Source organism: Lentzea sp. NPDC004789 (genome assembly GCF_053601075.1).
The window spans coordinates 115344-227671 of the sequence record NZ_JBSGBE010000010.1 but is presented as its reverse complement, the minus strand read 5'-3'; the positions used below and the strand labels follow the sequence as shown (position 1 = coordinate 227671).

Annotated in this window: 112 protein-coding genes and 1 pseudogene (2 of these 113 cut by a window edge); 56 read left to right on the top strand and 57 right to left on the bottom strand. The window is 71.1% G+C overall.

Annotated elements, in window-relative coordinates:
• A protein-coding gene (locus tag ACWEIJ_RS23920) for a dipeptide ABC transporter ATP-binding protein (protein WP_449839430.1) crosses the window boundary here: on the top strand, nt 1-1131 show its 3' portion. Its footprint begins 828 nt before the window's first position; the window shows 1131 of its 1959 coding nt (coding positions 829-1959); the start codon falls outside the window, past its left edge; the stop codon is at nt 1129-1131.
• 683 nt (nt 1132-1814) lie between these two features.
• Here ACWEIJ_RS23920 and ACWEIJ_RS23915 read toward each other — a convergent pair.
• The 6 genes from ACWEIJ_RS23915 to ACWEIJ_RS23890 form a co-directional block, all read right to left on the bottom strand.
• Nucleotides 1815-4538, bottom strand: coding sequence for a BTAD domain-containing putative transcriptional regulator (locus tag ACWEIJ_RS23915; protein WP_449839429.1), 2724 nt, complete (start codon nt 4536-4538; stop codon nt 1815-1817).
• A 78-nt stretch (nt 4539-4616) separates the two neighbouring features.
• The gene (gene ligD / locus ACWEIJ_RS23910) at nt 4617-5489 is read right to left on the bottom strand and encodes a non-homologous end-joining DNA ligase (protein ID WP_449839428.1); all 873 of its coding nucleotides are present in this window, start codon (nt 5487-5489) and stop codon (nt 4617-4619) included.
• Nucleotides 5479-6921 (bottom strand): non-homologous end-joining DNA ligase, encoded by a 1443-nt coding sequence (gene ligD, locus ACWEIJ_RS23905; protein WP_449839427.1) that lies wholly within the window; start codon nt 6919-6921, stop codon nt 5479-5481. Before ligD (ACWEIJ_RS23905) ends, ligD (ACWEIJ_RS23910) begins: the two co-directional genes overlap by 11 nt.
• Nucleotides 6922-7743, bottom strand: coding sequence for a non-homologous end joining protein Ku (gene ku / locus ACWEIJ_RS23900; RefSeq protein WP_449839426.1), 822 nt, complete (start codon nt 7741-7743; stop codon nt 6922-6924).
• Between the two features lie 130 nt (nt 7744-7873).
• Nucleotides 7874-8851: a tyrosine-type recombinase/integrase gene (locus tag ACWEIJ_RS23895; protein WP_449839425.1), complete on the bottom strand. Its 978-nt coding sequence runs from the start codon at nt 8849-8851 to the stop codon at nt 7874-7876.
• Between the two features lie 320 nt (nt 8852-9171).
• A complete protein-coding gene (locus tag ACWEIJ_RS23890) occupies nt 9172-9639 on the bottom strand; it encodes a GNAT family N-acetyltransferase (RefSeq protein WP_449839424.1) in 468 nt (155 codons plus the stop codon).
• Nucleotides 9640-9697: 58 nt separating this feature from the next.
• Here ACWEIJ_RS23890 and ACWEIJ_RS23885 point away from each other — a divergent pair, with 58 nt between their 5' ends.
• On the top strand, nt 9698-10192 hold the full coding sequence (locus ACWEIJ_RS23885; RefSeq protein WP_449839423.1) for a DinB family protein: 495 nt from the start codon (nt 9698-9700) through the stop codon (nt 10190-10192).
• 18 nt (nt 10193-10210) lie between these two features.
• Here ACWEIJ_RS23885 and ACWEIJ_RS23880 read toward each other — a convergent pair whose 3' ends face one another.
• On the bottom strand, nt 10211-10771 hold the full coding sequence (locus tag ACWEIJ_RS23880) for a TetR/AcrR family transcriptional regulator (RefSeq protein WP_449839422.1): 561 nt from the start codon (nt 10769-10771) through the stop codon (nt 10211-10213).
• Nucleotides 10772-10780: 9 nt separating this feature from the next.
• On the bottom strand, nt 10781-11662 hold the full coding sequence (locus ACWEIJ_RS23875; protein WP_449839421.1) for an SDR family NAD(P)-dependent oxidoreductase: 882 nt from the start codon (nt 11660-11662) through the stop codon (nt 10781-10783).
• 90 nt (nt 11663-11752) lie between these two features.
• On the opposite strand from ACWEIJ_RS23875, the gene ACWEIJ_RS23870 reads away from it, so the two are divergent.
• Nucleotides 11753-12304 (top strand): cadmium resistance transporter, encoded by a 552-nt coding sequence (locus ACWEIJ_RS23870; protein WP_449839420.1) that lies wholly within the window; start codon nt 11753-11755, stop codon nt 12302-12304.
• Nucleotides 12305-12334: 30 nt separating this feature from the next.
• Nucleotides 12335-15271 carry an NACHT domain-containing protein gene (locus ACWEIJ_RS23865; RefSeq protein ID WP_449839419.1) on the top strand — a complete coding sequence of 979 codons (2937 nt, stop codon included), beginning with the start codon at nt 12335-12337 and terminating at the stop codon, nt 15269-15271.
• Here ACWEIJ_RS23865 and ACWEIJ_RS23860 read toward each other — a convergent pair.
• Nucleotides 15183-15449, bottom strand: a complete 267-nt coding sequence (locus ACWEIJ_RS23860) for a hypothetical protein (protein WP_449839418.1) — start codon at nt 15447-15449, stop codon at nt 15183-15185. The genes ACWEIJ_RS23865 and ACWEIJ_RS23860 overlap by 89 nt on opposite strands.
• Nucleotides 15450-15451: 2 nt before the next feature.
• Nucleotides 15452-16396, bottom strand: coding sequence for a helix-turn-helix transcriptional regulator (locus tag ACWEIJ_RS23855; RefSeq protein WP_449839417.1), 945 nt, complete (start codon nt 16394-16396; stop codon nt 15452-15454).
• A 52-nt stretch (nt 16397-16448) separates the two neighbouring features.
• Between ACWEIJ_RS23855 and ACWEIJ_RS23850 the strand changes: the two genes are divergently transcribed.
• The 3 genes from ACWEIJ_RS23850 to ACWEIJ_RS23840 all read left to right on the top strand — a co-directional run bounded on the left by ACWEIJ_RS23850 (nt 16449) and on the right by ACWEIJ_RS23840 (nt 19336).
• Entirely contained in the window at nt 16449-17534 is a 1086-nt protein-coding gene (locus ACWEIJ_RS23850; protein ID WP_449839416.1) for an epoxide hydrolase family protein, read from the top strand.
• A 14-nt stretch (nt 17535-17548) separates the two neighbouring features.
• On the top strand, nt 17549-18298 hold the full coding sequence (locus ACWEIJ_RS23845) for a ZIP family metal transporter (RefSeq protein ID WP_449839415.1): 750 nt from the start codon (nt 17549-17551) through the stop codon (nt 18296-18298).
• A 111-nt stretch (nt 18299-18409) separates the two neighbouring features.
• Nucleotides 18410-19336, top strand: a complete 927-nt coding sequence (locus tag ACWEIJ_RS23840) for an isopenicillin N synthase family dioxygenase (RefSeq protein ID WP_449839414.1) — start codon at nt 18410-18412, stop codon at nt 19334-19336.
• Here the strand turns inward: ACWEIJ_RS23840 and ACWEIJ_RS23835 are convergent.
• Both ACWEIJ_RS23835 and ACWEIJ_RS23830 read right to left on the bottom strand, forming a co-directional pair.
• A complete protein-coding gene (locus ACWEIJ_RS23835) occupies nt 19333-19962 on the bottom strand; it encodes a class I SAM-dependent methyltransferase (RefSeq protein WP_449839413.1) in 630 nt (209 codons plus the stop codon). The two genes, ACWEIJ_RS23840 and ACWEIJ_RS23835, sit on opposite strands and share 4 nt — an antisense overlap.
• Before the next feature lie 55 nt (nt 19963-20017).
• Nucleotides 20018-20716: an SDR family oxidoreductase gene (locus ACWEIJ_RS23830; protein ID WP_449839412.1), complete on the bottom strand. Its 699-nt coding sequence runs from the start codon at nt 20714-20716 to the stop codon at nt 20018-20020.
• Nucleotides 20717-20765: 49 nt separating this feature from the next.
• Between ACWEIJ_RS23830 and ACWEIJ_RS23825 the strand changes: the two genes are divergently transcribed.
• The 5 genes from ACWEIJ_RS23825 to ACWEIJ_RS23805 all read left to right on the top strand — a co-directional run bounded on the left by ACWEIJ_RS23825 (nt 20766) and on the right by ACWEIJ_RS23805 (nt 23959).
• Entirely contained in the window at nt 20766-21353 is a 588-nt protein-coding gene (locus tag ACWEIJ_RS23825; protein WP_449839411.1) for a PadR family transcriptional regulator, read from the top strand.
• Nucleotides 21350-21679, top strand: coding sequence for a hypothetical protein (locus ACWEIJ_RS23820; RefSeq protein WP_449839410.1), 330 nt, complete (start codon nt 21350-21352; stop codon nt 21677-21679). Before ACWEIJ_RS23825 ends, ACWEIJ_RS23820 begins: the two co-directional genes overlap by 4 nt.
• A gap of 106 nt (nt 21680-21785) precedes the next feature.
• Complete coding sequence (locus ACWEIJ_RS23815) at nt 21786-22649, top strand: sucrase ferredoxin (RefSeq protein ID WP_449839409.1); 864 nt, start codon at nt 21786-21788, stop codon at nt 22647-22649.
• Nucleotides 22650-22738: 89 nt separating this feature from the next.
• Nucleotides 22739-23272, top strand: coding sequence for an AAA family ATPase (locus tag ACWEIJ_RS23810; protein ID WP_449839408.1), 534 nt, complete (start codon nt 22739-22741; stop codon nt 23270-23272).
• Between the two features lie 9 nt (nt 23273-23281).
• Nucleotides 23282-23959: a hypothetical protein gene (locus ACWEIJ_RS23805; RefSeq protein ID WP_449839407.1), complete on the top strand. Its 678-nt coding sequence runs from the start codon at nt 23282-23284 to the stop codon at nt 23957-23959.
• Here the strand turns inward: ACWEIJ_RS23805 and ACWEIJ_RS23800 are convergent.
• Complete coding sequence (locus ACWEIJ_RS23800; protein WP_449839406.1) at nt 23913-24527, bottom strand: TetR/AcrR family transcriptional regulator; 615 nt, start codon at nt 24525-24527, stop codon at nt 23913-23915. The genes ACWEIJ_RS23805 and ACWEIJ_RS23800 overlap by 47 nt on opposite strands.
• Complete coding sequence (locus ACWEIJ_RS23795) at nt 24514-24720, bottom strand: hypothetical protein (RefSeq protein ID WP_449839405.1); 207 nt, start codon at nt 24718-24720, stop codon at nt 24514-24516. The genes ACWEIJ_RS23800 and ACWEIJ_RS23795 overlap by 14 nt, the downstream gene beginning before the upstream one ends.
• A gap of 26 nt (nt 24721-24746) precedes the next feature.
• On the opposite strand from ACWEIJ_RS23795, the gene ACWEIJ_RS23790 reads away from it, so the two are divergent.
• Nucleotides 24747-25247: a CGNR zinc finger domain-containing protein gene (locus ACWEIJ_RS23790; RefSeq protein WP_449839404.1), complete on the top strand. Its 501-nt coding sequence runs from the start codon at nt 24747-24749 to the stop codon at nt 25245-25247.
• Here the strand turns inward: ACWEIJ_RS23790 and ACWEIJ_RS23785 are convergent.
• Nucleotides 25235-26116, bottom strand: coding sequence for a pentapeptide repeat-containing protein (locus tag ACWEIJ_RS23785; RefSeq protein ID WP_449839403.1), 882 nt, complete (start codon nt 26114-26116; stop codon nt 25235-25237). The two genes, ACWEIJ_RS23790 and ACWEIJ_RS23785, sit on opposite strands and share 13 nt — an antisense overlap.
• A 92-nt stretch (nt 26117-26208) precedes the next feature.
• The gene (locus tag ACWEIJ_RS23780) at nt 26209-26706 is read right to left on the bottom strand and encodes a hypothetical protein (protein ID WP_449839402.1); all 498 of its coding nucleotides are present in this window, start codon (nt 26704-26706) and stop codon (nt 26209-26211) included.
• A gap of 50 nt (nt 26707-26756) precedes the next feature.
• Between ACWEIJ_RS23780 and ACWEIJ_RS23775 the strand changes: the two genes are divergently transcribed.
• Nucleotides 26757-28181 carry an amidase gene (locus ACWEIJ_RS23775; protein ID WP_449839401.1) on the top strand — a complete coding sequence of 475 codons (1425 nt, stop codon included), beginning with the start codon at nt 26757-26759 and terminating at the stop codon, nt 28179-28181.
• A 36-nt stretch (nt 28182-28217) separates the two neighbouring features.
• On the opposite strand, the gene ACWEIJ_RS23770 is transcribed toward ACWEIJ_RS23775, so the two are convergent.
• The 12 genes from ACWEIJ_RS23770 to ACWEIJ_RS23715 form a co-directional block, all read right to left on the bottom strand.
• On the bottom strand, nt 28218-29294 hold the full coding sequence (locus ACWEIJ_RS23770) for a hypothetical protein (RefSeq protein ID WP_449839400.1): 1077 nt from the start codon (nt 29292-29294) through the stop codon (nt 28218-28220).
• 154 nt (nt 29295-29448) lie between these two features.
• Complete coding sequence (locus ACWEIJ_RS23765) at nt 29449-29931, bottom strand: poly-gamma-glutamate biosynthesis protein PgsC/CapC (RefSeq protein WP_449839399.1); 483 nt, start codon at nt 29929-29931, stop codon at nt 29449-29451.
• Entirely contained in the window at nt 29925-31106 is a 1182-nt protein-coding gene (gene pgsB, locus ACWEIJ_RS23760; protein ID WP_449839398.1) for a poly-gamma-glutamate synthase PgsB, read from the bottom strand. The genes ACWEIJ_RS23765 and pgsB overlap by 7 nt, the downstream gene beginning before the upstream one ends.
• On the bottom strand, nt 31106-32149 hold the full coding sequence (locus ACWEIJ_RS23755) for a hypothetical protein (protein ID WP_449839397.1): 1044 nt from the start codon (nt 32147-32149) through the stop codon (nt 31106-31108). The genes pgsB and ACWEIJ_RS23755 overlap by 1 nt, the downstream gene beginning before the upstream one ends.
• The gene (locus ACWEIJ_RS23750; RefSeq protein WP_449839396.1) at nt 32146-33177 is read right to left on the bottom strand and encodes a hypothetical protein; all 1032 of its coding nucleotides are present in this window, start codon (nt 33175-33177) and stop codon (nt 32146-32148) included. The genes ACWEIJ_RS23755 and ACWEIJ_RS23750 overlap by 4 nt, the downstream gene beginning before the upstream one ends.
• Complete coding sequence (locus ACWEIJ_RS23745) at nt 33174-34109, bottom strand: hypothetical protein (protein WP_449839395.1); 936 nt, start codon at nt 34107-34109, stop codon at nt 33174-33176. The genes ACWEIJ_RS23750 and ACWEIJ_RS23745 overlap by 4 nt, the downstream gene beginning before the upstream one ends.
• 115 nt (nt 34110-34224) lie before the next feature.
• Nucleotides 34225-34875 (bottom strand): response regulator, encoded by a 651-nt coding sequence (locus ACWEIJ_RS23740; protein WP_449839394.1) that lies wholly within the window; start codon nt 34873-34875, stop codon nt 34225-34227.
• Complete coding sequence (locus ACWEIJ_RS23735) at nt 34872-35924, bottom strand: sensor histidine kinase (RefSeq protein WP_449839393.1); 1053 nt, start codon at nt 35922-35924, stop codon at nt 34872-34874. Before ACWEIJ_RS23735 ends, ACWEIJ_RS23740 begins: the two co-directional genes overlap by 4 nt.
• Nucleotides 35925-36011: 87 nt before the next feature.
• Complete coding sequence (locus tag ACWEIJ_RS23730) at nt 36012-37304, bottom strand: RNA polymerase sigma factor (protein ID WP_449839392.1); 1293 nt, start codon at nt 37302-37304, stop codon at nt 36012-36014.
• Nucleotides 37305-37318: 14 nt separating this feature from the next.
• The gene (locus tag ACWEIJ_RS23725; protein ID WP_355438414.1) at nt 37319-37741 is read right to left on the bottom strand and encodes a YciI family protein; all 423 of its coding nucleotides are present in this window, start codon (nt 37739-37741) and stop codon (nt 37319-37321) included.
• 146 nt (nt 37742-37887) lie between these two features.
• Nucleotides 37888-39081, bottom strand: a complete 1194-nt coding sequence (locus ACWEIJ_RS23720; RefSeq protein ID WP_449839535.1) for an SPFH domain-containing protein — start codon at nt 39079-39081, stop codon at nt 37888-37890.
• A 30-nt stretch (nt 39082-39111) separates the two neighbouring features.
• A complete protein-coding gene (locus ACWEIJ_RS23715) occupies nt 39112-39537 on the bottom strand; it encodes an NfeD family protein (protein ID WP_449839391.1) in 426 nt (141 codons plus the stop codon).
• Nucleotides 39538-39692: 155 nt separating this feature from the next.
• Between ACWEIJ_RS23715 and ACWEIJ_RS23710 the strand changes: the two genes are divergently transcribed.
• A complete protein-coding gene (locus tag ACWEIJ_RS23710) occupies nt 39693-40274 on the top strand; it encodes a dihydrofolate reductase family protein (RefSeq protein WP_449839390.1) in 582 nt (193 codons plus the stop codon).
• On the opposite strand, the gene ACWEIJ_RS23705 is transcribed toward ACWEIJ_RS23710, so the two are convergent.
• The 5 genes from ACWEIJ_RS23705 to ACWEIJ_RS23685 all read right to left on the bottom strand — a co-directional run bounded on the left by ACWEIJ_RS23705 (nt 40255) and on the right by ACWEIJ_RS23685 (nt 43907).
• A complete protein-coding gene (locus ACWEIJ_RS23705; protein WP_449839389.1) occupies nt 40255-41061 on the bottom strand; it encodes a DUF3097 domain-containing protein in 807 nt (268 codons plus the stop codon). The two genes, ACWEIJ_RS23710 and ACWEIJ_RS23705, sit on opposite strands and share 20 nt — an antisense overlap.
• A 32-nt stretch (nt 41062-41093) precedes the next feature.
• Entirely contained in the window at nt 41094-41855 is a 762-nt protein-coding gene (locus ACWEIJ_RS23700; RefSeq protein WP_449839388.1) for an aminoglycoside phosphotransferase family protein, read from the bottom strand.
• Between the two features lie 149 nt (nt 41856-42004).
• Nucleotides 42005-42433 (bottom strand): hypothetical protein, encoded by a 429-nt coding sequence (locus ACWEIJ_RS23695; protein WP_449839387.1) that lies wholly within the window; start codon nt 42431-42433, stop codon nt 42005-42007.
• A gap of 117 nt (nt 42434-42550) precedes the next feature.
• A complete protein-coding gene (locus ACWEIJ_RS23690; RefSeq protein ID WP_449839386.1) occupies nt 42551-43339 on the bottom strand; it encodes an SCO1664 family protein in 789 nt (262 codons plus the stop codon).
• Nucleotide 43340: 1 nt separating this feature from the next.
• Entirely contained in the window at nt 43341-43907 is a 567-nt protein-coding gene (locus ACWEIJ_RS23685) for a DUF3090 domain-containing protein (protein WP_449839385.1), read from the bottom strand.
• Nucleotides 43908-43985: 78 nt separating this feature from the next.
• Between ACWEIJ_RS23685 and ACWEIJ_RS23680 the strand changes: the two genes are divergently transcribed.
• Both ACWEIJ_RS23680 and ACWEIJ_RS23675 read left to right on the top strand, forming a co-directional pair.
• Nucleotides 43986-45872: a prolyl oligopeptidase family serine peptidase gene (locus ACWEIJ_RS23680; protein ID WP_449839384.1), complete on the top strand. Its 1887-nt coding sequence runs from the start codon at nt 43986-43988 to the stop codon at nt 45870-45872.
• Nucleotides 45869-46726 (top strand): S66 peptidase family protein, encoded by an 858-nt coding sequence (locus ACWEIJ_RS23675; protein ID WP_449839383.1) that lies wholly within the window; start codon nt 45869-45871, stop codon nt 46724-46726. The genes ACWEIJ_RS23680 and ACWEIJ_RS23675 overlap by 4 nt, the downstream gene beginning before the upstream one ends.
• Nucleotides 46727-46855: 129 nt before the next feature.
• Here ACWEIJ_RS23675 and ACWEIJ_RS23670 read toward each other — a convergent pair whose 3' ends face one another.
• Nucleotides 46856-47470: an HSP18 transcriptional regulator gene (locus tag ACWEIJ_RS23670; protein ID WP_449839382.1), complete on the bottom strand. Its 615-nt coding sequence runs from the start codon at nt 47468-47470 to the stop codon at nt 46856-46858.
• Nucleotides 47471-47541: 71 nt separating this feature from the next.
• Here ACWEIJ_RS23670 and ACWEIJ_RS23665 point away from each other — a divergent pair, with 71 nt between their 5' ends.
• The 3 genes from ACWEIJ_RS23665 (at nt 47542) to ACWEIJ_RS23655 (ending at nt 49661) form a co-directional block, all read left to right on the top strand.
• Nucleotides 47542-47973 carry an Hsp20/alpha crystallin family protein gene (locus ACWEIJ_RS23665; RefSeq protein ID WP_449839381.1) on the top strand — a complete coding sequence of 144 codons (432 nt, stop codon included), beginning with the start codon at nt 47542-47544 and terminating at the stop codon, nt 47971-47973.
• Nucleotides 47974-48028: 55 nt separating this feature from the next.
• Complete coding sequence (locus ACWEIJ_RS23660; protein ID WP_449839380.1) at nt 48029-48742, top strand: poly-gamma-glutamate hydrolase family protein; 714 nt, start codon at nt 48029-48031, stop codon at nt 48740-48742.
• Nucleotides 48743-48881: 139 nt separating this feature from the next.
• Nucleotides 48882-49661, top strand: coding sequence for a poly-gamma-glutamate hydrolase family protein (locus ACWEIJ_RS23655; RefSeq protein WP_449839379.1), 780 nt, complete (start codon nt 48882-48884; stop codon nt 49659-49661).
• A 40-nt stretch (nt 49662-49701) separates the two neighbouring features.
• Here ACWEIJ_RS23655 and ACWEIJ_RS23650 read toward each other — a convergent pair whose 3' ends face one another.
• From ACWEIJ_RS23650 to ACWEIJ_RS23640, 3 genes are read right to left on the bottom strand one after another with little or no spacing between them, the layout of a single operon-like run.
• A complete protein-coding gene (locus tag ACWEIJ_RS23650) occupies nt 49702-50913 on the bottom strand; it encodes an acyl-CoA dehydrogenase family protein (protein ID WP_449839378.1) in 1212 nt (403 codons plus the stop codon).
• Nucleotide 50914: 1 nt separating this feature from the next.
• Nucleotides 50915-51919 (bottom strand): phosphotransferase family protein, encoded by a 1005-nt coding sequence (locus ACWEIJ_RS23645; protein WP_449839377.1) that lies wholly within the window; start codon nt 51917-51919, stop codon nt 50915-50917.
• Nucleotides 51916-52563, bottom strand: coding sequence for an HAD family hydrolase (locus ACWEIJ_RS23640; protein ID WP_449839376.1), 648 nt, complete (start codon nt 52561-52563; stop codon nt 51916-51918). The genes ACWEIJ_RS23645 and ACWEIJ_RS23640 overlap by 4 nt, the downstream gene beginning before the upstream one ends.
• Before the next feature lie 145 nt (nt 52564-52708).
• Between ACWEIJ_RS23640 and ACWEIJ_RS23635 the strand changes: the two genes are divergently transcribed.
• The 3 genes from ACWEIJ_RS23635 (at nt 52709) to ACWEIJ_RS23625 (ending at nt 56902) form a co-directional block, all read left to right on the top strand.
• Nucleotides 52709-54205 (top strand): carboxylesterase/lipase family protein, encoded by a 1497-nt coding sequence (locus ACWEIJ_RS23635; protein WP_449839375.1) that lies wholly within the window; start codon nt 52709-52711, stop codon nt 54203-54205.
• A 3-nt stretch (nt 54206-54208) separates the two neighbouring features.
• Complete coding sequence (locus tag ACWEIJ_RS23630) at nt 54209-55483, top strand: MFS transporter (RefSeq protein WP_449839374.1); 1275 nt, start codon at nt 54209-54211, stop codon at nt 55481-55483.
• Nucleotides 55484-55714: 231 nt separating this feature from the next.
• Entirely contained in the window at nt 55715-56902 is a 1188-nt protein-coding gene (locus ACWEIJ_RS23625) for a diguanylate cyclase (protein WP_449839373.1), read from the top strand.
• Nucleotides 56903-56915: 13 nt separating this feature from the next.
• On the opposite strand, the gene ACWEIJ_RS23620 is transcribed toward ACWEIJ_RS23625, so the two are convergent.
• Nucleotides 56916-57758, bottom strand: a complete 843-nt coding sequence (locus ACWEIJ_RS23620; protein ID WP_449839372.1) for an alpha/beta fold hydrolase — start codon at nt 57756-57758, stop codon at nt 56916-56918.
• 10 nt (nt 57759-57768) lie between these two features.
• On the opposite strand from ACWEIJ_RS23620, the gene ACWEIJ_RS23615 reads away from it, so the two are divergent.
• The gene (locus tag ACWEIJ_RS23615; RefSeq protein WP_449839534.1) at nt 57769-58239 is read left to right on the top strand and encodes a PPOX class F420-dependent oxidoreductase; all 471 of its coding nucleotides are present in this window, start codon (nt 57769-57771) and stop codon (nt 58237-58239) included.
• Here ACWEIJ_RS23615 and ACWEIJ_RS23610 read toward each other — a convergent pair.
• From ACWEIJ_RS23610 to ACWEIJ_RS23600, 3 genes are all read right to left on the bottom strand, one after another.
• Nucleotides 58232-58819: a VOC family protein gene (locus ACWEIJ_RS23610; protein WP_449839371.1), complete on the bottom strand. Its 588-nt coding sequence runs from the start codon at nt 58817-58819 to the stop codon at nt 58232-58234. The genes ACWEIJ_RS23615 and ACWEIJ_RS23610 overlap by 8 nt on opposite strands.
• A gap of 52 nt (nt 58820-58871) precedes the next feature.
• On the bottom strand, nt 58872-60872 hold the full coding sequence (locus tag ACWEIJ_RS23605; RefSeq protein ID WP_449839370.1) for a putative bifunctional diguanylate cyclase/phosphodiesterase: 2001 nt from the start codon (nt 60870-60872) through the stop codon (nt 58872-58874).
• Nucleotides 60873-60944: 72 nt separating this feature from the next.
• Entirely contained in the window at nt 60945-61286 is a 342-nt protein-coding gene (locus ACWEIJ_RS23600; protein WP_030475304.1) for a hypothetical protein, read from the bottom strand.
• A 360-nt stretch (nt 61287-61646) separates the two neighbouring features.
• On the opposite strand from ACWEIJ_RS23600, the gene ACWEIJ_RS23595 reads away from it, so the two are divergent.
• The gene (locus ACWEIJ_RS23595; protein WP_449839369.1) at nt 61647-62408 is read left to right on the top strand and encodes a glycerophosphodiester phosphodiesterase; all 762 of its coding nucleotides are present in this window, start codon (nt 61647-61649) and stop codon (nt 62406-62408) included.
• A gap of 54 nt (nt 62409-62462) precedes the next feature.
• Complete coding sequence (locus tag ACWEIJ_RS23590) at nt 62463-63869, top strand: MFS transporter (protein WP_449839368.1); 1407 nt, start codon at nt 62463-62465, stop codon at nt 63867-63869.
• Here the strand turns inward: ACWEIJ_RS23590 and ACWEIJ_RS23585 are convergent.
• Together ACWEIJ_RS23585 and ACWEIJ_RS23580 are read right to left on the bottom strand one after the other, a co-directional pair.
• Entirely contained in the window at nt 63832-64734 is a 903-nt protein-coding gene (locus tag ACWEIJ_RS23585) for a hypothetical protein (RefSeq protein WP_449839367.1), read from the bottom strand. The two genes, ACWEIJ_RS23590 and ACWEIJ_RS23585, sit on opposite strands and share 38 nt — an antisense overlap.
• A complete protein-coding gene (locus ACWEIJ_RS23580) occupies nt 64716-65063 on the bottom strand; it encodes a PadR family transcriptional regulator (protein ID WP_449839366.1) in 348 nt (115 codons plus the stop codon). Before ACWEIJ_RS23580 ends, ACWEIJ_RS23585 begins: the two co-directional genes overlap by 19 nt.
• A gap of 235 nt (nt 65064-65298) precedes the next feature.
• Between ACWEIJ_RS23580 and ACWEIJ_RS23575 the strand changes: the two genes are divergently transcribed.
• The 6 genes from ACWEIJ_RS23575 (at nt 65299) to ACWEIJ_RS23550 (ending at nt 73711) form a co-directional block, all read left to right on the top strand.
• The gene (locus ACWEIJ_RS23575; protein WP_449839365.1) at nt 65299-66054 is read left to right on the top strand and encodes a thymidine kinase; all 756 of its coding nucleotides are present in this window, start codon (nt 65299-65301) and stop codon (nt 66052-66054) included.
• Between the two features lie 238 nt (nt 66055-66292).
• Entirely contained in the window at nt 66293-66637 is a 345-nt protein-coding gene (locus ACWEIJ_RS23570; protein WP_030466135.1) for an RNA polymerase-binding protein RbpA, read from the top strand.
• Nucleotides 66638-66760: 123 nt separating this feature from the next.
• Nucleotides 66761-67987 carry a hypothetical protein gene (locus ACWEIJ_RS23565; protein ID WP_449839364.1) on the top strand — a complete coding sequence of 409 codons (1227 nt, stop codon included), beginning with the start codon at nt 66761-66763 and terminating at the stop codon, nt 67985-67987.
• A complete protein-coding gene (locus ACWEIJ_RS23560) occupies nt 67974-69074 on the top strand; it encodes a hypothetical protein (protein ID WP_449839363.1) in 1101 nt (366 codons plus the stop codon). The genes ACWEIJ_RS23565 and ACWEIJ_RS23560 overlap by 14 nt, the downstream gene beginning before the upstream one ends.
• Nucleotides 69071-70504 (top strand): hypothetical protein, encoded by a 1434-nt coding sequence (locus tag ACWEIJ_RS23555; protein WP_449839362.1) that lies wholly within the window; start codon nt 69071-69073, stop codon nt 70502-70504. The genes ACWEIJ_RS23560 and ACWEIJ_RS23555 overlap by 4 nt, the downstream gene beginning before the upstream one ends.
• A 3-nt stretch (nt 70505-70507) precedes the next feature.
• The gene (locus tag ACWEIJ_RS23550) at nt 70508-73711 is read left to right on the top strand and encodes a tetratricopeptide repeat protein (RefSeq protein WP_449839361.1); all 3204 of its coding nucleotides are present in this window, start codon (nt 70508-70510) and stop codon (nt 73709-73711) included.
• Nucleotides 73712-73721: 10 nt separating this feature from the next.
• On the opposite strand, the gene ACWEIJ_RS23545 is transcribed toward ACWEIJ_RS23550, so the two are convergent.
• Nucleotides 73722-74348: a TVP38/TMEM64 family protein gene (locus ACWEIJ_RS23545; RefSeq protein WP_449839360.1), complete on the bottom strand. Its 627-nt coding sequence runs from the start codon at nt 74346-74348 to the stop codon at nt 73722-73724.
• 30 nt (nt 74349-74378) lie between these two features.
• On the opposite strand from ACWEIJ_RS23545, the gene ACWEIJ_RS23540 reads away from it, so the two are divergent.
• A complete protein-coding gene (locus ACWEIJ_RS23540) occupies nt 74379-75203 on the top strand; it encodes an aldo/keto reductase (RefSeq protein WP_449839359.1) in 825 nt (274 codons plus the stop codon).
• 47 nt (nt 75204-75250) lie between these two features.
• On the opposite strand, the gene ACWEIJ_RS23535 is transcribed toward ACWEIJ_RS23540, so the two are convergent.
• The 6 genes from ACWEIJ_RS23535 to ACWEIJ_RS23510 form a co-directional block, all read right to left on the bottom strand.
• Nucleotides 75251-75559 carry a DUF1540 domain-containing protein gene (locus ACWEIJ_RS23535; protein WP_449839358.1) on the bottom strand — a complete coding sequence of 103 codons (309 nt, stop codon included), beginning with the start codon at nt 75557-75559 and terminating at the stop codon, nt 75251-75253.
• A gap of 149 nt (nt 75560-75708) precedes the next feature.
• Complete coding sequence (locus tag ACWEIJ_RS23530; protein ID WP_449839357.1) at nt 75709-76461, bottom strand: class I SAM-dependent methyltransferase; 753 nt, start codon at nt 76459-76461, stop codon at nt 75709-75711.
• 42 nt (nt 76462-76503) lie between these two features.
• A complete protein-coding gene (locus ACWEIJ_RS23525; protein WP_449839356.1) occupies nt 76504-77046 on the bottom strand; it encodes a hypothetical protein in 543 nt (180 codons plus the stop codon).
• Between the two features lie 17 nt (nt 77047-77063).
• A complete protein-coding gene (locus ACWEIJ_RS23520) occupies nt 77064-78233 on the bottom strand; it encodes an ABC transporter permease (protein WP_449839355.1) in 1170 nt (389 codons plus the stop codon).
• Nucleotides 78230-78952: an ABC transporter ATP-binding protein gene (locus tag ACWEIJ_RS23515; protein ID WP_449839354.1), complete on the bottom strand. Its 723-nt coding sequence runs from the start codon at nt 78950-78952 to the stop codon at nt 78230-78232. The genes ACWEIJ_RS23520 and ACWEIJ_RS23515 overlap by 4 nt, the downstream gene beginning before the upstream one ends.
• Nucleotides 78953-78960: 8 nt before the next feature.
• Nucleotides 78961-80016: a peptidoglycan-binding protein gene (locus ACWEIJ_RS23510; RefSeq protein ID WP_449839353.1), complete on the bottom strand. Its 1056-nt coding sequence runs from the start codon at nt 80014-80016 to the stop codon at nt 78961-78963.
• 58 nt (nt 80017-80074) lie between these two features.
• Here ACWEIJ_RS23510 and ACWEIJ_RS23505 point away from each other — a divergent pair, with 58 nt between their 5' ends.
• The 11 genes from ACWEIJ_RS23505 (at nt 80075) to ACWEIJ_RS23455 (ending at nt 93707) form a co-directional block, all read left to right on the top strand.
• Nucleotides 80075-80779: a response regulator transcription factor gene (locus ACWEIJ_RS23505; RefSeq protein ID WP_449839352.1), complete on the top strand. Its 705-nt coding sequence runs from the start codon at nt 80075-80077 to the stop codon at nt 80777-80779.
• Complete coding sequence (locus ACWEIJ_RS23500; protein ID WP_449839351.1) at nt 80769-82580, top strand: sensor histidine kinase; 1812 nt, start codon at nt 80769-80771, stop codon at nt 82578-82580. The genes ACWEIJ_RS23505 and ACWEIJ_RS23500 overlap by 11 nt, the downstream gene beginning before the upstream one ends.
• Before the next feature lie 49 nt (nt 82581-82629).
• The gene (locus ACWEIJ_RS23495; RefSeq protein ID WP_449839350.1) at nt 82630-83424 is read left to right on the top strand and encodes a glycoside hydrolase family 20 zincin-like fold domain-containing protein; all 795 of its coding nucleotides are present in this window, start codon (nt 82630-82632) and stop codon (nt 83422-83424) included.
• Between the two features lie 274 nt (nt 83425-83698).
• On the top strand, nt 83699-84346 hold the full coding sequence (locus tag ACWEIJ_RS23490) for a response regulator transcription factor (RefSeq protein WP_449839533.1): 648 nt from the start codon (nt 83699-83701) through the stop codon (nt 84344-84346).
• A complete protein-coding gene (locus ACWEIJ_RS23485) occupies nt 84343-85599 on the top strand; it encodes a sensor histidine kinase (protein WP_449839349.1) in 1257 nt (418 codons plus the stop codon). The genes ACWEIJ_RS23490 and ACWEIJ_RS23485 overlap by 4 nt, the downstream gene beginning before the upstream one ends.
• 58 nt (nt 85600-85657) lie before the next feature.
• Entirely contained in the window at nt 85658-87202 is a 1545-nt protein-coding gene (locus ACWEIJ_RS23480) for an NAD(P)-binding domain-containing protein (RefSeq protein WP_449839348.1), read from the top strand.
• Nucleotides 87189-88547, top strand: coding sequence for a class I adenylate-forming enzyme family protein (locus ACWEIJ_RS23475; RefSeq protein WP_449839347.1), 1359 nt, complete (start codon nt 87189-87191; stop codon nt 88545-88547). The genes ACWEIJ_RS23480 and ACWEIJ_RS23475 overlap by 14 nt, the downstream gene beginning before the upstream one ends.
• A 12-nt stretch (nt 88548-88559) precedes the next feature.
• Nucleotides 88560-90113 (top strand): NAD(P)-binding domain-containing protein, encoded by a 1554-nt coding sequence (locus ACWEIJ_RS23470; RefSeq protein WP_449839346.1) that lies wholly within the window; start codon nt 88560-88562, stop codon nt 90111-90113.
• The gene (locus tag ACWEIJ_RS23465; RefSeq protein ID WP_449839345.1) at nt 90110-91162 is read left to right on the top strand and encodes an alpha-hydroxy acid oxidase; all 1053 of its coding nucleotides are present in this window, start codon (nt 90110-90112) and stop codon (nt 91160-91162) included. Before ACWEIJ_RS23470 ends, ACWEIJ_RS23465 begins: the two co-directional genes overlap by 4 nt.
• A complete protein-coding gene (locus ACWEIJ_RS23460) occupies nt 91156-92433 on the top strand; it encodes a cytochrome P450 (protein ID WP_449839344.1) in 1278 nt (425 codons plus the stop codon). Before ACWEIJ_RS23465 ends, ACWEIJ_RS23460 begins: the two co-directional genes overlap by 7 nt.
• On the top strand, nt 92430-93707 hold the full coding sequence (locus ACWEIJ_RS23455; protein WP_449839343.1) for a cation:proton antiporter domain-containing protein: 1278 nt from the start codon (nt 92430-92432) through the stop codon (nt 93705-93707). Before ACWEIJ_RS23460 ends, ACWEIJ_RS23455 begins: the two co-directional genes overlap by 4 nt.
• A gap of 120 nt (nt 93708-93827) precedes the next feature.
• Here ACWEIJ_RS23455 and ACWEIJ_RS23450 read toward each other — a convergent pair whose 3' ends face one another.
• Nucleotides 93828-94940: a glycosyltransferase gene (locus ACWEIJ_RS23450; protein WP_449839342.1), complete on the bottom strand. Its 1113-nt coding sequence runs from the start codon at nt 94938-94940 to the stop codon at nt 93828-93830.
• An 80-nt stretch (nt 94941-95020) separates the two neighbouring features.
• On the opposite strand from ACWEIJ_RS23450, the gene ACWEIJ_RS23445 reads away from it, so the two are divergent.
• From ACWEIJ_RS23445 to ACWEIJ_RS23430, 4 genes are all read left to right on the top strand, one after another.
• Nucleotides 95021-96457, top strand: a complete 1437-nt coding sequence (locus ACWEIJ_RS23445) for a phenylacetate--CoA ligase family protein (RefSeq protein ID WP_449839341.1) — start codon at nt 95021-95023, stop codon at nt 96455-96457.
• Between the two features lie 100 nt (nt 96458-96557).
• On the top strand, nt 96558-97028 hold the full coding sequence (locus ACWEIJ_RS23440; protein WP_449839340.1) for a peptidase inhibitor family I36 protein: 471 nt from the start codon (nt 96558-96560) through the stop codon (nt 97026-97028).
• 177 nt (nt 97029-97205) lie between these two features.
• A complete protein-coding gene (locus ACWEIJ_RS23435; protein ID WP_449839339.1) occupies nt 97206-98126 on the top strand; it encodes an ArsR/SmtB family transcription factor in 921 nt (306 codons plus the stop codon).
• Nucleotides 98127-98184: 58 nt separating this feature from the next.
• The gene (locus ACWEIJ_RS23430) at nt 98185-98865 is read left to right on the top strand and encodes a class I SAM-dependent methyltransferase (RefSeq protein WP_449839338.1); all 681 of its coding nucleotides are present in this window, start codon (nt 98185-98187) and stop codon (nt 98863-98865) included.
• Here the strand turns inward: ACWEIJ_RS23430 and lnt are convergent.
• From lnt to ACWEIJ_RS23415, 3 genes are all read right to left on the bottom strand, one after another.
• On the bottom strand, nt 98780-100255 hold the full coding sequence (gene lnt, locus ACWEIJ_RS23425) for an apolipoprotein N-acyltransferase (RefSeq protein ID WP_449839337.1): 1476 nt from the start codon (nt 100253-100255) through the stop codon (nt 98780-98782). The genes ACWEIJ_RS23430 and lnt overlap by 86 nt on opposite strands.
• Entirely contained in the window at nt 100242-101639 is a 1398-nt protein-coding gene (gene mptB, locus ACWEIJ_RS23420) for a polyprenol phosphomannose-dependent alpha 1,6 mannosyltransferase MptB (protein ID WP_449839532.1), read from the bottom strand. Before mptB ends, lnt begins: the two co-directional genes overlap by 14 nt.
• 103 nt (nt 101640-101742) lie before the next feature.
• Nucleotides 101743-103290: a sigma-70 family RNA polymerase sigma factor gene (locus ACWEIJ_RS23415; RefSeq protein ID WP_449839336.1), complete on the bottom strand. Its 1548-nt coding sequence runs from the start codon at nt 103288-103290 to the stop codon at nt 101743-101745.
• Between the two features lie 120 nt (nt 103291-103410).
• Here ACWEIJ_RS23415 and ACWEIJ_RS23410 point away from each other — a divergent pair, with 120 nt between their 5' ends.
• Nucleotides 103411-103884 (top strand): GNAT family N-acetyltransferase, encoded by a 474-nt coding sequence (locus ACWEIJ_RS23410; RefSeq protein ID WP_449839335.1) that lies wholly within the window; start codon nt 103411-103413, stop codon nt 103882-103884.
• On the opposite strand, the gene ACWEIJ_RS23405 is transcribed toward ACWEIJ_RS23410, so the two are convergent.
• The gene (locus tag ACWEIJ_RS23405; protein ID WP_449839334.1) at nt 103841-104716 is read right to left on the bottom strand and encodes a helix-turn-helix transcriptional regulator; all 876 of its coding nucleotides are present in this window, start codon (nt 104714-104716) and stop codon (nt 103841-103843) included. The two genes, ACWEIJ_RS23410 and ACWEIJ_RS23405, sit on opposite strands and share 44 nt — an antisense overlap.
• Nucleotides 104717-104816: 100 nt before the next feature.
• On the opposite strand from ACWEIJ_RS23405, the gene ACWEIJ_RS23400 reads away from it, so the two are divergent.
• Nucleotides 104817-105581, top strand: a complete 765-nt coding sequence (locus tag ACWEIJ_RS23400) for an SDR family oxidoreductase (RefSeq protein ID WP_449839333.1) — start codon at nt 104817-104819, stop codon at nt 105579-105581.
• Nucleotides 105582-105636: 55 nt separating this feature from the next.
• On the top strand, nt 105637-106032 hold the full coding sequence (locus tag ACWEIJ_RS23395) for a hypothetical protein (protein ID WP_449839332.1): 396 nt from the start codon (nt 105637-105639) through the stop codon (nt 106030-106032).
• Here ACWEIJ_RS23395 and ACWEIJ_RS23390 read toward each other — a convergent pair.
• The gene (locus ACWEIJ_RS23390; protein WP_449839331.1) at nt 105984-106616 is read right to left on the bottom strand and encodes a LuxR C-terminal-related transcriptional regulator; all 633 of its coding nucleotides are present in this window, start codon (nt 106614-106616) and stop codon (nt 105984-105986) included. The two genes, ACWEIJ_RS23395 and ACWEIJ_RS23390, sit on opposite strands and share 49 nt — an antisense overlap.
• Nucleotides 106604-108493 carry a histidine kinase gene (locus ACWEIJ_RS23385; protein WP_449839531.1) on the bottom strand — a complete coding sequence of 630 codons (1890 nt, stop codon included), beginning with the start codon at nt 108491-108493 and terminating at the stop codon, nt 106604-106606. The genes ACWEIJ_RS23390 and ACWEIJ_RS23385 overlap by 13 nt, the downstream gene beginning before the upstream one ends.
• 145 nt (nt 108494-108638) lie before the next feature.
• On the opposite strand from ACWEIJ_RS23385, the gene ACWEIJ_RS23380 reads away from it, so the two are divergent.
• The 5 genes and pseudogenes from ACWEIJ_RS23380 to ACWEIJ_RS23360 form a co-directional block, all read left to right on the top strand.
• Complete coding sequence (locus ACWEIJ_RS23380; RefSeq protein WP_449839330.1) at nt 108639-109232, top strand: hypothetical protein; 594 nt, start codon at nt 108639-108641, stop codon at nt 109230-109232.
• 22 nt (nt 109233-109254) lie between these two features.
• Nucleotides 109255-109800: an SMI1/KNR4 family protein gene (locus ACWEIJ_RS23375; protein WP_449839329.1), complete on the top strand. Its 546-nt coding sequence runs from the start codon at nt 109255-109257 to the stop codon at nt 109798-109800.
• Between the two features lie 133 nt (nt 109801-109933).
• A pseudogene (locus ACWEIJ_RS23370) lies at nt 109934-111742 on the top strand (glycoside hydrolase family 3 protein); the annotation flags it as partial.
• 24 nt (nt 111743-111766) lie between these two features.
• The gene (locus ACWEIJ_RS23365; RefSeq protein ID WP_449839530.1) at nt 111767-112156 is read left to right on the top strand and encodes a carbohydrate-binding protein; all 390 of its coding nucleotides are present in this window, start codon (nt 111767-111769) and stop codon (nt 112154-112156) included.
• A 73-nt stretch (nt 112157-112229) separates the two neighbouring features.
• Nucleotides 112230-112328, top strand: partial view of a P-loop NTPase fold protein gene (locus tag ACWEIJ_RS23360; RefSeq protein ID WP_449839328.1) — the beginning only. The gene runs 4293 nt beyond the window's last position; 99 of the gene's 4392 nt are visible here — the first part of the coding sequence; the start codon lies at nt 112230-112232; its stop codon lies beyond the right edge, outside the window.

The following is a 112328-nucleotide window of genomic DNA, read 5'->3' as shown; positions in this document are numbered from 1 at the left end:
GCGGAGGGCACGCCGGGACTCCGCGTAGAGCCCACAGAGGGCACGCGGGGAGCTTTCGTACTCCAGGACCGCACGCCGGGCCCCCGCGCGGACCCAGCGGAGGGCACGCCGGGACTCCGCGTAGAGCCCACAGAGGGCACGCGGGGAGCTTTCGTACTCCAGGAGCACACGCCGGGTCCCCGCGTGGAGCCAGCAGACGCGACGTGGGGGGCTTCCGTGCCGCCGGAACGCACGTCGGACCTCCGCGTGGAGCCGGCGGACGCCGCGCGAGAAGGTTCCGTGCTCCAGGAGCACACGTCGAGTCCCGGAGTGGCGCCCGCGGAGGGCACGCGGGGAGCTTTCGTACTCCAGGAGCGCACGGGAGGGCCCCGCGTGGCGTCGGCGGAGCCGTTGCTGCGGGTGCGGGGGCTGGTGGTGGACTACGGTCGGACGCGCGCGGTCGACGGGGTGGACCTGGAGGTCGGGCGCGGCGAGATCGTGGCGCTGGTCGGGCAGTCCGGCTCCGGCAAAACGACACTGGCTCGTACCATAATGGGGCTGCGGAAACCGTCCTCCGGTCGGGTGATCTTCGACGGCGTCGAGGTGCCGCGCAACGGCAAGGCGCTCAAGGCGTTCCGGCGGCAGGTGCAGCTGGTGCTGCAGGACCCGGCGAGCGCGCTCAACCCGCGGCACACGGTCCGTACAGCGGTGGCCGAGGGACTGCGGGTCCACGGCATTCCCGATGACGAGGAATCGCAGGTCACGGCCGCTGTGGAACGGGCAGAGCTGCGTCCCGCGAACCTCTACCTGGACTCGCTTCCGCACGAGCTGTCCGGGGGCCAGCAGCAGCGCGTGGTGATCGCCGGCGCACTGGTGCTGCAGCCCCGGTTGCTGGTGGCCGACGAGCCGGTCGCGTCGCTCGACGCCTCGGTGCGCGGGGAGATCCTGGCGCTGCTGCTCCGGTTGCGGCGTGAGCTGGGCCTTGCTTCATTGATCATCACGCACGACCTCGGGCTGGCGTGGCAGATCGCCGACCGGGTCGCGGTGATGCATCAGGGGAAGATCGTGGAACAAGGCTCGGTGGAACAAGTGCTGCTCAACCCTTCTCACGACTACACGCGCGCCTTGCTGCACGCGGTACCTCAGGTCTGACGTGATCCCGATCGAACACGCCCGCTATCGGGCGGCGCTGACGCCTGCCGAGATCGGGCGGGGCGGGGCCGACGGCTGGGTGGATGTCGACGACGTGCCGACGCTGGCGTGGCTGGCGTGGAACGACCTGGGCCGCCCGCCAGGAGTCCTGGGCGAACTGGCGGAGGCCACCGAACCGGAGCACGTGCTCGCGTTGTGCCGGATCCTCGCCTCGACCTCCCGCGCGGACACCGCGGCGGTGTGGCGGTACTTAGCCGCGGACTGGGAACGCACGGGGGAGCGTTCCGACGGCAGGCAGCGTTTTCTGCTCGACCGTGCGACACGTGGTGAGGGCATGAACTGGCGCGACTTCTCCGCCCTGATGGGCACCGACCGGCCTGAGGACGTCGACGCGGCGTTCGACCGCGGCGAGGACATGGTCGGCGTCTCGGTCATCGGCTTGTCGTTGTCCTACCCCGACCCGTGGGTGACGCTACGGCGGGTCGCGCGCGCGTTGGATCACAACCGCATCGAGGTCCGCAGGCAGGGCGCGACGGCGCTGGCGCACGTGGCCCGGTTGCACGGGGTGGTGTCGCGGGAGTGCCTGGAGGTGCTGCGCCGGCACCCGAACGAGGTGGCCGAGGACGACCTGTGGACGTTCATCCCGCACCACAAGCTGCCGGCGTGGCTGTGGTGGCGGCGGCTCAGGACGCGGGCAGGGCGTCGAGTTCCGCGCGCACGGCGGTCTCGGTTAGTCGGTTGCGCTGGACCGCGGCCCGCCGCAGCGCGTCCTCGAAGTGCGCGCGGGCCTGCCGGTGCTCGCCCGCGGCCCTGGCGATCCGGCCGCGCTGCACGGCGATCTGGCAGCGCATCTCGTCCGGGCTGTACCAGCCGCCCGGGGTGAGGTCCCAGGCCTGGTCGCAGTGTGCACGGGCGGCCCCGTGGTCACCGCCCAGCCGGGCGAGCTCGGCCAGGCCGAGGTGCGCGCCCGCCTGCACCAGCGGTGCGCCCGCGCGGCGGGCGAGGGCGAGCGCGAGGTCGAAGTCGGCGCCGGCCCGGTCGAGGTCACCGCCGGCGAGGTGGGCGTGGGCGCGGCCGGCGACGGCCTCCGCGGTGTCCTCGGTGGCGCCGAGCTCGTCGAGCAGCCGGCGGGCGCGTTCGACGTGCGCCAACGCGCCGGCGGTGTCACCCGAGGCCAGGGCGATCTCGCCGAGCTGGTTGAACGCCAGTGCCGCACCCCACCGGTCACCGACCTCGCCGAACGCCGCGGCACCCCGTTCGAGCAGCTCGGCACCACCCTCCGGGTCGCCCGCCATGCGTTTGATCAGGCCGTCGCCGACGAGGTCGAGCGCGGCGCTCCACGGGTCGGTGCCCAGCAGCCGGGCGCGGCGGTGCCAGGCCTGGGACTCGTTCTCCGGCGCGCCCAGCGCCATGCCCCACATCATGGTCGTGATCGGGTAGCGCGGCGGGGCGTTGAACGCGGCGAGCAGGTCGTCGGCCTGGCGGATGCGCGCGGTCTGGTCGCCGGTCGCGACCGGCCAGGCCAGCAGCAGGCACAGCGCGTACTCCTGCTCCCGTCCCGGCGGCGCGGTCTCGCCGCACGCGCGCAGGACGGCGTCGGCCTGCTGGGCGGCTTCGGTGCGCAGACCGCGGCACCAGTAGTAGGTGGCCAGCGCGGCGACGAGCTCCAGCGCCAGATCGAGGTCGTGCGCGGTGGCCCAGGTGACGGCGGCGACGAGGTTGTCGTGGTCGGCGGCGAGCGCGGTGAGCCACTCGACCTGTTCGTGGGCACGCAGGTGCGGCTCGGCGAGCTGAGCGCGGGCGAGGAACCAGCGGGCGTGGCGGCGCGCGAGGTCGGGTGCGTGGGCCGCGCAGAACGCCCGGATCGTGTCGAGCATGCGATAGCGGTCGCCGACGGTCTCCACGAGCGACTTGTCCACCAACGACGTCAGAGTGTCCACATCGGACCCGGTGACCTCGGTCGCGGCGTCGAGCCCCGCGCCACCGTGGAAGACGGTGAACCGGGCGGCGAGGTCGCGTTCGGCGTCGGTGAGCAGGTCCCAGCTCCACTCGACCACCGCGTGCAGGGTCCGGTGGCGGGGTGCGGCGGTACGGCTGCCCTTCGACAGCAACCGGAATCGGTCGTCGAGCCGGGCCGCGATCTCGCTGAGCGGCAACGACCGCACGCGTGCGGCGGCGAGCTCGACGGCCAGCGCGATGCCGTCCAGCCGGCGGCACACGTCGGCGACGAGATCATGATCGGCGGCGAACCCCGGCCTGACCGCCTGAGCGCGGTCCAGGAACAACCGGGTGGCGGCATCCGCGTCCAGCGCCGTGACCGGGCTGAGCGTCTCACCGGTGACGCCCAGCGCCTCACGGCTCGTGGCCAGCACCCTCACGTCCGGGCACGCGGCCAGGACCCCGCCCAGCACACGGGCGGCCTCGTCGACCACGTGCTCGCAGTTGTCCACGACCAGCAACGCACGCCGACCCGCCAGCGCCGCGTGCAACCGGTCCCGCACCCCGAGAGCACCCGCGGACAACAGCCCGGCCTCGCGGACCCCGACGCCGTCGAGCAGCGCCCGTGCCACGTCGGTGGTGGCGCTGAGGTCCACGAACGCCACCTCACCGGGCTCGCGATGAGCGATCTCCACGGCCAGGCGGGTCTTGCCGGTGCCGCCGGGACCGATGAGCGTGACGAGACGGTTCTCCTGCAACCACTTGGCGACCCGGCGCAGGTCGTCGTCGCGGCCGACGAAGCTGGTGAGCTGCGCCGGCACGCCACGATGCGGCGCCTCGGCCCGCAGCACCTCCAGATGAGCCTCGGCCAGCACGGGGGAGGGATCGACACCGAGCTCGTCCGCCAGCAGGCCCCTGCCCCGCGCGAACACGTCGAGCGCGTCGGTCTGACGGCCGTCACGGTGCAACGCACGCATCAACGCGGCCCGCACGTCCTCCCGCAACGGATGCCGCGCCAGAACCTCACGCAGCTCGTCGGTGCTACCGCCGGCCAGCACGCACTCGATGTACACCCCGGTCAGCCGCTCCCGCGCCTCGTCGGCGAACGGCGCGTCGACATCGGCCAGCGCCGGACCGCGCCACAACGCCAGCGCCTGCACACCCCGACCCGCCGCGAGCAGCTCCCGACACCGGTGCAGGTCGACCTCAGCAGGCCCGGCGACCAGGCGATACCCCGCGGCGTGATGCTCGATCACCAACCCCGGCACGGCTCGGCGCAACCGCGACACCTGCGACTGCAACGCGTTCGCCGCCCCGGCGGGAGGCCGCTCGTACAAACCGCCGATCAACCGGTCGTGCCCCACGATCCGCCCGGCGTCGAGCGCGAGCATCGCGATCAGCGCACGCTGGCGCGGCGCCGCCACCTCCACACCACCGACCTGCACCGGACCGAGCACCCCGAACCTCACGGGCGGTGATTCTTCCCGAGTTCCAAGATCCACAAGACCGGAACCGGCTCCGAACAGGTCGTCCACCGACGCGTCGGCTCACCCTCCGAACAGATCACCCGCCGAGCCCACCCGCTCCAGCACCTCGTCCGCCGTGAACACCAGGTCCTCCACGACCTCGCAGTCCTCGACCTCGTCCCACGTCACCGGCGTCGACACCGTCGGCCGCTCCCGCGCCCGCAACGAATACGGCGCCACCGTCGTCTTCGCCGGGTTGTTCTGCGACCAGTCGATGAACACCTTCCCGGTCCGCTGCGCCTTCGCCATCGTCGCCACCACCAGCTCCGGCATCTCCTTCGCCAACCGCTGCGCGACCGCCTTCGCGTACTCAGAGGTGTCCTTCGCCGGGGCGTACGCGTACACCTGCATGCCCTTGTTCCCCGACGTCTTCGCCCACGCGTCCACACCGTCGTCGTCCAGCACCGTCCGCACCTGCTCAGCGACCCGGCAACACTCCACCACCGTCGCCGGCGCACCCGGATCCAGGTCGAACACCAGCAGATCCGGATCCCGCTTGCCCCCGCGCGGCCCCACCGTCCACTGCGGCACGTGCAACTCCAGCGCCGCCAGGTTCGCCAGCCACACCAACGTCGCCAGCTCGTCCACCATCACGTAGTTGACCGTCTCGTTGCCCCGCGAACTGCCCGGCGACTCCAGCCGCATCGTCCGCACCCAGTCCGGACGGTGCTCCGGCGCGTTCTTCTCGAAGAACCACTTCCCGTCCACACCGTTCGGATACCGCTTCAACGTGACCGGCCGGTCCTTGAGATGGGGGAGCAGCACCGGAGAAACCCGCGTGTAGTAGTCGATGACCTCGCTCTTGGTGAACCCGAACTCCGGATACAACACCTTGTCCAGGTTCGTCAGCTTCAACACCCGGCCCTCGACCCGCACAGTTGCGTCACTGCTCAACGCGGCGCACCTCCTCGGGCGACTTGTCCGGCCGCAACCCCCGCCACGCCGGAAACCGCATCCGCCCGTCCGGCGTCCACTGCCGGAACACCACCTCCGCCACCAGCTCCGGCTCCACCCACTTCGCGCCCTTCGCCCGTTCCCTCGGCATGTCCGTCACGAACGGCGACGTCCTGCGCGCCAACGCCTTCAGCCGCGGCGTCAACACCGCCAGCTCCGCGTCGTTGAACCCGGTACCCACCGAACCCGCGAACGCCAACCCGCCGTCCTGCGGAATACCCAGCAACAACGCACCGATCACCCCGGCCCGCTTGCCTTCACCCATCCGCCAGCCACCGATCACCACCTCCTGCGCCATCAGGTCGGTGATCTTGCGCCACACCGGCGACCGCACACCCGGCTGATAGGCCGAATCCAGCCGCTTGGCCACCACCCCCTCCAGCCCCTGCTCCCGGCTCGCCGCCAGCACCGCCGCACCATCGGAGTCGTAGGACGGGGGAGTCAGCCAGTTCGGGCCCTTCAGCTCCAGCTCTCTGAGCAGCTCGCGACGTTGACGAAAGGGCAGCTGCACCGTCGACCGGCCGTCCAGGTGCAGCAGATCGAACAACAGAAGCGTGATCGGATACTGACGAGCAGCCCTGCGCGCCGCCTCGGACTTGCTCACGTGCATCCGGTTCTGCAACGCGCTGAAACTCGGCCTGCCGTTCTGCAAGGCGACGATCTCACCGTCGAGGAGAGCCTCCGTGGACCCGAGCTGCTCACCCACACCCTGCAACTCCGGATAAGCCACCGTGATGTCGTTGCCCAGCCGCGACCACGCCTGCACCCGCCCACCCTCGACCCGCAGGATCGCCCGCACACCATCCCACTTGAACTCATAAGCCCAAAGATCATCATCATCGTGGGGGAGAGGACCCGGCACCGCCAGCATCGGCTTCACCAGCTCCGGCAACGCCACCCAGTCCGGCCGCGCCGGCGCGTGCCGACGCTTCACCATCCAGTTCTTCCCGTCCCCACCCGACCGGAAGAACACGAACTGACCCTCGACCCGATGCCCCCGCAACACCACGTCGACCTCGCGGTCCGACCACTTCACCGTCTCGTACCGGCCGCGGTCCCAGATGAACATCTCCCCGCCGCCGTACTCACCCTTCGGGATCCTCCCCGAGAACTCCGCGTACTCCAGCGGATGATCCTCGGTGTGCACGGCCAGCCGGACCACATCCGTCGTAGGCGGCAAACCCTTCGGCACCGCCCACGACACCAACACACCACCACGCTCCAACCGCACATCCCAATGCAGGCTGCTCGCGTGATGCTCCTGAATCACGAACGTGTCGTCATTACCCCTCGGCAACTCGTCAGCACCAGGCACGGGCTCCGGCGTCCTCGCCGGATCCCGCTTGCGCCGGTACTCGTCGAGCCCGGCCATCTACGCCGACGAAGCCTTCTTCTTGGGCGGAGCCTTCTTCGCACCCTTCCGCCCGGCCTTCGCCTTCTCCACACTGCGCTCCAGAGCCGTCATCAGATCAATGACATCGCCCTTGTCCTCAGCCTCAGGCTGCTCGGGCAACTCCGCACCCTCCGCCTTCGCCGCGATGACCTTCTCCAGCGCATCCCGGTAGTCGTCGGTGAACGTGTCCGGATCGAAGTCACCCGCCATCGACTCCACCAGCGACGTCGCCATCTTCAACTCCTGCGGCCGCACCTCCACGTTCTGGTCCAGGAAGTCGAACTCCGCCTTGCGGATCTCGTCCGGCCACAACATCGTGTGCATCACCAGCACGTCATCACGCGCCCGAATCGTCGCCAGCGTCTCCTTCTGCCGGATCGTGATCTTCACGACCGCCAGCTGACCCGTCTTCACCAGCGCATCCCGCAGAAGAACGTACGGCCGCGCCGCCGCCTTGTCCGGCTCCAGGTAGTACGTCTTCTGGAAGTAGATCGGATCGATCTCCTCCGCCGGCACGAACTCCAGGACGTCGATCGACTTGTCCGTCTTCACCGGCAGCTTCTCGAAGTCCTCGTTCTCCATGATCACCATCCGGCCGTCGTCCAACTCATAGCCCTTGGTGATGTCGCCGTACTCCACCTCGTTGCCGCACACCGAACAGACGCGCTTGTACTTGATGCGCCCGCCGTCCTCCCGGTGCACCTGGTTGAAACGGAAGTCGTGCTCCTCGACAGCCGTGTAGAGGCGCACGGCGATCGTCACCAACCCGAAGGAGATGGCCCCACGCCACACGGATCTCATTCTCATTGGGTACCCCTGAAATGCGGTTTTCGCACTATCAGGTCACCCACTTGGCCTAACGATCCGGCAACTGAGCGACCCCCGGCTTCCGATGCCTGCGCCGAGAGTGCCGTGCCGCGGTCGAGCGCCGCTAGATGTCCCTCAGCGCCCGATACGTTCGATTGCTCGCCACCGCCGCCCGCCGCTCCCGCGCCGTCGCCTCGATGTAGTTCTGACTCGTCGCCAAACTCGCATGCCCCAGCAACGCCATGATCTCGCTCGCCGACGCACCGTCCTCGGCCAGCCTCGTCGCGAACGTGTGCCGCAACGCGTGCAGATTCGCCCCCGTCGGCACCCGGTCGTTCAACCCCGCCCACCGGAAACACGACTTCACCAGGTACTCCAGCCCACCCCGGCCGATCGGCTCACCATGACGATCCCGCAGCAACGCGCTGTCCCGGTCGAACCGGCCCTGCGGAAAACGCCGCCGGCAACTCTGCAGGTACGCCTCCACGATCCGCTCCATCGGCGGCTCGATCGGCACACTCCTGTCCCGGTTGCCCTTGCCCTTCACGTGCAACCGGCGATCACCCTCCCGCCCGACGATGCTCGCCAGCGTCAGAGTCCGCATCTCGGCACTGCGCAGCCCCGCCACCAGCCCCAGCGCGATCACCAGCACGTCCCGCTCCGGCCACGGGTCACGCCCCTTCCGCGCACCCTCCGCGGCGGCCGTCAGCAGCTGCTCGGGCGTGTCCTCACCCCGCAGCGGCTTGGGCACGAGCGGAGGGGTCTTGGGACGGGCGACGGCGCCCATCGGGTTGCCCGCGATGAGGTCCTCGGCCACGCAGAACGTCAGGAACTGGTTCCACGTCGACCAGGCCCGCAGCACGGAGCTCTTGGCGTGGGTGTCGGCGAAGAGCCCGAAGGCCTGCCGGAGGTTGGCGCCGGTGAGGTGGGCGGTGGTGAGGTCCTCGACAGGGGAGTGGAGCGTCTCGGCCAGGAGTGTGTTCACCCCGGCGAGATCGCGCTGGTAGGCCGCTGTCGTGTGCGGCGAGTCCTTGCGCGTCCGGCGGGCGAGGAAGAAGGCGTCCTGAGCGGCGAGCACGTGCATATGGATCTTGTACCGCACAGCACCGACAATCCCGTGCGCCGTGCTGGATAATGGCGATTATGCATGAAATGTCCGTTTCGCCCGAAGTTCGTCAGGCGCTGCGCCGGGTGGCGTCACTTGTCGGGGATCGTGAGCGTAATGGCGCGCCCCTGCGTACGTCTCACTGACGAAGTCGTCGGTGTCGACCGCGCTCCGACATCGCCGGTGTTGAGGGTGTTGTGGCGTCTGCAAGGGCGGCCGGCCTGCCCGCGGGTGGTGCTTGCAGACGCTCAACAGCAGCCGTTTCGACCCCTTCTGAGGACGATCTTCGCAGGTCATCGTTTCGCCGATAATCTACATTATGTCAAGTAAGGCGAATCCGGGCCTCCCCGCGGGCTGCGCACCAGGTACACGTCCACCGGATCCTCGGCCTCGACGATGAACTCGTGACGCTCGTACAGCCGTTGGGCCGAACTGCCCTGCAGGACGTTCAGGCGGACGACGACACCCTCGCGGTCGCACCGCTCCAGCAGTTCGCGCAGCACGCCCGAGCCGACACCGTTGCCCTGGACTCGCCGGTCCAGATAAAAGTGCTCCAGCCAGTGGGCGTCCTCGGCCGGCCGCAGCGCCACGCAGCCGGCGAACACCCCGCCGACCTCGATCACCCACGTGTGGGCCGCGTCGAACCCGTCGCGCAGCCGTTGCCGCACGCGTTGTGCGTCGTACCGGCCGAGTCGTTCGAGGTCCGGCCGCAGCACGGCCGCGCGCAGTTCGGCGATCGTCTCGACGTCGGAGGTCGACGCCGGCCGCAGTGCCCAGTCCGCCATGATCGTGAGGGTAGGCGGTGCGGGGTTTCGTCACCGTGGCGATAGCGGCTGGAGTCTCATGATCGACGAGTTCGCCAAGGGATATCTGCACAGCGATCTGCGTGAGCTGCGTGAGGTGATGTTGTGGAAGCTGGACGGCCTGTCCGATGAGGACGTCCGGCGGCCGCTCACCGCGAGCGGCACGAACCTGTTGGGTCTGGTGAAGCATCTGACGTTGACGGAGTCGCGTTATTTCGGTGAGGTGTTCGACCGGCCGTTCCCCGGGCCGCTCCCCCGGTGGGACGACCTCGCCGCGCGCGGGAAGGACTTCTACGCCGCCGAGGACGAGTCTCGTGAGGACATCGTGGAGCGGTATCGGCGGGCGTGGGTGCATTCCGACGCGACGATCGAGGCGTTGGCGGTGGACTCCCCCGGTTTTGTGCCGTGGTGGCCGCGTCCTGAGGTGATGTTGTTCAACGTGCTGGTGCACGTGTTGGGTGAGACGGCCCGGCATGCGGGGCATGCGGACGTCCTGCGGGAGCAGATCGATGGTGCGACCGGGGTCGGGCCGTGAGGGGTGCCCCCCCGGTGATCAGGTGCTCAGGCCTCTGAGCAGGGTGTCGAGGTAGCGGCGGGCGGTGGGGAGCCGGTCGGCGGGGGTGTCGCTGTGGACGTAGGTGGCGTAGGCGATGCCGCACATGAGTGGGACGAGGTCGCCGTCGGCGAGGTCGGCGTGGACCGCTCCGGCGGTGCGGGCGCGGGTGAGCAGTTGGGTGCCGGTGGCGATGATCTGTTGTTTGAGCTCGGTGGTGCGGGGCAGGGTGTCGTGGGCGGTGGCGGCGACTTTGGCGAGTGAGGGGTCGCTGACCTGGGCTTCGACGAGCCGGGTGAGGTAGTCGGAGAAGGCGTGCCAGGGGTTGTCGTCTTCGAGGGCTTGGCGGCCGTGGGTGGCGAGGTTCTCGAGGCAGGGTGTGGCGACGGTTTCGAGGAGTGCTTCGGTGGTCGGGAAGTGGCGGTAGACGGTGCCGACACCGAGGCCAGCGCGGCGTGCGACGTCGTTGAGTTGTAGTGGGGTGCCTTCGTCCACTAGTTCTCTGGCGACGGTGACGATCCGGTCCCAGTTGCGGGCGGCGTCCTTGCGCTGCGGGGTCATTCTTCCAGCTTAATTGGATACCCCATCCGGAACGTGGTGGATGGGGGCGTGCTGGTCGGTGAGCCTGCGCACGGCGGCGATGACGCGTGGGTCGCGTGCGGCTTTGATGGGCGTCACGGGGGTGGCTTGTGGTCCGATCAGCAGGCCGGTGGGCAGTGGTGCGGTGGCGGCGGTGATGGACGACCGTGCCGCGAGGGCGGCGGGTCCGGAGGTGGACCGTTCGAGCTTGCGGCGGACCAGTGGCCAGAACAGGCGCAGTGCGGGTGAGACGACCTTCAGTTTGCGGGTCCTGCCGTCGGTCATGTCGGTGGCGGCGCCTCCGGGGTCGGCGGCGTAGACGGACACGCCGCTGTCCTTCAGGCGTTCGGCGAGGTCGAGGGTGTGGGCGAGGTGGGCGAGCTTGGCTCGTCCGTACCAGTGGAAGCCGTAGTAGCCGCCGGGTGGTTCGACCTGGTCGAAGACCTTCTTGGCGAGGACGACGGCGCCGGTGGTGACGTTGACGATGCGGCTGGGTGCTCCTGCCTTGAGTGCGGGGAGCAGGAGTTCGGTGAGCAGGTAGGGCGAGAGGTGGTTGACGACGAACGTCGCTTCGACGCCGTCGAGTTCGGTTCGGTCGGCGAACATGGCGCCGACGTTGTTGACCAGGACGGCGAGCTCGCCTTCCGCGGCGAGGTGTTCGGCGAGCCGGCGGACCTCGTCGAGTGAGGCGAGGTCGGACTGGAGGAAGCGTGCGGGTTCTCCTCCCCCGGCGTTGATCCTGTCGACGGCGCGGGCGCCTCGTTCGGCGTTGCGTCCGACGACCGTGACGGCGAAGCCGGCTTTCGCGAGTCCGAGTGCCGTCTCCAGCCCGATGCCGCCGGTTCCCGCGGTGACGACTGCCTTGCGTGTCATGACACTCCCCTGATTCGGATAGTCGATCCGGTTTTGACGCTACCACAGATCTGGATGCGTTATCCGGTTCATGTCGTGGAGAATGCGGCGGTGGATCTTGGGGTGATCGGCCAGGCAGCCGGCATGTTCGCGGTGACCAACGTCGACGACCTCGTGCTTCTCGCGCTCTTCTTCGCGCGCGCCCGTTCGGTGTGGCAGGTGATCGCGGGCCAGTACCTGGGCTTCGGCGGCATCCTGGTCGTCGCGGTGCTGGGCGCGCTCGGCGCGGCGCTGCTGCCCGCGCAGTTCCGGCCGTGGCTGGGGCTCATCCCCCTGGCTCTCGGTCTCAAAGCGGCTTGGTCGCTGTGGCGCGGCGACAGCGACGACGACGAGCCGGACGCCGCGCCCGGCGTGCTGGCGGTGGCGGGCGTGACGCTCGCGAACGGCGGCGACAACATCGGCGTCTACGTGCCGGTCTTCACCGTCGCGGACTCGTTGTGGGTGTACGTGGCGGTGTTCCTGGTGCTGGTGGGCGTGTGGTGCCTGGCGGGCTGGTTCCTGGCGTCACGTCAGGTGGTGGCCCGCGCTCTGGCCAAGTGGGGCCACATCGCGCTGCCGGTCGTGTTGATCGCGATTGGGCTGTTGGTGTTGTTCTCGGGCTGAGCGCGCGCCTGGTCGTGTAAGAAGCTTCGGGTGCGAAGGACGTACAGCTACCGCGAGGCCGTGCAGATCCTCGGCGGCAAGGACCACCCGACCGTGGCCGCGCTGGACAAGCTGCTGGGCGGTGCGCTGCTGGCGGGCTCGCTGGGGCTGGGCCAGGTCCTGGACCTGTTCGACGCGAAGCCGGACTTCACCAGGCTGCTCTCCGATCTCGCGAACAAGGTGTCGGAGAAGCGTCGCGGGCTCGACCGCTACAGCCGCACCCAACGCCTGCACGCCGCACACGCGGTCATCGTGATCACAGCGTTCTTCGAGGCGTTCCGCGAGCTGGAGCTGCCGTTCTCGTTCACGGCCGAGGACGACGAGCACGTCGTGCAGTACAACCCGTTCGAGCAGGACCTGCCGCTGCCCTCAGCCGGCCTGTCCTACGAGTCGAACCTCAGCACGATCCACGACTACTACATGAGTCTCACTGAAGACGTGCTGGCGACGGCGATGGCGCTGGCCGCGTGGGACCGGCTCAACGAGACCGAGGCCGGCCGCGTTCAGGCCACGCTGGACCAGCTGCCGGCCCGTGCGGTGGACCGGTACCAGGAGCTGTTTCGCAGGCTCGCGGTGGACTTCCCCGAGGTGGCGTTCTGGTGCTCGGTCGAGGATCACCGGGCGACGCGGGCGGCGTTGGCGCGGTTGGAGGACGTGCTGCGCGAGACCACCGCGGACCAGACCCCTGACCGGCGGCAGGCCGAGCTGGTGGGGTTGTACGCCTCGGCGTTGGCGCGGCCGCTGATCCAGTCCGGCGAGCTGCGGACACCCGCGCTCGGCGAGGCGTACGTCGATCCGCGGTTCCAGCTCATGGCGGTGACCGGGCGGGAGACGGTGCCGTCGACGGCGGAGTTCTGGGAGAGCAGGCCCGAGCGGCAGGCCCTCTACGCCTACCTGGCGGGGTATCTGACCTCGGTGGAGTCGTGGCGGACGCCGTTGCTGGTGCTGGGTGATCCGGGTTCGGGCAAGTCGGTGCTCACCGAGATGCTGGCGGCGCGGTTGTCCGCGTCGGGTGTGCCGGTGGTGCGGGTGGAACTGCGTGGCGTGCCGGCCGAGGCGGACCTGCGGGAGCAGATCGAGCACGGTCTGCGGAGGCTGCTGGACGAACCGCTCGGCTGGGGCGAGTTCTCCCGCGACACCGGCGGCTCGGTGCCGGTGGTGATCCTCGACGGGCTCGACGAGCTGATGCAGGCGACCGGGGTGAGCCAGACGCGCTACCTGACGACGATCGAGCGGTTCCAGGAGGAGCTGCTGGCCAAGAACCGGCCGGCGGCGTTCGTGGTGACGAGCCGGTTGAGCGTATGTGCGGGGCTGGCGTTGCCGCAGCAGTCGCACGTCGTGCGGTTGCTGTCGTTCTCCGACGATCAGGTCCGGCAGTGGCTGGCGGTGTGGAACGCGTCGGACTCCCCGCTGCCGGCCGAGGTCGCGCTGGAGTACCGGGAGCTGGCCCAGCAGCCGCTGTTGTTGCTGATGCTGGCGTTGTACGACGCTGTCGACGGCGCTTTGCAGCGTGATCACGCGTCGATCAGCCGGGGGCAGCTGTACGAGCGGCTGCTGGAGCGGTTCGCACGGCGCGAGGTCACCAAGTCGGCGGTCGAGCGCACGGAGGACGGTGTCGACGAGGACGTCGAGTTCGAGCTGGACCGGTTGTCGGTGGTGGCGCTCGCGATGTTCAACCGCGGGGTGCAGTGGGTGACCGGGCAGCAGGTGACCGAGGACCTGGCGGCGTTGCTCGACGTCGGCACGCCGGACCGGGCGGTCGGGATGCGCACTCCCCTGTCGTCGGGAGATCTCGCACTGGGCCGGTTCTTCTTCGTGCAGAAGTCCGAGGCGGTCCGCGGTGACGACACGAAGCTCGCCACCTACGAGTTCCTGCACGCCACCTTCGGCGAGTACCTGGTGGCGCGGTTCGTGTGGAAGACGTTCCTCGAACTGAGTCGGGAGGACGCGGCCCGGTCGCGTCGCAAGTCCACTGTGGATGACACGGAGCTGTACTCGGTGCTGTCGTTCATGGCGCTGACGACCAGCAAACCGGTGCTGGACTTCTTGAGGGAGTTCGCAGGGAGGTCCGATCGGGACGGCCTGTTCGACCTCGTGGTGCGGCTGCTGGAGCGGCGCGACGACGGGAGGCTGTCCCGCGGCGACTACCGCCCGGTGCCGTCGGCGGACTCGGTGCGCGACGCCAGGTACGCGGTGAACCTGGTGGTTCTCACGCTGGTGCTCCGTCACTTCGTCTTCGCACAGGACCTGCGAATGGACCTGGACGACTGGCGGCGGGCCGCGCTGTTCTGGAAATCACGGCTGCCGTCGAGTGAGTGGGACAGCATCGTGACCTGGTTCTTGGTCAACCGCGACGAGGAGCGTCACTTCTTCGTGGAGCTGAGCGACCGCACGCAGCAGGTCGACCGCGACGCACACGACGAGCGGCGGCTGATGTCAGAGCCGTACGTGACTCTCGACGATGTCGGTTTGACGTTGTGGGATGTCCTCACGCCGATGGCTGCGATGTACACCGTCCCGGTGATGGCTGCCCTGATCAAGCTGATGGCCACGCCGATCGCGGAGTGCGTACCGGCCCTCGTGCGGTTGGTGGAGTCCGATCCTCCGCCGCTGGTGCTGGCTGAGGAGACGTGTGCCCGGCTCGGCCGAGGAGGAGATGATCACGCAATCCTCATGACGTCTGGCAGCTACGACATGCCTTACACCTCTGTGACGTTGGACGGCTGGCTGCGGCTGCACGAACAGGGTTTCCGGTTCCCGGACGACCGCGACTACCCAGGCCTGCGCGAGTTCCTGGCCATGGTGCCGTACGAGGTGTTCGAAGGCAGGCAGGATCTGGTCAGGCGGGCCACGGTGGCGGCGGCTGAGCTGGGTCTCGAATGGCAGCCTCCAGAGAGCTGGCCAGAGCGCCGAGGTCCTGTTCGCTGAGGTCGCGCTCCCCCACCCTGCGCAGGATCTCCGTGCGGGAGCAGACCACGACGGCGCCGGTGTAGCCGCCGAGCTCGGCGGCGGCCACGATCTCGGTCGAACCGTTGTGCACCACCAGGATCGGGTCCGGGGTGTCGGTGTAGAGCAGGCGCTCGATGTCCCGTCCGGTGATGGCCATGTTCAGTCTTGTACGGCGCGGGCGTAGCGGGCCGCAAGAGTGCGAACGTGTGCCACCAGCTCCGGTGGTGAGGTGACCTCGAAGTCGAAGCCGAGCAGGCCGATCCACACCGCGAGCGACTCCACGGAGTCGGAGCCGGTGACGAGCACGCACGTGGCCGGGTCGACGGCTTCGACGGTGCCGATGGCGGCGTTGACGCGGGCGGCGACGGCTTCGGCCGGGGCGTGGACGAGGACGCGGGCCTGGAAGCGCCAGGCGGCGGAGGTCACCCGGGATGCGACGTAGGTGGTGGCGTCGAACTCGCGTGGGGTGAAGCGGGGACCGTGCGGTGGTACGGGCTGGGTGATGCGGTCGACGCGGAAACTGCGCCAGTCTTGCCTGTCGTCGTCCCAGGCGACGAGGTACCAGCGGCGGCCCCAGTTGACCAGGCGGTGCGGCTGTACGCGGCGGCGCGACGGGGTGCCGTCGTGGGCGTGGTAGTCGAACCGGATGGTCTCGCTGTCGCGGCAGGCGGCGGCCAGGGTGGAGAGCAGCTCGGCGTCGACCGCGGGGGCCGGGGTGTCGCGCGGGACGGACTCGACGGTCTGCAGGGCGGAGACGCGGTGGCGCAGGCGTGAGGGCAGGACCTGTTCGAGCTTGAGCAGTGCGCGCAGGGAGACGTCCTCCAGACCCGTGACCGGGGTGGTGCGCAGGGAGACCGCGACGGCGACGGCCTCGTTGTCGTCGAGCAGCAGCGGGGGCAGTTCGGCGCCGGCGCCGAGGCGGTAGCCGCCGAAGCTGCCGGTGGTGGCGTTGACCGGGTAGCCGAGCTCGCGCAGGCGGTCGATGTCGCGGCGGACGGTGCGCTGGCTGATCTGCAGCTCGTCGGCGAGTTCCGAGCCCTGCCAGTCGCGGCGGGACTGCAGGAGGGCGAGCAGGCGCAGCAGGCGTGCCGACGTTTCCAACATGGACGGAACTTTAGGACAGGAGGTGGCCGCAATGGGTCATAGCCTTGGTGTCATGACGGAGATCAGGGAATTCCACATCGCAATCGACGAAGCCGACGTCGACGAGCTGCTGCTCCGTTTGGCGCGGACGCGGTGGACCGACCAGGTGCCGGGAGCCGGCGCGCGCTACGGCGACGACGTCGCGACGGTGCGGGAGATGGCCCGGTACTGGGCCGAGGAGTTCGACTGGCGGGCGGTGGAGCGCAGGCTCAACTCCTTCCCGCAGTTCGTCACCGAGATCGACGGCGCCAACGTGCACTTCCTGCACGTGCGCAGCACCAACCCGGACGCGTTGCCGCTGATGCTCATCCACGGCTGGCCGGGCTCGGTCATGGAGTTCGTGGACGTCATCGAGCACCTGCGCGACGAGTTCCACCTGGTGATCCCGTCGATCCCCGGTTTCGGGTTCTCCGGGCCGACGACCGACACGGGCTGGCACTCCGGGCGCATCGCGAAGGCGTTCGCGGAACTGATGGCGCGGCTGGGCTACGAGCGGTACGGGGTGCACGGCAACGACGCCGGGGCGATCATCGCGCCCGAGATCGGCCGGGTCGACCCGGAGCACGCGGTGGGCGTGCACGTCACGCAGATCTTCTCGTTCCCCTCGGGCGACCCGGCGGAGATGGAGGGGCTGACCGAGGACGACTTCCGGCGGCTCGGGGTGCTGCAGAACTTCTGGGAGACCATGTCCGGCTACGCGAAGCTGCAGCAGGCGCGGCCGCAGAACGTCGCGTTCGCGCTCGCCGACTCCCCCGTCGGCCAGCTCGCCTGGGTGATGCAGCTGATGGGCGAACCCGCCGTCACCAGGGACTTCCTGCTGGCCAACGTGTCGATCTACTGGTTCACCGGCACGGCGGGGTCCTCGGCGCGGCTGTACTACGAGGACGCGCACCGCGAGGACACCCCCACCGAGCCGACGACGGTGCCGATCGGGGTGGCGATCTTCCCGAACGACTTCCAGACCATCCGGCGCTTCGCCGAGCGTGATCACCAGAACCTGGTTCACTGGTCGGAGTTCGACACCGGCGGCCACTACTCCGGGCACGACTCCCCCGAGCTGCTCGCCGGTGATCTCAAGGTGTACTTCGCGAAGATGTAGGACATCCCCGGTAAATGCCACAGTGGATCGAAGCGGGTTTGTGGGGTCTGGCAGGCGGCGGCGCGCTCGTGGCGGGCGCGCTCGTCGCCTGGTTTCTGCGCGTGCCGCGCGACGTCGTCGCGGTCGTGATGGCGTTCGGCGCGGGCGTGCTGACCGCGGCGGCGGCGTTCGAGCTGATGGACGAGGCGGAGCGCAACGGCGGCCTGCTCGCCACCTCCACCGGGTTCCTCGGCGGCGCGGTGGTCTACGTGCTGGCGAACGTGCTGCTCGCCCGGCACGGCGCCCGGCAGCGCAAGCGCAGCAGTGACCAGCCCACGGAGGCCGAGCAGGCGGGCAGCGGCACCGCGATCGCGGTCGGCGCGCTGCTCGACGGCGTGCCCGAGTCGGTGGTGCTCGGCGTCTCACTGCTCGGCGGTGGCGGGATCGGCGTGACGATGCTGGCCGCGGTGGTCATCTCGAACGTCCCGGAAGGACTGTCCAGCGTCGCGGGCATGAAGCAGGCCGGTCGCACCGCGCGCTACGTGTTCGGGGTGTGGGGCGCGATCGCCGTGGCGAGCGGGATCGCCGCCGCTCTGGGCAACCTGCTGCTCGACGGCGCCTCGCCGCAGGTCATCGCGGTGATCACGGCGGTGGCGGCGGGCGCGATCCTGGCGATGATCGCGGACACCATGATCCCCGAGGCCTACGAGCGGGCGCGGCTGTACACCGGGCTGTGCACCACCGCGGGGTTCCTGACCGCGTTCGTGGTGGAACGGGTCGGCTGACGGTGGCGCGGTAGCGAGCTCGCAGTGCCGCCGTCCCACCGGGCAGCGTCCGGTGGAACGGCTCGGCCCGTTCACTGGCGCCCGCGACCGGCCGGCGGTAGGACGGCACCCATGAGCGTTCCGCTGGTGGACTTGACCGGGTGGTTCGACGGCACGCGGCGTGCCGAGGTCGCGGCGCGGGTCGACGCGGCGTTGCGGGAGTCGGGGTTCCTGCTGATCACCGGGCACGGCGTCCCGGACGAGCTGCGCCACCGCACCCGTGAGCTGACAAGGCGGTTCTTCGCGCTGTCCACGGAGGACAAACAGCCCTACGCCGTGCGCACCGGCGGCCGCGGCTGGATGCCACCCGACGTGCAGGCCACCGGGCGCGCCGACGGCGGCATGGCGCCACCGGACCTGAAGGAGACGCTGGCGTTCGGCTCGGACGACCCGGCGGGCGGTGACCCGTTCTTCTTCCGCCCCAACGTCTTCCCCGCCGAGGTGCCGGAGCTCGAACCGGCCGTGACGCAGTACGTGCGGCGGATGCGGGCGCTGGCCGACGAGCTGCTGACGATCTTCGCCGTCGCGCTCGGCGCGCCGGAGGACCTGTTCACCCGGTACACGCGCACGCCGTCGTACACCCTCAACGTCAACCACTACCCGCCGTTGCGGCAGGTCGGGGCGGCCGGTCCCGGCCAGTTCCGCATCGGCGAGCACACCGACTTCGGCACGGTCACGATCCTGGACCGCCAGCACGGCGTCGGCGGGTTGCAGGTCCGCAGTGCCGCCGGGGTGTGGCAGGACGCGCCGTTCGACCCCGGCGCGTTCACGGTCAACATCGGTGACCTCATGGCCCGCTGGGTGTCGGACCGCTGGCGGTCCACGCCGCACCGCGTGCTGCCGCCGGACGCCTCGGCCCCCGACGAGGACCTCGTGTCGCTGATCTTCTTCTACAACACCGACGCCGACGCGCGGATCGTGTCGCTCGACGGCCGCTACCCCGAGGTCGGCGGCGCCGAGTACCTGCGGGCCAAGCTCGACGCCATCTCGGTCGGCTAGACGCGCCAGACCGTCGCGCTGCGGGTCTCGGTGCTCTCCAGCGTCAGCGGCACCGGTACCTCGTAGCGGGCCTGAGCGGTGAACCGGTCGCGCGGCAGGTGCGCGCGGTCCGGGTCGCCCACCAGCACGAGCGCGCCCCGCGCGGCGGCCCTGGTCAGGAACGGCAGCACCAGCGCGGTGATCTCCGCGTCGTAGAAGACGTCTCCGGCCAGCACCACGTCGGCGCCGTGGGCGTCGGTGTCGAGCTGGTCTCCGGGCACGGTGCGGACCGCGACGCCGTTGGCCGCGGCGTTGAGTTCCACCGCGGCCAGCGCCAGCGGGTCGATGTCGTTCGCGGTCACCGCGTCCGCTCCGGCCAGTGCCGCGGCGATCGCCACCAGGCCCGAGCCCGAGGCGAGGTCGAAGACCTTCCGGTCGCGCACCAGGCCGGGGTGGTCGAGCAGGTGCCGGGCCAGCGCCTGGCCGCCCGCCCACGGGAACGCCCAGAACGGCGGCTGGTCGTGGTCGGTGAGCTCCCACAGGTCCATCGCCTCGGCCGCGCTGTGCAGGACCACCTCGGGCACCAGCGGCACCGGCGTGAGGGTCGTGTTGGCGAGCACGAAGTCCGTGAGCGTGGGCGCGGGCATGACGGAGAAGCTTAGGGCCCGCCGCACGGCGCCCGCAGAGGCGAAAGTCCGTGGCTCACGTGCCGCCGGTGACGCGCAGGATCGCGCCCGTGGCGTAGGAGGCCTCGTCCGACAGCAGCCACGCGATGGCGTTCGCGATCTCCTCGGCCTCACCGGGCCGGCCCATCGGCACCCGTCCCGCGACCCGGTCCGGGCGGTCGGGCTGGCCCGACAGCTGGTGGATCTCGGTGCGGATGGTGCCCGGCTGCACGCCGTTGACCCGGATCCCGCGCGGCGCCAGCTCCTTGCCCAGCCCGATCGTCAACGCGTCCACCGCGGCCTTCGTGGCGGCGTAGTGCACGTACTCGCCGGGGCTGCCCAGCGTCGCCGCGCCCGACGACACGTTCACGATCGCCCCGCGGGTCATCCGGCGGGCCGCCTCACGGGCCACGAAGAACGCGCCGATCACGTTCACGTCCACCACCCGCCGCAGGTCCTCCGTGCGCAGCTGCGCCAGCGGCCCGGACGGGGAGGTGATGCCGGCGTTGTTGACCACGCCGGTGATGTCGTCGCCCGCCTCGTCGAACAACCGCGCGACGTCGTCCTCGTTGGCCGTGTCGGCCTGCACGGCCACAACCCCGAGCTCCTTCTGGAGTGCGCGCGCCTCGTCCACGGCCTGGCGGTAGCTGATCACGACCCGATGCCCGTCCCGCACCAGCCTGCGCGCGGTCGCGGCACCGATACCCCGGCTTCCCCCGGTGATCACCGTTGTCATACCCGCCACCCTAACCCGTATACTCGGCACCGGATATACGGGAGCGGATATGACCTTCAAGCGGACCAACCCCCTGGCACTGGCCGTGCTGGCCCTGCTCGCGGAGCGGCCCATGCACCCCTACGAGATGGCGCAGACCATGCGGGCACGCCACCAGGAGCAGGTCATCAAGCTCAACTACGGCTCCCTCTACACCGTCGTCGAATCGCTGCGCCGCCACGAGCTGATCACCGCGAACGCCACGCAGAAGGCAGGCAACCGCCCCACGCGCACCGTCTACGCGATCACCGACACCGGCACCGACGAGCTGCACAGCTGGCTGCGCGAGCTGATCTCCGTGCCCGCCAAGGAGTACTCGCGGTTCGAGGCCGGCATCTCCCTGGTCGGCCTGCTGTCCCCGGACGAGGCGCTGACGGTGGTCGACCAGCGGCTCGACGCGCTCGGCGAGCAGCTCACCGCGCTGGCCGTGCTGCTGGAGAAGCTCGCCGGCATGGGCCTGCCCCAGCTCGCGTGGATCGAGCTCGACTACCGCATGGCCATGCTGCGCGCCGAACGCGCCTGGCTCACGTGGTTCGCCACCTCCACCCGCGACGGCACCGTCGGCGGGTACGCCGACTGGGAGGGCAAACACCGATGAGACTGCTGTTCGAGGTCTCCGGCGTCGTGCACGCACCGCTGGAGGACGTGCGGGCGCGGCTGTTCGCCGACGCCGGCGAGTCCGGGTCGCACCGGCTCGTCGACCGCGACCGGGGCGTGATCGCCTACTGGGGCGACTGGTGGTACCGCGGCGAGGACTCGCTGCACCCCCACCCCGAGGGCGCGCTGCTCGTACACCGCGTCTACAACATCGCCGCGCAGGGCAACTGGGCGCCGTACCTGGCGAACAAGCTGTTCATCGGCTACCGCGCCCGCCTGCGGGCCGCTCTGCGGCAGCGGATCGCCCAGCTGGAAGCCCAGCAGTGACCCCGTTTCGGCACGGCCGTTGCGGTGAAGCCAGATGCCATGTCACCCACACGGTGAAGTAAGGATGCCCTTAGTCCTCACCCGAACGGCCGTATAGAGTGTGCAGATGAGGTGCTCGACGCTCTCCGGTGCCGCCGGCGAACCGCTGGCCGGCACCGCCGCGACCGCCACGGCCTGGCTGTGCCTGGAACAGCCGGGACCCTGGGGCCGCGACGCCGTCGTGCAAAGCCACCTCGACCCCGAGCTCGGCGCCGAGCTCACCCGCCGCGCGGCCGGCACCGGCGTGCGCATCCTGCTCATCCGCCGCCCCGGCAAGCACGCCGACACCCACATCGGCGCCAGCCGCCGCGTCTACCTGGCCTCCACGACCCCCGGCGCCTCCTGGCTGGAGCAGGCCGACCTCGCCGCACCCGAGGAAGCCCTCGAACTCGACTTCGCCGCCCTGGGCGAGGGCCGCTCCACCGCGTTCGGCACGCCCGTGACCACGCCGCTGCTGCTCGTGTGCACCAACAGCAAACGCGACGTCTGCTGCGCCCTGTACGGCCGGCCGATCGCCACCGCGCTCAACCTCTGGGAGTGCACCCACACCGGCGGCCACCGCTTCGCGCCCACCGGCATCCTGCTGCCCACCGGCCACCTGTACGGGCGGCTCGACCACGAGCTGGCCGAACGCGTGGTCACCGGCGGCATCACGGCCGACCGGTGCCGCGGCCGGTCCTGCTTCACCCCGCACGGCCAGGTCGCCGAGGTCGCGGTGCGCGCCCGGCTCGGCGAGACCCGCGACGTGCTGACCGTGGTCGGGGAGACCGCGGACTCGGCGACCGTGCGGCACGCGGACGGCCGCGAGTGGCGGGTGACGCTGGCCGAGCGGACGGTGCCGGCGCGGCCCGCGAGCTGCGGGCAGTTCCCCGACGTCGCGGTCGCGCTGGTCGCGACGGCGATCGACGAGCTGGTCCGCGTCGGCCGCTAGACCCGCGGCGAGGTCGACCGGCGCATCGGGGTCGCAGGCACACCGCGGGCGTGGTGAACACATCCCGCCGGTGCCGCAGAATCGGGCCGGTGCCCAGGCTGATCCACCTCAACGGCCCCACCGGGGTCGGCAAGTCCACCATCGCCGCCCGCTACGCCGCCGAGCACCCCGGAACCCTCGACCTCGACGCCGACGAGATCGTCCGGCTCGTCGGCGGCTGGCAGGACGACTTCCCCGGCACCGTCGGGCTCGTCCGGCCGCTCGCCCTGGCCATGGCGCGCACCCACCTGTCGTCCGGTCACGACGTGGTCATGCCCCAGCTGGTCACCGACCGCGGCCAGCGGGCCCGCTTCGCCGCGGCCGCCGCCGAGGCCGGCGCGGACTACGCCGAGTTCGTGCTGCTCGCCCCGCCCGAGACCACGATCGGCCGGTTCCGGCGGCGCGGGCACCACCTCGACCCCGCGGTCGAGGCACTCGGCGGCGCCGCGGCGATCCGGCGGATCCACGACCGGCTCGTCGCCTACCTCACCCCGGACACGACCGTGATCGACACCGCCGGGCACGACACCGGGCAGACCTACGAGGCACTGATCGCGGCGTTGTCCGGGCACCCCGGCAGGTAGGTTGATCGAATGGGTCCCCTGCTCAGCACCCACTCCGTCGACACCGGCCGAAGACGCGTCCTGGGCCGCGTCCTGCTCGTCGTCGCCCTCGCGAGCGCCGTGCTGCTGGCCGCGATGTTCGTGATCGACCTCCGCGGTGCCCAGTACACCCTCGTGTTCGCCGTCTTCCCGCTGCTGATCGCCGGGCCGGCCGCGGTGGTGCTGCTGCGCGGGAGCGGCAGGCCGGAGCTGATCGAGCTCTACCAGGACGGTCTCGCGCACCACTTCGGCGGCGTGCGCCGGGAGTGGACGTGGGACCAGGTCGCGGCCGTCGACGTCACCGAGCGCGGGGTCTCCTCCTACACCGGCTCCGACCTGGGCTGCACCATCCGGTTCTCCGACGGCGCGCTGCTGCACTTCACCGGCCTGACCGAGAACGGCAGGGCGATCGTGGCCGCGCTGGCCAGGTACTGCCCGGCGGCGGCCCGCGTGCCGGTGCGCAAGGCCCACAAGGCACGCGCGGCGGCGGTGCTGGGCGGCGTCACGCTCGCCGGTGGCGGGGTGGCGACGTGGGCGATGCTCACCGTCGCGCGCACACCCGGCGGTGGTGACCAGTTCGGCCTGGCCATGCTCGCGGTGGCGTGCGTGGTGCCGGCGGTGATCAGCCTGATTCTGCTGATCGCTGTTCTGGTGACCGGCCGGCGTTAGGCACGGTCGCGGAGAACACGCCGATGCCCAGCGCGTACGGGTCGTCCAGGCCCACGGTCTCGAGCGTGTCCACCGGCAGCGCCAGCAACGAGATCGCCACGCCCAGGAAGTAGGCGTCGAGCAGTCCCGTGTCGCGCACGGTGGAGGGCAGCCCGGCCGCCTGCTGCAGCGCCGCCCCCGCCTCGGCGTTGGCCAGCACCATGCCCGACAGCGCCTCCCGCACGCCCGGCCGGCGCACCGCCTCCAGGTACAGCTCCACCATCGCGAGCATCTGGGTCGGGTCGTCGGCCACCGCGCGGCGCAGCAGCGCCGGGTACAGCTCGGCCACGTCGGAGGCGGAGATGTCGGCCGGCGTGGTCTCGCGCAGGCGGTCCACGGCGGCGCGGTGCAGGGCGGTCATGCGGGCCGCGCAGGCCTCGAGGATCGACTCGCGGGTCGGGAAGTAGTTCTTGGTCGTGCCGATGGGGACACCGGCCTCGCGGTCGATCGCGCGGTGGGTCAGTCCCCGGCCGCCTTCCACCGCGAGGATCTGGATCGCGGTGTCGCACAGAAGATCACGACGGCTCACGATCCGGGACACTAGCAAGATCACCACGGGTGTGGTGAACCGGGGCGAACGTGCTGGTCCCGGCGGTCGCGGCGACCACCCCGCGTTCCACGACCAGGAACAGGCCGCAGACGCAGCGCACGTAGGACACCGGGCCGTGGCAGGAGACGGCGGACGAGCAGGGCCAGCGGCAGGCGGGGCAGGTGGCGATCATGCACCCCAGCCTGGTGTCATGGTCTAGTGCATTTCAACCCTTACGGCGGTGCGGCCGCGGAGCTCGCCGCGAAGCTGGTCAACGCCGACCCCGCCACACCCCTGATCGACGTGCTGAAAGCGTCCGGCTACAAGCCGCTCGGGTCGCTGGACGCCCGCCAGGAACGTGACGTACGAGACTGGGTCGAGCGCCTTCGCGAGGCGTTCGCGGCCCCCACCGTGGAGCTGCTCAACGAGCTGCTGGCCGAGTCGTCCACCACGCACTACATCTCCACCCACGACGGACGCGCGCCGCACCTGCACTACGCGCGCGAGGACGCCCCCACCGACGTACGGGTCAAGGCGTACACGGCCGCGGGCATGGCGGCGTTGTTCTGCGAGGACGCCCAGCGCATCGGCCGGTGCGACCGCGAGGGCTGCGGCACGGTGTTCGTCGACACCAGCCGCAACGGCCGCCGCCGCTTCTGCTCGACGAAATGCGCGAACCGCGTGGCGGTGGCCAACCACCGCAGCCGTCAGTCGGCGTGAACGCGGTGCCCGAACCGGGTGTTCTCGAACGACGACTCGCCGCCGAACGCGGCGTCCACGAAGTCCTCCCGGCCGCGGAACCACGTGCCGGCGAACGTCACGGCACCGGCGAACCAGGCACGCCGGAACAGCGCGCGGCCGCCGAAACGCACACCCGAGCAGTCCACGTCCGAGCCGAACCGGGCGCACGTGAAGTCCGCCCGGCCGGAGAACCGGGTGCCGCGCAACGTCACCGGACCGGCCACGTGGATGCCCGCGAGCTCGCCGTTGCCGGACACCGTGACGCCGCGCAGGCCCAGGCCGCGGGCGAACACCGACTGCGTGAACAGCACGTGCCGGCCGAAGAACGCGCCGCGGGCGTCGAACTCGCCGAGGAACGTCGTCTGGTCGAACCGCGTGTCGCCCAGGAACCGGGTGCGGCCGAACCGGGCGCCGCCCAGCCGGCAGTGCGACAGGTCGAAGTCCACCAGCGTCGTGCCGCGCAGGTCCAGCTCGCCGCCCAGCCAGAACCCCGGGCCCGGCCGCAGGTGCGCGGTGAGGCTGGCCTGCAGGACCATCCGCCACCGCTGGTCGACCTCCGTGCCGGGCCACGGCAGCTCCCGCAGCGCCTCGCACAGCACGTCCAGGGCGGGCTGCCGGTGGTGCACGGACCGTTCGCCGTACTCGACCCAGTCCCGCAGCCCGCCCAGCCGCACGTCGGCCTCCGGCGCCAGGAGCCGGTCGCGGATGTCCTGCAGCGGTGTGCGCTCTGTTCGCGGTGTCGCGACCTCGGTGTCGTGGTGCAACGTCAGGCGGCGCCTGCCCAGTGTCACCGCCGCCACGGTCAGAACAGAGGAAGTCGCTGTGAGCCAGCGCGAGAGAGTGGACATGACTCGATGATGTGACCGGGGTCATTACATCGGACAGTGGTGGAGTTCAACGCCGCGTTCAACCTGGGGCCCACCGGCCGTCACGGGAGGTCTCAGCCGGTGACGTTCTTGAGCTTGCGCGGGTAGTACCCGTCGGTGCCGCTCAGGCCGTAGGTCAGCACGCGGTGGGTGGTGCCGTAGACGTCGCGCTGCTCGTAGGCCCAGTACCCGCTCTTGTAGGGGTCGGCCCACTTCTCGAAGATCACGACGTGGCGGGTGGTGCCGGTGCCGTTCGGGTCGACGACGATGTCGCCCCACTGCATGTCCTTCGCCGCGATCGAGGTCGAGTAGGTGTCGTAGAGCTCGACGGTGCGCTGGCCGGGCGCGCCGAGCTTCGCGGCCATCGACACGTAGCCGGAGCAGTCCTGCCGGTAGCCCTCGGTGCCCCAGTAGCTGCTCTGGCTGTACGGCACGGGCCCGCCCTTGTTCGCGGTCAGCCACGTCCTGGCACGGGCGATCAGGTCCGCCCGGCTGATGGTCGCGGCCTGTGCGGGTGCCACCAGCGTGCTCAGGGCGACGAGGACGGCGGCGGTCATCGCGAGGACTCTCATGCGTGCTACTCCCATTCCGTAGATCACCGGTCGGCGCTTAGGGTCGGTTCATGGAGCTGACGGAGCTGTGTTTCGGCGGGGTCGCCAGGCAGGCCCAGGCCGTGCGGTCCGGTGAGGTGAGCGCCCGCGAGCTCGTCGCCGGGCACCTGGACCGCATCGAGCGCCTCGACCCGCAGCTCAACGCGTTCCGCCTGGTGTTCGCCGAGCAGGCCCTGGCGCAGGCCGAGCAGGCCGACGAGCGCCGGGCGCGCGGGGAGGACCTGCCGCTGCTGGGCGTGCCGATCGCGGTCAAGGAGGACATCGCGGTCGAGGGCCTGCCCACGACGAAGGGCACCAACGCCGCCCGCACGCCCGAACCGGCCGACTCCGCGATCGTGCGGCGCCTGCGCGCCGCCGGGGCGGTGATCATCGGCCGCACGCGCATGCCCGAGCTGGGCCTGTGGCCCTACACCGAGAGCGGCTGGGCGGGGCCGACGCGCAACCCGTGGTCGCTGACCCACTCCCCCGGCGGCTCCAGCGGTGGTTCCGCCGCGGCGGTCGCGGCCGGGCTCGCGGCGGCGGCGATCGGCACCGACGGCGCGGGCTCGATCCGCATCCCGTCCGCGGTGACGGGCCTGTTCGGGCTCAAGCCCCAGCGCGGCCGCGTCTCCCTCGCCCCCGAACGCGAGGTGTGGGGCGGCCTGGTCGTGGCCGGGCCGATCACCCGCACGGTGCTGGACTGGGCGCTGGTCGCCGACCAGATCCACGGCGCGGTGCCCGGCGACCCGCACGTCGCCCACCCGCCGCGCACCAGCTTCACCGAGGCCGCGACCACCGACCCCGGGCGGCTGCGGATCGGGGTGTCGCTGCGGCCGTGGGGACCGGGCATCGGCGTCGCCGACGAGGTCCGCGACGCCGTGCAGGACACCGCCGCGCTGCTCACCGACCTCGGCCACGACGTCGTGCGCCTCGACCCGCCGATGCGCGACGTCGTCGCCTCGACCCAGTTCGCCGTGCGGTACCTGCACAACGCCCATCTGGCGCGCCACGGCCTGCAGCTGCCGGACCTGGTCGAGCCGCGCACGCGGGCGGTCGCGGAGCTGGGCCGCCGCCTGCCGCGCGGGCTGGTGCGGTGGGCGACGAAGGACGACGACGCGCTGACGACGTACACGAACCGGATCTTCACCTCGGTCGACGTGCTGCTCACCCCGGCGCTGACCCGCCCGCCGATCCGCGTGGGCGAGTGGGACGGCCGCAACGTCGTCTCGGCGCTGCTGGCGGCCTCGCACTACACGTCGTTCCTGCAGCTGTGGAACGTGGTGGGCAACCCCGCCGCGGCCGTGCCCGCCGGTCGCACGTCCACCGGCCTGCCGCTCGCGGTGCAGCTCGTCGGCCGCCGGCACGACGAGTGCACGCTGTTGTCGGTGTCCGCCCAGCTGGAGCGCGCTCGGCCGTGGGCGGACCGGACCCCCTCCGGCCTCGGTCATGCGAAGTAGGATAGTACGAGTACGGACTATCCGAAACGGAAACTGTCAAAGTCCTCGCCGGGACAGCTCGTCCAGCAGCTGACGGTCCGCCACGTGCCGCGACTTGATGTGGTCCAGGTAGTCCGCGAACGCGTCGGGCTGCAGCCCGCGCAGCTGCTCCAGCCACTCCACGACGAGGTCCTGCTCCTCGATGCCGCGCCGGGCCAGCTCGACCTCGACGATGCGGCGGTACACCTCGACCGCGAGCCGGCTGCCGTCGCGCACCAGGTGCTCGATCAGCTCCGCGCGCAGCGGCGGCCACTCGTCGGTGTGCACGACCAGCGCACGGACCTTGAGGTAGAGGTCGAGGTTGGGCCGCGCGAAGAACGCGTCCCGGCACACCGCCACCGCCCGCTGCGGCGCACCCCGGCGCAGGTGCTCCTCCACCGCCAGGTCGATCAGCCGCGGCGCCGCCCCGCGCCCGCCCACGGCCCGCAGGCCGCGCTCGACCCACTCCAGCGCCTCCTCGGAGCGGCCGTTGTCCCGCAGCACGGTCGCGACCTGCAGGTAGTGCCAGCCCGAGGACAGGTCCTTGCCCAGCACCAGCAGCTGCAGGTCCACGTCCTCGGTGTACTCGGCGAGCTCCTCCATGACCCGCAGCAACGCCCAGCGGGCGCGGTCGTAGCGGCCGGTCTCCCCGAACCCGATCACCGGCAGCGGCGCGAACAACGCCACCGCGCGCTCCCGGTAGTGCGCGAGCCCCTCGTCGTCGAGGGCGTCGGCGTAGGCGGCGAGGCTCACGTCGGGAGCCTCGGGGTGGCGCAGCTGCAGGTCGAGCAGCCAGTCCGCGAGGCGCACCGGGTCCGGGCGGGTCTCGGCGCACGCACGCGCGTGGGTGCCCAGGACGCGGTGCGCGAGCTCGGCCAGCTCGACCCGGTGTCTTCGGCTGCCCGCCACCCCGTCGGCCAGCTGGGTGACGATCTGCTCGATCAACGCGACCAGGTCCGGGCCGGGGTCGGTGACCAGCAACGACTGCAGCTCGACGGAGACCGCGGTGAGCGCCTGCCAGCGCTGCGGCCAGTCGGTGTTCCCGCTGTCGGGCTCGGCGAGTGCGGAGGCCACGGTCGCCGGCAGCGAGTTCATCACAACATCATTCCCGCGTCGCCCGGTCGAGGGCCACAGATGTCGCCCTAACGGATTTAAGGTTCACTTCCCGTCGCCGCCGTTCGGCACGCGGGGACCTTTCGTACTCTCCGAGCGTACGAAAGGTCCCCGCGTGGATCACCCGAACGTGGGGCTAGAGGTGGGGCAGGAAGTTGAGCAGCACGCCGGTGAGCAGGACGACGTAGGACAGCATCGTCACCACGCCGGTCGAGATCAGCGTCGCCTTGATCGGCTGCCGGACGCACTGGTAGGCGATCAGGCCCGGCACGATGAAGCCCAGCGTGCCGTGGGAGAACAGGAACGGCCGGTCGCTCGACAGGAACAGGAAGATCGTCAGCTGCAGGAACACGCCCAGCAGCAGCACCGTGGCGAACAGCCTCTTGCCGTACAGGATCACCAGCCGTTGCAGCAGCCGCGTGCCGAAGTAGGTCGCGACGGTGACCCCGGCGATGATCCACAGCCGGCGCGGGTCGGTGATCAGGGCCAGGCCCAGCCAGCCCGGGGTGATCATGCCGCCGGGCGAGAGGTTGGACACCAGGTAGCAGCCCAGCGAGAACACCAGCCCGATGGCGATGCCCAGCACCGCCACCTCGGGCGTCAGGGTGGCGGTCAGCACGGTTGCACCGCCTGTTCCAGGTGGTGCAGCAGCAGCTCGCCCTGGCCGTGGATGTTGCCGATGGCGATCAGCGACGCCTCGCCGTCGATCTGGTCGACGATCGTCTTCAGGATCTCCTCGACCGGACGGTTGCCGCCGCCCAGGTCGAAGGCCTCACCCCGCCAGCCCGACGGGACCTTGGCCAGCGCCGACCGGCTCGGGTGGCCGATCACGAAGAGCTTGTCGGTGAGCAGTTCGGGCACGATCTCGCCCATCTGGCCGTTGCGTTCGACCCGGTCGGGCCGGCAGTTGATCAGGGTGAAGATCGGCGCCGCGATCTTGCCGCGCTCGATGAGCTGCTGCACGTTCATCACGGTCGACCTGGGATCGTTGGCGGCGAAGACGTTGGCGAACCGCAACGTCCGGGCGCCGAAGCGGTAGGACTCGACGGTGAGCACGCCGGGATCGGGCGGCGCCTGCCACATTCCTTTCAGCGCCAGGTCGCGCGGAACCCCCGCCAGGCGGGCGACCTCCAGCGAGATGGCGACGTTCTCCTTGAAGGAGTGGTAGGCGAACCCGTCCAGCTCCTCGTCGGTGACGTCCTCCGGGTCGACGACGATCAACCGGCACGACCGCCTGTCCGCTTCCTCCCGCAGGACGTGCAGCAGCTCGCGTTCGGCCGTGACGCACACACCGCCGACCGGCATGGACCGCGACAGCGACCGCGCCACGTCCGGAAGTGTCGGGCCCATCTCCTGCAGGTGGTCCTCGCGGACGTTGCTCAGCACCCCGATGGTGGACTGGATGAGCTTGGTCTGGTTGACCTCCTGCAACGGCGGCATGACCGCCATGCACTCCATGACCAGCACGTCCGGGCGGGCCGCGGCGGCGCGGCGGACGATGCCGATCTGCTCGACCACGTTGGCGATGCCGAACTTGCGGTACACCGGCTCCTCGGTGGCGTCGGGGTGGATGAACCTCGCGGCGGTGCCGGTGGTCTTCGCGACGACGGTCAGCCCGCCGCCGCGCAACGCACCGGCGCACAGCCGGGTGACCGAGCTCTTGCCCCTGATGCCGTTGACGAGGATGCGGGTGGGGATGCCGTGCAGGGTGCGCAGGTGCCGGCGTTGCTCGGCGATCCCCGCGATCAGCAGCACGCCGAGGACCACGCCGAACACGGTGTAGAGGAAGTACATCAGGCCCTCCCGAGCAGGCCGCGCCGGACGCGTTCGAGGTCGCGCGCGACGAGGCCGAGGTGGTCGTAGCGGCGGACGATGACCGGGGTGGTGAAGTCGCCGGCCGCGATCCGGCCGGCGTCGCGGGCCAGTGCCCGCAGGGGGCTGATGACGACCGCGTAGAGCCAGCCGAAGATCACGACGGTGAAGGTGGCGATGAGCACGCCGAGCAGTGCGAGCTCGTTGCGTTCCGCCGAGTGCGGCAGCGTCAGTGAGAGCTCGGGCCGGTCGGTGACCACGGTCAGGCCGAGCTGCCGGGTGGCTTCCGGTGAGGTGACCGGCGCCCAGCTCACGACGTTGCGCCGGCCGTCGACGGCGTGCACGGCGGCGCCCGCGCCGGTGGCGCGCGCGGACTGGGCCGCCTGGTCGAGGTCGGGCCGGATCAGCGGTTCGAACGCGGTGAAGCCGGACGTCGCGCCGATCACCAGCCGGTCGAAGTTGAGCAGCCGCGTGTTGCCGGGACCGGCCAGGGCCAGTGGCTGGATCAGCGCCTCCGGTTTGAACTCGGCGACGATCCGGCCCGCCCGGTCACCGGTGACCGGGACCGCGACGTAGACCCGCGGGGACACGCCCTGGGGCGGCGCGGCGGTCAGCACCGGTTTGTCGGACACGGTGACCGCGGCGACGTCGATGTCGTCTCCCGCCTTGGCCAGCACGGCACCCCCGGAGGCGAGGTAGGCCGCCCCGCGGTAACGGGTCCGGGTGGCCAGCAGCTGCGTGAGCAGACGCCCCGCCGTCTCGTTGTCGTCGAGCTTCCGGATGCCCGCGGCGACCGCGTTGAGGTCGGACACGCCGCTGTCGAGCGACCGTTGCAGCTGACGGGCGGCCAGCGCGGTGCGCGTCTGCTGCTCGGTCACCACGCTCTGCGGGATGTCCTCGACCAGCCAGGACGACGGGGCGGTCGCGATGCCCGCGCCGAGACCGAGCAGCGCGGTGGCGCCCACGGCCCAGACGATGGCGGCGAGAGAGAACTGGCGCCGACGGCGCCGCTGTGACCTGGTCATCGCCGTCCTGCCATCGTCTCGTGGTCCGTGCGGCCGGACATGGTTCTGCGGGCTTGGGCGAATGCGCGCGCGATGCGTCCGGCCTCGCCGTGCCTCGGTCCGCGCGCCGGGGACCTCGTCTCGTCCAGCACCCCTCTGAGCTGCCGGATCGGGCGTTGCACGACCAGGTACAAGGCCGCGAACACGACCGCGGTCAGGGCCGCCAGCATCCCGCCGGCGGTGACGGCGCGGCGCCGCGTGTCGTCGGCGGCCATGGTCCCGGCGTCGGTGACGGGTTTGACCGACACCACGGTCCAGCCGAGCGCGGTCGCCGGTCCCCGTCCGGTCAGGGAGGCCCAGGCGAGCACGTCCAGCCGGCTGCCCAGCCGCTGCGCCTGGCTGCCCGCGACGCTCTCGCCGGGGTCCGCGGCCGGCGGGACGAACGCCTGCGGTGGTTTGCCGGTGCCCACGCCCTCGATCACGGCACCGGACCGGTCGACCAGCCAGGCGCCCTCCGCGGCCGCCGGGGACAGCAGGTCGCGCAGGCGGCTCACGTCGAGGTGCCCGACCAGCAGGTACTTCGCCTCGGCCGGCTTGCCGACGGGCGTGTACTGCATGACCTGACTCGCGGTGCCGACCTGGCCGGTCCGCATGCCGGCCTCCGCGGGCAGGGGCTCGCCGAGGACCGCGGGCTGCGCGGACTCACCGACCTGGGCGACCACGGCCCTGCTGGTCCGGTCCAGGACGTAGAGCGACTTCCACATCCGCGCCCGGAACGGGGCCAGCAGCGCCCGGTTGCGCTGCTTGAGCGACTCGTCGACGACGGTGGCGATCTCGGCCAGGCTGGTCAGCCCGCCGTTGAGCGAGCGGGTGACCGCCTGCGCGGCCGCGGTCGTGCTCTCCCGCCTGGAGTCGAGCACGGACTGGGGAATCGGGGACACCTCCCGCGGGCGCGCCAGGTAGGCCGTGGCGCCGCCGGCCAGCAGGGAGAACAGGATCAGCCCGGTGAGCCAGGGTGCCAGCACACCGGGTACGCGGGCGCGGCTCATCCGCCGGCCTTCTTCCCGGCGAGCGCGGACGCGACCTGGTCACGGGCCGAGGGCGTCTCGCGGAGGTCCTTGGACACCTCGACGTGGACGAACTCGGCCTTCTGCTCGGCGGAGTAACGCGCCTGCACGTTGGTGGTCGCCTCCAGACCGGGGCACCCGGTCACCCAGGGCTTGCACACCGACAGGCCGGCCACCTCCAGCCGTTGCGCCGTCTGCAGCGCGAACGTGCTGCTCAGCGGTGGTCCGGCGGAGACGACGACGTCGCTGTCGGGGGCGGTGTCGTTGGCGAACCCGTGCAGCTGCACGACCGGCACGCCGCGGGCCACCAGCAACTCGTGCAGTTCCTCGAAGACGCTGCCGGTCGTGTGCGCCATGTCGGCCACCCGGTTCTCCGCGGCACGGCGGTGCGCCCCGGCGATCACCAGCACCGAGCCGGGGGCCTTGCGGAACAGCTCGACGCCGAGCGACTCGCTGTCCTGGTCGGCCTTGGGGTGCGGGATCTCGACGCCCAGGCGGGAGGTGCCCGAGGAGTCGATCATGATCCGGCCCCAGCCGCGGGACACCGCGGCGTTGTCGGAGATCTCGTAGAACGCGCGTTGCGTGGCGATGTCGACGCGTTCGCGGATGGTGTAGGCCACCTCGGCGAGCACGTCCCCGGCCTTGTCCGGCACGTTGTCCAGGACGCGCTGCACGCCGTTGCTGATGGCGGCGCGCTCGGCCTGGGTGGGCCGGGTGTAGCCGGTCTCGGCGGACATGGCCTCGGTGAACCGCCGCACGTCGGACAGCAGGTCGGTCCTGCTCGCGTCGGGTTTGCCGGGTCCTGGTCCTGGGTCCTTTCCGCCGGTGGGAAGCAGGTGCAGCACGAGCCCTGCGGCGGCGACCGCGGTCACGATCGCCACGGCCGCCCGTGCGGTCGAGCGGAATCTCTTCACGAGCCGAACGTGACACGGCCACCGGGGCCGACGCCGGGCGATGTATCTATCGTCCAGTCAGCACTGGACACCCGGATGGCTCACCACCGGTCACCCGGTCGGCGGTGGTGTCCCGTCAGTAGTTGTCCTCGGCGTCGTAGGCGATCATCGCCAGCTGCACCCGGTTGCCGCAGTCCAGCTTCACCAGCATGCGGCTGACGTGTGCCTTCACCGATCCCTCGCTCATCTGGCAGGACCGCGCGATCTCGGCGTTGGCCAGGCCCTGGGCGAGCAGCCGCAGGACCTTGCGTTCGAGGTCGGACAGGGCGGCCAGCCGGGTCCGGGCCCGGTTGGCGCGCCGCGGGTCCCGCTCGCGGAACGTGGTGAGCAGCGACCGGGTCACCTGCGGGGCGAGCACCGCGTCGCCGCCGGCCATCGCCCGCACCGCGCTGATGAGCGCCCGCGGCTCCATGTCCTTGAGCAGGAACCCGACGGCACCCGAATGCAGCGCGCTCTGGACGTAGCGGTCGTAGGTGAACGTGGTCAGCATCGCGACCGCGGTGTCCGGCACGTGCTTGCCCACCATCTCGGCGGTGGCCAGCCCGTCGCCACCGGGCATGTGGATGTCCATCAGCAGGAGGTCGGGCCGGTGCAGGTGAACCAGCCGCAGCGCCTCGGAGCCGCTGGCGGCCTCGGCCACGACCTCGATGTCCTCCGCCGTCTCCAGCACGCCCCGGATGCCCGCTCTGACCAGCTGTTCGTCGTCGGCGACGACCACGGAGATCACTTGACGTCCACTCCCTGCTCGAACATCGCGGTGACCGCGAACCCTCCGTCTTCCTGCGGCCCCCAGCTCAACTGGCCTCCGCGGGTGCGCACCTCCGCGGCCAGGGTGGCGAGCCCGCGGCCGGTGCCTGTCCCGCACGTCGGCGGCGGCTGTGCGGGTGGGCTGTTGCGGACGGTCAGCCGCGGCCTGCCCCGCACCGGCTCGTACTCGATGACGACGTCGACCGGTCCAGCGTGTTTGTGGACGTTGGTCAGCGCTTCCTGCACCACGCGCCGCACGGCGTCGGACAGCTCGGGCGCGAGAGCGTCGAGGTCATCGGGCAACGCCGACCTGACCCGCAGGCCCGCGCGGCGCGAGCACTCGATGAGCTCCGCCACCGGTACCGGTCGCGCGTCCAGCACGCTGATGATCTGGCGCAGGTCCCGCATGGCGGCGCGGCTGGTCCCGCCGAGCAGCTGCGCGGCCTCGGTGTCGGTGCCGGCGAGTTCGAGCTTTCCCGCGTGCAGCGCGATGAGGCTGAGCTTGTGGCCCAGCACGTCGTGCATCTCGCGGGCGATCCGGTCGCGTTCCCGTGCGACGGCCTGGTCGCGCTGCATCGCGACCATCTGCCGCGAGTGGCGGACGTACAGGCCGATCGTGAGCGGGAGCAGGATCTGCAGCACCAGCTCCGACCCGACGACGGTCAGGCCGAACGGTTCCTCGTCGTCCCACAGCGGCAGCAGGTAGCCCGCCGAGGCCGCGGCGACCGCGAGCGAGCCCGGGACGACGCGGGCCTGGGCGCCGACCGTGTAGAGGGCGCAGAACACGGCCGCGAAGACGGCACCGGGTGTGACGATGTCGACCGCGGCGACCAGCACCGCCACGGTCGCGGGGAACTTCCGGCGCATCGAGAGCAGACCGGCGGCACCGATCGCCCATGCCGTGCTCTCAGGGCCGTACGCCGACACCACGTCGATGCCGCCGCACGCCACGACGACCGCGACATCGGCCAGCAGGTCCCGTCTTCGCCCGCCGAGGCCCTGCCACCGCGCCTGGACCCTCTTGATCACGGAACTGTTCACGCTCACCGGATTCACTCGTGCCGACGACAGGGCTGCGCCACTGCTCGCTACTACGTGGCGGCCCAGTGTGCGGGTTCAGTCTCCGGGTGGCAGGAGATCCGCGAGCTTGCGGGTCAGCACGGCGCGTTCGCGTTCGTTGCCGCACAGCCGCACGGCCGTCTCGAACTCGGTGCGCGCCTCGTCGAGGCGGCCGAGCCGGCGCAGCAGCTCGCCGCGCACACCGGGCAGCTGGTGGGAGTCCTTGAACGCGTCGCCGGTGGCCAGTTCGTCGACGATCGGCAACGCCGCGGCCGGTCCCCGGGCCATGGACACCGCGACCGCGCGGTTGAGCGCCACGACCGGCGACGGGGCGAGCCGGCCCAGGGCGTCGTAGAGCGCGACGATGCGGTTCCAGTCGGTCTCGGCCACCGACGGGGCCAGCGCGTGGCATTCGGCGATCGCGGCTTGCAGCCCGTAGTAGCCGTAGCCGCGGCCGATGGCGGTGGCCTTGGCGAGCGCGGCACGGCCGCGGGCGATCGCGGACCGGTCCCAGCGGCGCCGGTCCTGGTCCTCCAGCAGCACGGTCTCGCCGTCGGGGCCGCGGCGCGCGGGGAAGCGGGCGGCGGTCAGCTCCAGCAGCGCGAGCAGGCTGTGCGCCTCGTGCTCGTCGGGCATCAGCCGCGACAGGATCCGCGCGAGCCGCTGCGCCTCGCCGGCCAGGTCGAGGCGGATGACCTCGTCACCGGAGCTGGCCGACGAGCCCTCGGTGAAGATCAGGTAGACGACGCTGAGCACCTGCGCGAGGCGGGCGGGGCGTTCGTCGGCCGGCGGCACCTCGAACGGCACGCCCGCGGCGCCGAGGGTCTTCTTGGCGCGGGTGATGCGGGCCTGCACGGTCGCGGTCGGCACCAGGAACGCCCGTGCGATCTCGTCGCTGGTCAGACCGCCGACCACGCGCAACGTCAGCGCCACGCCCGCTTCCCGCGACAGCACCGGGTGGCAGGAGGTGAACATCAGGGCGAGGGTGTCGTCGTCGATCTGGTCGGGGTCCCACAGCACGTCGTCCGGCGCGGGTCCGGGTTCGGTGGCGCCGGTGAGCGCGCCGCCCTCCGGCAGGTGGTGGGCGAGGGCGGCGTACTTCTCGTCACGGGTGCTGCGGCGGCGGAACGCGTCGATCGCGCGCCGCCGGCCGACCGTGAGCAACCATCCGGCCGGGTTGTCCGGCACGCCGTCGCGCGGCCAGGTCACCAGGGCCTCCGCGAGGGCTTCCTGGGCGAGGTCCTCGGCGAGCGAGAAGTCGCCGGTGTAGCGGGTGAGCGCGCCGACGATCCTGGCGGAGTCGATGCGCCACACCGCGGCCACGGCCTTGCGTCCGGTGGGGTCGCTCATGGGCGGTTATCAGATCAGAGCTGGCCGTTGGCCTCGCGCCAGGCCCGTTCCTTCTTGATCCACTCGTTGTCCTGCGGGAACTCGTCGATGGTCGGCACGCGGCGGATCTCGGTCTTGAAGCCCGGTCCGGTCAGCGGGGTGCGCTTGGCCCACTCGACGGCGTCCTCGATCGTGGGCACGTTGATCAGGTAGAAGCCGTTGAACAGCTCCTTGGTCTCGCCGTAGGGGCCGTCGGTGACCACGGGCGGTTCGCTGGAGAAGTCCACCACCACGCCCTCCTCGGCGGGCGCGAGACCTTCGGCGGCGAGCAGGACACCGGCCTCGATCAGCTCCTCGTTGAACCGGCCGACGGTCTCCAGCATCTGCTCGAAGTCGACGGCGCCGAGCTTCTCCCAGGCGTCGGCCTCGGTCTGGCGCCAGATGAGCATGAACTTCATGTGATGTCACTCCCCAGTGGGATCGGTGGGTCCGTTGTGGACCCTTTCACGCTCAGGTCGAACGGGCACACCGTTCGATCGACACACGCCCGCGAAAAGTCGAGCGGCCCGCCCCGGTGCTCGGGACGGGCCGCTCGGCGGGCTGCTCAGACCTGGTCGTCGGGCTGGTGCAACGACCGCGGCTGCTCGGCCTCCAGCTCCGGCACCGGTGAGGCGGCGGCGACCGAACGCGCGGTGCTCAGCGGGCCGGGCACCTCCTTGCGCGCCACGGCCTCCGCGGCCGCGACGGCCTCGGCGACCTTCGGGTCCGGTGCGGTGTCGAACCAGTCGGCGATCGACTCGTCGTCGTCCTCCGGCTTGGGCCGCGTGGCGTTGTCGGCGGGCGGTTCGTAGCGGAAGACGCCGTCGTCGCCGGGCGCGCCGAGCATGCGGGCGAACCCTTCCAGCGCCTTGCCGTAGTCGGACGGGATCATCCAGACCTTGTTCGCGTCGCCCTGCGCCATCTGCGGCAGCGTCTGCAGGTACTGGTAGGCCAGCACCTCCGGCGTGGGCTTGCCGTCCTTGATCGCGCCGAAGACCTTCTCGATGGCCTTGGCCTGGCCCTGGGCCTGCAGGTAGCGGGCGGCGCGTTCACCCTGGGCGCGCAGGATCTGCGACTGCCGCTCGGCCTCGGCGGCGAGGATGGCGGCCTGCTTGGCGCCCTCGGCGGCGAGGATCTGCGACTGCTTCTGGCCCTCGGCGGTCTTGATCGACGACTCCCGCTGGCCCTCGGCGGTGAGGATCATGGCGCGCTTCTCGCGGTCGGCGCGCATCTGCTTCTCCATCGAGTCCTGGATGGACGGCGGCGGGTCGATGGACTTGAGCTCGACGCGGGCCACGCGCAGGCCCCACCGGCCGGTCGCCTCGTCGAGCACGCCGCGCAGCTGGCCGTTGATGTGGTCGCGGGAGGTCAGCGTCTCCTCCAGGCTCATGCCACCCACGAGGTTGCGCAGCGTCGTGATGGTGAGCTGCTCGACACCGACGATGTAGTTGGAGATCTCGTACACCGCGCTGCGCGGGTCGGTGACCTGGAAGTAGACGACCGTGTCGATGGACACCGTCAGGTTGTCCTGGGTGATCACCGGCTGCGGCGGGAACGACACGACCTGCTCGCGCAGGTCGATGCGGGCCCGCACCTTGTCGATGAACGGGACGATGATGTTCAGGCCGGGTGCCGCGGTGGTGCGGAAGCGGCCGAGGCGTTCGATGACGGCGGCCTGCGCCTGCGGGATGACCAGCACCGACTTGACGGCGATGGTCAGCACGAAGATCGCGATGACGGCCACGACCACAGCGGTGATCGGGTCCAACTCGGTTCACATCCTTCTGGGTCACACAGCCGCTATGACCACGGCGGTCGCACCCGAGATCTCGACAACGGTGACGGCTTCGCCTTCTTCGACCACGGACCCGTCGAGGGTGCGCGCGCTCCAGGTGTCGCCGCCGATCTTGACCTGCCCGCCGTGCTCGTCCACCCGGGACAACGCGACGGCCCTGCCGCCGAGCAGCGCCTCGTGGTGCATCCTGATCCCCGAGCCGAGCTGCAGCCGCTTCTTGACCAGCGGCCGGGCCCCGACGATCAGGCCGACCGACGACGCCGCGAACACGAGCACGCTGACCAGGTCGGCGGCGCCCAGTGCGGACACGCCGGCCGCGGCCAGTGCGGCGGCGCCGAGCATGACCAGCACGAAGTCACCGGAGAGAACCTCGGCGACGACGAGCAGTATCCCGACGATCAGCCAGATCAGCGCGGCCATGCGCCCATACATACACCAACGGGGAGCACCCGGCTCCGAGATTCACCGTGGTGGGCCCCCGACCGTAACGAAATCGATCAACGGCCGATGTCGAAAGCCGGATCGGCCGTTCGTGTAGCCCGCGACACCATGTTCTCGACGAAGGGGTTACGGCGATGCGTTCGATTTCCGCGACGATGTTCATGACGCTCGACGGTGTGGTGCAGGGCCTCGGGCACGCGGATGAGGACACCCGCGGCGGTTTCACCTGCGGCGGCTGGGGTGCCCGCTACCAGGACGAAGAGCTGGCCGCCGAGATGGGCAAGGGCATGGCGCGCACCGGCGCGATGCTGTTCGGACGGCGGACCTGGCAGGACTTCATCCGGGTGTGGGCGTCGGCGACCGACGGCAACCCGTACACCGCGCACATGAACGCGGTGACCAAGTACGTGGTGTCGGAGACGCTGCCGGACGCGCACGCGTGGCGGAACTCGGTGCTGCTGCGCGGGCTGGACGACGTCAAAGGCCTCGACGGCGACGTGTCGATCGTGGGCAGCGCGGCGCTGGTGCGCTCGCTGCACGCGGCAGGGCTGGTCGACCGCTACACGCTGGTGATCCACCCGCTGACGCTGGCCAGCGGCGCGCGGCTGTTCGAGGGTCCGGCGCCGTTGACGGAGTTCGAGCTGACCGGCAGCGTCACCACGTCCTCGGGCCTGATCATCGCCGACTACGCGCGGGTCAGTCCTGCGGCACCGTGACGAAGTCGATCAGCCGCTCGACGGCGCCGAGCAGGTCGGACTCGATGTCGCGGTAGCTGCTGACGGCACCGAGGACGCGCTGCCAGCCCTCCCAGGTCTCGCCCCAGCCGAGCCGCTCGCAGACGCCTTCCTTCCACGGGACGTTCCTGGGGATCACCGGCCACGCCTCGATCCTGACCGCCTGTGGTTTGACGGCCTGCCAGATGTCGACGTAGGGGTGCCCGGTGACCAGGACGTTGTCGTCGTGGATCTGCTCGACGATCCGCTGCTCCTTGGAGTGGGCGACGAGGTGGTCGACCAGCACGCCGAGGCGGCGGTGCGGCGCGGTGCCGAACTCGGCGATGCGCCGGGGCAGCTCGTCGACGCCGTCGAGCGGCTCCACGACGATGCCCTCGACGCGCAGGTCGTGGCCCCAGACGCGTTCGACGAGCTCGGCGTCGTGCTTGCCCTCGACCCAGATGCGGCTGGCCTTGGCGGTCTGCGCCCGCAGCCCTTCGACCCGGACGGAGCCGGACGCGCTGATGCGGGGTTGCTGCTTTTGCGGCGCGGGTTTGACGAGGGTGACCGGCTGGCCGTCGACGAGGAACCCGGCGGGGCGCAGCGGGAACAGGCGGTGGCGGCCGTGGCGGTCCTCCAGCACGACCTGGCCGTGCTCGAACTTCACGACGGCGCCGCAGAAACCGCTGGCGGGGTCCTCGACGACGAGGCCGGGCTCGGCGGGGATCTCGGGGACCTTCTTGCGCTTGGGGGTGGAGAGGACGTCGCGGCCGTAGTCGTGGGAACGCACGGTGGCAGACCCTAGCGCGGTGATCACGGTCGTCACCACGCCGAGGCCGGTGTCGTTGCCCCGGCCTGTTGTCGGCTGTGGAAGTCGTAGAGGGGTTTGAAGGCGGCGATCCAGTCGTGGACCCGGTCGAGGTCTACCTCGGCGCCGTGCAGGTCGTGGCCGTCGTGCACGAGGTCCATCCAGTCGAACGCCGGGTCGCCCACGCACGCCTGGGGGTCGATGGCGACCGGGCCGCGCGGACCTTGCAGGACGTTGCCCTGATGGATGTCCCCGTGCAGCAGCACCTGTTTGACGTCGTGGGCGGCGAGTTCGCGGGCGCGGCGGTGTTCGGCCGGGTGGTAGCTGCCGGTGAGGTTCGTGATCACGACCTCGTACAGGAAGTTGACGTGGGCCGTCAGCGGCGGGAAGCCGGCCGGGTCCGCGGCGTGCAGTTCGGGTACGACGCGGGCGGGGTCGGGCGCGGGCGTGCCAGGGGTGATCGCTTCGAGCAGGAGGGCGCCTTCGGTGAGGTCCTGCTCGAGCAGCCCGACCATCGCGGGGGTGTCGGCCCAGGCGGTGAGGGCGCGGGCTTCGCGAGCGGCGACCTCGTGGTCCGGGGTCAGTTTCAACACCGCGTTCGCCCGGTCCGCCTCGCACAGGAAGACCGCGCCGTTGCCGCCCGGCATGAGCTTCACGACGGTGAGGCCCCAGCGGGCGGTGAGGGTGTCGACCAGACCGGGCAGCGCGTCGATCCACCCCGTCACGCCGTCGCCGAAACGGCGGGTCAGCCACTCGCGGTCCGCGTCGCCGATCACGGGGACGACGCTAGCGGCATGGCTGCGGCCTGGCGGTGGTTCGCCGTGGATCGTTCCGTTCTCAGCCGTGGAAGGGCTTGAAGGCGGTGAGCCACTCGTGGCCGAACTGTCGGATGAGCCGGGATCTGGCGTGCTCGTCGATCACCGGTTCAGGCCAGCGAGCCGGCTCCGGCCTGCCGTCGGGACTGGTAGTCGGCCAGTGCCGGACGCCAGAGCGCGTTGGCGTCGAAGCAGGTGGTGAGCAGCCGCAGGTCCGCGCCGTCACCGGCGACGGCGACCTTGCCGTCGACGACCCATCTGTTGACCGGCAGCAGCGGGACGGGCCAGCCGACCACGACGAGCCGGTCGCACACGAGGCGTTGCAGGCGGCCGCCGTCGTTGTCGACGATCACCGCGGGGGTGTCGAGGTCGAAGTCGCGGACGATGGCGGACGGGTAGCGCCGGACGCCGATCTCGGCGAGCGCGTCGGCACCGGGGCCGATCAGGTGGACCGGCCCGAATCGCCGTGCCAGGCAGGCGGCCGCGCGTGCGCCCAGATCGGCCGCGCCCACCACCACGATCCGTTCGGAAAAGGCCATGTCCCCGCATTCACAATTCAAATGTTTCCGCAGGTCAGAACGTATTCATGAAGATAGGGGCACGGCGTTCGGCGCGTCAATCGCGTCTCATTTGGCTGATGCGAAAAGCGCGGGAGGTCAGAAAGCGGGCCAGGGGATGGCGGGCCAGTCGCCGGAGGGCTCCGGGTAGATGCCCTCGGCCAGCAGCTTGTCCGCGCGCTCCCCCACGGCCCTGACCTCGGCGCGCGTCAGGTGGTCGTGCAGGGACTCGCCCAGCGCGCCGTCGAGCGCGGATCTGAGCCGGCGCAGCGCCTCCAGGACCGGCGCGGGCAGTGGTTCGCGGGCCCAGCCCCACAGCACGGTGCGCAGCTTGGGTTCGGTGTGCAGGCAGATGCCGTGGTCGACGCCGTAGACGGAGCCGTCGACGGCGTGCAGGACGTGGCCGCCTTTGCGGTCGGCGTTGTTGACCACGACGTCGAACGCGGACATCAGGGCGATGCGCGGGTGGTCGGCGTGCACGAGGACGGCGGGGTCGCCGAAGCGGTCGTGGGCGTGGAAGACGGGGATCCAGCCCGGCCGGACGTCGTCGACACCGACGATGTCGACCAGCTCGTCCTCCTCGCGGGTGTCGACCCACAGCTGGACCATGCCGGAGCCGAACGGGCCCGGCCGCAGCACGGTCGGGGGCACGAGGTCGAGGCCGGCCGCGGCGGAGATCAGGTAGGTGGCCACCTCGCGGCCCGCGAGCGTGCCGTCGGGGAAGTCCCACAGGGGACGTTCGCCGCGCACGGGCTTGTAGACGCACTGAGCCTCGACGCCGTCCATGCTGATCTTGCAGAACAGCGTGGCGTTGGAGGCGTCGACGAGCCTGCCCTCGACCTCGATGCGGCCGTGGGTCAGCAACTCCAGGGCCGCGGCGGTGTCCACGTCAGTCTTCTTCTGTGCGGCGGTAGCCGTTCTGCCGCGGGCAGATGTGGCCGTCCGGGTCGAGCGGTTCGGCGCACAGGGGGCACGGTTTGCGGCCGGCGTTGACGACGCGGTCGGCGCGCTCGGCGAACGCGCGGGCCGCGGACGGGGAGAGGAACACCCGCACGGCGTCGGGACCTTCCTCGGTGTCGTCGAGCACGACGGCCTCGTCGACCTCCTCCTCGGAGATCGCGAGGAGCTCGATCACGACGGCCTTGGACTCGGCGTCCCACCCGAGTCCCATGGTGCCGACGCGGAACTCCTCCTCGACGGGCACGTCGAGCGGTTCGGTGTCGAGGTCGTCCGGTGGCGCGTCTTGCGGCACGTCGGTGCCGAAGCGGCGGTGGACCTCCTCGAGCAGCGAGCCGATGCGCTCGGCGAGGACCTGGACCTGCTGCTTTTCCAAGGCGACGCTGATCAGCCTGCTCTGCTCGGAGGCCTGCAGGTAGAAGGTGCGGTCGCCGGGCTGCCCGACGGTTCCTGCGACGAACCGGTCGGGTGCGCGGAATACGTGGATGACACGAGCCATGGCCCTTACGACCCTAGGCCACGCGGAGATCGTCGGCAGGTCCTCCCCCACCAAACACTCCGCGTATAGGGTCGGGCTGTGGTGAAGATCGCTTCGTACGGGACCTGGGAATCGCCGATCACGGCCGGTGACACCTCGAAGCCGGGCGGTGGGTTCCAGTGGGCCGACCTGCACGGCGAGCGGGTGTGGTGGGCGGAGAGCCGGCCGGCCGAGGGCGGCCGGGTGGCGCTGGTGCGCGACGGCGTGGACGTGCTCCCCGCTCCGTGGAACGCCCGCAACCGGGTGCACGAGTACGGCGGCCGGCCGTTCGCGGTGCTGTCCGACGACCGGGTGGCGTTCACGCACTGGGACGACCAGCGCGTCTACGTGTTCGACCCGGACGCGCCCGCGCCGACGCCCTTGACGCCCGAACCCGAGCGGCACCACGGGGTGCGGTACGCCGACCTGTCCGCGGGCCCGGACGGTGAGGTGTGGTGCGTGCGCGAGACGATCACCGGTGACGCGCGCACCGACGTGCGCCGCGACCTGGTGGCGATCACCGCCGGCGGCGAGGTGCGGGTGCTGGGCGCCTCGCACCACTTCATGACCGGCCCGAAGATCAGCCCCGACGGCACGAAGTTCGCGTGGATCGGCTGGAACCACCCGCAGATGCCGTGGGACGGCACCGAGCTGTGCGTGGCCGAGGTCGGCTCGGCCGGGCACCGGGTGGTGTCGGGGTCGCGGACCGAGGCGGTGTGCCAGTTCGAGTGGGAGGGCGAGTCGCTGCTGGCGCTGACCGACCCGGACGGCTGGTGGAACCTGTTCCGGGTGGGCCTGGACGGGTCGCGCCGCAACCTCGCGCCGTGCCGGGAGGAGCTGGGCGGCCCGATGTGGCGGCTGGGCAACCGCTGGTTCGCGCCGCTGTCGCCGGGCCGGTACCTGGTGGTGCGGTCGGGGCATCTGGCGGTGCTCGACGAGCGCAGCGCGACGGTGACCGACGTGCAGACCGACCTGCCGACGTGGGCGCCGGACCTGTCGGTGCGCGACGGCGTGGTGGTGTGCGGCGCGGCCGGGCCGACCCGAGAGTTCGCGGTGGTGCGCCTGGACCTGTCCAACGGTGAGCTGACCTACCTGACCGGTGGCGAGGCCTCCCCGCAGGACGCCTACCTGCCGCAGCCGGTGGAGCGGATGTTCGGCGAGATCCCCGCGTACGTGTACCCGCCGTCCAACCCGGACTTCGCGGCACCGCAGGACGAGCTGCCGCCGTACGTGGTGCACGTGCACGGCGGCCCGACGGGGCGGGCGTTGCCGAAGCTGGACCTCGACATCGCCTACTTCACCAGCCGCGGCATCGGTGTGGTGGCGGTGAACTACGGCGGTTCGACCGGCTACGGGCGGGCGTTCCGGGAGCGGCTGCGCGAGCAGTGGGGTGTCGTGGACGTGGAGGACTGCGCGTTCGTGGCGCAGCAGCTCGCGAAGGAGGGCACGGCGGACCCGAAGCGGCTGGGCATCCGGGGCGGCTCGGCGGGTGGCTGGACGTCGGCGGCGTCGCTGACCTCGACGGACGTGTACCAGTGCGGGATGGTGGCGTTCCCGATCCTGGACCTGAAGGGCTGGACGTCGGAGGGCGGCGAGACGCACGACTTCGAGTCCCGTTACGTGGAGGGCCTGGTCGGCCGGTTGCCGGAGGCCGAGGACCGCTACCGGGACCGGTCGCCGTCGAGCAGGGCGCGATCGGCGTCGGGTCCGGTGTTGTTGCTGCAGGGCCTGGAGGACGAGATCTGCCCGCCGGAACAGGCGGACCGGTTCGCCGCGGACCTGGCGGGGTCGGGGATCCGGCACGCCTACCTGAGGTTCGAAGGTGAGCAGCACGGCTTCCGCAAGGCCGAGACCATCAAGGCCGCGCTGGAGGCGGAGCTGTCGTTCTACGGCCAGGTGTTCGGGTTCACCCCGCCCGGTGTGCCCGTGCTCGAACTGTCCGAGTGAGCGGCGTGCTGCGCGCGGGCGACCGGGTCGCGCTGGTGTCCCCGGCCGGGCCGGCCCTGCCGGGGAAGGTCGCGGCGGGGGTGGCGGTGCTGCGGTCGTGGGGCCTGGAGGTCACCACACCTGTGGTGGCGTCGTGGTCGCTGCCCTATCTGGCCGGCTCGGACGACGCGCGGGCCGCGGAGTTCGTGTCGGCGTGGTGCTCGGACGTGACCGCGGTGGTGTGCGTGCGCGGCGGCTACGGCTGTCTGCGGATGACCGATCTGGTGCCGTGGAAGGACCTGCCGCCGCGCGTGTTCGTGGGCTCGTCGGACGTGACGGTGCTGCACACGGAGCTGAACCTGGTGGGTCAGGCGACGGTGTTCGGGCCGATGCCGGGCACCTCGGACTTCGTCGACGACCCGGTGGCGCAGCAGCGGCTGCGGGCGTTGCTGTTCGAGGGCACGTCGTCGTGGACGGCCGGAACGACCGTGGTGGCGGGAACCGCGCGTGGGGTGCTCACGGGCGGCAACGCGGCGCTGCTGGCGGCGGGTGTGGGCGGGCCGCGGTGGGCGCCGCCGGTCGACGGGGCGATCGCGTTGCTGGAGGACGTCGGCGAGGAGCCCTACCGGCTGGACCGGATCCTGACGCAGCTGCTGCGGGCGGGGTGGTTCGAGCCGGTGTCGGGGATCGTGCTGGGGTCGTGGACGGGCTGCGGGGACGTGGCGTCGGTGTTGCGGGACCGGTTGTCCGGGCTGGGGGTGCCGATCCTGGGCGACTTCGGGTTCGGGCACTGCGCCGGGCAGTGGTCGCTGCCGCTGGGCGTGGCGGCGGAGCTGGACGCTTCGGCGGGGACGCTGAGACTGCTGCCGGCGTGATGGCGGGCTTGGCGCCTCGGCCGCGACTGACATGACCGCGGAACTCGACGCTCGCCAGAGTACGCGGGGAGCTTTCGTACTCTCCTGGAGTACGCGGGGTCCCCGCGTGCAACACAACAGCAGGGAGCGTCAGGCGCGGCGTTGACGTTGCCCCAGGCGTGACTGGGCGTCGAGCCGCACCTGGTCGGTCTGCTCGCTGATGGCGGCGATGCGCTCGGCGAGCCAGGGATGGCCGTCGCGCAACGCGGGGGCGGCCTCGGTCAGCGGCGCGAGCAGGCCGGCCGCGTCCTCGCCGCCGAGGGCCTGTTGGACGGCGTCGTCGTGCGGGCCGACCTGGGCGGCGAGCATCCGCAGCACGCCCGCGTTGCGCCGTGCCCAGGCGGCGACGGCCTTGTCGCCGGCGCGCCGGTCGCGTTCGGCCTGCACGCGTTCGTCGCCGGTGCCGGACTCGCCGGTGCGCCGGACGCGCAGGTAGCGCTTCTCCGCGGCCTGACGGCTCGCGACGCCCAGTGCCGGGGCGAGGTCGGCCCAGCTGGTACCGAGGGCGCGGGCGGCCTCGATGAGCTGTGGTTCCCAGCCGGACAGCTCGTCGCGCAGTTCGCGCAGCAGCATGAGCGCGGCCAGGACCTGGCTGGCGTCGCCGGGTGCGGCGGCGGCCGCGCGGACCGTTTCGTAGTCGTTCCGAGGGTCGTTCTGCGGGTCGTTCGTCATGTCGTCCTTCCGATGACGGCCGTCACTTGTCATCGTTCCGACGACATGCTACAACAGTGGTGCAGCGCATTGACAGTCCAACGAGGGATATCAGGAGGTGTCAGATGTTGATGCGCACTGACCCGTTCCGCGAGCTGGACCGGCTGACGCAGCAGGTGTTCGGGACGCCGGGGACGTGGTCGCGGCCCACGGCGATGCCGATGGACGCCTACCGCGACGGTGAGCAGTTCGTGGTGAGCTTCGACCTGCCGGGCGTGACGCCGGACGCGATCGAGCTCGACGTCGAGCGCAACGTCCTGACGGTGAAGGCGGAGCGCCGGCCGGTGGGCAAGGACGTCGAGATGCAGGTGTCGGAGCGGCCGCTGGGCGTGTTCTCGCGGCAGCTGTTCCTCGGGGACACGCTGGACACCGACCACATCGACGCGAGCTACGACGCGGGTGTGCTGACGCTGCGGATTCCGATCGCGGAACGCGCGAAGCCCCGCAAGATCGCGATCACCTCGGGTGAGGACGCCCCGAAGCAGATCGACGCGTGATTGCGCCAGGCGGGCGGCGGCCGACCGGGTGATGGAAGGTAGGCTTCCGCCCGCCATGAGACCCCAGCCTCAGTGGGCGGCGTTAGACGTCTACGCGTCCAACTCCGACCTCTACGCCGATCCCCGACTGGTGGAACGGGTGGACTACCGGCGTCGCTTCCGGCGGCACCGGCCCCGCACGCCGTCCGTCGTCCTCGCCCCGCACGGCGGTGGCATCGAGGTCGGCACGTCGGAACTGTGTCTCGCGATCGCGGGTTATCACCCGTCCACGCGGGTGCCGATCGGCCAGACGCACGACTACTGGATGTTCGAGGGCCTGCGGTCGGTCGCGAACGACGAGCTGCACGTGACCTCGTCGAACTGCGACGACCGCGTGGCCCGCGACCTGGTGGCCGGTGCCTCGTACGCGTTGGGCCTGCACGGCTGTACTGCCGCGGCGGCGGGTCTGGAGGACCACGACCGGGCGGTGCTGGTCGGCGGCCGGGACGCGTTGCTGCGCATGGAGCTGCTGGCGGCGTTGCGGCGGGCCGGGTTCCACACGATCGACGCGGTGGACCACCCGATACTGGGCGGTTTCGACCGGTCGAACATCGCGAACCGGACGCGGTCGCGCCAAGGCGGGCAGCTGGAGCTGACCACTCCCCTGCGGGCGGCGATGTTCGCGGAGAACTCCCGGTCGGACCGGCGGCACACGACGACCGAGGTGTTCTGGGGCTTCGTGCACGCGTGCCGGGCGGCGCTGGCGGCGCGGGAGGCGTTGAGCAACTGACCTGCGCGCCTGGGGCGGTTGCGGCGGCCACGAGCTGGAACGACTGGCCTCCGCACGAGGGCTGCCGGGCGGCTGCGGCAGCCATGAGCTGGGGCGACTGCCCCGTTCACGTGGCTGTCGGCCGGTAGCGTGCCGGGTCATGGGGACTTCCAGACGTGTGTTTCTCGGGTTGGTGGCGGCGACACCGTTGCTGACGCGCGTGGTGCCGGCGGGGGCGGCCGGTTATGCGTCCTACAGCGAGATCTACCGCGATCCGGCGTTGCGGGAGGGTGTGGACTGGGGCCGGCGGATGCTGCGGCACCAGGCGTTCGGGCGGACGGTGGTGTTCGCGCCGCACGGTGGCGGGATCGAGACCGGGACGTCGGAGCTGTGCCTGGCCGTGGCGGGGTATCACCCGGCGACGCAGCAGGCTTCGGGCGCGGTGTGCGACTACTGGATGTTCGAGGGGTTGCGGGCCTCGGGCAACTCCGAGCTGCACGTGACGTCGACCGGGTGTGATGACCACTACGCGCTGTCGCTCGCGGCGGGGGCGTTCAACGCGGTGGCGTTGCACGGGTGCACGGTCACGGAGGCCGAGCGGAACTGGCGGGCGTTGCCGGACCAGGCGTGTGCGCTGGTGGGCGGCGCGAACGCGGATCTGCGCGGGCGGGTGGTCTCGGCGCTGACCGGTGCGGGGATCTCGGCGGTGGACGCGTCGACGCATCCGACGCTGGACGGCGGGGATCCGGGCAACATCGTGAACCGGACGTTGCTGGACGCGGGGGTGCAGGTGGAGATGACCACGCCGTTGCGCGGCGCGATGTTCACGACGAACACCGCCGCGCAGCGCAAGAACACGACGACACAGCTGTTCTGGGACTTCGTGGGCGCGCTGCGGTCGGCGATCGCGGGTCTGGAGGCGACGCAGGAGATCCTGTGACCGAACGGGGCGGGCCTGGCGGGCCCGCCCCGACCTCGTTCTACAGGTACTTCTTGAGCTCGCGCTTGGCCAGCGACATGCGGTGGACCTCGTCGGGGCCGTCGGCGATGCGCAGGGTGCGGGTGGCGGCCCACAGCTCGGCGAGCGGGGTGTCCTGGCTGACGCCGGCGCCGCCGTGGGCCTGGATGGCCTTGTCGATGACCCATTCGGCCATCAGCGGGGTGCCGATCTTGATGGCCTGGATCTCGGTGTGGGCGCCCTTGTTGCCGACGGTGTCCATCAGCCACGCGGTCTTGAGCACGAGCAGGCGGGCCTGTTCGATGCGGACGCGGGACTCGGCGATCCACTCGTGCACGACGCCCTGGGCGGCGATCGGCTTGCCGAACGCCACGCGGGACGAGGCGCGCCGGCACATGAGTTCGAGGGCGCGTTCGGCCATGCCGATCAGGCGCATGCAGTGGTGGATGCGGCCGGGGCCGAGGCGGGCCTGGGCGATGGCGAAGCCCTCGCCCTCGCCGGCGATCAGGTTCGAGGCGGGGACGCGGACGTTGTCGAAGACGATCTCGGCGTGGCCGCCGTGCGCGTGGTCGGAGTAGCCGAAGACGTGCATGGCGCGCTTGACGGTGATGCCGGGGGTGTCGCGCGGGACGAGGATCTGCGACTGCTGGCGGTGGCGGTCGGCGCCGGGGTCGGTCTTGCCCATCACGATGAAGATGGCGCAGTTGGGGTTCATCGCGCCCGACGACCACCACTTGCGGCCGTTGATGACGTAGTCGTCGCCGTCGCGTTCGATGCGGGTGGCGATGTTGGTGGCGTCGGAGGAGGCCACGTCGGGTTCGGTCATGCAGAACGCGGAACGGATCTCGCCGTCGAGCAAGGGCTGCAGCCACTGCTTCTTCTGCTCGTCGGTGCCGAACATGGCCAGCACTTCCATGTTGCCGGTGTCCGGCGCGGCGCAGTTGAGCGCCTCTGGGGCGAGGTGGGGGCTGCGGCCGGTGATCTCCGCCAGCGGCGCGTACTGCAGGTTGGTCAGGCCCGCGCCGTGCTCGGCGTCGGGCAGGAACAGGTTCCACAGGCCCTGCTTGCGGGCCTCTGCCTTCAGTGACTCCAGGATCGGCTGGCGTTCCCACGGGTCGGCGGCGTCGCGCAGCTGCTGCTCCAGCACCGCTTCGGCCGGGTAGACGTGGGAGTCCATGAACGCGAGCAGCTTGGTGCGCAGTTCTTCGGTCTTGGCGTCGTAGGCGAAGTCCATGTCAGAGCTCCTTGTGGGCCGCGGCGAGACCCTGCCGCACGAGGGGGACGGTGAACGCGCCGAGCTTCTCGAAGCCGGCGCCGACGGTCTTGCCGCTGGCGAAGCGGTAGTGGATGCCCTCGACGATGACGGCGAGCTTGAAGTAGCCGAAGGCGATGTACCAGCCCAGGCCGGAGGTGTCGGTGCCGGTGCGGGCGGTGTAGCGGGCAACGAGCTCGTCGGCGGTGAGGAAGCCGGGCATCGACGGGACGCTGCCGGTGATGGGGTCGTTGTCCACGCCGAGGCCTGCCCAGTAGACGTAGAGCAGGCCGAGGTCGGCGAGCGGGTCGCCGAGGGTGGCCATCTCCCAGTCCAGCACGGCGCTGATCTGCAGGGGGTCGGCGGTGACGAGGGCGTTGTCGAGGCGGTAGTCGCCGTGGATGATCGCGGCCCGCGGCGAGGCGGGGACGGTGTCGGCGAGCTTGTCGCGCAGTTCGTCGATGCCGGGCAGGTCGCGGCTGCGGGAGGCGTCGAGCTGCTTGCCCCACCGCGTGACCTGGCGGGCGAGGAACCCGTCGGGGCGGCCGAAGTCCTGCAGGCCGACGGAGGCGGGGTCCACGGAGTGCAGGTCGGCGAGCACGTCGACCAGCCGCTCCGACAGCGTGCGCGCCATGTCGGGGGTGAGCCACGGGCACTGGGACCGTTCGCGCAGGGCGGCGCCGGGCATCTCCGACATGAGGTAGAACGGCGCGCCGATGACGGAGGTGTCCTCGACGAGCTGGTGGGCGTGCGGCACGGGCACGGAGGTGGGTTCCAGTGCGGAGATGACGCGGAACTCGCGGGCCATGTCGTGGGCGGTGGCCAGCACGTGGCCCAGCGGCGGGCGGCGCAGGACCCAGCGCCGGGTGCCGTCGGTGACGCGGTAGGTGAGGTTGGAGCGGCCGCCGGGGAACAGCTCGCCGGTCAGCGGTCCTGTGCCCAGGTGCGTGGCGAGTGCTGTGAGGTCGAGGCCGGGCAGGTCGGTCACAGGGTCACTCCGAGGGTGGCGAGGTGGGCGCGGGTGTCGTCGGCGCCGGTGTGGCGGAAGGCGTGCATGCCGACGGACTTGGCGGCGTCGACGTTGGCCGGCGCGTCGTCGAAGAACACGGCGCGACCGGCGGGGACGCCGATCTGCTCCAGGGTGTGGTGGTAGATGCGCTCGTCGGGTTTGCGCAGGCCGACGCGGCCGCTGATCACGACGGTGTCGAACAGCTCGATGAGCAGGTCCTTGGGGTAGCCCTCGCCCCAGCTGTTGGACAGCAGCGCGGTGTGCAGGCCTGCGGTGCGGGCCTTGCGGACGAGCTCGACCATGGCCGGGTCGGGGGTGGCGCCGCCGAACATGCGCCGCAGCAGCCCGGTCTCGTCGACCTCGGCGCCGGTGGTGGTGATGAGCTCGGCGGCGAGCAGCCGTTCGAACTCGGGCACGGTCAGCTCCCCGGTCTCCAGGCGGAAGACGGGGTTGTCGGGCAGCGCGTCGCGGCTCATCCACTCGCGCATGACGCGGTTGTACGCCGTGCGGTCGATGGCCTCGGCGTGCAGCCAGGCGCCGACGAACTCGGGCACGGAGACCGTCATGACGCCGCCCCAGTCGAAGACGAGCGCGTCGACGAGCGGAAGTGTTGTGTCACCCACGGAACGGAGGGTACCGACCGGTCGGTATGTCGGCAACCGGTGATCCGGAACATCCACTTTCGTCGGATGGAACAAAGTGCCTTTCGGTGCTGTAAACCCGTTGCGGCGCTCGATACGTTCGACCCCGAAGGGGGTCATCCAACTGATGTCGAAGATTCTGACGGCGGCCGTGGCCGCCGCGATGGCGTTCGCCATCACACAGGTTCCGCCGGCCTGGGCGCACAGCGACAGCCGGGTCGTCCAGACCGACAAGGGCACGGTGTCCGGCACCGTGACCAGCACCTATCGCACGTTCGGCAACATCCCGTACGCCGCGCCGCCGGTCGGCGCGAACCGCTGGCGCGACCCGCAGCCGGTGACACCGTGGCAGGGCGTGCGGGACGCGACGGGACAGAGCCCGGTCTGCGCGCAGAACTCACAGCTGGGCCAGCCACCGTCGCAGACCGAGGACTGCCTCTACCTCAACGTCGTCACACCAGCCAAGCCGTCGCACAAGCCGCGACCGGTGATGGTGTGGATCCACGGCGGCGCGTTCACCGGCGGCGCGGCGGCGCAGTACGACGCGCGGTGGCTGGCGACGAAGAACGACGTCGTCGTGGTGACCGTGAACTACCGGCTGGGCGTGTTCGGGTTCTTCGGCCACCCCGGCCTGCCGGGATCGGGGACGTTCGGCCTGGCCGACCAGCAGGCGGCGCTCAAGTGGGTGCAGCGCAACGCGCGCGCGTTCGGCGGCAACCCGGGCAACGTGACGGTCTTCGGTGAGTCCGCGGGCGGGTTGAGCGTGTGCGCGCAGCTCGCGTCACCGCGCGCCGCGGGGTTGTTCACCAAGGCGATCATCCAGTCCGGCCCGTGCGGGCTCACCTCCCCCGGCTCCAAGCCCGGCGAGTTCGTCGGCGTCTGGCGGCCGCGGGCCGACGTGGAGAAGCTCGGTGCCGGCACGCTCGGCTGCGCGGACCTCGCGTGCCTGCGAGCGCAGCCGGTGGACAAGCTGCTGACGGTGCACGAGCGGTTCAACTGGCCCGCCTACGACACCGCCGTGCTGCCGATCGACCCGGCCGTCGCGCAGAAGACCGGGCGCATGCACCACGTGCCGACGATGGTGGGATCGACACACGACGAGATGACGTTGTTCACCCCGTACCTCTTCCCGCAGCCCGTACCGGAAGCCGGCTACCGGACCGTGCTCGCGCAGTTGTTCGGCCAGAGCACCGCGGACCAGGTGCTGGCCCACTACCCGGCCAACGGCAACAACGACGCGCGCGACGAGATCGCGAGGGTGCTGACCGACCAGTCGTGGTCGTGCCAGACGCAGCAGGCACGCACGGAGCTCGGACGGCACCAGCGGGTGTCCGGCTACGAGTTCGCCGACCAGAACGTGCCGCAGATCTTCCCGCTGCCACCGTTCCCCGGCTACAAGGCCTATCACGGCTCCGAGCTGACGATGCTGTTCGAGTTCCCCGGCGTCACCCTGTCGCCGGGTCAACGCGAACTGTCGGACCACATGATCGCCGCGTGGGGCCGCTTCGCCCGCACCGGCGACCCCGGCTGGCGTTCGGCGGTGCAGTCGCTGGCACCCGGAGCAATCAAGGCCGCCGATTTCGCCCGTGATCACCAGTGCGCGTTCTGGTCGTCCATCCTGTAGCGCATGCCCGGCTACCGCGAGCTCGCCCGCGACGGTGAGTTCCGCGCCCTGTTCGTGGCGCACGTGGTGTCGGTGGCCGGGGACCAGTTCGCCAGGGTCGCGCTGACGGTGCACGTCTACGACCGCACCGCCAGCGCCGGCCTGACCGCGTTGACCTACGCGTTGACGTTCCTGCCTGACCTGGTCGGCGGGCCCCTGCTGTCGGGGCTCGCCGACCGGTTCGCGCGCAAAGACGTGATGGTCGCCGCCGACCTCGCCCGCGCGGCCCTGCTGCTGGCGATGGCGGTACCGCTGCTGCCCCTGTGGACACTGGCGGCACTGCTCGTGCTGGTGCAGTTCGCGGGCGCTCCCCACGGGGCGGCACGAGCGGCGTTGCTGCCGCAGATCCTGCCCGACCAGCGCTACCCGATCGGGCAGGCGGTGCTGAGCACCGTGACCCAGGCCGCCCAGGTCGCCGGGTTCCTCACCGGCGGGGCACTGGTCGCGTGGTGGGGCCCCAACCTCGTGCTCGTCGCCGACGCCGTCACGTTCGGCGTCTCGGCCCTCCTGGTCGGGGTGTTCCTGCTGGACCGGCCCGCCCCCACGCACCCGCACCTGCGGGCGTGGCCCGCCGACCTGGTGGGCGGAGCCCGGCTGGTGTGGCACGACCGGCGGCTGCGCGCCCTGGTCGCACTGGCCTGCGTGTCGGGCTTCTACATCGTCGGCGAGGCACTGGCCGTGCCCTACGCCGCACGGCTGGGCGCCGGACCCGCCGCAGTGGGGGCGATCTTCGCCGCCTACGCCGCGGGAGCGGCCGCGGGCATGCTGCTGGTGGCACGCCTGGGCCAACGACCACAGCTGCGCCTCATGCCGTGGCTCGCCATCGCCGCGTGCGCAGTTCTCGTCCCGGCCGCGCTGCGGCCGGGCCTCGTCGTCAGTGTGGGGTTGTTCGCGCTGTCCGGTGCGGCCAGTGCCTACCACCTGGTCGCGAACACGACGTTCGTGCGCGCGGTACCGGACTCCTCGCGCGGCCAGGCGTTCGGCCTGGCCGTCACCGCGTTGCGGGTCTCCCAGGGCCTCGGCGTGGCCCTGGCCGGACTGGCCGCGGAAACCCTCGCGGCGCACCTGGTCGTCGCCGCCGCCGGAGCACTGGGCGTGCTCGCGGCCGGCGGGGCGGCGACCGCGTGGTGGCTCAGCGCCGCCAGTCGGTCGGACGACCCAGATCAGCGACACGGGCCCAGTCCGTGGGACGCAACCAGTCGGTCGGACGAACCGGACGCGGGGCAGAGGTACGGTTGATCATGACTGCTCCTACGGGTGTTCGTTGCGCTTGAACCAGCGCGGATTTTCGGGGTGCATTCTGTGAGGACTACTCACGGTGAGGTCCCCCACATGGAGCCACGACTTTGAGTTACCCGGTAGCTACAGTGGTTGGTTCCTGGACAGTGGTGTGGGGGTGAACGCGTGCCTTGGCTCGACCCGCGCCGGTGGAAGTTATGGTCGCTTCCTCCTGTGGTGCTGGCCTATGTCGTGACGGTGGTTGTCTCAGCGACCCTCGTCACGCTCGCCACCGCATGGCGTACCCCTGCCGAGGCCTTGACCTGGCCCTGGTTCCTGCTGCTCTCCGGTGGTGCGGTGCTGCACCTGGAGGCCGCACGGGGAATCGAACGGATCCGCGAGATCGGCGCCGAAGGCTCGCCGCACGCCCACATGCAGTCGGTGTGGCTGTTCGCGGGCGTGCTCGTACTCCCGATGCCACTGCTCGTGGCGCTGATCGTCATCAGCTACACGCACTCGTGGTTCCGGGTCTACAAGCGGCGGGCGGTCCTGTTCCGCAAGGTGTTCTCCGCGGCCACTGTCGTCCTGGGCAGTGCCGCGGCGCAACTCGTTCTGGGGTTCTTCCCGGACCGTGCTCTTGACGTTGACGGCCCGCTCGCGCTCCTGGCCTTGGTTACGGCCGGCTTCCTGTACTGGTTCATCAACTACGCGCTGGTCGTGACCGCGATCTTCGTGACCAACCGGCAGAACCCCGTCCGCACCGCCCTGGGCAACGCCTCCGACGTGCTGATCGTGCAGGCGTCGGTCGGCCTGGGCTCCGGCGTGGCGATCATCATGACCTCACGGCCGTGGCTCACGCCGATGCTGCTGCTCACCGTCCTCGCACTGCACATGGGCCTGCTGCTGCCCCAGTTCCGCGTCGCCGCCCGCACCGACTCCAAGACCGGCCTGGTCGACGCGACCTTCTGGCACGACGTCGCCGAACGCGAACTCGCCAGAGCCCGCCGCCTCGTCTCCACCGTCGGCGTGCTCATCCTCGACCTCGACCACTTCAAGCAGATCAACGACGTCTACGGCCACCTCGCCGGCGACCGCGTCCTGCGCGCCGTCGCCGACGCGCTCAAGCACTCGGTGCGCTCCTACGACCTCGTGGGCAGGTTCGGCGGCGAGGAGTTCGCCGTGCTGCTGCCCGGCGTCAGCACCGACGAGGTCCGCGCCACCGCCGAACGCATCCGCCTCGAGATCGCGAGCCTGCACATCGCCGTCGTCGACCGCCTCGGCCAGGACCGGGTCATCTCCGGACTGACCGCGTCGGTGGGCGCCGCGGTCTTCCCCGACAGCGCCACCGAGCTCAGCCCGCTGCTGCTGGCCGCCGACGAGGCCCTCTACCAGGCCAAGAACAACGGCCGCGACCGCGTGGCGACCGCGCAGGTCTTCTAACCGGCCAGGTCTTCTAACCGGCCAGGAACGCCGCGACCTGCTTCGCCACCCGATCCGGATCCTCCACCCACGGGTAGTGCCCCACACCCTCGTGCACGTACAAGGTGGCATCCGGGAACAACGCCACCAGCTCCGCACACCGCCGCACCGGCGAGATCGGGTCCTCCGAACACGCGTACACCAGCACCGGATGATCGAAGTCCATCAACGCCCGCCGCAACACACCCGGCACGAACGCGCCCTCGGCGTTGTACCCCAACGCCACGTGGTACTTCCACTGCCCCAGCTCGGCGTTCGCATGAGCCTGCGCCCGCTCGTCCCACCGCGCGTACAGCAACGGCGACGCGGCCACGCGATTCTCCACCGAATCGTCGCCCGCGGCGTTGCGCGCCAACGCGGTCGTGGCGCCCTCGAACCACGGCTCACCCGCCCGCGCCGCGAGGAACGCGTCCCAATCGCTCTGCTCCGGCGACAACCCCACCGACCGCAACGCCGGAGTCAGCAGCACGAGCTTGCCGACCCGGTCCGGGAAGTCCGCCGCGTACCCCATCGCGATCCCCGCGCCGGCGGAATGCCCCAGCACGTCCACCACGTCCAGACCGAGGTGACGGCGCAGCATCTCCACATCCCTGACCAGCATGTCCCGCCGATACGTGAACGGATCCGCCGGCTCGTCCGACTCCCCGGTGCCCCGGTTGTCCAGCACGACCAGCCTGCGGTGCGCGTCCAGCCCGCCCAGCGTCTCCAGATACTCCGACGCCCTGCCCGGACCGCCCGCGAGAACCACGAGCGGAACACCGTCGCCTGCTTCCCGGTAGGCGAGTTCCGTGCCGTCGAACGAGGTGAACCGTGCCATGCTGCACATCATGCCGAAGATCGCCACCGCCGACCTCGTCGACCGGCCGCAGCTGCTCGAGTTCCTCCGCACCCGCCACCACGGCGTCCTCATCACCCGCCGCTCCACCACCGACGGCGTGCAGGTCTCCCCCGTCTCCTGCGGCGTCGACACCCAGGGCCGCATCGTCATCGCGACCTACCCGCAGCGCGCCAAGGTCCGCAACGCCCGCCGCAACCCCCACGTCACCATGTGCGTGCTCTCCGACGACTGGGACGGCCCCTACGTCCAGATCGACGGCACCGCCGAAGTCCTCGACCTGCCGGAAGCACTCGAGGACTTCGTCGAGTACTACCGCTGCATCGCGGGCGAACACCCCGACTGGGACGAATACCGCGCCGCCATGATCCGCCAGGGCAAGGCCCTCATCCGCATCACCATCGACAGCTGGGGCCCCGTCGCCACCGGCGGCTTCCCACCCGAGCTCGACACCACTAGCTGACCCAGTTCCCGCCCCACCCCTTCGGGTGCTCCAGCAACGCGCACCGACCGCCGTGCGGGCCCTCCACCGACGCCGTCACCCCGACCGGCGCCGACACGGGGCCCGACCACACCCGACCGTCCAACTCGGACACCCGCGCACACGCCGCCTCGACGTCGTCCACCGCGAAGAACACCGTCCACCCGGAGCCCGCACCCGCCACCGGACGCGGATCACCCTGCCGCGACGACGTGAAAAGACCAGCACCCCCATCAGCCCGCGCGGCCTCCCAGCCCAGCTCCCGCCGCCAGAACACCTCGTTCTCACCCGGCAGCTCCACCCAGCACGGCTCACCGTGCCGAGGCGCCGGCGCCCACGGACCGTGCAACACCCGACCACCGTCCACAGAGGAACCAGCCGTCAGCTCACGCGGCTCGTCACCACCGAAGACGACCCGCCAACCCCCTTGCCCCGCAACAACCTGCGCCGCGAGCCGATCACCCACCCAGCCCGTGAAAGAACCACCCGGCTCGGCTATCACCGTCCACCCCAGCACCGCGGCGAAGAAGTCCACCGACAGCTCAGGCTCGGCAACGCTCAACTCAAGACGACGCAGACCACAAGACGACACGGGCATCCCATCAAGGCGGTGATCAGGAGCGCGCACCATCCTCTGCTCCGACCACCTGAGACGACAATGCGCCATTCGGCGGCATGCGCTCCGCGTTCACCACGTCACGCAACGGCACCGGCCTGCCCAGGTGAAAACCCTGCCCCACCCGCACGCCCAGCCCGCGCAGCACCTCCACCTGCGACGGCCGCTCCACCCACTCCGCCACCGACGACAACCCCAGCCCGTTCGCGATCTGCACGATCCCCGACACCAGCACCGCGTCCGCGTCGTTGGTCTCGATGCCCTTCACGAACTCGCCATCGATCTTGATCCCCGTGATCGGCAAATGCTTCAGATGCACAAAAGACCCGAAACCCGAACCGAAGTCGTCCAACGTGATCCGGCACCCGAAACTGCGCAACTGCGTCGCCAGCGACACCGCAGCGTCCAAATTGGTCACCGCGGCCGTCTCTGTGATCTCCAGCCCCAACCGGCCCGGCGCCACCCCCGCCGACCCCAGCCGGTCGAGCACGAAACCACCGAAATCAGGATCCTCCAACGTCCGGCCCGACACGTTCACGTTGAACCGCAACCGCGAATCCGGCTCCGCCACCAACGCGTCGATCGCCGTCGACAACACCCACCGGTCGACCTCCAGAATCAGGTTCGACCGCTCCGCCACCGGAAGGAAATCCGCCGGACCCAGATAAGGCTCCTGCTGATCCTCCAACCGCAACAACAACTCATGCCCCAACGTCGTCCCCGACGCCAGCTCCACCATCGGCATCCCGTACAGCGCCAGCCCGTCCCCCGCCAACGCCGCCCGCAGCCGATCCAGCACGCTCACCCGCTTCACCGTGTCCGCGTAATGGTTCGGCTCGTACACCGTCACCCGGTCCCGACCCGCCGCCTTCGACGCGTACAACGCCAGATCCGCGTTCGCCAGCACCAGCTCCCACGAGTCACCCGGCCCGAACTCCGCCAGCCCCGTGCTCACCGTGATCCGCGCCGGCGTCCCGATCCCCGCCAGCGGAAAACCCGCCACCGCCTCCTTCAGGTTGTCCGCCACCCCCGACGCGTCCTCCAACGACGCACCCGGCAACACCACCGCGAACTCGTCACCACCCAGCCGCGCGATCAACCGATCACCCAGCCGCGACTGCAACGCCGACGCCAGCATCCGCATCACCCGGTCACCCACCGCGTGACCCCGCAGATCGTTGACGTCCTTGAAGTTGTCCAGATCCAGCACCAGCAACGCACCCGAACCGTTGTTCGCCAGCTGCTGCTCCAACGCGCGCGTCAACGCCCTGCGGTTCGGCAGACCCGTCAACGGATCCTGCTCCGCCATCCGCACCAGCTCGTCGTGCACCCGCGACGACTGCGTCACGTCGTGCGCCGTCCCCAACGCCCGCACCGGCGCACCCGACTCGTCGAGCTCCACCTCACCGAAACACTCGAACACCCGCTCCGCACCGTCCGGACGCAACATCCGATGCGTGTAGGTGAACACCGAACCCGTCTTCAACGCCGCGTCCAGCGTCTCCTCGATCATCGGCAGATCGTCCGGATGCACCAGCTGCGAGTACAGCTCGAAGTCGAACGCCATCCCCGGCGCGAACCCGAACATGTCCAGCAAGGTGTCCGACCAGGTCACCCGGTCGTCCGAGATGGACCACTCCCACGTGCCCATCCGCCCCAACGCCTGCGCACGCCGCAACGCGTCCGCCTCCTGCGTCACCGTCAACTCACGATCACGCCACGCCGACACGTCCACGACCTCGTACATCAGGTCGTCACCCAGCTTCGAGCACCGCACCTCGAGCCACTTCGGACCCGGAGCCAGCACCTCCCGCGCCGGCGCGGGCACCTCGGGCACACCCGGAAGCAACGCCGGCAACGACCGCCCGTACGCCTGCTCCACCGCCACACCGAGCACCACGCCCAACGCGCGGTTGCACCACAACAGGTTCCCGCGCGCATCCGTCACGGCATAGCCGACATCCGCCCGGTCCAGCACCGTGCGGCTAAAGGAGGTCACGCGCGTCATGATCGTCCGATCACCGGACGTAAGCAACCCGCTACGCCGGTCAGTTCGCTGATTTGCGAACGGCTACCGAAGCCGCTCCAAGCCCTTCGCCGACTCCACCAGCTCCGCCGCCAGCTTCCGCAGCTCCTCGTTCTCGGCCCCGTCCTGCGCCGCCGTCACCACATCCTCCGCGGCACACCGCAGCTGGAACAACCTGTCCTGCAGATCCGCGAGCTCCGCGGTGGAGAGCACGACCGCGTCCTCCGGCAGACCACCCCGCTGCAACGCCGCCCTGCGCTCGTACGCGCGCTGACGGCACGGCTGCGCGCAGTATCGCCTCGGCCGGCCGATCCGCCCACTCCCCGGCAACCGCCGCCCGCACCACGCGCAGTGCCTGGGCTCATCCGCCTCCATGGAGCGCTCCATGGCGCGCGACGGTAGCGAATGGCGGCGGGTGGTCTCCAGCGACGCGCCAGAAAGCCCGACCTTCGTAGGGATCCGGACAGTACCGGTACGGCGATTGGTGTTGTTTTCGGGTGGGGTTTGGTCGTTCTGCCTTGACTGATCGCGCTTCAACGAACTCTCCCCACCACGGCACGGATGCGCCACTTCGATGACGAAACCGGGCCTGGGGTTCCGTTGCGGGTTTTTCTGCCCGTTGTTCTGCCGGTCCGGATGACTGGTAGGTTTTGTTTCAGGCTGCACTGAAGAAATAGAGACCAAGAAGAAAGTGTCCCGCCACCCACTGTCCACCCCGAAGCCACGCCCGGCAGGCACACTCACGACGTGACCCACCCGTACCTCGCAGGCCCGCACCCCCGAGCCTTCGCCCACCGCGGCTGGCACGTCGACGACCTCACCGGCATGGAGAACTCGCTGAGCTCGTTCCGCCGCGCCGTGCAGGAGGGCTACCGCTACATCGAGACCGACGTGCACGCCACCTCCGACGGCGAGGTCGTCGTCCACCACGACCACACCCTCGACCGGACCACCGACGGGCAGGGCCGAGTCGCCGACCTGCCGTGGACCGAGGTGCGCCTGGCCCGCATCGGCGGACGCGAACCCATCGCCCGGCTCGCCGACGTCCTGGAAGAACTGCCCGACACGTTCTTCAACATCGACGTCAAGACCGACAGCGCCGTCGAACCGATCCTCGCCCTGCTGCGCAAGGCCAAGGCACTGCACCGCGTCTGCCTCGCGAGCTTCTCCGACAACCGCCTCGCCCGGCTGCGCCGCCGCGGCGGACCGGAACTGCTCACCTCCATGGGACCCCGCTCCGCCGGCGCGCTGTGGGCGGCGGGCCGCATCCCGCTCGCCGGACTCGCCGTGCGCGGACAGGTCGCCCAGGTCCCGGTCACCCAGGGACGGCTCACCGTCGTCGACGCGCGGTTCGTCCAGGCCGCACACCGCCGCGACCTCGAAGTGCACGTGTGGACGATCGACGACGAAGCCGACATGCGCGCCCTGCTCGACCTCGGCGTCGACGGACTCGTCACCGACCGGCCCGACGTCCTGCGGCAGGTGCTCCGCTCGCGCGGCACCTGGTAACAGGTTGGACAGTCGATCATCGGCCGTGTCGGCGGACAAGTACAGTCCGCCGACATGAAGGTCAAGGGCGACGACGCCGCCGACGCCAAGACAGCCCGCCGCCGCGAACAGCGCGGCTGGGTCTGGTACGACGTGGCGAACTCCGTGTTCCCCACGTCCGTGGTCACAGTCTTCTTCTCGCTGTACCTCACGAGCATCGCGAAGAACGCCGCCAAGGCCGACGCGGCACTCAACGGCGCGAATCCCTGCGCGGGCGACAACGCGTTCGACCACTGCGACGTCACGTTCCTCGGGGCCCAGTTCCCCGCCGGATCCCTCTGGGGCTACCTGCTCTCGCTCGCCACCGTGATCCAGGTCGTGGTGCTGCCGGTCATGGGCGCCATCGCCGACCGCACCCAGAACAAGAAGAAGATGCTCGCCTTCTTCGCCTTCACCGGATCCGCCGCCACCATCGCGCTCGCCGCCGTCCAGGGCACCAACTGGACCCTCGGCGTGCTGTTCTTCATCCTCGCCAACATCGGCTACGGCGCCAGCGTCGTCGTCTACTACGCCTTCCTCCCCGAGATCGCGACGCCCGACGAACGCGACGCCCTCTCCAGCCGCGGCTGGGCGTTCGGCTACCTCGGCGGCGGTGTGGCACTGGCGATCCAGCTCGCCATCACGCTGTCCGCCGACTCCCTCGGCATCACCGCCGCCGACGCGGCGCGCATCGCGTTCGTCATCTCCGGCGTCTGGTGGGCGGGCTTCACGTTCATCCCGCTCACGCGTCTCGCCCAGCACCAGGCACCGCACGGCGCCGAGCACGGCGGCTCGGTGATCTCCGCCGGCTTCAAGGAGCTCGGCACCACCCTCAAGCAGGCCAAGGCCTTCCCGCTCACCCTCGCGTTCCTCGGCACGTACCTGATCTACACCGACGGCATCGCCACCGTCGCGAACGTGTCGGCCCAGTACGGCAGCGTCGAGCTGAAGTTCGAACAGCAGACGCTCATCACGGTGATCCTGATCGTCCAGTTCGTCGCGTTCGTCGGCGGCGTCCTGCACGGCGTCGTCGCCAAGCGCGTCGGCGCCAAGAAGACGATCCTCGGCTCGCTCGTGGTGTGGATCGTCGTGATCACCGCCGCGTTTTTCGTCAAGGCGGGCGACGAGATGCAGTTCTACCTCGTCGCCGCGGGCATCGGCATCGTGCTCGGCGGCACGAACGCCTTGTCCCGCAGCCTGTTCAGCCAGATGGTGCCGCCCGGCAGGGAAGCCCAGTACTTCTCCCTCTACGAGGTCGGCGAGCGCTCCACCAGCTGGCTCGGCCCGCTGGTGTTCGCCGGCGTCGGCCAGGCCACCGGCAGCCTCCGCCCCGCCATCATCTCGCTGATCATCTTCTTCGTCGCCGGCTTCGTCCTGCTGATCTTCGTGCCCGTCCGCAGGGCCATCAAGGCAGTCGGGAACCCAGAACCGACGCTCGTCTGACCGGTGCGGCGGCGCTGGCCAGCCACAGCGCCGCCGTCACCACGACGAACCCGCGCCACTGCGGCGGACCGTCCACATACGACACGACGAGCCCTCCCGCGAACGACCACGCGAAGATCGACAGCGCTCGTCCCAGCGCCACCTCCCCGCGCACGTAGGCGTAGATCCGCACGCCCAGCACCACCGCCGCGAGCACGGCGTCACCGGTCCCCCACGCCAGCAGCTCCCCCGCGCCGACGAGCACCGCCGCCCCGCTCCACCACAGCAGCGGCCGCGCCGGCGGGACCGGCGCCTCCCGGTGAAAACCCAGGCACAGGCACCCGAACGTCACCAGCGCCGGCAACTGCCACAGCAGACTGCCGACGCCCGCCGGACCGTCGTCCGTGAGCACGTTGGCCAGCCACGGCACCAGCGCCGCGCCCGCCACGACCTTCGCCCACGTCCGGTAGCCGCTCACCAGCAACCCGACCGCCACCAACGGGGCGAAGTGGCCCACCGTCACCCACCACGGCGCCGGCACGAACTCCGGACTGCTCAGCTGCACGATCCGGCCGTAGACCGCGGGCACGAGGAACGTCAGCCCCAGCAACAACCCCAGCACGCCCAGCCACCGCACGACCTCCCCCAGCCGCACGGCGTTCACCGGCGCGGCGGTGGCGGCCAGCCGCGTGCGGACCGCCAGGCCCAGCATCGCGCCCGTCTCGCCCCAGCCCGGCCAGCTGTGCTCCAGATCGAGCTCGTCCGTCCGGTCGGCCAGGAACAGCCCGACCATCTCCTCCTCGCGGTCCTGCCGGTACCACGCGGGCAGGACCCTCAACAGCCACCGGTAGCGCCGCTCCAGCTCGCTCATGCCCTGTTCGCCCACGGCTGGACACCCTTCCCCCTCAGCACCGCGGAGGCCGCCCGCACGTTCGCGCTCAGCCTCGCGACCTCCGCCTGCAACGCCCGCACCCCGGAGTCGGTGAGCTTGTAGTAGCGCCGCAGCCGCCCCTGGTGCACCTCCTCGCGGTCGCGCTCGGCGAGCCCGTCCGCCACCAGCCGGTCCAGCACCCCGTACAGCGTGCCCACGCGCAGCACCATCCGCCCCTCGGACAACTCCTCCACCGCCTGCACGATCGCGTAGCCGTGCAACGGCTCCTCCGCGAGCGCGGTGAGCACGAGGAACGCCTGCTCCGACATGACCCGACCACTCATGTCGCTGAATATATCGCGCCGCGAGCTATACCGGGAAGCGAGCCATCGGGTCGGTTTTATTTCAGGCAACACTGAAGCTATCGAGGAACTTGAGCCGACATGATGTTTCGACGGCCCGCGCAGTGGCTATGTCTGCGCCACCGGATCCGCGGCTGAGCCGAAGGGACGCAGGATGGACAGCGATACGCCGTGGGGGTTCTTGTTGATCAGGAGTCAGGCACTAGGGTGACCCGCCGTGGACGCCCTCCCCGATCCGACAGATGCCCTGTCCGCTGTACCTGTCGCGGGTTCCCGACGGTCGACTCCGGTGGTGGGCCACCTCAAGTTCTTCTTCGGCCCCATGGACTGCGGCAAGTCGACGCTCGCCCTGCAGATCGACCACAACAACTCGCGGCAGGGCCGCCGCGGGCTGCTGCTGGTGCGGCACGACCGGTCGGGCCGCCCGCAGATCTCCAGCCGCATCGGCATCACGCGGGAGGCCGCGGAGATCCGCGACGACGATCTCCGCCGGCTGGTGCGCTCGGAGTGGGCGGCCGGCCGGCGGGTGGACTACCTGATCGTCGACGAGGCCCAGTTCCTCTCCCCCGCCCAGGTCGAGCAGCTGGCAGAGCTCGCAGACGACGTCCAGGTCGACGTGTACTGCTTCGGGCTGGCCACGGACTTCCGCGGCGAGATGTTCCCCGGCTCGCAGCGGCTCTTCGAACTGGCCGACGAGCTGAAGGCCATCCAGGTCGAGGTGCTGTGCTGGTGCGGGGTGCCGGGACGGTTCAACGCGCGGGTGCGGGCCGGTCGAGTGATTCGCGCCGGGGACACGGTGCTGGTCGCCGACACGGTTTCAGATACGGAACAGCACCGATCGGGTACAGAGAGCAACGGTGTAACCGATACCACGGAAACTACTGTGCGCTACCAAGTGCTCTGTCGGCGTCACTTCCGGTTGGGTGACCTGGGCCCTGACGTCGCACAAAGTGGCCAACTGCGCTTGGCCTAGGCGATTACCCACAGGGGCCGCTAGGCCATTAGAGTGATGCATGAGCGCAGGAGCTTGATAACGCGTCACGATCCTGTGGCGATCGCATCCATTAGTAGGAAGCCTTCGTTGACGAGTGAACGACGTCACTGTGGGCGACCATGAGAGCGAACCGGAAACAAACGGAGCAATCCGGGCGTTGCACACGGTGAGCAAGAAGCCTGGGCCCCGGCCCTGAGCCGAGCGAAAGGACACCGCCATGGCCGACCGCGTTTTGCGTGGCAGCCGGCTCGGAGCAGTCAGCTACGAGACCGACCGCAACCACGATCTCGCTCCGCGCCGGGCAGCGCGGTACGCATGCCCTAAGGGACACGACTTCGAGGTCCCGTTCTCCGACGACGCCGAGCTGCCGCCGACGTGGGAATGCCGCCTGCACGGCACCGAGTCGAAGATCATCGACGGTGTCGAGCCGGAGGTGAAGAAGGTCAAGCCGCCGCGCACGCACTGGGACATGCTCCTGGAGCGCCGGTCGATCCCCGAGCTCGAGGAGCTGCTCGACGAGCGCCTCGAAGAGCTGCGCGGACGCCGCACCCGCACGGCCTGATCTCGCAGACGCTTCAAGCCGTCCCGGTCTCCCGCCGGGGCGGCTTTTGCGTGCTCTGCGCCGTTGGGGTGATGACGGCTGACCGGCGCTAACGCAAGGTCGTAGGTCTTCGAAGCTCGGGATATGACGCCCGTCCAGGATGCCCGCTCCGTCTCCTCGGCCGCGCGGGCGCTCGCCCGAGCGCTGGATGGCCGGGGCACCGACGTCGCAACCGCCCTGGACCGCCTGGAGCTGCACGCACGCCACGTCGTGGAGGACACGGACCGTGGCTTCGCGGCCGAGGACTCCCCCTCGCGGGAGTCGCTGCTGCAGGAGGCCCTGATCCAGCTGGAGGTCGGCGCGACGCTGTGCGCCGCCGAGCAGGCGCGCACGGGCAGCACCGCCGACCTCACGTCCGCCGCCGCCCGGCTCGACCAGGCCGCCGACACGATCGAGGGCGTCGACGGCTCCCCCGACGGGCTGCGGGGCTTCGACGCCGAGGCGTTCACGGGGTCCGGCACCGATGCCGCGCTGCTGGCGCTGGACGAGATGGCGGCCGCCGCCGGCCAGGTCGCGGGCAAGGTGCTCGGGAAGACGTTCAAGCCGCTGCTCGACAAGGTGCCGGAGGAGCTGCGCGACCTGCTCGGCGAGCTGGCCGAGCCCGAGGGGTTGCTGCGCTGGGCGATGCGGGCCGTGCGCAAGGGCATCGAGCTGTTGACGCGACTGGTCGACCTTCCTGTGCTGGAAACCGCGCGGCAGCGCGTCGACGAGGTGCTCGCGCGGCTGGGCCGGGGTGAGGACGCCGCTGTTGTCGCGGGTTCGGCCATCGGGGCCGACGCGGTGCGCGCTCGGCTTCGTGCACTCGGACCGGCGCCGGACAGCGCGGCCCTCGCCGGTGGGACCGGGCAGGCAGCGGACAGCCCGACGGCGGACAGCCCGACCCGCGTCGGCGAGACCGGGCAGGCAGCAGACACCGCGACCCACGCCGACGATCGCGGACCGGCGCCGGACGGCTCGACCCACATCCGTGCGCTCAGGCCGGGAGCGGGCAACGCAATCCTTGCCGGTGGGACCGGACCGGCGCAGGACAGCGCGACCCTCGTCCGCGAGCTCGCGGAGGTCGCCGACCGGTACAGCCGGTTGTGCACGCTGCTCGGCCGCGTCGCGGTGGCCGTCACCGGCCTCGCCGCCGTGCTCGCCGTCTTCCAGATCACCCTGGCGCACGCCGCGGCGATCACCACCGCGGGCCTGGCGATCGTGCTCGGCGTGCTGATCGGGCTCGGACGGGACCACACCGGCGCCAACGACCTGCCGGGCGGCGTGCGCGGTGTCGGGGTGCTGATGCGGGACTGGCGTCGTGCCGCCACCTGACCTGGCCGCGTTGCTGCGCATGCGGATCGCGTCGGAGCAGGCGAGGATCGAGGACCTGCGGCGGATGCTCGCGCTCGTGGGCGACCGGCGGCAGGTCGGCTTCACCGATCGCGTGGCGGCGCACGGCAGGTCGATCGACACCGACGACTGGGACGCCTTCGGCGACGCGATGGCCGGCGCCGGGCCGTTGGTGCAGGAGCTGCTGGCGACCACGACGACCTGGTTGCTGCGCAGGGAGAACCTCGGCGGTGAGGTGTTCGGCGCCGCGGAGGGCCTGCTCGGGCACCTGACCGCCGCCGCGGGGCTGCCGGAGGTCGTCCTGGGGCACACCCCGGGGTTCGAGCAGTCCGACGTCGTCCGCGCCTCGGTGTCGGTCCACTTCCCCGGCGCGCAGCTGTGGGACCTGCCGTTCCTCGCCCACGAGTTCGGTCATCACCTCGTCCCCCGGCTCCCCCACCGCGAACCGGGGCTGTCCGACCGGCGGCCGCTGGCCGGGGTCCTCTCGGCGGTCGCCCGCGCGTACCCCGAAGGCGGGGAGCGGGCGCAACGGCAGGCGGAGGAGCTTCTCGCCGACGCCGTCGCCACTGTCTGCTCAGGGCACACCTACGCGCTGGCCTGCCTGTGCCTGCGGGCTCCCGACGGCAGGACGGCCTCGACCGCGCAGGGTGTTCACCCGTCGTGGCGCGAGCGGGTCGCCACGATGTGCGCGACGCTCGACGCCCTCAGCGAGACGCTGGGCATGCCGCGGTTCCGGATGATGCGCCAGAGCAGGATCGACCCGGTCAGCACCGCGCTCTTCGGCGAGCCGCCCGCGCCGACCGCGCTCGCCGCCGACGTGGCGCAGCAGACCGTCGAGACGCTGTGCGCGCATCGGCCGGGCCTGGTCTACCTGTCCGGGGACGTCGCGGCGACCGTGGGCACGCATCTGGCCCGCGCGGATTCGTGTCCGCCGCCCGGTGCCACCCTGCCCGCCGTGCTCGACGCGGCGTGGGGGTGGCGGATGCAGCACCCCGGCGAGGACGAACGGCCCGTCGCGGCGCTGGCTCTGCGCTACTGCCGCGAGATCGCTCCTGGAGGCGCCTCATGACTTCACCGGACCTCTTGCTGCTGCGCCTCGACGCGCTGGAGTTCGACATCGAGAAGGTGCGGTCGGCGGTGGAGAGCGCCGAGTCGCGCGGCCGGTTCCTCATGGACGCCGCCCAGCAGATCCAGCCGTGCAAGGGCCAGCTCCGGGCGTTGAAGCGCAGGTTGACGGCCCTCTTCGACGCCATGGACGACGACCCCCGCATCTCCGCGCTGCTGGACGAGGCGGAGTCCGGTCTCGACAAGCAGCTGTGCGCCGCACCGGCGCTGGTGGACGAGCTGAAGCAGTCCGTCGACTTCGCCGCGAACTGCCTGCTGCAGGCCGCGGAGATGGTGGTCCAGCTCGACGACAACGCGAACTCGTTGCGGCAGAGCCTGGACCACCGGTGCAACGAGGTGCTGGAAACGCTGGAGACGCTGCGCAACACCGTCCGCGCCACCGGTGCGGACCGGCGCATGGGCCAGTGGGAGGAGTACGACCAGCTGCTGCGGGACATGGCCGAGCCGGTCTTCGCCGAGTACGTCGACTTCCTCGGCGGTCTCACCGTGCGCGACACCGGTCTCGACGACCGGATCTGCGAGATGACCGACGCGCTGCTCACCCGCCGGTTCAAGAGCGTCACCACCCGCACGCTGCCGCTGCCCGCGCGGCGGGCGGCGCTGGGCCGCGCGCTAGACACCGTCGTGCTGCTCGGTTTCCCCGAGTGGTCGGTGTGGGGCATCCCGTTGGTGGGGCACGAGGTCGGGCTCGCCTACGCCCGCGCGGAGGAGGACAACTACCTCGCGCAGCTGATCACCAAGTACGCCGAGCCCGCCAAGCCGGGCGGGCCGACCAAGCCCTACCTCGTCCAGCTGCTGGCCGACGTGTTCGCGGCCTACACGCTCGGCCTCGCCTACGGGTGCGCGGCGCTGCTGCTGCGCCTCGGCCCCCGGTACAACGAGCAGCCCAGCCGCGACATGCCGCGCGACATCGACCGGGCCCGCGTGATCATGATGACGCTGCTGCACCAGGGACCGAACGCGCCGGTGGCGGGAGGTTCGTTCAGCGACACCGTCGGCATCCTCGAGGGGATCTGGACCGAAGGCGTGCGGGCCTACGCGGGTCCGGCGCAGGCGCAGAACGCGGCCGACGAGGCCGCGGGGCCGCCGGAGCACCTGGACTGGCTCGACGACTTCACCGGCGACGCGATCGAGGCGTTCAGCAGCCTGCGGACCATCCGGGCCTACGACAACGAGCGCTGGACCGCGTCCCAGCAGTGGTACGACGCGCTGAAGTCCAGGCAGCGCGCGGAACCGTCGTGGAACCCGCCGGAGAACGCCGTGCCGGACGTGCTGACCGCCGCCTGGCGGCTGCGGCTGTGCGACCACGTCAACCCGACCGAACTCGCCGCCGACATCAAGGACCGGTGGTCGCGACGCAAGAAGGTGAGCTGAGCCGTGGTCGTGTCGAGAGAGCCGGAGACCGGCACAGCGGCCTTCTCCGGGGTGCCTGCGCCCCGGACCGACGCCGCGGAGCTGCTGAAGGAGGTCAGCGACGCCGTCGCCGAAGGACACGAGGGCACCGCGGCCAGGCTGCTGGCCGACAACCTCACGCGGCCGGGCCTGGCTCGGTCCATCGGGATGAGAGCGGTCAACGCGTTGACGCCCGCCTTGCTCTCGTGGACCGGATCGGCACTGGACAGCACGCCGTCGGCGGTCAGCGCGGCGGTGTGGTCAGTGCTCGGCGCCGTTCGCCTGAACGAAGGTGAGCCCGAGGCCGCGCTGCGCGCCTGCACGACGGCGTACGAGCTCGACCCGTCGCCGGCGCTGCTGATCGAGCTGGCGGTGGCCACCCGCGCGGCGCGTGGCACCGGGGCGGCGTTCGAGGTCCTGCGTGACGGCCTGGAGCGCTGGCCGGACGACCTGGAGATTCGCGCGCACGCGGCGCTGGCCGCGCTCGACGACGACGAGGCCGACCTGGCCGAGACGCTGTCCCGCTCGGTGCTCGACGCCGACGAGGACCAGCCGGAAGCGCTGACCGTGCAGGCCCGGCTGCTGCTGGTCGCGGAGGAGTACGACCAGGCCGTCGCCGTGGCCAGGCGGATCGTCACGGCGAAACCGTCCACCGGGCGCGCGGTGATCGCGATCGCCTTCAGCAACACCGGTCGTCTCGACGACGATCCGGGGCTGGTGGAGGCGGTGCTGGCGGACCCGCCCCAGGACGTGTGGCTGCTCGTGGAGTTCAGCAGGCTGCTGTTCGACGACGACCGGTTCGAGCACGCGTTGTCCTTGCTGGACAAGGCCTTCGAACTCGCGCCGGACGATCCGGAGGTGTGGGTCGGCCGCGGCTCGACGAAGCTCTGCCTGGGTGACTACGACGGCGCGGACGCGGACTTCGCGCGCCTGGCCGGGATGCCCGAGTACACAGGCCTCGCCACCGCGTTCCGCGGCGAGGTCGCCGGCTCCAGGGGCGACCTGAGCGAAGCGCTGCGGTTGTTCGGCGAGGTGCCGCAGGAGGAGGCGCCCGACTGGATGTGGCGGTCGCTGGGCCAGGTCGAAGCGGGGCTGGGCCACCACCAGGAGGCGATTTCCGCCTACGAGCACGCGTTGGCGATCGACCCCGTCGACGTCAGCGCGATGCTCGAGTTCTCCGACGTGCTGCTCGAACTGGACCTGCCCAGGGCGGAGCAGCTCGTCCGCCAGGCGATCGCCTTCGCCCCGGACCACGCTCCCGGCCACGCGCGGCTGGGCGAGGTGCTGCGCCGCCGCGACCGGTTCGCCGAGTCGCTGGCCGCGTTCGACCGCGCGCTGGAACTCGCCCCGGAGTACAGCTGGGCGCTGGCCAGCAGGGCCCAGTCGCTCGTCGCGCTCGGCCGGGTCGGCGAAGGCGTCGACCACCTGCGCCAGGCCGTGCTCCTGTCGCCGGCCACCCAGTGGATCGTCGACGAGCTCGTCGTCACGCTGGAGCAGCACGACCCCGAGCACGCCGACGAGGTGCTCAAGCAGCTGCAACGCGAGGTCCTGGAGTCCGGCGGGGACGGCCTGGCGCTGTTCGCGGGCCGGGCGGGTCTCGCCCAGCGCCGCAGGAGGTTCCCCGAGGCCGACCGGTTGTACGCCAGGGCGAGAAGGCTCAGCCCCGAGGACACCTCGCTCATCTACAACCACGTCACCGTCCTGCAGGAGCTCGGCCGCACCGACGACGCGATCGCGTTGCTCGACGAGCGGCCCGACCTGCTCGGCCTGGACGAGAGCCTGCGGTTGCTGCGCGTCGGCGTGCTGTGGCGGGTCGACCGGCTGGACGAGGTGCGCGAGGAGCTGCTGCAGCTCACCGCGCAGGGCACGCCGGACCCGTCCACGCTCGCGGCACTGGCCGACGTCTACCGGACCGACGGCGACCGGCGGAAGGCACGGGAGCTGATCGACCAGGTGCTGCGGGACGAGCCCGACAACGCGTCCGGGCTCGCCTCGCTCGGCGCGTGCGAGATCCAGGACGACGAGATCGAGCCGGCCCGCGAGCACCTGCGGCGCGCGGTCGAGCTCGATCCCAGCTACCCCTTCGCGTGGTGGCAGCTGCTGGCGCTGGAAGCCGACAACGGGACCGAGGCCGAGGTCGAGTCGCTGCTCGCCCGCATCGCCGCGGTCGAACCGCAGGACCAGGACCTGTACGTGATCCGCGCCTACGGGCAGTACCTGCTGGGCGACTACCGCGGCGCCGTGCGCACGGCCGAGGAGTGCCTGGCCGAGCTGGGCGGTCAGGACCCGCTGGTGCTGTCCTGGCGCGGCTGGTCGCAGCTCGCGGCCGGGCACAAGCAACGCGCGGTGCGCAGCTTCCTGCAGGCGTCCGTCGCGCCTCGGGCGCCGAAGGACAACTTCGACGCCGTCCAGGGGCTGCTCGCGGCCGACGGGTGGGACGAGGCGGTCGGGGTCGTCGCGCGCGCCGTCCGCGACGAGGACCCGTTCGCCGGCCCGATGTGCGCGCTGATCTGGGCACACGCCGGGGCGTGGGAGGCGGCGTCGAGCCACGCCCTGCTCGCGCTGCCCCTGCTGGAACGGGACCCGGACCGGCTGCACGTCGTGCCCCGGTCCCTGCGCCTCGGCGGCCACACCGGCACGGCGCTGAGCGTCATCCAGGAGGCCTGCCGCCTCTGGCCCGCCAACACCGACCTCGCCGTGCAGCTCGGCGAAGCCCTCTTCGCCGAGCACCGGGTGGCCGAGGCGAAGGCGGTGTACGCCAGGACCGCCGAACGGCTGGGCCGCAAGGTCCACCTCGGCCCTGACGGGCTCAGCCTGCTCGGGTGGTGCCTGCTGCGCACCGACCGGTACCACGAGGCCGGCGAGCTGTTCCTGCGGGCGCTCAGCACCGCGCCGATCGCCGCCCCGATCCTGGGCAACCTCATCGTGCTGAGCGTGCAGGAGAACGACCCGCACCAGGCAGGCGCGCTGCTCAACCGCGCACGGGACGAGTTCTCCAGGATCAGCCCGGCCACCAGGCGCGGCGTGATCTCCGCCCTCATCTACGACCTCGGCACGCTCACGCTCGACGACGAGGGCCAGGACCACGCCGCGCGGATCGCGGACAGCCTGCGCCGCGACCAGGCGGTGCTCGACGACGTGCTGGACCGGACCAGCCGGAGCGTGCCGCTGAGCCCGCACCAGGAGTGACGGCCCGGCATCAGGTCTGCCCGGTGGTGCGGGTGGTGCGCACCAGCGCCCTGCCCCACCACAGGCCGGCCGCCGCCAGCACCGCCCAGATCGACAGCGCCACGATCGACCGCGGCGAGCCGAGGTCGCGCAACGCGTCGCCCAGCACCGCCGCGAGCACCGTCGACGGCACCAGCCCCAGCGCCGTGCCGACCGCGAAGTGCGCCGCCTTCACCGACGTGACGCCCGCGCCGTAGTTGGCCAGCGTGAACGGCAGGACCGGCAGCAACCTGATCACCAGCGTCGCCTCGACACCCCTGCTGGCGAAGACCCGTTCGAGCGTGTCGAGCCGCTCCCCCAGCCGCGCCTTGACCTCGTCGCGGCCGAGCCCGCGGGCGATGCCGAACGCGATCATCGCGCCCGCGGTGAACCCGGCGATCGCGAGCACACTCCCCCACGCCACGCCGAACAGCAGCCCCGCCCCCGTGGCGAGCACCGGTTTCGGGAAGAACACCGCGGTGCCGAGCGCGCAGACGACCAGGAACACCGCGGGTCCCGCGTCGCGGAGCGCCTCGCCGTCCGGGAGGTCGACGAACTGGGCCGCGACCGCGAGGGTGAGCACGAGCAGCACCAGGACGATGAGGCCGGCGCGTCGCATCGGTCCACCGTACCGGGCATGCTGGGGCGCATGACTGTCGCGCTGCCGTCCGGTTCGGTCATGCCCGCGCTCGGCATGGGCACGTGGATGATGGCGGAGGACCCCGCCCGGCGCGCCGACGAGATCGCGGCCCTGCGCGCGGGACTCGACCTAGGCCTGACGTTGATCGACACGGCCGAGATGTACGGCTCCGGTGCCGCCGAGAAGCTCGTCGGCGAGGCCGTCCGAGGGCGCCGCTCCGAGGTCTTCCTCGTGTCGAAGGTGCTGCCGTCCAACGCCTCCGCCGTCGGCACCGTGCGGGCCTGTGAGGCCAGTCTGCGGCGCCTCGGGACCGACTACCTCGACCTGTACCTGTTGCACTGGCGCGGCAGCGTGCCGCTCTTCCGGACCGTGGACGCGTTCTCGACGCTGGTGGCGACCGGCAAGATCCGGCACTGGGGTGTCAGCAACTTCGACCTCGCCGACATGCGCGAGCTGACGGCGTTGCCGGGCTTCTGCCAGACCAACCAGATCCTCTACAACCTGTCGCGGCGCGGGCCGGAGCACGACCTGCTGCCGTGGCACGCTTCGACCGGGATGCCGGTCATGGCCTACTCCCCCGTCGAACAGGGCCGGCTGCTGGGCTCGCCGGTGCTGGCGTCGGTCGCGGCGCGGCACTCCGCCACGCCGGCTCAGGTGGCGCTGGCGTGGGTGCTGCGGCTGCCCCACGTGAACGCGATTCCGAAGGCGGGGACGGTCGCGCACGTGCGGGAGAACGCGGCGGCGCTGTCGTTGCGGCTGTCCTCCGAGGACCTCGCGGAGCTGGACCGCGCGTTCCCTCCCCCGTCCGGGCCGTCGCCGCTCGCCGTGCTGTAGGTCGATGAACGCGCCGGCACGGTCGTCGACCGCACCGGCGCGGAGCTTCAGCGCGGCTGGTAGGTCAGGCAGTTCGCGTGGTGGTCGCCCGCTCCCTGGCCGACCCGCACGCTCTGCGCCGTGCACTCCAGCGAGGAGTTGTGCGTGCAGTCGGTGCGGGAACAGGCGCCCACCTGCGCGATGACCTTGTCCAGACCGCCCTTGGTGCCCAACGGGATGAAGGTGCCGCAGTCGGCCGCGCCGTTGTCGCCGCGCACGGTGATCGCGAAGGCGTGGCAGCCGTCGTGGTTGTACGAGCAGTCGCTGACGGTGCAGTCGTGCACGGCGGGCATCGCCGGGTTCTCGAGGGTGGTCATGTCCGCTCCTGCCGTGGTGGGAAAGGTTCGGTGATTCGGACCATGCCACCGCGGACGAAAGGCCGCAATTTGAAAGGGAATCAGGCGAGCCTGCCCTTACGGTCCAGCGGGAGCGGCACTGCAGCCGGTGTCCTGTGTGGACCACGACGCTAGCGCGAGCCTCTGACCGCCCAGGCCCTGGCGGTCAGCTCGATCGGACCCGCTTGCGGCAGGCGCGAGCGCAGCAGGTCGCGGATGGCGTCGCGCTGCTCGACCGGCAGTGTCGCGGCATAGGCGGGTGCCGCGCCGGTGCCGCCCTCGAACGGCTCCCAGAAGTCGGCGAAGTCGCGGAACACCGTGGGCACGACGATGCCGGTCACCTCGACGTCGCGCAGCCCGGCGCCCGTCCAGTACGTGCGCAACGGGTCGGGGTCGCTCACGTCCCCGAAGCGCAGGCCTTCGTCCTGGGACGCGGCGGCCGGGTCGACGTCCTTCGCGGCGTCCCAGAACAGCCGCATCATCTGCATGCCGCTCGTGTAGTCCCACAGGTACGCGCCGACGTACGAGCCCACGCGGGCGAACTCGGCGATGGCGCGCGGCACGTCGGGCACGAAGGTGAGCACGAGACCGCTCACCACGACGTCGACCTGACGTTCGCCCAGGTCCATCGCGTTGCCGACCTCGAACGCGGCGCCCGCGACGCGCTGCCTGGCCAGGTCGAGGAAGCCCGAGGACGGGTCGACGCCGGTGATCGAGGCGGGCTGCGCGTGCGCGAGCACGGTCTCGGTCAGCGCGCCCGTGCCGCAGCCCACGTCGAGCCACGTCCGGCCCGGCGGCACGTCGAGCCATCGCAGGAACTCCACCGCGACCGGCCTGCTCCACCGGCCGACGTACCGCTCGTACGCATCACCCGCGTCCCACATGGCGGGGAACGTAACTCAGCTGATCCGGTCCCGCTCGCCCGATCACTTCTTGGAGGACGCGATCTCGCACTCCTTCACGTGCTCCAGGCCGAGCGTGATCGACGCGGCGTCGTTGTTGGGTCCGCCGAACGCGTAGGCGACGGTGTCGGCGCCGGGTTCGTTGCTCACCTCGACGTAGCGGACGCCCTTGCCCCGCAGGCACTGCACGACGCGGTTGGCGAAGTCGAGGGCCTCCGGGTTGTTGACGTCCTTCTCCCACGGCGGCAGCGGCATCTTCGGCTCGCACGCCTTCAGCGCCTTGTCCTGCTCCTCCCTGGTCGGCTGCGGGCGGCCGCTGCCCTCGGCCGCTCTGGAACCCTTCGGGTCCACGCCGAAGCTCGCCATGCACTGGTTGTACGGGCCCAGCAGGGCCTCGAAGTCCTCCGGGGTGCCGTCGATGCGTTCGCGGGGACGCTGTTCCTGGGCCGCGGAGGTCGGGGTGGAGCTGCTGCTGCCGGGCGGCGTGAGCGAGGCGACCTCGGGTGGCTTGGCGGGGGAACTGCAGGCCGCGAGCAACAGCAGCAGGGCCAGGGTGGCCTTCTTCATGGAACGGCTTCCTTTCGTCACGCGGAGAGCGCCTGGGTCGGGGTCAGCCGGGCGGCGCGGATGGAGGGGTAGAGGCCTGCCGCGGCGCCCACGACGAACGCGGCGAGCACGCCGGAGGCGAGGATCGGCAGGGGGATGACGACGGGCCAGCGGTGCAGGGTGGCGTAGCCGGTGACGCCGAGGGTGCCCAGGGCGGTGCCGGCCAGGCCGCCGAGGCCGGAGAGCAGGACCGCCTCGGTGAGGAACTGGGCGCGGATGTGGCCGCGGGTGGCGCCCAGGGCGCGGCGCAGGCCGATTTCGCTGCGGCGTTCCAGCACGGAGATCACCATCGTGTTCGCCACGCCGACGCCGCCGACCAGCAGTGCCACGCCGGCCAGGCCGAGGAACAGGGCGCTGTAGGAGTTCTGGGTGGCGCGTTTGGCGGCCAGCGCGTCGGACGGGCGGCTCACCTGCACCAGGCCGGGGATCTCGCCGTAGAGCGTGGCCGGCAGGACGGTGCGGACGTCCTCGATGGACTCCTCGCGGGCCTTCACGTACACGACCGTCGGGTGGCCGTCGAAGCCGAGCTGGGTGCGGGCCGCTTCCCAGCCGACGAGCACCGAGCGTTCGAGGTCGGGGGCGAGGGGCAGCGGGGCCAGCACGCCGACGACGGTGAACCAGCGGTCGCCCACGAAGATCGCGGGGTGCTCACCGGTGTGCTGGATGCCGAGTCTCGCCGCGGCGACGTTGCCGAGCACCACCGACGGGAAGTCCGGACGGGGCAGGAACTCCCCGCTCGCGATCTTGCCGTTGACGGCGTCCAGCAGGCCGGGGGTGGCGGCGAGCACGGTGAGGTCGGAGCTGTGGCCGGGGTCGAGCAGGTCGTTGCGGCGGACGCGGGCGTGGGTGTTGGCGACGGCCGCGGCCGCGGTGACCGGGCCGATGCGCCGCACCATCGCCACGGAGGACTCGGGCAGGAGCACCGGGTTCTCGGGGCGCTGGGCGGGCTGGGCGCGCAGGAGGTTGGTGCCGAGGGCGGTCAGCTCGTCGAGGAGCGCCCGCTGGCTGGAGGCGGGGATGCCGGTGACCACGATGACGGTGGCGATGCCGAGTGCGATGCCCAGGGCCGAGAGCGCGGCGCGCAGCCGGCGGGTGCGGATGCCCAGTGAGCCGAGGGAGAGCAGGTCGGCCGGGGAGAGGCGGGTCATCGCTCGTCCTTCGTGCGGGGCCGGGGGAACCGGATCGTCTGGTCCCCGCTGACGTCGGAGACGATCCGGCCGTCGCGCAGTTCCACCTGACGGGGCAGCGAAGCCGCGATGTCGCGGTCGTGCGTGATCAACGCGATGGTCGTGCCCTGCCGGTTGAGCTCCCTCAACAGTTCCAGCACCGCCTGGCCGTTCGCGGTGTCGAGCGCGCCGGTCGGCTCGTCGGCCAGCACGAGTGACGGGTTGTTCACGACGGCGCGGGCGATGGCGACGCGCTGCCGTTCGCCACCGGAGAGCTCGTGCGGCCGGTGGCCGATGCGGTGGCCGAGGCCGACCCGTTCCAGCGCGGACACCGCCAGTGCGCGGCGGTCCTTGCGGCGCACACCCGCGTAGAGCAGGCCGGTGGCGACGTTCTCGGTCGCGGTCAGCGCGTCGGACAGGTGGAACTGCTGGAACACGAACCCCAGCCGGCTGCCGCGCAGCGCGGACAGCCTGCGGTCGGTCAGCGACGACACGTCCTGGCCGTCGATCTCCACCGTGCCGGACGACGGCAGGTCGAGCGTGCCGATCAGGTGCAGCAGGGTGGACTTGCCCGAGCCGGACGGGCCGACGATCCCGACCAGTTCCCCCGCGCGGATGCGCAACGAGACGTCGTGCAAGGCCGTGACGCCGCCCGGATAGTGCTTGCTGACCGAGCGCAACGCGAGAACAGGGCTGCTCACTGGCATGATCATTGGGCGGTCACCACTTCGAGGCCGTCGGTGATGCCGTCACCGGAGATCTCGACCAAGTCCAGCGAGTACAGGCCGGTCTTCACGGCCTTCAGCGCGCCGCTGGGCAGCTGCACCGCGTAGCCGCCCTCCTTCAACGCGATCAGCGCCGCGAGCGGCACGGTCAGCACCCCGGTGCGGCTCTCGGTGGTGAACTTGACCCGCACCGGCGCGGTGTCGAGGTCGGCGACGCCGGCGGGGTCGTCCGGGGTGACCGCGATGTCGACCTTCGGGCCGCTGTTGTTCTCCTGGGCGGGGGCGTTGGTGACCGAGGTGACCTTGCCGGGCACCTCGCGGCCGTCCGGGCGCACGACGGTCACGGGCATGCCGGCCTTGACCGCGCCCGCCTCGGAGACCGGCACCTGCAGGGTGATCAGGCGGCCGGTGGAGGTGACCTCGAACAGCTCCTCGCTCGCCGGGGCGCCGAGCTGGGCCTTCACCGCGGCGACGCGCATGGGGCGCTCCAGCACGAGCACGCGGCCGGGCTGCAGGACGCCGTTCTGCTCGACGCCGAGCGCCTTCTGCCACCTCTTCACCGCGTCGATGACGGTCTGGGTGAGCTCGGCCTTCGCGGCGTCCTTGGGGCGGGTGCCGACCTGGTAGCCGAGGGCGGCGAGGTTGTCCACGACCACGGCGACGTCGGAGCCCTTGAGGCCGGGCGTGTCCAACGCGCGGAACAGCGGTGTCGCGCCGATGAACACGACTACCGGCTGGTCGTCCACCCGGTACAGCTCCTTGCCCAGTTCGGCGGCCTGACCGGCCACCGGCAGCTTCGTGACCGTGCCGGTGCCTCCTTTGACCGGCCTGGCCGCGCCGAACCCGAGGTCGCCCTGCAGCACGCGGGTGTTCGCGAGATCTCCTTTCCGCACCGTGGTGGTCTTCGTCGCCGGCGGTGGTGCCGCGGCCGGTTCGTCCGGTCTGCCCCGCGCCAGCAGCACGACGGCGGTGACGACGACCACGACGAGGACCGCGGCCGCGATGACGGTGTTGCGCATGCCGTGGATCTTGAGCGGCACTTGTGAGGATCCTGTGTCGAACCGGTGATCGCCCGGAGGGCGTCCGTATCCTCGGCCCGTGAGCGCTCTCATCCTGGTCGCCGAGGACGACGAGAACCAGGCCGAGCTCGTCCGCCGCTACCTGGAGCAGGACCATCACCGGGTCGTCGTCGTCCACGACGGACGGGACGCGCTCGACGTGGCGCGTGCTCGGCAGCCGGAGCTCGTGGTGCTGGACCTGATGCTGCCGGGGCTGGGCGGCCTGGACGTGTGCCGTGCGCTGCGGGCGGGCAGGGACGAGTCCGGCGTGCTGGTGCTGATGCTCACCGCGCGGTCCACCGAGGACGATCTGCTGCACGGGCTGGGGATCGGCGCGGACGACTACATGACCAAGCCGTTCAGCCCGCGCGAGCTGGTCGCGCGGGTGCGGACGTTGCTGCGGCGCCGCCCGGCCGCGCGACCCGCGCCGATGCTGCGGGTCGGGCCGATCGTCGTGGACCCGGTGCGGCACGAGGTGACCGTGCGCGGCGCGCTGGTCGAGTGCACGCCCGGCGAGTTCGGGTTGCTGGAGGTGCTGGCGTCCGAAGTGGACCGGGTGTTCACGCGAGAGCAGTTGCTGCGGCGCATGCACGGCCTCGACAGCTACCTGACCACGCGCACGATCGACACGCACGTGAAGAACCTGCGGCGCAAGATCGAGACCGACTCGCGCACGCCGGAGCATCTCGTGACGGTGTACGGGATCGGCTACAAGCTCACCGCCGGACGCGTCGATGCGCCGTAGCGTCTTCACGCGCCTGCTGGTCGTCGTGGTGCTGATCGCGGTGTGCTCGATCGCCGCGACCGCGTGGCTCGCCACGCAGCTGACCAAGGCGTCGATCGCCCGCGAGCAGGGCCGGGAGCTGGCGTCGGACAACCGGACCTACGCGGCGTTGCTCTTCTATGCCACCGCGCACCGCGACTGGTCCGAAGTGGACGCCGTGCTGCGGGAGCTGACCGAGGAGCACCCGAACCGGCGGGTCGTGCTGGTCACCAAGGACGGTCGCACGGTCTTCGACCGGGGCGGTGACGGTGGTCAGCTGCCCGCGACGGCCTCGGCGGTGGTGGACGCGCTGGCGGTCGACCCGGTGCTGGTGCCGGACGCGCCCGCGGACCGGATCGACAAGCGGGTGCTGGGGCCGTTCCGCACGCCCATCGACTTTCGCGAGCACGAGGACCGGACCGGGTCGCTGTACTGCCTGCGGATGGTCAAGAAGGAGCGGGCGAAGCTCGACTGCCGGGAGAACGACCTGCCGTTCGACACCGCCGCCGACTTCTTCGCCCTGCTCGACCTGGAGGACCTGGTCAACGCGTGCCTGGCCCGCAGGTCGCTGCCGCCGGTGGACCTCGACCCCGACTACACGCCCGCGCGCAAGCAGTCCACCGGCGTGGACCCGCCGGACGAGCCGGCCGTCGCCGCGTGCGTCGCGGCGTCGCGCAAGGAGCAGCTCGCGCCCTACGTGGCACCGGCGGTGCTGCTGTACGTGACGAACCCGACCGGCCCGCCGACGGCCGGGATCTCGTTGTCGGGCAACGGGTGGCAGGTCGTGGGTGCGGCGGCGGCCGTGCTGCTGGCCGCGGTCGGGGTGACGGCGTTGGCCGGTGCCCGGATCACGCGGCCGCTGCGGGCGTTGACCGCGGCCGCGCAGCACCTGTCGAGCGGTGGCGCCATCCCGCCGGTGCCGGTGCGGGGCCAGGACGAGATCGCCGGCCTGACCAGGGCGTTCAACACGATGGCGACCAACAGGGCGCAGCTGGAGCAGGCGCGCAAGGCGATGGTCAGCGACGTCGCGCACGAGCTGCGGACGCCGCTGAGCAACATCCGGGGCTGGCTGGAGGCGGCGCAGGACGGCGTGAGCGACCTCGACCCGGCGCTGGTCACGTTGCTGCTCAAGGAAGCGCTGGTGCTGCAGCACGTGGTGGACGACCTGCAGGACCTCGCGGTGGCCGACGCCGGCTCGCTGCGGCTGACCCTGGAGCCGGTGGCGGTGCCGGCCGTGCTGGCGCAGGTCCGGGCGGCGCACGAGGCGCGGGCCGGGCAGGCCGGGATCACGTTGTCCGTGTCGTCGGCGGAGGGGTTGGAGGTCGAGGCGGACGCGGTGCGGTTGCGGCAGATTCTGGACAACCTCGTGGCGAACGCTCTGCGGTACGTGCCGTCCGGTGGGTCGGTGTCGGTCGAGGCGGTGTTGGAAAGCGCTGGGGCGGATGGTTCGGTGCTGGACGGCCCAGGGGCAGGCGGAGCGGCGTTGGGCGGCTGGGGTGCGGGCGGCGTCGGACCGGACGGCGCGGGATCGGTCCACCCGCACGTCGTCATCTCGGTGGCGGACACGGGTTCCGGCATCTCCGCCGACGATCTGCCGCACGTGTTCGACCGGTTCTGGCGGGCCGACAAGTCGCGGGCGCGCAGCACCGGGGGCAGCGGGCTGGGGCTGGCGATCGTGCGGAAGCTGGTCGAGGCGCACGGCGGGTCCGTCGGTGTGACCAGCGCTCCGGGGGTGGGCACGACGTTCACCGTGCGGCTGCCCGCGCGTGATCGTCGTCACTGACGTGGAACCAACGCGCCGGTTTTCGCGTTAGTCGGCTGGGAGGAGACCGGTGATCATTCCGATGCCGTCGAGCGCGCCCCGTCGCACGGGTGCGTTCGCGTTGACCGAGGACGTCGCGGTCCGGGTGACCGGGCAGGCGCGCACGGCGGCCGCGATGCTGCGTGAGCTCGTCTTCCGGCAGACCGGGTATCTGCTCGCCGAGTCTCCGGACGGCATGCTGATGGTGTCGCACGACCCGGCCATGCGCGGGCTCGGGCCGGAGGGGTACGCGCTGCTGGTGAGCAACACGGCGGTGATGCTGCGCGCGGGTACCCAGGCCGGGTTGCGGCACGGTGTGCAGTCGTTCCGGCAGTTGATGACCCCGGACGGCACGGTCCGCGCCGCCGACGTGCAGGACTCCCCCGCGTTCTCGTGGCGTGGCGTGACCAGCCCGCTGTTGCCGCCGGCAGAGATGCGGCAGGCCATCGACAGGATGGCCGCCTACAAGCTCAACGTCATGCACGTCTTTCCCGAGGGTGATCCGGACGCGTTGCGCGACCTCGTCGAGTACGGGCGCGACCACGGCATCACGGTCGTGCCGGAGCTGAGCCCCGCGACGCTGGATCTGCTGGAGCTGTTCCCGAGCCGGTGGGTGCACATCGGCAGCGCCAAGCTGACCTCGAAGCTCGCGAGCGTGCTGGAGCGGCACGGGCGGTTGCCGGTGCGGTGGCACGACGGCACCTCCTCCGCGGACGTGCTCGGCCCGCACGGGCAGCTGGCCGAGGGCGAGCACGGGCTGCGTGCGGTCGCGACGGCGGGCTGGGTCGGTGGCCGGTTGACCACGCCCGCGGTCGTGCGGGCCTGACGGGCCGTTCACAGTCAGAACGCAGCCGCAGGTCATGCGGTGCACGTTTTTCACATGTTTATCGTTGATCGGCCCATTGGGCGCTGCTGCAAAGGTTCGCAGAATCCTGCACGTACCGGTTCATCATTGCGCGAACCTCGGACAACGCCGCTGCGCCGCGACTTCCGATCACATTCGTGAACAATGTGCGTCTGCACGATGACCTGGTCGAACGCCGTGGCCGCGTGCGATTGTTGAGGATGTGCGCGGCACTTCGACGTCCGACTCCTTCCGGCTGCTGTTGGTGGAGGACGACCGGGAGCTGGTGGAGTTGCTCTCCGCGGTGCTGCGCGGCGAGGGATATGCGGTGGACGTCGCAATGGACGGCCAACGCGGGTTGCATCTGGCACTCACCCGTCCGTACGACGTGGTGGTGATCGACCGCGGGCTGCCCGTGCTCGACGGGCTGGACCTGCTGGCCCGGTTGCGGTCGCGGGCGGTGCGGACGCAGGCGTTGCTGCTGACCGCGATGGGCGGGGTGCGCGACCGGATCGACGGGCTCGACGCGGGTGCCGACGACTACCTGGCCAAGCCGTTCGACCTGGGTGAGCTGAGCGCGCGGCTGCGGGCGTTGTGCCGGCGTGCGGCGGAGCTGGCCGCGGTGCTGCGGATCGGCGCCGGGCGCCTGGAGCTCGAACAGCACCAGGTCGTGCTGCCCGACGGGGAACGGGTGCCGTTGACGGCCAGGGAGTTCGCGCTGCTCCGCGTGCTCGCGACCCACCCGGAGAGGGTGCACACGCGGGCGTCGCTGCGGCGGACCGTGTTCCAGGACGCCCCCTCGCCGTCCATTGTGGACACCTATGTGCACTACCTGCGGACGAAGGTCGGGCGGTCGGTGGTGCACACCGTTCAGGGAGTCGGGTACCGGTTGGGGGCTCTGTGAGGGCAACGTGGGGGGACGCCGAGCGCGCGGAGGTCCGGCGGGCCCGGCTGCGGGTGAGCGTGCTGGTGGGACTGGCGATCACCGTGATGGTCGCGTTCGTGGGCGCGATCTCGTACGTGGTCATGGTGCACGCGCAGCGGACCCAGGTGACGCGCGAGCTGCGGTACAACGCTCGGTTCGGCGTGCCGGGGACCGCGCCGAGGTGCGCCTGGGTGTTCGTGGCGCAGGACGACGGGGTGCTCGACCTCGGCCCGCTGGCGGTGCCGGACGGGTTTCCGCTGCGCGACGACCTGGGCGCGGTCGCGGCGGCCGGCCGGGCGATCGAGCGGGACGTCTCCGCGAACGGCACGCGGTACATGGTGCTGACGGCGCCCGGCGCGGACCGCACGACGGTGCAGGCGGTGTTCGACCTGCGGTACCAGCTGGCCGACCGCGTGCACCTGCTGCAGGCGCTGGGCATCGCGCAGGTGGCGGGTCTGCTGGTGGCGGCGTTGATCGGGCTGGGGGTCGGCCGCCGGACGGTCGGGCCGCTGGCTGCGGCGCTGGCCAGGCAACGCCGGTTCGTCGCCGACGCGAGCCACGAGCTGCGCACGCCGATCGCGCGGGCGTACCTGCGGGCGCAGTTGTTGTCACGGCTGGCGGAGGCCGCGGACCTGCCCGGTGATCACCGCGACAGCCTCGACGCGCTGGCCCGGTCGATCCGCGGCCTCGGGGACGTCGTGGACGACCTGCTGCTGTCGGCGCAGCTCGACGGGCGGACCGGGCAGGCGGTGGACCTCGCGGCGGTGGTGTCGGCGGCGGTCGCGGCCGAGCGGGAGCGGGCCGCCGAACGCGGGATCAAGCTGAGCGCGGCGCATCCCGGCATCGCGCTGGTGGTCGACGGAGTGGAGACGGCGTTGCGGCGGACGGTGGACGAGCTGCTGGCCAACGCCGTGCGGCACACGCCGGAGGGAGGGCGGATCGAGGTGCGGCTGCGGGCCGATGCCGGGCAGGTGTCGCTGGTCGTGGCGGACACCGGTGAGGGGTTCGACCCGGTGGAGGCGGAGCGGTTGTTCGACCGGTTCCGGCACGGGCCGGGCGAGAAGCGGTTCGGGCTGGGGCTGTCGCTGGTGCGGGAGATCGTGACCGGGCACGGCGGCACGGTGGAGGCGGCAGGGCATCCCGGGCGGGGTGCGCGGTTCACGGTGCGGCTGCCGTTGGCGCGGCGGAATGCGGTGGCGCTGAAGGAAAGGATCACCGCGGCCAGTCTGTGACGGGATCAGGCGGCCGATCTCAGAGGGTTCTGAGATCACCTGAGTAGCTTCCCGAAGCATGGCGTACGACTACCTGATCATCGGCGCTGGACCGGCCGGTTTGCAGCTCGCCGCACTGCTGGAGCGGGACGGTCGCGACTACGCCGTCCTCGAACGCGGCAGCGGAGCCGGCACGTTCTTCACCCGCTATCCCCGGCACCGCAAGCTCATCTCCATCAACAAGGTCCACACCGGGTTCACCGATCCGGAGCAGCGGATGCGGATGGACTGGAACTCGCTGCTGACCGACGACCCGGACCTGCTGTTCACCCGCTACAGCCGGAAGTACTTCCCGGACGCCGACGACATCGTCCGGTACTTCCAGGACTTCGCCGCCGGTCTCAACGTGCACTACGACATCGATGTCACCGAGGTGGCGCGCGACGGCGACGGGTTCGCCGTGACCGACCGCAGTGGACAGACGCACCGGGCGAGGACCCTGGTGATGGCGACCGGCGTCTCGCAGCTGCACGTGCCGCCCATTCCCGGCATCGAGCACGTCGAGCGCTACGACACGTTCGACACCGACCCCGAGTCGTTCACCGGCCGGCGGGTGCTCGTGATCGGCAAGGGCAACTCCGGGTTCGAGACCGCCGACGCGCTGGTCGAGCACGCGGCCGTGATCCACGTGGCCGGCCCGCACTCGGTGAAGCTGGCCTGGCAGACGCACTACGTCGGGCATCTGCGGGCGGTCAACAACAACTTCCTCGACACCTACCAGCTCAAGTCCGAGAACGCGGTGATCGACGGCACGATCGAGCGCATCGAGCCGCGGCCGGGCGGCGGGTTCCGGATCCAGTTCCGGTACGCGCGCACGGTCGAGAAGCTGCGGGAGCTGGAGTACGACCGGATCATCGCGTGCACCGGGTTCCGGTTCGACGCCTCGATCTTCACGGCGGACTGCCGTCCCGCGCTCGTCGTCGACGACCGGTTCCCGGAGCTCACCTCGGCGTTCGAGTCGGTGAACGTGCCCGGCCTGTACTTCGCGGGCACGATCACGCAGTCGCGGGACTTCAAGAAGTCGACCAGCGGGTTCATCCACGGGTTCCGCTACGGCGCCCGCGCGTTGCACCGCGTCCTCAACGCCCGCCGCCACGACGCCCCGTGGCCCGCCACGCCGCTGGAGCTCTCGCCGGAGGCGATCGGTGACGCGGTCATCGCCAGGGTGAACAGGTCTTCCTGTCTGTGGCAGCAGTTCGCGGTCATCGGTGACGTCGTGACGGTCGACGGCGACGAGGCGCGGTACGAGGAGGAGGTGCCGGTCGCCTACGTCGCGGACGGCGGGCTCGGTCCGGCCGAGCACCGGTTCGTCGTGACGCTGGAGTACGGGCCGGACCACGACACCGTGGACCCGTTCGACATCGACGTGCCGCGCGTGGCGGAGAACGACGCGGCCAACGCCGCGCAGGCCAGCTACCTGCATCCGGTGGTGCGCCACTACCGCCGCGGAGTGCTCGCCGCGACCCACCACCTGGCCGAGAACCTGGAGAACCACTGGGACTTCCCGGACGTGCACCAGCAGCCGCTGGTCATGTTCGTGAAGGAGTGCCTTGCCGGCGCGTGAGCCGTTTCCGCGTGCGGTGCTCGACGTGCTCGGCGCCGCCGCGGACCGGCCGGTGTTCGAGCACGGCACCCGCGTGGTGACCGGGTCGGAGCTGCTCGACCTGGTCGCGCGGATCGCGAACGGGTTGCGCGCCAAGGGGATCGGGCCTGGTGACGGGCTGGCGCTGCGGCTCGGGGTGAACGTGGAGGCGTTCGCGACGATCCTCGCGGGGCACGTGGTGGGCGCGAGGGTCGTGGGGGTGCGGCCAGGGCTGACGGAGGACCAGGTGCGGCACCTGCTCGGGCTCGGCATCAAGCTCGTGGTGCACGACATGGACATTCCCCGAGCCGCCGCTTCGGAACTGCGGTGCGACGGCAGGCCCGAGGACATCGCCCGGCTCATCCACACCAGCGGCAGCACGGGTGCCCCCAAGGCCTGCGCGCAGACCTACGCCGCCATGACCGACGCGTGGGCCGCCCGTCCGCGGGCCTGGCCGCCCGCGATCCGGGAGCTGGCGACCCGGCTCGACCGCTACCTGGTGTTCGGGTCGCTGTCGAGCCAGGTGATGTTCGAGTACGCCGTGCTGACGCTGACCGCGGGCGGCACGGTCGTCGTCGCCGACCACCCCGCGGACGCGATCACCCGCCTGGGCGCGACCGCCCGCGTGATCACCGTGCCCGGCCTGACCAAGCTCGTCGCGGCCCAGCGCCACTCCCCCGCCGACCTGTCGACGTTGCGCGCGCTGCTGGTCTCCGGTTCACCGCTGACCACCGAACGGCACTGCGAGGCCCTGGAGGTGCTGGGACCGGTGCTGTTCCACGGCTACGGGCAGACCGAGACCGGCATGATCTCGATGGCCACGCCGTTCGACCCTCCCGGCACGGTCGGCAGACCACCGGTGGACGTGGAGATCCGCGACGGCGAGCTGTTCGTCCGCACGCCGGGCCAAGCCTGCGGCTACTGGGCCTGCCCGGAGGAGTCGGCCGAGGTCTTCGTCGACGGCTGGGTCCGCACCCGCGACCTCGGGCACTTCGACGCCGGCGGGTTCCTGCACCTGACCGGACGGGCGCGGGACGTCGTGATCGTCAACGCGAACCTGCACCACATCGGGCCGATCGAGCACCTGCTCGCCGAACACCCGGACGTCGCCGAGGCCTACGTGGTCGCGGTGCCCGACGACGAGACAGGCGAGGCCGTGCACGCCTTCGTCGTGCCCAGAGGTGATCGGGTGCCCGGGCTCGACGAGCTGCGGGCGCTGGTGACCGAACGGCTGGGTGCGGCGTGCGCGCCCGTCCGGGTCACCGCGATCACCGAAGCCCCGGTGGCCCCCAGCGGCAAGCCCGACAAGCGTCTGTTGACCGCGTAGAGGAGAGAAGTCGTGTCCAGCGAGATTTCGACGGAGTGTCTCGTGATCGGCGCCGGCCCGGCCGGGCTGCAGGCGTCCTACCTGCTCAAACGGGCCGGACGCGACCACCTCGTGCTGGAGGCCGGCGCGGCGGCCGGGACGTTCTTCACCCGCTTTCCCCGGCACCGGCAGCTGATCTCCATCAACAAGGTGCACACCGGCTGGGACGACCCCGAGCTCAACCTGCGCGTCGACTGGAACTCGCTGCTGACCGACGACCCCGGGCTGCTGTTCACCGCCTACACGCCGCGCTACTTCCCGCAGGCCGACGACATGGTCCGCTACCTCGGCGACTTCGCGGTCAAGAACGACCTGCCGGTCCGCTACACCACCAGGGTCGTGGCGGTGAGCAGGCCGGACGACTTCGTGGTGCGCGACCAGCACGGGGTGACGTACCGGGCGAAGCGGATCATCGCGGCGACCGGCGTGTCGCAGCCGTACGTGCCGGAGATCGACGGGGTGGAGCACGCCGAGCTCTACTACGACGTCTCCGTCGACCCCGAGGACTTCGTCGGCCAGAAGGTGCTGATCATCGGGCGCGGCAACTCGGCGTTCGAGACCGCCGACGCGCTGGTCGAGACGGCGTCGGTCATCCACGTCGCCGGGCCCGGTTCGCTGAAGCTGGCGTGGCAGACGCACTTCGTCGGCCACCTGCGCGCGGTGAACAACAACTTCCTCGACACCTACCAGCTCAAGTCGCAGAACGCCGTGCTGGACGGGCACATCGCGGGCATCCGCCGCGACGGCGACGGTTACCTGGTGAAGGTCGCCTTCCAGCGGGTCAACGAGGTGATCAAGGAGATCCGCTACGACCGCGTGGTCCTCGCGACCGGGTTCCGGTTCGACGCCTCGATCTTCACGGCGGACTGCCGGCCGCAGCTCACGATCAACTCGCGCTTCCCCGACCAGACGGCCGCGTGGGAGTCGGTGAACGTGCCCGGCCTGTTCTTCGCGGGCACGATCACGCAGGCACGCGACTTCAAGAAGTCGACCAGCGGGTTCATCCACGGCTTCCGCTACGCCGTGCGGGCGCTGCACCGGATCCACGAGCACCGCTACCACGGGGTGGACTGGCCGAGCCGCTCCCTCGCGCCCGGCGCCGTCACCGACGCGATCATCGAGCGGGTCAACCGGACTTCCGCGCTGTGGCAGCTGTTCGCGTTCATGGCCGACGCGGTGCTCCATGGGCCCGACGGCGTGCGTTACGTAGAAGAGGTGCCGGTCGCCTATCTGCACGAAGCCGTGGCGCGCGGGGAGTTCGGCGAGGTCGAGACATATCTGACCGTGACGCTGGAGTACGGCGCGGACCACGACAAGGTCAACCCGTTCGACATCACCGCCGGCCGGACCTCCCAGGACGACACCAGCGGGCTCGACGGCCGCTACCTGCACCCGGTGGTGCGGCGGTTCCGCGGCGGCTCGTTGGTCGACGAGCACCACCTCACCGAGAACCTCGAGAACGAGTGGGACAGCGAGACCGTGCACAAGGCGCCGCTGAGGAATTTTCTCGGGGAGCACCCGCGGTGAACCCAGTGCTCGCGGAGCTGCACGACAAGGCGCGTGCGGTGCTCGACCCCGTCCACCACGACTTCTTCGCGGGCGGAGCCGGGGACGAGGTCGTGCTCGCGGAGAACGAGGCCGCGTTCCGGCGCCGCGCCCTGCTGCCCCGCGTGCTGCGCGGGGACGGGGTCTGGGATCACGGCTCCCCCGCGCAATGCCCGCCGGAGGCGTTGCGCGGCGAGGAGATCTGGAGCGCCGGATTTCCCGTGCTGGTGTCCCCGACCGCGTTCCACAAGCTCGCGCACCCCGAGGGCGAGCTCGCGACGGCACGGGCGATGGACGGCACGGTGCTGGTGTCGAGCATGGCCTCGACCGTGCCGATCGCCGACGTCGTGGCGGCCGCGACCGGGCCGGTCTGGTTCCAGCTCTACCTGCAGCCCGACCGGGAGGTCACCGAAGCGCTGGTGCGGCGGGCCGAACGGGCGGGCTGCACCGCGTTGGTGATCACCGTCGACTCCCCCGTCTTCGGCCGGCACCGCCGCGACATCGCGCACGGGTTCCACGACCTGCCCGCCGGGATGGCCGCGGAGAACATGCGGGACCTGCCGGGAACACCCGGCCTGCGCGAGATCGAGATGGCCGCGTTCTCCTGGGACGACGTCGAGCGGATCCGCTCGACGACCTCACTTCCGGTGTGGCTCAAGGGAATCCTGCACCCGGCCGACGCGGAGCTGGCGGCCGGGCTGGGCACGGGGATCTTCGTGTCCAACCACGGCGGCCGCCAGCTCGACGTCGTGCCGGCGGCACTCGACGCGTTGCCCGCGGTGGCCGACGCGGTCGCCGGACGAGTGCCGGTCGTGCTGGACGGCGGTGTCCGAAGTGGAGGCGACATCGCCCTGGCACTGGCGCTGGGGGCGACGGCCGCCGGGATCGGCAGGCCGGTGCTCTGGGGGCTCGCGGCCGACGGGACGGCCGGCGTGCGGCAGGTGCTGGACGTGCTGCGCGACGAGTTCGCGCACGTCCTCACGATGTGCGGCGGCGAACTCAGCCGCGACATGGTGGTGGCCCGGTGCTGAGCCGGCTGGTGATCGCCCTGCGCGCCAAGGTGTTCGAGAAGGTCAACGGCGACAACGCGATCACCTTCCCCAACGACCAGGTCGGCCCCGACCGGTTCGAGGAGCTCTACGGCCACCCGGCCGCGAACGGCCGCAGCAAGGGCGCCGGGCTCTCGGACCTGTTCTGGTACTGGCTCTCCCCCGGCCCCGAAGTGCACCAGGAGCACCTGGAGGCCGGGCCGCGCTACGACGACGTGGCCCGCACGACGCGCGGATTCCTCGCAGGGCCGGGTGACGAGCTGTTCGACGCGGCGACCCGGTGCACCCGGCGCGTGCTGGACGAAGTGCTCACCGGACCGGTCACGCGGGTCCGGCTGCGCGACCTGATGATGCCGGTGTGGGCCGAGTACTTCTACGAGCTGGTGTTCGGCGAACCGTGCCCACGCGCGGCGCGCGACCTGATCGTCGCGCACGCCGACGACGTCGTGACCTCGTTGAAGTGCACCGGACTGCGCCATCCAGCCCGGCGCGCCCGCCTCACCCGGTACCTGGCCGGGCGGCTCGCGGACGTCCGGCACCCGCTGCCGGAGACCCTGTCCGAACCCGAGCAGGTCCACTACCTGCAGGGCACCTACTTCAACACCGCCGTCGTGCAGATGTCCGAGGCGATGGCGCACCTGCTGCTCGCGCTGGCCCAGCATCCCGAAGCAGCACAGCGGGTTCATGACGACAGGTACTTCGCGCACCTGCTGGACGAAACGTTCCGGCTCTACCCGCTGTTCGGCATCGCGCACCGCATCACCACCGCGGACATCGAGCTCGACGAGCACACGACGTTCCCGGCGGGTTCGGTGCTGTGCTTCAACTATCCGGCCTACCACGCGACCGGCTACGAGAACCCGCACGAGTTCGACCCCGGCCGCTGGGAGCACACCTCCGGTCGCACCGCGCACCACATCCCGTTCGGCATCGCGGCCAACCGTCCCTGCCCGGCGTGGCGGCTCTCCCCCATCGCGATGCGGGCGGCGGCGCGAGAAGTGCTGCGCCGCGTCACGTTGCACTCCTCGGTGACACACACGAGGTCGCTGCCGAGCCGAGGCCCCTGCCTGCTCGTCCGCGACGGTTCCGTGCCGCGCCGACGCCTGGTGCTGATGCGCCTGCGAGACCGCTGGGAGGACGTCTGGCGCAGCGTCGTCCAGCTCGTGCTCGGCACCGTGATGGTGCTGCACGCCCACCGGCTGCGCCTGGCCGGCCGCTACTTCGACACGCACCGACACCAGGAGATCCCGTGAACCAGATCCACTTCGCGTTGCAGGTCTTCGCCGCACTCGCGGTGGTGCTCGTCGCGACCACCGTGTGCGGACGGCTCGCCATGCTCGTCCGGCAGCCCAGGGTGGTCGGCGAGATGGTCGCCGGCGTGCTGCTGGGACCCGCCCTGCTCGGCGCCGTCGCACCCGGCGTCCAGGCCCAGCTCTTCCCCGCCGACGTCAAGAGCACCCTGTACGTGCTGAGCACGATCGGCCTGACGTTCTACATGTTCCTCGTCGGGTCCTCTTTGGACCACGGCTTGACCACCGGCCCCAACGCGCGCAAGGCCTCCGTGCTCGCCGTGTCCGGCATCGTGCCGACGTTCCTGCTCGGCGCCGGCACCGCGGTGATCTTCTTCGACTCCCTCAGCCCCACGGGATCGAGCCTCTGGGTCTTCATGCTGTTCGTCGGCGGCGCCCTGTCGATCACCGCGTTCCCCATGCTCGCCCGCATCCTGCAGGAACGCGGCATCGCCAACACCCCGATCGGCGGACTGACCCTCGTGGCCGCGGCCATCGACGACGCCGTGGCCTGGGTGTTCCTCGCGCTGATCATCGCCGTCGGCGCCTCCGGCAGCGCGTCCGGCGCCCTCCGCACGATCCTCGGCGCCGCGATCTTCGCCGGCCTCATGCTCACCCTCGGCCGCAAGTGGCTCGGTAAGCTCGGCGCCCGCGCCGAACGCGACGGCAAGCTCAGCCGCGACATGACGGCGATCATCCTGCTCGTGGTGCTGCTCGCGGGCTGGTTCACCGACTACATCGGCGTGTTCTCGGTGTTCGGCGGCTTCATCACCGGCCTCGCGATGCCCAAGTCGGCCGTCGTGCGCCACGAGCTCGAAACCAAGCTCACCGACCTCAACTCGATCCTGCTGCTGCCGGTGTTCTTCGCGTTCAGCGGCCTCAACACCCAGGTCTCCGGCTTCGGCGCGGGCGGGCGGCTGTGGTTCCCGCTCGCCGTGATCATGCTGGCCGCGTTCGCCGGCAAGTACCTCGGCTGCGGGCTGGTGGTGCGTGCGCAGGGCTACTCGTGGCGCTACGCCTCGGCTGTGGGCGGCCTGATGAACGCGCGCGGGCTGATGATCCTGATCTTCATCAACATCGGGCTGGCGTACGGGCTGGTGACGCCGGAGATGTTCGCGATCCTGGTGGCGGTCGCGATCGTGACCACGGCGGCGGCGATGCCGATCTACCGCGCGTCGCTGCCCGACCACCTGGAGGCCGCGGCGGACGTCAAGCCCGCGCCCGCGACCGTGCGGTGAGCAGTCGGGCGGCTGAGAAGGGCTGGCCGGGCGTGCGGTTCGCGCCCGCGACCGTGCGGTGAGCCGTCCGGTGGCTGTGAGGAGCCCTGCGCCCTCCCAGAGCGCGGGTCGACGTGCGGCCTACGCCCTCACCAGCCCGGCCAGCTGCCCGACGACCTCCGCGGGCGCCGGCAGCCGAGCGATCTCCGCCGCCACCTTCACCGCGACGTCCCGCACGGCCGGGTCGTCGAGGAGCAGGCCCGCGGCCTCGGCAACGGCATCCGCGGTGATCTCCTCGCCCAGCAGCTTCCTCGCCGCGCCCACCTCGGTCAGCACGTCGGCGTTCACGAACTGGTCCGCGCCCTGCGGCAGGACCAGCTGCGGCAGCCCGGCCGCCAGCGTGCCGAGCACCGTGCCGGTTCCGCCGTGGTGCACCACCAGGTCCGCCCGCCGCAGCACCTCCGCCTGCGGGACGAACCCCGCGACCCGCACGTTCGCCGGCACCTCTCCGAGCAGCGCCGGATCACCGGGGCCGACCGCGACCAGCACCTCGACCGGCAGGCGCGCGAGGCCGCCGACCGCGGCTCGCAGCACCTCCGTCGCTCCGAACGCCACCGTGCCGAGCGTCAGGTAGACCAGGGGCTTCCCGGACGTCAGCTCCGGCATCGGCACGTCCAGGTCGAACGGCACCGGCCGCTGCCTGATCACGTGCGGCAGCTTGGCGACCTCCGGATCCCGTACGGTGTCCGGCCAGAGGTCGATCGCGGTGTCGCCCAGCATCAGGTCCGCGGGTTGGTCACCGTCCCACATCCACGCCATCTCCGCGGCCGCCAGCTCCAGGATCGCGGACGGCATCGATCTGCCGATCACGTGCGACACGAACGGGACGCCGGCGTCGCGCGCGGCCTTCGCGGCGCCGACGTCGCTCTGCTCGTAGACCACCAGGTCCGGCCTGACCCGCGGCAGCAACGGCGTCAGGTCCGCGACCGTCGCCCGCGGCAGCACGTCGGCGAACATGGCGATCAGCATCGTCACGAGGTCGGCGTCCCCGTGCCGCCTGCGGGCCTCCGCCTCGGCCTCCCCGATGGAGATGCCCGCCGGGTGCGCTTCGAAGCCCAGGTCCCCGACCTTGCCGACGAAGCTCGGGCCGGTCGCGAAGACGACGTCGTGGCCGGCGTCCCTCGCCGCTCGCGCGAGCGGCATCAAGGGGAACAGGTGGCCGTAGGCCGGTCGGCACGAGAAGAGGATGCGCACTTTCCTGAGCCTACGCAGAGGTTTAGTTTTAGTCTACACTGAAACTATAGAGGTGATGAACGTTGGGATAGGCTCGACCGATGGACGGTGATCGGCAGATCCGGGTGCGCGCGGCGTTCGACGACTTCTTCGCACCTGCCCCGCAACGGTCCCAGAGCTGGGTGCTCGACCTCTTCCAGCACACGGCCGCGACCGTGCCCGCGTATCGGAAGCTGTTGCGGGAGAACGGGATTGATCCCGCGAGCATCGAGACGTTCGCGGACTTCCAGCGGTTGCCGTTGCTGGACAAGCAGAGCTACCACGAGCGGTATCCGTTGCCGGAGCTGTGCCGGGACGGGACGCTGGCGGGCTGCGACATGATCGCGGTGTCGTCGGGGTCGAGCGGGCGGCCGACGGTCTGGCCGCGGGCGCTGGAGGACGAGCTGCACGTGGCACGGCGGTTCGAGCAGGTGCTGGTGGACGGGTTCGAGGCCGGCGAACGGTCCACGCTCGCCGTGGTGTGCTTTCCGCTGGGCACCTGGGTCGGCGGATTGTTCACGCAGGCGTGCGTGCGCCATCTGGCGGCCAAGGGGTGCCCGATCACCGTGGTGGCGCCGGGCAACAACAAGGCCGAGATCCTGCGGGTGCTGCCGGAGCTCGCGCCGCACTTCGAGCAGGTCGTCCTGCTCGGCTATCCGCCGTTCCTCAAGGACGTCATCGACTCCCCCGGCGTGGACTGGGCGGCGTACCGGATCAAGCTGGTGCTCGCCGGTGAGGTGTTCAGCGAGCAGTGGCGGGACCTGGTGTGCCGGCGGGCGGGCGTCGGCGATCCCGTGCGCGATGTCGCTTCCCTTTACGGCACAGCGGATTCCGGGGTGCTGGGCAACGAGACCGCGCTCTCGGTGGGGATTCGCCGGTTCTTCGCCATCAGGCCCGACCTCGCGCGCGAGGTGTTCGGCGACTCGCGGCTGCCGACGCTCGTGCAGTACGACCCGGCCGACAGGTTCTTCGAGGTGCACGACGGGACGCTGGTGTTCACCGCGGACGGCGGGATTCCGCTGATCCGCTACCGGATCGCCGACGAGGGCGGCGTTTTCACGCACGACGAGCTGCTGGCGTTCTGCGCGGAGCACGGGTTCACTCCCCCGCCCGGGCCTCAGCTGCCGTTCGTGTTCCTTTTCGGACGGTCGCTGTTCACGGTGTCGTTCTTCGGCGCGAACGTGTATCCGGAGAACGTGACCGTCGGACTGGAACAGCCGGGTGTCAGCGACGCGGTGACCGGAAAGTTCGTGATCGAGTCGGTCGAGGACGCCGACCGCGACCGGACGCTGCGGATCACCGTGGAGACCGCGCCCGGACGGACCGCCGACGCGCGGGCCGTCGCGGAGTCGATCAGGGACCAGCTGCTGCGGCTCAACAGCGAGTTCGCGCACTACGTCCCGGCGGAACGGCAGCTGCCCGAGGTCGTGCTGCGGCCCGCCGGCGATCCCGAGTACTTCCCGGCCGGCGTGAAACACAGGTACACCCGACGGTCGTGAAATGAGGTTTTGCGGCACCGTGCAATAGCTTTTCCTGACTTCCCCTCCCTGCTTAAGGTGACGTCGGCCGAATTCATTCACGGGGTGAGGGAGGAATCCTTTGAGGTTCGTTCGGCGTGTTTTCCTGGCGTTGGTTCCGGTCGCGTTGCTCATGGTCGTCGGGGTCGCGGCTCCGAGCGCGCAGGCGGCTCCGGTGGCCCAGTCGGCAGTCCAGTCGGCGGCGGTCGGCGCGGCCTACGACACCGAGACGGGTCAGGCGCTGGCCGCCTGGGACTGCAACACCGGCAACGTCTGCTTCTGGAACGGGTTCGGCGGCACCGGCGGCCGCTGCATGTGGGACGTGGCCGACCCGGACTGGACCAGCGGCACCGTCAAGTGCTCGTGGGCGACCACCAAGGAGGTCAAGTCCGTCTACAACCGCGGCACGTCCTCCTCGTTGACCGGCGTGGTCTTCTACCGCAACACCGGCTACAACAACCGGATCGGCTGCACCAAGCAGGGGCAGAAGGGCGATCTGGCCGGCACGTACCAGGTGCGGTCGCACCAGTGGACCAACGGGCGCTGCGGCTGACCTGTTGACCACAGAACCGGGCGCGGGGCAATGGCCTCGCGCCCGGTTCTCGTTGCGGAATTCGGCGGAGTGACACGGCGGGTAATGTTTCCCACGGTGACCTGGCCTGGGGAGGTTGCTGTGTTGCGCATCCATTTTTCCGCCGGTGATCTGGAGCGTACGCAGATAGCAGAAAGGGTGGATCCGCTCTGGGAGATGGTGTTCAGCCGGCTGCGGCTGACCGAAGGGGACAGCGGGGTTCTGCTGGAGCCCTGGCTGCGTGACGTCCGGCGCTGTCGCGACCGGCAGGTGGTCCGTTCGGGGGTGCGGCTGCTGTCCGTGCTGTCGCCGTTGGGACCGTACTTCCCGGACTTCCTGACACCGCCGGAAGGCGCGGACGGGCTGGGTGCGGCGCTCGCCGCCATCCGGGCGACGCCGCGGCAACGGCTGCGCGAGGAGTTCCGGCTGCTCGCCGAGGTGAGCCCGACGCCGGGCTGGACCCGTCCGCTGGCGGAGGGCTGCGACGGCGCGCTCGCGGAGCTCACCGGGGCGCTGGCGCGCTACCACGCCGCCGTCATCGAACCGTACGGCGACCTGATCGAGGAGGCGATCGAGACCGATCGGACGCACCGCAGCAGGGACGGTTCGGTCGAGAGCCTGCTGCACGGCATGTGGCCGTTGATGAACTGGCGGCCGCCGGTGCTGGAGGTCCAGTACGCCTGCGACCGGGACCTGCACCTCAACGGGCGCGGGCTGCGGCTGGTGCCGTCGTACTTCTGCCGCCGGACCCCGGTGGCGTTCGCAGATCCGGGGCTGCCACCGACCGTGGTGTACCCGGTGCACCACGACTGGACGTGGCAGCGGCAGCTCGCGAGTGGACGGCGCGAGCTCGGGGCGCTCGCCGCGTTGCTGGGATCCACGCGGTCGGCGGTGCTGGCGGCGGTGGGCACCGGGGCCACGACCACCGAGCTGGCGGAACGGCTCGGGGCCTCGCCTTCGGCGGTCAGCCGTCACACGACGGTGTTGCGGGAGGCCGGGTTGCTGACCACGGAGAGGCAGGGGTTGTCGGTGCTGCACCAGAGAACGGTGCTGGGATCGGCGTTGCTCGGCACGAACTGACGTTCGCCGGGCGCGGAATCCGTGGCGGCTTCGGCCGCCACGGCGGTCCACTGGTGTGGTGGCGGCCTACGACGAGATCGCGGACTGGTACGAGAAGCAGTTCCTCCCGGCGCAACAGGACGATCCGATCGGGGTCGGCCGAGCGCTGCGGGACCTGCTCGGACAGGGCCGGGGCGTGTGCCTGGAGATCGGGTGCGGCACCGGGGTGCACGCCGCGACCGTGCGCGAGCTGGGGTGGACACCGGTCGGCGTCGACCTGTCCGGCGGAATGCTGCGGCACGCCCGCGGCCGCCTGCCGGTCGCACGGGCGGACGCGGAACGGTTGCCCGTGCGGGACAACAGCGTTGCGGCCGTGGTCTCGGTGATGGTCCACACCGACATGCCCGGCTACCCCGCCGTGCTGCGCGAGGCCGTCAGGGTGCTGCAGCCCGGCGGCCTTTTCGTCCACATCGGTGTGCACCCGTGTTTCTGCGGCGGGTTCGCCGATCGCACCGATCCCGCCGCGGTGGTGGTCCGCCCCGGCTACCTCGACGGGCACTGGACCAAGCGGTCGTGGACCGACCAGGGGCTGCGGGACAAGGTCGGCGCCTCGCACTGGCCGTTGGCCGCCCTGCTGAACGCGTTCCTCGACGCCGGTCTGACGCCCGCGCGGTTCAGCGAGGGAGGGACGCCGGTTCCGACCGTGCTCGCCGTCGCGTCCACAAAGCCACCAGACACGCCCCGAACGCACCCGCGGTGAGCAGCACGTGGACCACGTCGCCGAACCTCGTGGCGAACGTGATGTCCGACCGCAACGGCACGGAGTCGACCATCAGGTCGTCGGTGAACATTCCGGTCGACCGCACAACGCTGCCGTCCGGGCGCACGACGGCGCTCACGCCGCTGATCGCCGCGACGACGACGGCACGGCCGTGTTCGATGGCGCGCAGGCGGGCCATGGCGAGCTGCTGGTAGGTCATCTCGCCGCGGCCGAACCAGGCGTTGTTGGTCGGCACGATCAGGACCTGGGCGCCCGCTGCAGTGCTCTCGCGCAGCACGTAGTCGTAGGCGACCTCGTAGCAGATGCCGACGCCGACACGGGCGCCGGCGACGTCCAGCACGCCCGGTTCGCTGCCCGGCCGCATGTCCTGCTGGTCGGCGAACGGCGTGACCAGGCGGGCCAGCGGGCGCAGCGGGATGTGCTCTGAGAACGGGACGAGCTCCTGTTTCGCGTACGACTGTCCCGGTCCTGTGCCGGGCTGCCAGGCGATGACCTCGTTCTGGCCGTCGCGCAGGGCGCCGACCAGCACCGGCACGCCCAGCGAGTCGACCGCGCGGTCGATCACCGGGTCGCGGTCGCGGGTCCTGGTCGCGCTTTCCGGCCACACCACCAGGTCCGGCTCCGGGATCGAGCCGCCGTGGATCAACGCCCCGAGCTCGGCGGTCTTGCGCAGGTGGTTGGCGCGCAACTTGTCCGACGCGCCGAGCAGCCCCAGTCCGAGGTCGGGGGCGCCGCCCTGGACCACCGCGACCCTCCGCTGCCCGTTCTGGGCCTCGACGGAGATCAGCGGTCCGGCCGCGAGCGCGGCGGCGAACGGCAGCACGGCCCAGGCGGCTCGCACGCGCGGCAGCCAGTGCGCCAGGCCGAAACCGGTCACGACGACCGCGAACGTCACCAGCGGAGCGCCACCGACCACGGCCAACCGTCCAAAAGGACCGTCCACTTGGCCGAACGCGACCCGGCCCCACGGGAAGCCGTTGAACGGGACCAGGCCGCGCGCGGTTTCCTGCAGCACGAACAGCAGAGCCGCCCACACCGGCGCCGCGGGCAGCCGCGAGACCAGCGGGACGAGTGCGCAGGCACCGCACACGAACAGGGCCATGAGCGCGGACAGGGCGAGCCACGGCCACGGGCCGTAGTCGTCGCCCAGGAAGCGCTCGATCCACAGCAGGTGCGGCAGGAAGAACGTCAGCCCGAACACCAGGCCCAGGCCGGCCGCGCGGCGTGCCCCCGTCCGGCGAAGCGCCAGCCACAGCACGACGAACGCCGGTACGGCGAGCCACCAGAGCGTGCGCGGCGGGAAGCTCAACGCGAGGGCGGCACCAGCGACGACCGCGGCGCCGTAACGGGCGAGTTCAGCTCTGCGCAACGGGCACCCGGCGCAGGACGAGGGCGGCCCCACCGACCAGAGCGAGGCCGAGCACGTAGGCCGCGACCAGTTCCGGCACATGACCGGTGAAGTTGCCCGCGAGCGGCGGCACCAACAGGGCGAAGACTCCGACCAGCACGGCGACACGCGTGCGCCACGGACCCGCCGGCAGGCACGCCGCCAACGGCAGCACGGCCCACAGCAGGTACCACGGCTGGATCACCGGGCCCAGCACCACGATCAAGCTCATCATCATTCCCAGTGCCGTCACCTCGGAGACCCCGCCGCGCAGCTGGCGCCGCAGCACCACCGCGATCCCGCACAGGATCAGCACGAGCCCCGCGATCCGTGCCGAGGAAATCATCGCCTGACCGATTTCCGGACCGAACACCGCACCCGCCAGATAGCCCGGCCAGTTCGTCGGGGCCATCCAGCTGTTCACCTTCGACGGCGTCCCGAGCGCCTGCACCCAGCCGAACCCGGCACCTCCGGCCAGCGACGTCACGACCGACACCGCGACGGCAGCAGCGACCATGCCCAGACCGGCGGCGACGAACCGGGCCCAGCCACCACCCAGCCGCCGCGCGAGGGCGGTGCCGAGCACGGCGAGTGCGACCAGGGCGGGCAATTTGACCTGCGCTCCCAGGCCGATGAGCACGACACCGGCGGTGAACTGCCACCACTTCAGGTCCGGGAGGGCCTGCAACGCGATCACGGTGCCGGACAGCATGAGGCCGAGCATCAACGCGTCGTTGTGCATGCCGCCGACGAGGTGCCACAGCACCAACGGGTTCAGCACACCCAGCCACAACGCCATGCGCGCGGACGTCCCGGCGAGCCGAGGCACCGCCCACACGACCAGCAGCAGCCCCAGCACCGCGACCAGCCGGTGCAGCACGATGCCCGCCACGGGGTCACCGCCGGTGACGGTGGTGATCGCCCGTTCGACCGTGCTGAACAACGGCCCGTACGGCGACGGCGCGTCCCGCCAGTAGACCCCGACCCGTGCGACGGCCTCCGCGCTCGCGCCCACCGCCGGGCTCACGACGTTCGGGTCGAGCCCGCGGGCCGCCACCTCGCCCTGCGCGAGGTAGCTGAACACGTCGGCGCTGAACAGCGGCGGCGCCACCAGCAGCGGCGCGCACCACCAGGCCAGCGTCCGGCGCAGCCACGACGCGTCCGGGGTGGCACGGCCGAGCAGCGCCCAGGCCAGGACCACCAGCCCGGCGCCCGCGACGGCCAGGACGAGCGCGAACGGCACCGCTCTGGCCGCCCACGCTCCCGCGGTCAGCAGCGCCGCACCGCCGAAACCCGTCCAGCGCAGCAGTTCCGGGGTTTCGGCGGTGCGCGGTGCGGGCTTGCGGTACGCGACGGTCGACGGCATCTGCACGGAGGAGACAGTGCTTTCCGGACAGATCGTCACGCGTCCTACTGGGGTCGCGTTCCCGCGTACGACCAGAGGATGATCTTTTTTCGCCCGGAGTCGGTCAACCCGCGAAGTCGTGCGTCATCCACACGGTTCCCTTGGCGTCCCGGACGACCACGATGCCGACGCGGGTGAAGGATTTGCTCAGGATGTTCTTGCGGTGACCGTCGTTCGGCGGCTTCTCGTCGAGCATGCTCTGGGTCAGGTTGAGCGCCATCTTGGAGATCGCGTCGATGGTGTCCTTCACCGGACCGCCCATGCCGACGTTCTCACCGACCGTGCTCCACCTGACGCCCGCCGCCGTGTCTCGCTCCCCCAGGCCGCTCTCGCCGTCGCACTGGTGGGACAGCCCGCAGCCGTTGCTCATCATCGCCTTCGTGTGCCGGTCGGCGGCGGTGACCAGGGCCGGGTCCACCGTCAGCGCGGGCAGGCCCTGCGCCGCCCTGGCGTCGTTGATCATCGCGAGCACGCGTTCCTCCGGCGTCGGAACGCGCACGGGCTCCGGAGCCTGGGTCGTCGTCGTAGTCGTCGTAGTGGTCGTGGTGGTGGTCGTGCTGGTAGTGGACGACTCCGTGACGGGCGACGAGGTGACCGTGGTGATGGGCGGCGGGGTGTTCGGGATCGCCACGGCGGCGGGCGGGTCCGACGGGAACAGGACCACCGCGCCCACCACACCGACCAGTGCGCACACCGCCGCGGCACCCGCCACCGCCAGAACCGGTTTCGTGGACGCGAAACCCGTGAGCCGTGCGACCGGTCCGGACGCCTCGGCGAGGTGAGCGGCGTGCACGACCGGTTCGAGCGCCGGGTCGGCGAGGTTCTCCAGCAACCGCGGCAGATACCCCGCCGGCACCGTGAGCAGCGCGGCACCGGTCAGGATCCGCTCGACGGGCATCGCGTCGTCCACCCCGCGCCGGCACCGCCCGCACTCGTCGACGTGCCGCAGCAGCCGTTTGCGCCACAACGGGTTCGGCTGTCCCGACCACCCCTGCACCGCCTGCGCCAGCCCGGCGCACCTGGGCTCCGCCGACAACGCCCGCACGAGGTGCCGGACCGTCTCCAGGCGCCCCTTCAACCGGCTCAGCCGCACGGTCACCGCGTGGGCGCCGAGGTCGAGCGCGTCGGTCACCTCGGCGCGGGTCAGCTGCCCGACGCGTTCCAGCGTCCACAGCGCCAGCAGCTCGCGGTCGGCCGGGTCGAGCCAGCGGGCGGCCTCGTCGACCTCCCGCCGTTGCTGGGCGAAGTGCAGCCTCGACAACGCCACCTCGACGAACTCGGCGCCCGGATCCGCCCGGTCGTACTCCTCCAGCGGCGCGGGGGCCAGGTCCCGGCGACGGTGGTGCTCGCGGATCTGGTTGATCGTCACGGCGACCAGCCACGAGCGGAGCCGATCGGGCTCGCGTAACGAGCCGATGCCGCGGATGACCCGGAACATGGTGTCCTGCACGACGTCGTCGACGTCGGCGTCCGCGGACAGGGCTCTCCCCACGACGTTGTAGACCAGCGGTAGCGAAGCCGTGACGACCGCGTCGAGCGCCTCGCGATCACCGTCCTGTGCGGCGATCACCTGCTCCAGGTCCAAATGGCCCAGCCACTCCCGACCAGTCACGTCCAACACCCTCACCATCGCCGACGACTTCTGTGTGCCTTGGGAGACCGGGCAGTCTCACCTCAGGTCACAGAAACCGGGCCGAGAAGTGAGGCAGGTCACACGACTACAGTCCTGGTGATGAGCGAAGTGACCTTGCGGGAGCTCGAAGACGCTGATCTGGACGCGTTGTTCGAGTTCATGCGCGACCCGGAATCGGTGTGGATGGCCGCGTTCACCCACGAGGACCCCGACGACCGCGAGGCGTTCGACGCGCACATGCGCAAGGTGCGGGCTCGTCCGGACACCACGAACCTGGCGATCCTGGCCGACGGCCGGATGGTCGGCACGATCGCGAGCTTCGAGATGGAGGGCGACGTCGAGATCACGTACTGGCTCGACCGCGCGGTGTGGGGTCAGGGCATCGCGAGCCAGGCGGTCCGGCTGCTGCTCGAACGCGTGACCGTCCGACCGTTGCACGCCCGCGCCGCCAGCGACAACACCGGCTCGTTGAAGGTGCTCACCAACGCGGGGTTCGAGGTCGTCGGCACCGATACCGGCTATGCCGCGGCTAGGAAGGCCGAGATCGAGGAGACGATCCTGCGGCTGGGCTGACGAACTGCTCGGTGCCCAGCACGCCGAGCAGCTGGATCTTGTCGAAGGACTCGGTGCGCGGTGGCGCGGTGAGGACCAGCAGCGCCTGCGACTGGTCCTCGGTGAACAACGCCTGGCAGTCCACCTCGATCTCGCCGAGCTGCGGGTGCACCAGGATCTTGTGGTCCTCGAACCGCTTCGCGACCTCGTGCCGCTCCCAGATCGCGGCGAACTCCGCGCTTGCCTTCTGCAGCACGCGGACCAGCTCGCCCGCCCGCGACTTCGCTCCCATCGCGGCGTACGCGGCGCGCAGGTTCGCCACCTGGGCGCGGCTCTGCCGGTCCCGGTCGTGCTCCGGGTAGATCAGTCGTTCGCCGGGGTCGGTGAACCAGCGGTAGATCCCGCTGCGGGCGAGACCGGTGAACCGGGAGGAGTCGCCGTACAACGCCTCGGCGAACCGGTTCTGCACCAGCACCTCGCCGAGGTTCGACAGGATCAGCGCGGGCGTGTCGTCGAGCCGGTCCAGCACCCGTTGCAACGCGGGCGCCACGTGCGTGCTGGTGACCTGGGGCGAAGGGGCGTTGCGGCCGGCGACGAGGAACAGGTAGTCGCGCTCGCCGCCGGTCAGCCTGAGCGCACGGGCCAGCGCGGCGAGCATCTGCTCGCTCGGCTGCGGGCCGCGTTGCTGCTCCAGGCGCGTGTAGTAGTCGGTGGACATCGCGGCGAGCGACGCGACCTCCTCACGCCGCAACCCCGGTGCCCGCCTGCGCGCGCCCGCGGGCAGGCCGACGTCCTCCGGCCTCAGCTCCTCGCGGCGGCGGCGCAGGAAGGCGGCGAGCTCGACACGGTCCACCAGCCCAGTATGGCGGCGTTCCGCACGGCAACCAGGGATCGCCGATCCCCCGATGAGCGCTCTCTGCCGCGGCCTGAGCGCACGGCACGAAGATCGGTGCATGGACATCAGCGGAAACACCGTCTTCATCCCCGGCGCCACCAGCGGCATCGGCCTGGCGCTCGCCCTCGCCCTGCGGGAGCGCGGCAACACCGTGATCGTCGGCGGCCGCCGCACCGAGCTGCTGGAGAAGATCGCCGCCGAGCACCCCGGTGTCGAGACCGTCCGGATCGACACCGCCGACGCCGAGAGCGTGCAGGCCGCGGCGAAGGACGTGCTCGCCCGCTTCCCGTCGACGAACGTGCTGATCACCATGGCCGGCGTCATGCGGGTCGAGGACTGGCACCGTCCCGAGACGTTCCTCGAGTCGGCCGAGAACATCGTGACGACCAACGTGCTCGGCCCGATCCGGCTGATCGCCGCGTTCGTCGAGCACCTCCAGACCCGGCCGGACGCCACGATCATGACGGTCTCGTCCGGCCTGGCCTTCGCACCGCTGAAGGTGACGCCGAGCTACAACGCCTCCAAGGCCGCGATGCACATGCTCAGCGAGTCGCTGCGCCTGCAGCTCGCCGACACGTCGGTGCGGGTCGTCGAGCTGGAGCCGCCTTCGGTGCAGACCGATCTGCTGCCCGGCCAGGCGGACAACGAGCACGCCATGCCGCTCGACGAGTACGTCGCCGAGGTCATGGGCATCATCGAGACGCAGCCCGACGTGCGGGAGATCCAGGTCGAGCGGGTGAAGTTCCTGCGCCACGCCGAAGCACGAGGCGACTACGACCAGGTGGTGGCGATGCTCAACGCCACCGACCCGCACGGGGACTAACCACCCGCGGTCGTGGGTACCTCCGCTGCACGTTCTGCGTGAAGGGAACCACGACATGCCGCGCCGTCTGGTCGCACTGCCGCTCGCCCTGCTCACCGCCGCGGCCGCGCTCGACCTCCTGCACCTGCTCACCGGGCTCTCCCCCGCGCTCGCCTGGCACCTCATCACCGCCGGGCTGCTGCTGGGCATCGCGGTCGTCTCGGCGGACTGGCTGGACCGGATCTTCACCGAACCGGCCGTCCGCTCGCCGCGGCCCGATCTGGGGATCGTCGCCGTCCTGGTGCTCTTCGGGCTGAGCTGGGCGTTGCGGCTCGGTCGCCCGGACTGGGAGCCGAGCTGGACGGCGGTGCTCGCCGGGTGGGCGGGTGCGGCCCTGGTCGTCAGTGCCGCGCCGGCCTGGGGTCACGCCTTCGCGTTGAGGTGGACCAGGACGGCGAGCACGCGCCGGTGACCGTCCTCATCGGACGGCAGGTCGAGCTTGATCAGCAGGTGCCGGACGTGCGCCTCCACGGTGCGTTCGCTGAGCTGCAACCGCTTCGCGATGCCGGTGTTGGTGAGGCCCTGCGCCATCAGTTCGAGCACGGTCCGCTCGCGTTCGGAGAGCGTCGAGAGCGAGTCGCGGCCGAGCAGGCCCGCGACCACGTGCGGGTCGAGCGCCGAACCGCCGCGGGCGACCCTCTCGGCCGCGGCGAGGAAGTCGGCCACGTCCAGCACGCGGTCCTTGAGCAGGTAACCGAAACCGCCCTCGGTGATCAGCTCCGCCACGTGGGTCGTCTCGACGTGCTGCGACAGCACCAGCACGCCGAGGCCGGGGCAGGTCTGCTTGAGCTCACGGGCCGCGCGGGCGCCCTCGTCGGTGAACGTCGGCGGCATGCGGATGTCGACGACGACGAGGTCGGGGGCGAACGCGGACACCGCGGACGCGAGCCCGGTGGCGTCGCCGAGGGTGGCGACGACCTCGTGGCCGCTGTCGGCGAACAGACGGGCCAGGCCGTCGCGCAGCAACGCCTGGTCCTCGGCGATCACGACTCGCACGGCACCTCCGCGATGACCGTCGTCCCGGCACCCGGTTCGCTGTCGACGCGCAGTCTGCCGCCCAGCGCGGCCACGCGGTCGGCCAGGCCGGTGAGCCCGCTGCCCTCGCACGGCGCGGCGCCGCCGATCCCGTCGTCGGTCACGGTCACCACGAGGTTGCCGGCGCGGTGGGTGACCGTGAGCGCGACCGTGGTGGCGCGTGCGTGCTTGACCGCGTTGGTCAGCGCCTCGCAGCCCACGAAGTAGGCGGCGGCCTCGACGTTCTCGGCGAACCGTCGTGCCGGGGCGTGCACCTCGACGTGCAGCGGGGAGCGGCGGGCCAGGTCGTCGAACGCGGGCCGCAGCCCGCCGTCGAGCTGCAGGCCGCGGGCGAGGTCGCGCAGCTCCCCGATGGCGACGGCGACCTCGGACACCGCCTCGTCGATCGTGCGCCCGGCCTGTTCGGGCGTGCTGGTGGTGAGCTGGTGCTGGGCGTGCCGCAACGCGAGCCCGATCGCCACCAGCCGTTGCTGGGCGCCGTCGTGCAGGTCGCGCTGGACGCGGCGGCGTTCGGCGTCCCCGGCGGCGACGATGCGCGCCCTGGACGCCCGCACCTCGGCGAGCTGCCTGCGCAGTTCGACGCGCAGCCTGGCGATCTCGACGGCCAGCCCGCCCGCCTCGACCACCTCGCGCACCAGTGCGGCCTGCGGCGTCGTGTGCACGACCACGCCGACGGGCCGCCCGTCCCGCTCGACGACGACCCGCGACCCCGTCGTTAACGGTCGTCGCACGCCGTCGAGGTCCACGTGCTCGCGGCTCTCCGGCAGGTACACGAGCAGGTCGAGCCCCGGATCGCCGAGCACGTCGCGCAGCACCCGCACCACGTCCTCCGGCTCGGCCTTCCCCGCGCGCAGGGCCTCCAGGAAGTCGGTCATCCGCCGCCGGGCGTCGTAGCGGGCCCGGTTGAACCGCCGGTCGACGACGTCCTGCACCCGTGCCCGCAACGGCCGGAACGCCAGCGCCGCCACGAGCGTCGCCGCCGCCGTCGCCCACGGGGAACCGCGGCCGAACGCCGTGCCGACCACGACGACCGTCACCGCGTAGGCGGCGACGAGGAGCACGGTCAGCAGGCCGTAGGCGATCGTGCGGCTGATGACGACGTCCACGTCGAACAGCCGGTACCGCAGGATGGCCAGGCACGCGGCCACGACGAGCCCCGTCAACGCCACCGCGGCGATGACCCCCGCGGCGGGCGTGACGTACCAGAGCGCGAACGACAGCGGCAGCCCGGCACCGGCCAGCGCGGCCGCGAAGACGAACCACTTCAACTGCTGTCGTCGCAGGCCTTCCGAGCGCCGGAACCGAATCACGAGCGCGACCACCGACGCGGCCAGCGCGCCCAGGAAGAGCGTCATGCCCACCGCGAGCAACGCACCGGTCGGCAGGCTCTCGACGGCGAAGGGGTTGCGGCCGTCGCGGAAGCTGCGGCCGGTGTCCGGGCTGAGCCCCCATCCGGCGGTGGCCAGCACCAGCCCGGCCGTGCCCGCCCACAGCACCGGCCGCCACCGGCCCGCCCTGCCGTCCGGGAACAGCACGAACGTGAGGATCCAGCCGTAGCCGCTGGGCAGCCAGCTCACCACGCTGATCCACTCCGCGACCTGGCCGCCGGGCAGGCCGCGCAGCGCCCAGGCCTGGGCGAGGTCGGACGCCACCGCGTTGAGCAACGCGAACCCCAGGAACAGCGGGCCGATCACGCTGCGCCGGGCGATCAGGGCGCCCGCGCCCGCCATGACGACCGCGTAGATCGCGTACATGACCGTGTCGTAGTGGGGTTCGAGGCCCCACGCGAGGGCGATCGCACCCAGTTCCACGACCACGGTCAGCGCGAACACGAGCATCGGCACGGCGTCATCGTGGCAGCAGTTCAGGGGGCCGACCACAGTGCCAGCACTGCATTCGGTTCCGTGCTCACGCCGATGCCCCAGACCTCCACCGCGCAGCACGCTTCACGGCACCAACTCACGTTCCGAAAGAGAGGTCGCCATGTACGCGTTGAGTGCAATCGCCGGAGGCACCGCAACCGTCGCGTCCGCCGCACTGGTGCTGGCCGTTCAGCCGTCCGTGCCGGACACGATGTGGAGCTACCCGTGGTCCGGTGACACCTTCGTCCTCGTCTGCCTCGCCTACGCGGTGTTCCACGTGCTGGTGCTGGTCGGCGTGCTCGGTTTCGCCCGCAGCGGGGCCGCGGGCACCGGCAGGGCCGCCCGTGCCGGTGGCGGGCTGGCCGTCGCCGGGACGGGGGTGCTGTTCGCCGCCGAGCTGGCCTCGATCCCGTTCCGCGCGGACCCGTTGTCCGCCACCGGTCCGTCGGTGGTCGGGGCGGTCTTCGGGCTCGGCACGCTGCTGACCGCCGTCGGGTTCCTGATGACCGGCGTGACCACGCTGCGGGCCGGGGTGTGGCAGGGCTGGCGGCGGTACGTGCCCCTGGTGACCGGGGTGTGGACCACGCTGCTGGTCGGGCTGGCGGCCACCGCCGGAATCGCGTTCGGCGTCGGTGTCTACGGGCTGTGCGTGCTGATGCTGGGTGTCGCGATGCGCAGCCCGGTCGTCGCCACGAGGGCGCGGATCGCGGTGTGAGGCTCGTCGGTAGCGTGCGCGCGTGGAGATCACCGACGACAGAACCTTTCCCGCCGCACTGGTCGCGTTGAGCGGCGTCGAGTTCCCCTGGGACTACGACGAGAAGACCGAGGAACCGGCGCCGTGCAACATCGACTACGAGCCCTACGACGAGTTCGACTCCGCCGAGGAGACGACCGACTGGATCAGGGCCTGGACCGGCAACTCCGAGCTCGACGGCGCCGCGTTCCGGGTGTTCGGGCAGGACGGGACCGGCGGGCTGGTGACCAGCTGGCTCGTGCGGCCGGGGCAGCCGCTCGTCGCGCAGCCGGTGGCGTTCTTCGGGTCCGAGGGCGAGGCGGGCGTCGTGGCCACGAGCCTGGGCGAGTTCCTGTGGTTGCTGGCCGGTGGGGTCGGGCCGCAGGAGGCCGTCGAGTTCGGGGCCGAGAGCGGTGTCGGGCACGACGGACTGCGCGCGGTGGCGGAGGAGCACTCCGGGGTCGAGCCCCGCACGCCCGCCGAGGTGCTGGCCGCGGCTCGGGCCGAGTTCCCGGACTTCGCCGAGACCGTCCAGTCCTGGTGCCGCTGAGCATCGCCGGAGGGGACCGGAACCACTACCGGTCCCCCTTTGGTCTATACCACTTTGCAGGCCCCGGTTACGCTCGACGGAACCTGTTGTGCCGCAAGGTAAACAGGACCTCACCCCATGGAGGTCATGTTCCATGAGAAGGCTTCTAGCGGTCGTGCTCCTGCTCACGGCCGCCGCGGTCCCCACCGGCACCGCCTGCGCGGCCGACCCGGTCTACCGCGACCCGAACCAGCCGATCCCCGTGCGGGTCGCCGATCTGCTCGGCCGGATGTCGCTCGACGAGAAGGTCGGGCAGATGACGCAGGCCGAGCGCACCGCGGTCACCACCGCCGACCTCACCACCTACCGGATCGGTTCGCTGCTGTCCGGCGGCGGTTCCGCGCCGTCACCGAACAACGCCACGTCGTGGGCGGACATGTACGACAACTTCCAGCGCGGCGCCCTGGCCACGCCGCTGGGCATCCCGATGATCTACGGCGTGGACGCCGTGCACGGCCACAACAACGTCACCGGCGCCACGATCTTCCCGCACAACATCGGCCTCGGCGCGACCCGCGACCCCGCGCTGGTGCAGCGGATCGGCCGCGCCACCGCCGAGGAGGTGTCGGGCACCGGCATCGACTGGGACTTCGCGCCGTGCCTGTGCGTCGCGCGCAACGACCGCTGGGGCCGCACCTACGAGTCGTTCGGCGAGACGCCGGAGAACGCGACGTCGATGACCACGCTGATCACCGGCCTGCAGGGCACGAAGCTCGCGGACCCCGGTTCGGTGATGGCCACCGCCAAGCACTACCTCGGCGACGGCGGCACGACCGACGGCGACGACCAGGGCAACACGCAGATCAGCGAGGCCGAGCTGCGGACGGTCCACCTGCCGCCGTTCCGCGAGGCCGTCGCACGCGGCGTCGGCTCGGTGATGATCACCTACAGCAGCTGGAACGGCGTCAAGACGCACGCCAACAAGTACCTGATCACCGACGTGCTGAAGAACGAGCTCGGCTTCGGCGGCCTCGTCGTGTCGGACTGGAACGCCATCGACCAGATCGACGGCCGGCCCGGCTTCACCGCCGCCGAGGTGAGCACCGCGATCAACGCCGGCCTGGACATGATCATGGTGCCGACCGAGTGGCGGTCGTTCATCTCGTTGCTCAAGGCCGAGGTGCAGGCCGGGCGCGTGCCGATGTCGCGCGTCGACGACGCCAACCGCCGCATCCTCACCAAGAAGTTCGAGCTCGGCCTGTTCGAGAAGCCGCTGACCGATCGCTCCTACACGCCGACCGTCGGCAACGCCGCCCACCGCGCCCTCGCCCGCGAAGCCGTGCGCAAGTCGCAGGTGCTGCTGAAGAACCAGAACGGCGTGCTGCCGTTGCCCAAGACCGCGAGCAAGCTCTTCGTGGCCGGCAAGAGCGCCGACGACATCGGCTACCAGAGCGGTGGCTGGACCGGCTCCTGGCAGGGCGGCAGCGGTCCCGTCACGCCGGGAACCACGGTGCTGCAAGGCATCCGTTCGGCCGTGTCGTCGTCGACCACGGTGACGTACAACCGCAACGGCACCGGCGTCGACGGCAGCTATCAGGCCGCGATCGCCGTCATCGGCGAGACCCCGTACGCCGAGGGCCAGGGCGACCGGCCGGGTGCGATGGGTCTGGACAGCGAGGACCTGGCGACGCTGACCACCCTGCGCGCGTCCGGCGTCCCGGTCGTCGTGGTGCTGGTGTCCGGACGCCCGCTGGACATCGCGGCCCAGCTCCCCCAGTGGCACGCCCTGGTCGCGGCCTGGCTGCCGGGCACCGAGGGCAACGGCGTCGCGGACGTCCTGTTCGGCGACTACCGCCCGAGCGGCACGCTGCCGTTCACGTGGATGCAGAGCGCGAGCCAGCAGCCGATCAACGCCGGCGACGGCAAGACACCGCTGTTCCCGTACGGTTTCGGCGCTCAGTTCCCGGCCACGCAGAACGCCTACGCGATGATCGGCGCCTCCTACTACGACGAGCAGCGCGGCACCCAGGTCGAGCGTTGCACCGACTCGGGCTGCGGCCAGAACGTCGGCTACCTGTCGCCGGGCGACTACGTCGCCTACGCGGACGTCGACTTCGGTGCCACGCCACCGGCCTCGGTGACCACGCGGATCGCGTCCGGCTCGACCGCGGGCGGCACGCTGCAGTACCGGCTGGACAGCCCGACCGGTCCCCTCGTCGCCACGGTGTCCGCGGCGGGCACCGGCGGGTGGCAGACGTGGACCAGCCGCACGGCCGCCGCGTCCGGGGCCACCGGGGTGCACCGGCTGTACCTCGTCGGGACCGGTGGCACGGGTGGCGACCTGGCGAACGTGAACTGGTTCCAGTTCGCGCGCTAGCCGGGTAACGCGATGGGCTGTGCGGCCGATTCCTACTTCTGCACAGCCCACCGCCGAACGGTCGCGAGGGTAGATGGCAGGGAGAAGACAGGCGATCCTGTTCGCGGGCGCGGAGTACGCCGCGAAACTGGCCGCCTTCCCGTTCGCGGCGGAGCGGGCCGAGCGGCTGGCA

Excerpts from the sequence above, each read along its gene's own strand:
- ligD (WP_449839427.1), bottom strand. The coding sequence starts at position 6,921 with ATGGCCGGGCTCGACGAGTACCGGCGCAAGCGGGATCCGGCGAGGACG.
- ku (WP_449839426.1), bottom strand. The coding sequence starts at position 7,743 with ATGAGATCCGTGTGGCGTGGGGCCATCTCCTTCGGGTTGGTGACGATC.
- ACWEIJ_RS23890 (WP_449839424.1), bottom strand. The coding sequence starts at position 9,639 with ATGGCGGACTGGGCACTGCGGCCGGCGTCGACCTCCGACGTCGAGACG.
- ACWEIJ_RS23885 (WP_449839423.1), top strand. The coding sequence starts at position 9,698 with ATGATCGACGAGTTCGCCAAGGGATATCTGCACAGCGATCTGCGTGAG.
- ACWEIJ_RS23880 (WP_449839422.1), bottom strand. The coding sequence starts at position 10,771 with ATGACCCCGCAGCGCAAGGACGCCGCCCGCAACTGGGACCGGATCGTC.
- ACWEIJ_RS23875 (WP_449839421.1), bottom strand. The coding sequence starts at position 11,662 with ATGACACGCAAGGCAGTCGTCACCGCGGGAACCGGCGGCATCGGGCTG.
- ACWEIJ_RS23860 (WP_449839418.1), bottom strand. The coding sequence starts at position 15,449 with ATGGCCATCACCGGACGGGACATCGAGCGCCTGCTCTACACCGACACC.
- ACWEIJ_RS23855 (WP_449839417.1), bottom strand. The coding sequence starts at position 16,396 with ATGTTGGAAACGTCGGCACGCCTGCTGCGCCTGCTCGCCCTCCTGCAG.
- ACWEIJ_RS23850 (WP_449839416.1), top strand. The coding sequence starts at position 16,449 with ATGACGGAGATCAGGGAATTCCACATCGCAATCGACGAAGCCGACGTC.
- ACWEIJ_RS23845 (WP_449839415.1), top strand. The coding sequence starts at position 17,549 with ATGCCACAGTGGATCGAAGCGGGTTTGTGGGGTCTGGCAGGCGGCGGC.
- ACWEIJ_RS23840 (WP_449839414.1), top strand. The coding sequence starts at position 18,410 with ATGAGCGTTCCGCTGGTGGACTTGACCGGGTGGTTCGACGGCACGCGG.
- ACWEIJ_RS23835 (WP_449839413.1), bottom strand. The coding sequence starts at position 19,962 with ATGCCCGCGCCCACGCTCACGGACTTCGTGCTCGCCAACACGACCCTC.
- ACWEIJ_RS23830 (WP_449839412.1), bottom strand. The coding sequence starts at position 20,716 with ATGACAACGGTGATCACCGGGGGAAGCCGGGGTATCGGTGCCGCGACC.
- ACWEIJ_RS23825 (WP_449839411.1), top strand. The coding sequence starts at position 20,766 with ATGACCTTCAAGCGGACCAACCCCCTGGCACTGGCCGTGCTGGCCCTG.
- ACWEIJ_RS23820 (WP_449839410.1), top strand. The coding sequence starts at position 21,350 with ATGAGACTGCTGTTCGAGGTCTCCGGCGTCGTGCACGCACCGCTGGAG.
- ACWEIJ_RS23815 (WP_449839409.1), top strand. The coding sequence starts at position 21,786 with ATGAGGTGCTCGACGCTCTCCGGTGCCGCCGGCGAACCGCTGGCCGGC.
- ACWEIJ_RS23805 (WP_449839407.1), top strand. The coding sequence starts at position 23,282 with ATGGGTCCCCTGCTCAGCACCCACTCCGTCGACACCGGCCGAAGACGC.
- ACWEIJ_RS23795 (WP_449839405.1), bottom strand. The coding sequence starts at position 24,720 with ATGATCGCCACCTGCCCCGCCTGCCGCTGGCCCTGCTCGTCCGCCGTC.
- ACWEIJ_RS23785 (WP_449839403.1), bottom strand. The coding sequence starts at position 26,116 with ATGTCCACTCTCTCGCGCTGGCTCACAGCGACTTCCTCTGTTCTGACC.
- ACWEIJ_RS23780 (WP_449839402.1), bottom strand. The coding sequence starts at position 26,706 with ATGAGAGTCCTCGCGATGACCGCCGCCGTCCTCGTCGCCCTGAGCACG.
- ACWEIJ_RS23775 (WP_449839401.1), top strand. The coding sequence starts at position 26,757 with ATGGAGCTGACGGAGCTGTGTTTCGGCGGGGTCGCCAGGCAGGCCCAG.
- ACWEIJ_RS23770 (WP_449839400.1), bottom strand. The coding sequence starts at position 29,294 with ATGAACTCGCTGCCGGCGACCGTGGCCTCCGCACTCGCCGAGCCCGAC.
- pgsB (WP_449839398.1), bottom strand. The coding sequence starts at position 31,106 with ATGTACTTCCTCTACACCGTGTTCGGCGTGGTCCTCGGCGTGCTGCTG.
- ACWEIJ_RS23755 (WP_449839397.1), bottom strand. The coding sequence starts at position 32,149 with ATGACCAGGTCACAGCGGCGCCGTCGGCGCCAGTTCTCTCTCGCCGCC.
- ACWEIJ_RS23750 (WP_449839396.1), bottom strand. The coding sequence starts at position 33,177 with ATGAGCCGCGCCCGCGTACCCGGTGTGCTGGCACCCTGGCTCACCGGG.
- ACWEIJ_RS23730 (WP_449839392.1), bottom strand. The coding sequence starts at position 37,304 with ATGAGCGACCCCACCGGACGCAAGGCCGTGGCCGCGGTGTGGCGCATC.
- ACWEIJ_RS23725 (WP_355438414.1), bottom strand. The coding sequence starts at position 37,741 with ATGAAGTTCATGCTCATCTGGCGCCAGACCGAGGCCGACGCCTGGGAG.
- ACWEIJ_RS23715 (WP_449839391.1), bottom strand. The coding sequence starts at position 39,537 with ATGGCCGCGCTGATCTGGCTGATCGTCGGGATACTGCTCGTCGTCGCC.
- ACWEIJ_RS23710 (WP_449839390.1), top strand. The coding sequence starts at position 39,693 with ATGCGTTCGATTTCCGCGACGATGTTCATGACGCTCGACGGTGTGGTG.
- ACWEIJ_RS23695 (WP_449839387.1), bottom strand. The coding sequence starts at position 42,433 with ATGGCCTTTTCCGAACGGATCGTGGTGGTGGGCGCGGCCGATCTGGGC.
- ACWEIJ_RS23685 (WP_449839385.1), bottom strand. The coding sequence starts at position 43,907 with ATGGCTCGTGTCATCCACGTATTCCGCGCACCCGACCGGTTCGTCGCA.
- ACWEIJ_RS23670 (WP_449839382.1), bottom strand. The coding sequence starts at position 47,470 with ATGACAAGTGACGGCCGTCATCGGAAGGACGACATGACGAACGACCCG.
- ACWEIJ_RS23665 (WP_449839381.1), top strand. The coding sequence starts at position 47,542 with ATGTTGATGCGCACTGACCCGTTCCGCGAGCTGGACCGGCTGACGCAG.
- ACWEIJ_RS23660 (WP_449839380.1), top strand. The coding sequence starts at position 48,029 with ATGAGACCCCAGCCTCAGTGGGCGGCGTTAGACGTCTACGCGTCCAAC.
- ACWEIJ_RS23655 (WP_449839379.1), top strand. The coding sequence starts at position 48,882 with ATGGGGACTTCCAGACGTGTGTTTCTCGGGTTGGTGGCGGCGACACCG.
- ACWEIJ_RS23650 (WP_449839378.1), bottom strand. The coding sequence starts at position 50,913 with ATGGACTTCGCCTACGACGCCAAGACCGAAGAACTGCGCACCAAGCTG.
- ACWEIJ_RS23635 (WP_449839375.1), top strand. The coding sequence starts at position 52,709 with ATGTCGAAGATTCTGACGGCGGCCGTGGCCGCCGCGATGGCGTTCGCC.
- ACWEIJ_RS23630 (WP_449839374.1), top strand. The coding sequence starts at position 54,209 with ATGCCCGGCTACCGCGAGCTCGCCCGCGACGGTGAGTTCCGCGCCCTG.
- ACWEIJ_RS23620 (WP_449839372.1), bottom strand. The coding sequence starts at position 57,758 with ATGGCACGGTTCACCTCGTTCGACGGCACGGAACTCGCCTACCGGGAA.
- ACWEIJ_RS23615 (WP_449839534.1), top strand. The coding sequence starts at position 57,769 with ATGCCGAAGATCGCCACCGCCGACCTCGTCGACCGGCCGCAGCTGCTC.
- ACWEIJ_RS23600 (WP_030475304.1), bottom strand. The coding sequence starts at position 61,286 with ATGGAGCGCTCCATGGAGGCGGATGAGCCCAGGCACTGCGCGTGGTGC.
- ACWEIJ_RS23590 (WP_449839368.1), top strand. The coding sequence starts at position 62,463 with ATGAAGGTCAAGGGCGACGACGCCGCCGACGCCAAGACAGCCCGCCGC.
- ACWEIJ_RS23580 (WP_449839366.1), bottom strand. The coding sequence starts at position 65,063 with ATGAGTGGTCGGGTCATGTCGGAGCAGGCGTTCCTCGTGCTCACCGCG.
- ACWEIJ_RS23570 (WP_030466135.1), top strand. The coding sequence starts at position 66,293 with ATGGCCGACCGCGTTTTGCGTGGCAGCCGGCTCGGAGCAGTCAGCTAC.
- ACWEIJ_RS23565 (WP_449839364.1), top strand. The coding sequence starts at position 66,761 with ATGACGCCCGTCCAGGATGCCCGCTCCGTCTCCTCGGCCGCGCGGGCG.
- ACWEIJ_RS23555 (WP_449839362.1), top strand. The coding sequence starts at position 69,071 with ATGACTTCACCGGACCTCTTGCTGCTGCGCCTCGACGCGCTGGAGTTC.
- ACWEIJ_RS23545 (WP_449839360.1), bottom strand. The coding sequence starts at position 74,348 with ATGCGACGCGCCGGCCTCATCGTCCTGGTGCTGCTCGTGCTCACCCTC.
- ACWEIJ_RS23540 (WP_449839359.1), top strand. The coding sequence starts at position 74,379 with ATGACTGTCGCGCTGCCGTCCGGTTCGGTCATGCCCGCGCTCGGCATG.
- ACWEIJ_RS23535 (WP_449839358.1), bottom strand. The coding sequence starts at position 75,559 with ATGACCACCCTCGAGAACCCGGCGATGCCCGCCGTGCACGACTGCACC.
- ACWEIJ_RS23530 (WP_449839357.1), bottom strand. The coding sequence starts at position 76,461 with ATGTGGGACGCGGGTGATGCGTACGAGCGGTACGTCGGCCGGTGGAGC.
- ACWEIJ_RS23525 (WP_449839356.1), bottom strand. The coding sequence starts at position 77,046 with ATGAAGAAGGCCACCCTGGCCCTGCTGCTGTTGCTCGCGGCCTGCAGT.
- ACWEIJ_RS23520 (WP_449839355.1), bottom strand. The coding sequence starts at position 78,233 with ATGACCCGCCTCTCCCCGGCCGACCTGCTCTCCCTCGGCTCACTGGGC.
- ACWEIJ_RS23500 (WP_449839351.1), top strand. The coding sequence starts at position 80,769 with ATGCGCCGTAGCGTCTTCACGCGCCTGCTGGTCGTCGTGGTGCTGATC.
- ACWEIJ_RS23480 (WP_449839348.1), top strand. The coding sequence starts at position 85,658 with ATGGCGTACGACTACCTGATCATCGGCGCTGGACCGGCCGGTTTGCAG.
- ACWEIJ_RS23445 (WP_449839341.1), top strand. The coding sequence starts at position 95,021 with ATGGACGGTGATCGGCAGATCCGGGTGCGCGCGGCGTTCGACGACTTC.
- mptB (WP_449839532.1), bottom strand. The coding sequence starts at position 101,639 with ATGCCGTCGACCGTCGCGTACCGCAAGCCCGCACCGCGCACCGCCGAA.
- ACWEIJ_RS23410 (WP_449839335.1), top strand. The coding sequence starts at position 103,411 with ATGAGCGAAGTGACCTTGCGGGAGCTCGAAGACGCTGATCTGGACGCG.
- ACWEIJ_RS23400 (WP_449839333.1), top strand. The coding sequence starts at position 104,817 with ATGGACATCAGCGGAAACACCGTCTTCATCCCCGGCGCCACCAGCGGC.
- ACWEIJ_RS23395 (WP_449839332.1), top strand. The coding sequence starts at position 105,637 with ATGCCGCGCCGTCTGGTCGCACTGCCGCTCGCCCTGCTCACCGCCGCG.
- ACWEIJ_RS23385 (WP_449839531.1), bottom strand. The coding sequence starts at position 108,493 with ATGCTCGTGTTCGCGCTGACCGTGGTCGTGGAACTGGGTGCGATCGCC.
- ACWEIJ_RS23380 (WP_449839330.1), top strand. The coding sequence starts at position 108,639 with ATGTACGCGTTGAGTGCAATCGCCGGAGGCACCGCAACCGTCGCGTCC.
- ACWEIJ_RS23365 (WP_449839530.1), top strand. The coding sequence starts at position 111,767 with ATGATCGGCGCCTCCTACTACGACGAGCAGCGCGGCACCCAGGTCGAG.